This is a genomic window from Rhodococcus sp. ARC_M5, from assembly GCF_022810405.1.
Classification (GTDB): domain Bacteria; phylum Actinomycetota; class Actinomycetes; order Mycobacteriales; family Mycobacteriaceae; genus Rhodococcoides; species Rhodococcoides navarretei.
Genome location: NZ_JALGQE010000015.1, coordinates 1 through 98,132, shown reverse-complemented (window position 1 = coordinate 98,132; position 98,132 = coordinate 1). Strand labels below are relative to the sequence as shown.

Below are 98,132 nucleotides of genomic sequence, written 5' to 3'. Positions count from 1 at the left end.
GGTCGAGTCACTGTGAGAGGTAACTCGTTCATCACTACGCGATGGCCCACCCACAACACGGGTACGACACGCCCGAGCTGCGGCTACGCCGCCTCACCGAATGTCCACCACCCCACGGGACTTACCCGAGCGTTTCGTTCACCTGGTCCCTCTGTCTCGGATTATGGCCATACGTGTAGAGCGGTTCTTACCGAAGTTGCGACCCAACCGGCACGTGCGCCAGGTTGGGTCGCATCCCTCTCCCGGGCGACACCCAGCCCAGACGGGCAGCCTTCAGGAGCGCTCCGGTTAGCCGAAGTATTCGACTAAGTTCGCAATTGCATTCACAGCACTGCATACTAAAATGCTGATTTTATACAGCGCTGTCAACGCTTTAGAACTCTTACTCTTTTTCTCTCGAGTCATTATTCAATGAAATCCTCCTAATTTATTTTGAGCGGTAAATGCAAAGTCGAAAACGCTTTAGAATTACTATCTCAATCTATTTATTATAGCATAAATAGGGCCGATAATCTTGAATACATTCACGCAGAAGCTCACGCACATACGCGAAATCTGAATTCGTCTGGGCCACTGCGTACGCTCTTGCCCATGCCGAGCGATGAAGTCGACCCACGCGAGAACCCGGAGTACGTCACCTTGTCGTCCGCTGCGAAAGAGTGCGGCGTCCGGGTGCAGGTTTTGCAGGAACTCGTTGCTGCGCGCGCACTGGTCGACGGAGTGGTGAGATCCCGGCGCGGACACATCTACATGCACGTTGCTCATGCTCCGAGCTGGACGCAGGTCGAGCAAATGCTTCTCAAGCTCTACACCGACCAGCTCGCAATCGTCGACCGAAGGGTGCGCACCATCGAGACCGAGGTCGAAGCGATCCGTTTCGACGTCAACGAGGCCCAGCAAGATCTGGACGGCCCACTCGGGGACGACCTTCGCGGCGCATCGCTTTTCCACTCGTACGACCGCGAAAACACGAAGACTCTGCACGGGGCGTTCGCCAAGCTGCAGACCGACGTCATGAAGCTCGAAACGCTCAAACGACACCTCACCGAGATGCGCGAAGTCTACTGACACTCCCTGAGTCATTCGAGCGCCGAAGGCTGCGACAGACCCGCGCCATGCGTTATGGTGAGCACGTTCGACCGTCGATGAGGGTCACGGTCGAGCGTCCATCCAGCAACAGCGCTGCACCACACCGTTTTCGGGTGTCGGTGTCTTCTGGCTGTGGGCTGGCCGACGCTCCCAGTGAAGGCCCTCCATGTCGATTCCTCACTCGCTCCCGCCGAGCACTCATCACATCTCGTTCACCACCGACGGTGGTGAACGTCGATGACCACACGCTCTGTCTCGATCGCGGAGCTGCAGCGCCGCTCGCAGATCGCTGCCGCCGCCTACGAACGCGGTCGCCGCGCCACTCTGGCTGCCGCCCGCCGCCGCAGCCTGGCCGATCGCGCGCACGTCCGCCGCGAGGAGATCCGTAGTCGGTCGCACTCCTACGAGCCGCGCAGTGACAGTCGAGCATTCGGGCTGCTCGATTCCGACGTGTCGTTGGTGCGGGCGGCGGCATATCTCGCTGCGGCCGGTGTAGCGCACGAGCTGATCACCGCGCAGACCTTCACCGATCCCGTTCAGCAGGAGTGGGCGGACGCCACCGTCGATCGCACTGCGGTGCACGAGGATGCGTGGCGGGAGCGGTTGGTCGACAACGGTATCGACGATGCGGCGCTCCGGCCGGGTCTGTCGCTGGACGTCCTGGAGTTGCCTGCCGAGCTCGATGGCCTCGACTTCGACGACATCGCCGAACACACCCTCGACGTGTCCTCCACCTCCGCCGCCGTCGAACCGCTACGTCTGGCCGATCTGATGCTCGACACACCGCGCCAGGAGCGTTCGTCGGACTCGGTCATCGACATCACCGACCGGGTCGCCCGCGTCATCGAAATCGACCGTGGCGTCGACACAGCCGTCGAAACAGGTGTGGACGCATGGTGACGAAGAAGGCGACCTCGCAGGGTGCCGGCGCGTCCTCGTCGATGCTGCCTCTCATCGCAGTCCTGCTCGCGATCGCGCTCATCGCCCTGGCTTACGGGTCGCTGTGGCTCGGGAACGCGTTCACCGACACCGGCCAGCAGATCCCCGGCAATCCGTTCGTTGCCCTGTTCTCCGTAGCCGGCGGACAGCTCACCTGGCCGACCGTCTCGACGGTGATCTTCGTGATCACGGTGATCATCGCCTCCGGTCTCACCGGGGTCGCCGCAGCGGCACGCGCGGCCGGAAGTGACAAGAAAGACGATGTCGACGCCAAGGCCCGACTGATGGGTCCCGCATCGAAGCTCAGTGGAGTGACCGGCAAGCAGGCACTCGAACGAGCGAAGAAACTGCGACCGGACCTCGCCGGCCGAGACACGCTGGACGACGCCGACATCGGGGTCATCGTCGGCCGCACCGTCCAAGGCAACCAGAGGGTGTACATGTCGTGGGAGGACATGCTCTTCGCCCTCGCCGGGCCTCGCATGGGTAAGACCGCGGCGCTGGCGATCGACGCCCTGTGCACCGCACCGGGCGCGGCATTGTTCACCTCGAACAAGCGTGACGGGCACGACTTCACCCGCCTTGTCCGCGAGTTGCTCGGCGCGGTGTGGCGGTACGACCTACAGGGGATCGCCGAAGGCCCCCGCACCGGCGACGACAGATTCTGGTGGAACCCGCTGCGCGCGATCGAGACGATCATGGACGCCCGCAAACTGGCCTCCTACTTCGCTGCCGCATCGAAGGACGATTCGGCCCGCGTCGATGCCTACTTCGACGGCGGAGCGCAAGAGCTATTGGCGCAGATGATGCTCGCAGCGGCGTGTGCGGACGGAGATCTGCTGCACGTCTACGGCTGGCTCTCCGACGAGGCGAACGAACTTCCCCAGCGTCTACTCGCGGTCCACGGCCACCACATCATCGCCAACCGGCTCAAGTCGACCAGCGAACTCAACCCGCGCCAGCGAGACGGCCTGTACGACATGGCCCGTCGATTCATCGGCCTGCTCGAGGAGCAGGCCTACGCGATTTCGGTTCTCCCACCGAACCGCCGCGACATCTCCCTCGAGGGCGCACCGGACACCAAGATCGGTGGATCGGTGCGGTACCCGCACTCGATGCGCGAGTTCGTCGTCGAGGACTTCGTCACCAGTAACGACACGCTGTATGCGTTGTCGAAAGAAGGCCCCGACTCGTCGTCGGCGCTGACCACTGCGCTGATCGGATCGATCATCGACGCCGCCCAGCGCGTCGCTCGCCGCAGCCCGCGCGGGCGACTTCCCGTGCCGATGCTCGGCGTCCTCGACGAGGCCGCGAACGTCTGCCGACTCCCCGAGCTCCCCGCCTGGTACTCCCACCTCGGATCGCAAGGGATCTGCGTGATGACGATCGTGCAGAACCTCTCTCAGGCCCAGAAGGTGTGGGGGCAGGACGGGGTCAAGCAGCTCCTCGATGCCGCGAACTTCCTCTGGTACGGCGGCGGTGTGAAGGACAAGAACACTCTCTCCGAGCTGTCGGCGCTCGTCGGTGATCACGACGTCGAACGCTGGTCGGCCTCCCGCAGCGGCGGGGTGTTCGACAGTGGGTCGTCATCGAAGTCGCAGTCCTGGTCCAAGGAGCCGATCCTTACCGTCGACGACCTCGCAGCGATCCCGAAAACCCGGGCACTGGTGCAGATCTCGGGCAATCGACCGGTGTTGGTGAAAAAGATGTATTGGTCCGACGGCCCCAACGCCGACGCGATCGATGCCTCGTTCGCGATGTACGGCATCCCCGACAAGGAGCAGATCCACGTCCCCGATCGAGTACACGCCACCGCCACCATCGACGACGTCGACGAGGAGCCGTTCCTGTGACCGCTGACGACGACTTCCCTGACGAGAACTTCCCCGGCGACCATCCCGACAACTCCGATTCCGATTCGGTTCCCGAGAAGGCTGCGTCGACGAAGTTCGCGAGCTTCGATGCCTGGTTCGAGACGTGGCTGTCGGCGATCGTGGCTCGCAAGCTCTCGTCGTCTGCCGGGAAGAACCGGGTGTTCTGCCCACGGTGGTTCGAGCATCCCGAGGTCGTGGTGCGTCTGCACGCACTGTGGACGGCATGGGAGGCAGCGTCCGCGGCCGAGGACGGGGCCGCGATGTCGGGGTGGTGGGTTCATCACGCCGACCCGCAGCTACGCACGATGCTCGATGCCGAGCACGGCCCGATGTACCTGTGCAGCCGTGACTCTCATCAGAAGACGCCGCCGATTCGGCTGAACCTGGTGCAGGCCCCGGCCGGCTGGTTCGACGAGCTCACCGGCTGAAAAACCTGACACAACCCCTGACCCGAAACAGCCAGAAGCCCTGGTGGGTCCTGCATGACCCACCAGGGCCCTTTGTGGCCGGAGATTGCGCCTCCAGCCGACGACGACGTTAACGACCCCCACCCGGTCTCGGGTTGCGCGGGTCGCATACACCTCTCGCCCATCTTCAGGAGCGCACGCTGTGGCCAAAGATTCCGACAATTTCCAACTCGATTTGTTCGCCGAGACAGAGGACAGTGACACCCATGATCGACCCGATAACGCAGGACATCATGAAGCTCTACCTCCAGCATCAGGGGCTGCCGCCGGAGTTGAGCCCGACCGATCAGCAGGCGTTCCTCGAGAGCGAGAGCGAGCGGATCGCGGAGCGGATCGACAACATGAAGATCAACATGGAACAGCAAGTGCTGCGGAACTATATGCGCGACAACGGCCAACCGCCCCCGTACATGGAGAAGGTCGGGTTGATCAACCAGGCCTGGGCGCAGGCGACGGACTTCGTGATCAACGAGGAGATCTACAACCAGCTCCCGAAGGAGATGGAGGCCTACCCGCCGGATCAGGAGAGCCCGGAAGCCGAAGCGGAACGGGATCGGGCACGGATCCAGGTCCACAAGAGCGATCCGGAGCGGTGGCGCAACCCGCTGAACTGCGAGGACCCGATCGAGTCGACTCGGCGGCTGATGCGGCTGTTGTGGAAGGACAAGCCGAGTCGGTTCCAGTACTACGCGGTGCACCTGCTGGCGGCGAGGATGGAGGACGACCAGCCCTACCCGACGTCGACCGAGCACCTGCTGTATCCGTCGTTCACGAGCCTGCTCGACGAGAGGGTGGCCGAGCACGCGGCAAGCGGAAAGTAAACCGCCGCAGCGAATCCGACGCCCAGCTCGATCTGTTCTCGTTCGACGCCGACGGGGCCGCACCGATCGACCCCACTGCCGTCGATGTCGGCGGCACACCGCTACCGGCACCGGTCGATCCCCAGATCCTCGCCGCCGACGCCGCATCCCGACAGGGGCGCGAGCTCCAGCCCACACCGGAGGTCGCCCCGGACACCGCCGCCGACAGCCCGGCACTGCCGCCGTCCGCGACGGAGCTGGTACGCGACGCCTACGGCCGGCTCGCGAGCGAGGACGAAGCGTACGTGCGGCTGGCGCGGATACGCGCCGACCTCGACGGGACACTGACCGCCGACCAGGTCACCGATGCACTGATGGAGCTGCGCCGCGCAGGCGATGTGTCGCTGATTCCGGAAGAGAATCAGAAGACTCTCGGGCCCGACGATCACGCTGCAGCGGTGAGCTACGGCAACCAGAGTCGGCACCTGATCGCCGTCGACGGTCGCCGCGTCGACCAACTCCTCGCCGCGCAGAGCACTCCCCCACTCAGCGTCGAGACCGACTCCCCCACAGTCGAACCGACACCCGATCCCGCAGCGACTACCGCAGTCCCTGACACCACCGAAGGGATGGCGGTCGACACGCAGACGGTCGCCGAGCGACTGTGGAATGTCGAGCCCGTGGATTTCCGGCCCGGCACCGAGATTCTGGTGCCGTCCGGAGCCAAAGCCCGTGTGGCAGCGAACATCGACGCCCTGCGCGTGCTGGCCGCTGTGACCGCGCAGGATCGATATGCCACCGCCGACGAGCAAGCAGTACTGGCCCGTTGGTCGAGTTGGGGTGCAACCCCTCAGGTCTTCGACCCGCGCCGCGACGATTGGGCGGCCAAACGCGAGCAGATCCGCTCGTTGCTGGACGACTCAGCGTGGGCGCAGGCGCAGCGGACCATCCTCAACGCTCACTACACCGACCCGGCCATCGCTGCGGCGATGTGGAAGGCGACGATCCGGGCCGGGTTCACCGGCGGCCGCGTTCTCGAACCGGGTTGCGGGTCGGGCACATTCATCGCCCACTCCCCCGGCTCGGCGCAGATGGTCGGGGTGGAGCTCGACGCCACCACTGCCGCGATCGCCGCGGCGTTGAATCCGTCGGCGCAGATCCGCGCCGAGGGATTCGAGAAGACCACCGCACCGGCGAGCTCGTTCACCGCGGCGATCGGCAACGTCCCGTTCGGGGACTACCGGCTCTACGACCCGGTCCACAATCAGGCCAAGCACTCGATCCACAACCACTTCATCGTCAAATCGTTGGCGATGACCGCCCCCGGCGGCTATGTCACCGTCCTGACCTCCCGCTTCACCCTCGACGCCCAGAACCAGCGGGCCCGCCGCGACATCGCCGCCCTCGGCGACCTCGTCGGGGCAGTGAGGTTGCCGTCCAACGCGTTCCGCCGCGTCGCCGGGACGGAGGTCGTCACCGACATTCTCGTGTTGCGTCGCCGCGCTGACGGGGTGAAGCCTGCGCCGCTGACCGAGCGGTTCCTGCAGCTCGAGAACGCCACCGCCTTCGACGATGTCGGCGAGGACAAGGGTGTGCCGATCAATGCCGTCTACACCGACCACCCCGAGTGGGTGCTCGGTGAGCTACGGGTCGGGCACGGCCAGTACGGCAACGAGACTCTGTCCGTCGACGCGACCGACAGCGACGTCGACCTCGCTTCACTGGTCGAGGATCGGCTCACCGCGATCGTCGATGTCGCGAAGGCTGACGGGCTCGGGCTCACCGCATCGTGGCGCGACACCCTCGGCCCGACCCGGGAGGACTTCGAGCGCGGACTGCTGGCGATCGGGAACGGACCGGCCGAGGACGAGCTGGCGGTGGGAACGCTGCGGCACGACGCGCAGATGGAGACCATCGAACGCTGGAACTCGCGCGACTGGGAGCCGGTGAACACTCGTGGAGCCAAGCAGGTCGCCGAATGGGGCGAGCTGCTCGCGCTCCGCGACACCACCCACGCCCTGATCGACGCGCAACGCGGCCCCACCGACCTCAGTCAACGGCAGGCCTTGCGGGAGATCCTGGGTGAGCAGTACGACGCATACGTTGCCCGCTACGGCCCGATCAACCGGTTCAAGATGTCGATACCCAAGGACCTCACCGAATCGCAGCACGACGCCGCTCTGGCGAAGTCGATCGAGACATGGCGCAAGGACGAAGGGGTCGCCGGCGACCCGTATGCCGGTGATATTCCCGAGGACGTCTACGACCGACTGTCCGACGATGCGTGGATCAATCCCCGACAGCCCACCAAGCTGCAGAGCCACCTCGGCAAAGCGCTACGCACCGATCCGACGTTCGCTGCGGTGCTTTCCCTCGAGCATTTCGACGAGGAGACCATGACCGCCCGCAAGGCGGCGATCTTCCACACCGACGTTCTGCATTCGCGTGAGCTGCGCAGCCACGCCGAGACGGTCGACGAGGCGATGGCCATCAGCCTCGACGAACAGGCCCGCCTCGATGTCGGGCGGATCGCCGAACTGCTCGGCACCACCGTCGAGCACGCCGAGACCCAGATGGAAGGACGCGCTTTCCGCACTCTGACCGACCCGGCACGGTGGGTGTCGTCATCGAGCTATCTGTCGGGCAATGTCCGCACCAAGCTCGCCGACGCCGAAGAGATCGCCGCCCTCGATCCCCGCTACCAAGCCAACGTCGACGCATTGACCGCGGTCATCCCGCCGCGCAAGACCGATGTCGATGTCGCTCTCGGTGCTCCGTGGGTGCCGATCGAGACCTACACCCAGTTCGTCCGCGAGACCTTCGAGGTACCGGCAGATGTCCCGGTCACCATCGAACGGGCATCGGGGCGATGGACCGTGGCGGTCGATCACTATCCGGGTGCAGGTGAACAGGACCTCAAGTGGGGTCTGGTGCCCAAACGCGGATCATGGTCGACGAAATACAACTTCGAGCACCGCCCGGCCGAAGACCGCGGTATCGGCAACGCCGGTATGCGCGCCGGGGACTACGGCTGGCCCGCGATGCTCACCGATCTGCTCAACAGCGACCCGATCGAGATCACCAGCTCCAAAGAGTTCCGTGACAGTGCCGGCGCGCCGACGGTGCACGATGCCGCAACCCGCGCCGCCCAGTCCAAGGCGCGACGTCTGGCCCAGGAGTTCGGGCAGTGGGCGCTGCACGCCGACGAGGTGCGCCGCGAACAGCTCCTCGACATCTACAACGACAAGTTCAATTCCCTCGTCGCGCCGGTGCATTCGGGTGCACACATGGCCTTCCCGGGCTTGGGTGAGAAGTACTCGCCGTACCCGTACCAACGCAACGCCGCCGCACGGATCGTCTCCGAGCCGACGGTACTGCTCGATCACGTCGTCGGGGCCGGCAAGACCGGCACCATCCTCATGGGCGCGATGGAGCTCAAGCGCCTCGGGCTGGCCGACAAGCCCTGGGTGGTGGTGCCCAACCACATCATCGACCAGGTCGTCCGCGAAGCCGGCCAGTGGTATCCCGGCGCGCGAATCCTGTCCGGATCGGCGGCCACCGACGCCGAAGGGCGCCGATTGCTCGTCGCACAGTCGGCCTCGCAGGACTGGGACATGGTCATCGTCCCGCGGTCGGCGTTCTCCTCGATCGGGGTCGATCCCGGCACCAAAGCCGAATACATCCGCACCCAAGTCGCCGACCTCGATGCAGCGCTGGTCGACGCGACGTCGGATCTGACCATTAAACGACTCGAAGCGATGAAGACCAGGCTCGAAGAAAAACTCGAAACCGCGCTCGAACAGGCAGGGAAGGACCGAGGGCTGACGTTCGAGGCGTCGGGCTGCGACTACCTCTTCGTCGACGAAGCACACGAGTTCAAGAACCTCGCCCGCGCGTCCGGGGTCACCGAGCTCGCCAACGAAGGCTCGCACCGGGCCACCGACATGGACCTCAAGCTGAACTATCTGAGGTCGATGCGCCGCGAGGAAGCGATCACCAAGGGCATCCCGCCGGAGGAGTACGTCGAACGCGTGGCCACGTTCGCCACCGGCACCCCCGTCGCGAACTCCCTCGCCGAGCTGTGGGTGATGCAGCACTACCTGCGTCCGGATCTCCTCGAGGACGCCGGGGTCGCCCAGATCAACGACTGGGGAGCAACGTTCACCGACACCGTCGAGCGGGTCGAGCTGAACTCGTCCGGATCGAGACTGCGGGCAGTGACCCGGGTCGGGGAATTCACCAACGTCGGTGATCTCATCGGGATGACCAGCGTCTACACCGATGCCGTCACCCGCGATCAGGTACCGGCGAACCTGCCCGTCAAGGACGGTGGCCGCAACACCGACGTCACCTTCACCCCTGCGCTCGAAGTGCAGGACTTCATCGCCGACCTCGGGTATCGCGCCGACCATGCCGACGCCAAACGCCCGGATATCGACAATGCGCTCAAGATCGCCAACGACGGCCGCAACGCCACCCTCGACCCCAGGGTCGCGCACCTCGATCCGGCACCGCCGGAGCATTCCCGTGCGCACATCGTCGCGCAACGAATCCTGGACGTGCACGACGACTCCAGCCAGAACACCTACCTCGACTCATCCGGCGAACCCCACCCGACACCGGGTGCGTTGCAGATCGTGTTCTGCGACCGCTCCACCCCGAAAGCCGACGGGTCGTGGTCGATCTACGACGGGATCCGCGAAGAGTTGCTCGCCAGCGGAATGGAGCACGCTCAGATCGCCTACGTCCATGACTACCCGAAGCCGTCGGAGAAGGCCCGCCTGTTCGAGATGTGCCGCACCGGAAAGGTATCGGTGGTGTTCGGGTCCACCGAGAAAATGGGAACCGGCACCAACATCCAGGACCGTGCGATCGCGCTGCACCACGTCGACGTGCCGTGGCGACCGGCCGACCTCGAACAACGCGAGGGCCGAATCATCCGGCAGGGCAACCAGAACGCGCACGTGAAGGTGTTCAACTACGTCGCCGAGAAGACCTTCGACACCGTCATGTGGCAGACCGTGCACCGCAAGGCGCATTTCATCGAGCAGCTCAAGAGAGCGGATCGCTCGATGCGGCGGGTGGTGGACCTCGACAGCGATTCGCTTGCCGAGAACTCGGCGATGACCAAGGCCCTTGCCACCGGCGACGATCGGTACATCCAGCAGATCGAGCTCGACTCCCAGCTCCAGGAGCTTCAGTCCGAGGCAGATTCGCATTTTGCCGAGCAACGTTCGATCGAGCGTGACCGCGACCGGTTGCGCCGCGAAGTACCCCGCACGCGTCAGCGGGTCGCCCAATTGGCCGAGGCGGCACCGGTGCTCAAAGGCCGGCGCGAGGTCGAGCAGTGGCCCGGCATGACCATTCGCGGGGTGTTTTACGACAAACGCAGCGACGCCGCGAATGCGATGGCCATGGCGTTGCAGACCAGCTATCGGTTCCTGAAGGGCGAAGGGCTGACCAAGACGGTGGTGATCGCGGAGATGAGCGGATTCCCGATCGAGGCCTCCCGTCCCGCCCAGGACAGTGCGCTGTATCTGTCGTTCTCCGGACTCGGGTCGTCGACGAAAGTGATCGAAGCCCGCGACCTACACCCGAAGATCGGGGACAGTGACCGCAGCCAGCACGCTTTCGGGCTGCTCACGCGGGTGGAGAACATGGCGTACACCGTCGACACCGACCTGGCCAAGGCCGAACGCTCCCTTGATCGAGACGAGCAACGCCTCGACGACCTCGAACTCGTCGAGCTCTCGGACTTCCCGAAAGCGGTTCAGCTCAAGGATCTCTCGAACGAAGTCGCTCGTCTGCGGCGCGAGATCAAGGAGGCCGAGACCAGCCCCGAAGCCCTCGCCCGCGATGCTGCACGCGCCGAACGTGCCGCAGCGAAAGGCCGTGAGCCCAAGTGGTCGCTCATGCTCAACCCGACCCCCGCCCTCGTCGAAGACCTCGGAATGGGCAGCGCCGATGATGTACGAGCGATGATGCACGACAAAGCAATTGCTGCTCAGCTTGCGGCCGCGCAGAGTGCGGTCGCGGACGGACAGTTGGGATCGGGCGACACATCAACCCGGCCCGGCAACTTCCTGCGCGCGGTGGACGACAACCCTGGAACGGCCAAACCCTGGAACGGTGCCGGCAACCAAGCTCCTGAATCCGGGCCCGAACATGGGACAGAAAGAGGCCACGACTACGGCGCGGGGGACTGAGCAGAGGAACTACGAACAGACGGTCCGTCAAGATATCTTGACGGACCGTCTGTTCTACCCGCTTTCGGTAAGCTACCGGCGCTGCCCTTTTGATGCAGGGCTCTCGTGCAACGTTCCTTCTGGCTCGTGCGCAGTCTGGTCACCGGCCATGGCCTCGAAGCTTGGCACCTTCCATGTCTTTTTTGCGCCCGGACGAATCTCACCGCTTTCGGCGCTGATGAAAACCGCCTTGCCAGCCGGGGGTACGAACAGCGCATCACCGTCCAGATGGACCAGTGTTGTTCGGGCTGCGATCAGATCCTGAGCGGCGTGAAGTGTTTCACCATCTGGCACGCGATCCTTGCTTGCACCAACAACGCTGCAACGTCGAGTCAGCGCGCCCACGAATGCCGCGACATCGTCGACCGGTCCCGCCTGTTCACGCTCAGTGGACTCTTCCTGTAGACGCCTCTGTTGCTGGGCTTGCAATTGTTCAGGCGACTGTTTCAGGAGCCAGAGTGCGCTTGCTGGGGGTTCTTTGCCCGCACGCTTCGCGGACCGTACGGCCAGCTTCGCTGCGGCGTGTGCGCTGCGCGCGAAGCGGTCAGGCGGTAGGTCGTGAATGCGCTGTTCTAAGTTCGTCATCGTCGTCGGCTCCCTACGGTTTCCCGCGTTACACAGTTCAGTGTGCGCTTGGTGCACCAAAAATGCACGTCAGCTCGGATCGTCGGGAGCTGTGGATGCGAGGAGGTGGGCGTCGGCGTAGTACTCCCCCCATTGAGCTATGAACTGAACGAGCACCTGATCCTTGAGCTTCTCAGCCTCATCCCCCAGCAAATCGACCACCTCGAAGATGACCTCCGGGGGCAACTTCGGGTCGTCGCCTCCCTCGGTCTCGGAATTTTCAAAAATGAACCGGAACCTCTCCCAACATCTGTCCAGCGCCTCGGCTCTGATCTCCTTCTCGCGTTGAAGGTTCGCGGAGTGAGCCGCGGAGTCACTGGTGCGGCGGTACGCAATGAAAGTCACCACGGCTGCGCTGATCGCGAAGAGACCCGCCGTGACAACAGCCAAAGGTTGCGCGGTGACTTTCCAGAACTCCAACGGACCAGGAACCTCGTAGAGGCGACCCAAACAGAACGCAATCGCAAGCAGCACAAGACCGATCACCGCGACGATCGCCTCGCCCACCCTCATACGACGGACCGCATCGTCCGCCAGGATGTCAACTGAGGTGTCCCGATCCACGCCTCCGGTCGAGCCCGGACCGCCGCTGGTCATGATCCGGCATTCAGGTAGCCGATGGGTCCTCCGCTGACGACCTTGATTCTGCTGCTCATGATCTGTCGCACTCGATCTTTGTACTGGACGGGGACCGCCGGACTGAGAGGCCGGTCCACCAGGCCTGGGTAGACACGGTGCAACAGGGTGCCGCGGTAGTGAAACCGGGGCTTGTCTTCTCCGGGACGTACTTGTTCGTTTTCGACGCCTTCGATCTTGTACACGGCGACCGGGACAGTCGCGACGGTGACGACGAACAGTTCGTTGTCGATCACTCTTCTCGGGTGTGAACGCCACCAGCGAAGGCTGGTGGCATCAAGCTCCTCCGGGGAATGCTCGGTGCTGAAACCGATCCAGCGGCGGTCCTCGCCGGGGTAGGCCGGTTTCCGAGCATCTGTCCGCAGGACCGTCAGCTCGCCTGCTTCGACTACGAGGTAGCTGCGCCGTTCGAGACGTTGGACCACCTCAGCTCGGATGGACGTCTCCAAGACGCGGGCGGCGATGAGCTTGTCGACCGCCCCCATCGCAATGCCCAAGCGGGATGCGGCCTGCCCGCGCGTGAGAATGTCAGGTTCGGGCTCGTCCACACGTGTGGGAGGCGCGAATTTTGCCAGTGGCATGGTTCATTCCTTCGATAGGAGATTCTCCAGATCGGAGCCCGGCGTAGCGCCGTGACAGTCGTCCTTGGAGATGGGAACTTCACCCTACCGTGTATTGGGTTCTATACATGACTGCTTCGTGGAGCCCTATATCTTGCACCCAATCAACCCGGTGGTTCTAAGACCCTGCCCGTAGCCGTACGGCGTTCACCGCTGGAAGGACTGGGCCGCAGCACGGGGAGGGTGCCAAGGTTCTGACACCGGGGTCGGATGACCTGTCGAACCGGGCCAGCGGCAGCTCACGCTTTGGTACCCGCCCGCGCGAACGGGCACGGAGTAGCGCAGGTTTAAGTCGCTACTCGCTTTCCAAGACCATGCCCCAACAATCGGCGCACATCGATACCCCGTCGCCGCCCTCCACGGTTGGCTCGTTACAACGGGTACAACGATCGATCTCCTGGTAGCCCGCGGTCATTCCGCAGCCGAAGCAACCCCAGTGAGGGCGCACCGGACCGTCGCACGGGAAAGCGTCCATGGGATCTGCTCGTCTGTACGTCTCTTCGATGCCTTCGATCAGTGCTTTCTCAGAGCAGGCGACACATATCGAGACGGGCCACTCGCCTCCTTGCTGGACGGTCCGATGGCTTACTCCGAGAACGTTCTCGACGTATTCTTCCGCCGCAACGGTGGGGTCGGCAGGCTTCCAAAGACAGAACGCGCACTGCACCTGGTGGTCCGCGGTCAGCATCAACGTCTGTTGTTGGCAGCGCGGGCACTCTATGCAGACATCGGCGGCGTCGAGATCATCTTGGATTTTCCCCTTGCGTGCCTTGACCAGCTCGTCGATGCGGCCGACGACGTCGGTTAGCTGTTCGATAACGTCCTCTACCAGGTCGTCAGCAACCTGGTTTCCGCGAAATTCGCGGTCGAGGAACCACAGGACGAAGTGCAGGCCTTTACCGTAGGACGCCTTGACCGCGATGGGCCGCACTCCCTGAGTCAGGGTGAAGTGAACAGCTCGGTTGCGAAGCCCACCGACCTGCCGCGCCGACGCCGCGTGTCCGTCGGATTCAAGATCGAGGCCGACATCATTCTTCAGCAGGGTCAGAGCAGCATCGGGACCGACGGTGTGAGCCGTCCCGTCCAATACGGTTCGAGATAGCTGCTCCTCATCGAGACCTTTTTTGGTGCACAACAGTTTCCAGTCGTGGCGCAGGAGTCGCGCTTTGAGCAAGACTTCGATTGCGATTGCCAGATCGACAATGGCGAATGACGTCTCCTTCGTGACATCGCTGTGGGCGTCTGCATTGCTCATGCCCAGCACCGACCGTCGTAAAAATGCCATCGCGTTTTCGACGAGGCGATACTCCGCGTCGGCGACCTCCTGTGGGTTCATGGATATCCGATCATGAGAATGGGGCACAGAGAGTACAACGGCCAACGTACTGAGGCGGTCCGCAGACTTCACTGGAATTTCGTTCCGCCCTGAATATGCGATACACGCAGCGGCCACCGCTACTGTCGAAGTCATGGCATCCGCGCACGATTCCTCCCGCATTCAGGAACAGCTGCGTGGCGTGTTCGCTGTCTTCAACAGCTCGGTACGCCCTCGATACGACCAAATCCTTGCGACCATCCGCGAAGCTCACGAGCGGGGCTCGTTGCTCGAGCAGAAGCGGGCCACAGAAGAACGGCCGACCAAGCTCACATACGCAGTCATGCGCCTGGTCGCGGAGCTGGAGGCCACCGAGCGGCTACGCGCCGCCACCAGGAGTTATCACGCGCCCGGAGGACCACCCGGACGCACCGTTATCAGAACCCCGCACATCACGCGTGGCCCCAACCGTAGGTCGATCACCAGCCATCGATCGCCTACGGGACTGGCCTGCGCCTGACTTCTGACGCGCAGTCCCGTGGAAACCTATCCACGGAGACACTCGTGTTCACCTTCACTGCTGATCTGCCATTACTGATTGTCGCACTGCTGCTGTGGTTCGTCGTCGTGGTCGACCTGTTCGGCCGACCCCACCATGCCGTGCGCGCCAGGTCCGTGCTTCGGATTCTGCGCGACATGGTCCGCGCGTTCTTCGATCGCGGCGACCCGTCATGAGCTCTGTCCGACCGCCGAAAGGAACACGCGGGCGGGGCCGGCCGATGCTGTGCCCACCTGAGGTGTTGCTCCGTGTGTTGCAGCTTCGCGACCTCGGGATTTCCTTCCGGCGGATTGCTGCGATGCTCAACGCTGAGGGAACGCCGACCCCGGCCGGCCTAGGTCCGTGGAGCCACTCACACGTCTATCGGCTCACGGGCACCGCCGGGGCGATGCGTCTGCGACGCCTGATGCATCGAACCATGAATGCGCTACAGGCCAGCGCTGACTACCGAAAAACGCCAGACCGAACAGCTCATGTGGAGAAGCGCAGACAAGGCTTCGAAGCGGCCCTTGTCCACAGTCGGAACATGGCATATGGCGGTGTGATTACAGTCCGTGATCGCGGTCGATCCGGCGCTCCTCCGTCGCGGGATCGGGTTGGAACGACGGATACCGAGCCTCCGGAGCGCCCTGGGTCTGTCCAGGGCCTGGCGCATCTGCCAGCAGGCGTGCAATGTTCTGCTGTGTCTCGGGATCAGTGGACTCGACAAGGGGGACGCGCTGGTCAGTGACCCCGTCGATGGGGGTTGCCTCGACCGTTCTACCGGTCCCGAGAGATGCTCGGATGCGTTGTTCGGAAGCGTGCCGGTCGCTGGCCAGCGTCACTGCACGGAGGCGTCGACCTTGTTCGGTGATGGCAGTGTCGAAGACAGCGGCGGCGGCGAGGTCTGCGGTGCGGCGGTCCGGGTCGGCGGCACGCTCAACGATCGCGGGCCATTCGCTGGTATCGGCCTGGACACGTCCGGTGGCGTCGCGGGCGGCGCGTTGAGTGTCTCGTACCTGGCGGGCGAGGCGTTCTTCGCGTAAGCGTGCGTCGTCGACTGCGGGTTCGAGGGTTTTACGTTCGCGTCGCTTCGCGATCGACAGCTGCTCGGTGAGCGACGTGTGCTCGGTATGTGCGGCCTCGTATTGCGCTGAGATACGACGTAGTTCGCCGGCGATCTCGCGCGCTGCTGCGATCGCCGCGGTTTGCTCGTCGAGTCGGGCATACAGCTTCTCGGTGTCGGCCACCACGGTCGGTTCGGTGCGTCCGCGTCCGGCGCGGTCGACGAACGCAGTCAGCTCGGAGTCCGAGACGAACCGGATCGGGTCCTGTTCCATCTTCGCGAGCAGAGCGGCATCGGCCGGCGAGAGCACAGGCTGAGAATCGGGTGCAGGCTCGGTGGAGTCCTCTACTGCCAGCCCTGTCGGGGCCGTCTGCTCAAGCTGCTCGACTGCGTCGGCTGCTGGTGCATCGACAGCCTCAACGGAGGGCTGCGCGTGCGGCGTCAAGGTCGGAGTGTCGGTCATCGCTGCACGCACGGCTGCCTGTTCGGCCCGCCACAGCATCGCTTCGGTGCGGTCGACGTCGGCCTTGAGCTCGGCGAGCGCGGCGAGGTCGATGCTCTCGGCTGCCAGGCGTGCGGTGGTGACGTCGACGGCGGTGACTTCTCCCCCGTCCCCGGCGGTGACGCGCTCGTACTCCGCGGCGGCGGCGTGTGCACGGGCGCGGGCGGCGGTCGCAGTGTCGTCGACGAATCCGGCACGCCAGATCTCCCAGTCCAGACCGCGCTGAGCGAGGGCGCGGGCATCGTCGTCGTCCCCGGCAGCCGCGACGCCAGCGGCAACGGCGGGCCGGATGACGGTATCGATGTGATGCCAGAGCGCTTCGGCCTCGAACTCGCGGTCGGTCCACTCCTGGCGGGTGTCGAGCATGGCGATGCGGGCGGGGCGTTGCCTGTCTGCTCGCTCCTGCAGCTCGGCGAGCATCGTGCGGGCATGGAACTGTGCGGGGCTGGTGCCGTCGGAGATCCGACTACGCAGCTCCCGGTATCTGGTTTTGGCGTCATCGAGATCTGCGGTGAGCAGGCGGACTCGTTCGTCGGTGGTGACCGTCGGGTACGGCAGCTCGATCGTTTCGATCTGCGAGCGCAGTGCATCCCACACGTCGGCTTCGGCGTCGTCGGTACCGGCCTCGAACGTGGCGACCTCGATGTCGAGTGGTGGTGCGTCGGCCTCGGGGTCGAGTCCGGTGTACTCGTCGTCGTAGCCGCCGTCGTATTCCGGCGGTGGTGCTTGGTCGTAGTCGACGGGGGCGTCGAGGGAGGCGAGGGAGGCGAGGTAGTCGGCGTCTGCGTCGACCGGGATTGCGGGGGTCGAGCCGTCGACGACGGTGTCGGTCGAGGCAGCCTGGGTGGGTAGTGGTGCCGGGATGACGAACTCGTCGGGCAGCTCACCGCCGATGGTGTCGGAGACCGCGTCGTCAACGATGGGGACGGCTTCTTCGTCCTCTATCGAGAGTGGTTCGGCGGTGGGTGGGGTGTAGGTGCGGGCGAGGTGGTTCTCGCGCACCAGCATCTCGGCCCGCCACGTCAGGGCGGTGGCGAGTTCGTGGGCGGGCAGGGTGACACCGTGATCGACGGGGTCGATGCCGCCGTGCAGGAACTCGTACGCGGTGCCGAGCAACTGTCCCGGGGTCCACAGGGTCGGGTCGGCGTCGTCGATGGTCGCCACGAGCGAGGGCCACGCCGCATCGGACATCACCCGCACGGCGGCGGTGTAGCCGAGCAGTTCGGTCAGTACCGGTGCCCAGGACGGTTCGAGGACTGCGCCGTCGGTGTCGGCGTCGAGCGCGGCGACGGAGAGTTCACCGGACAGTCGCCACCACAGTGCGGCAGCGGGCAGCTCGTCGGGTAGCGGCGAGGTGGCGAGTGAGTCGCGGACGAGGGTGTGGACTTCGATTCCGGCGCGTGCGGCGGCGGAGAGTCGGTCGGCGAGGATCGGGAAGTACGGGTCGCGGGCGATGTGGGTGTCGAGTTCGTCGACGAACGGACGCCATCGGGCGACTGCATCGTTTCCGGTGTCGATCATTTCGGCGGCGCGGCGGTCGAGGCTGCGTTGCGCTTTCACCGATGCGGCGGCGAGTTGCTCGGGTCCGGTCGGACGCCGGTCTGCCGGGTCGACGTCGTGTGCGGCGCGGAACACCGCGAGATCGGTGAGCAGTTCGAGGTCGGGTTCGTCGGTGAGCAGCGGGCGCGCCCACACCGGTGCAGTCGTCGGTGTCCATGTGGCGACGTCGGCTGCGATGCGTGCGCAGTGCGCCGTCACCAGTTCCTGGCGGGCGTCGAGGTAGGCACCCCACTCGGGCAGATCGTGTACTGCTGTCGGGATGGCGGGTAGCCACGGCAGCGGCCCGGTGGCGGAGGAATGCTTGCCGCTGGGGTCCAGACGCCAGTCGAGAACTGCGGCCCGGTCGAGGGCGGTATCGAGTTCGCGCGAGCGGACAGCGCTGCGTAGCGCCTCGACGGGATCGCGTCCGTGTGCACCGAGGATCGCCAAGTGTCCGCGCAGGGTCGGCCATGCGGGCTCGTCGGTCAGACCCGGTGCTTCTTGTTCGGCGGCGACGTCGATCGAGTCCATCACCTCCGGGCCGAGGTGCACTTCGGAGCCGGTGGCCACCGAGTAGTCGTAGGCCCGCGCCGCCGGCGAGAGATTGAGGTGCGGATCGTCGGCTTCGGCGAGAGTGGAGTGCGCTGAGACCTGTGCGCCGTCGCGCCGCAGAATCTCGCGGAGGTCGTCGACCGCGGTCGGGGGAAGCATTCCGCGTTCGGTCATCGCGGTGTGCAGGTCGCCGTCCGACGCGGTCGCCAAGTACAGGTGGTTGGCTTGCTTGCCGCGGGTGAGTCCGACGTAGGCGAGCTGGCGGGTTTCGTCGCCGGTGGCCACGACATGGCAGGTGTCGGCGGTCGAGCCCTGCGCGGAGTGCACGGTTCCGGCGTAGCCGAGTTCGGTGGCGGACTGCACGTAGTCGGCGTCGAGGGTGACGCTGCGTCCGAGTTCGATATGCCGGACCCGCAGCGAGCCGTCCCGGCCGACTTTCTCGACGATCCAGCGGTCACCGTTGCGGACCCAGTCGGTCTGCGAGAGCGGGTTGCGACGGTCGTTCGAGCGGGTGCGGACGGCGTCCCCGACGCTGGCCATGAGCCCGTCGGCGAGCACAGCTTCCCGGCCGACACGCTTGCCGGTGGCGGCGAGGCGGTCGGTGCGGGCGCGGGTGTTGAGTTCGGCGACGAGCTCGCGGGTCGGGGCGAGCATGAGCGCGTCCTTGCCGGCCGCATGATCGGCCGCCCACGCGGTATAGGCGTCGTCGGTGACCGTCGCAATCGACCCGACATGGACCCGTCCGTGGTCGATGTAGAACCCGATCGCGGCCTCGTCGCCGTCACGCAACGCCAGCGATGCGGCACCTTCGGCCGGGTCTCGGAACCGGACGACCTGCGAGAGCGACAACGCACCGATGCGGTCGTGGATATCGCGCAGCACACCACCGGAGGCGACGGAGGCAAGCTGTTGATCATCACCGATCAACCGCACCGTTGCACCGCGCTCGACGAGTGCAGTGATTGCTTCGTCGAGATCGAGGGTGCCGGTCATGCCCGCCTCGTCGACGATGACGAGAGTGTCCTCGCCGATGTCGGTGTACCACTGCGGAACTTTCACCGACCGGCCCTCGCGCAAGCGTTGGGTGATGTCGACGAACTTCGCCAACGTGTCGGTAGTCGTCAAGATATCTTGACGCAGGACTGCGGCGGCGGCAGCGGTCGGCGCGAACCCGACGACGCGGCCGGCGGCGTTCTGCCACGCAGTCGTCAGTGCTTTCATCGACGCGGTCTTGCCGGTGCCTGCGGGTGCGAGCGCGAGTTGCACTTTCGCTCCCGAGGTCGCCATTGCACGTACCAGCGACCGCTGGCCGGCGTTGAGGTCGAGACCGTTTGCTGCGGATTCGAGCAACGCAATCTCGACGTGCTTGTCGTCGATCGCAATACCGTCGGTGCGTCCGGCGAGGGCGACGATGCGCGCTTCGGCGTCGAGTACTGCTGCGGTGGTGAGCAACTGCGATTCGTGGCGGGTGTGCACATCGGCACCGTCGCGTCGGCGCATCACATCCGGGGCGATATCGGCAGCGGGGTCGGTGTCGGCGGCACCGGAGAGGTCGATCGACAACTCGTCCCCGCACGCGAGGTCGGTGACCGCGTCGACGAGTGCGTCGATGCGCTCGGCCGGTGGGTCGAAGGTGCGTACTTGCCGCACGACTTCGGCGCGAATGTTGTGGCGCAGGAACCGTGATCGTTTCCGCGAGACGATGTCGAGTGAGCGTTCTGCGGTCTCGCGCACCCAGGCGTGATCGAAGTCCGTTGTCGCTTCGGCGGCGGTGTGCGCGGTGATCGACGAGACCAGTTCCGACAGCGCCTTCTGTGAGCCGAGGATCTCGATCGCTTCGGCTCGCCAGCCGCTGCGTTGGTCGGCGTGCGAGACCGGTTCGTGTTTGGCGGCACGGGTTTCCAACGTCGCTTGCTGGGCGAGGGAGATCGCTTCGATGGCGGTCGGTTCACGTCCGTGATCGGCCTGGAAGGCGCGCGCGAGTTCGGCGGTGCGGAGTTTGATCGCGGCGCTGCGCGAGGACCACCGCTCGGCGAGACGAGTGTCCATACCGTCGATCTCGCGGACCGGACGTTTGCTGCGATCGGTCGACGCTCGCTCGGTGAACCGGACGCCGATGCGTTCACGCAACTGCGCTTCGAGGACGGTGTTGTAGACCTCGGAGGCGGGAACGTTGTTGCGGTACAACGCGGCCCCGTCGAGTGCGAGCCACTTGGTGGTGCCGTCGGGCATCGTGGCGGCGACCTTGTTGCTGATCGCGACGTGGGTGTGCAGGTTCGGATCCCCGGCGCGTGAATCGCGGTGGGTGAACTGTGCGGCGATCAACCCGTTGCCGTCGACTTGCGCCACTCCCCCGGTCCCGACGCGGGTGAAGCACGCGTGCTTCTCGAGGTACGTCACCGCGGCGGCGATCGCGGACTCGTGCGCGGCTTCGATCTGTTGCGAGACTTCGCGCGGGGCGACCGCCCACAATGCCGACACCGATTTCACCGGTGTGAACGTCAAGTCGAAACCGGCTACAGCGCTGGTTTTCTGCCGGCCGACCTTCGCTACCCACCCGGACAGTTCCCGTTCGTCGGCCGGAGCGCGTCCGTACTCCTTTGCGAACATCTTCGATCCGACATCGGTGCGGATCCGCGCGCGGTCGGCGTCGTCGATCGCCGCGTTCCACTTCTGCCCGCGTGCGAGATTGTGCGCCACGAACGCCTCCGCGCACGCCACCCGATACGCGGTCGCTCCGGAGTCGATCTTGAACGCCCGGCCCAGTTTCGCCGACCGGGCGGCGTCGGCCTGGGACGCGCCGTGGGCGAGTGCCAGCTCGAACATCAGGTCCGCGTTCGGGTGCAGTCCTTCACCGAACAGGGCCTTCATCTGCGCTTCGGACACCTGTTGGCCGGCCGCGACCGACCCCAGACCAGCGAGGCCGGCCCCGGCCCAGCGGCCGGGTGACTCGCCTTTTTCGGAGTAGTAATCGGCCAGTGAGGAGGCCCCACGCTCGGTGGAATCGGCAGCCGCAACCTGCCGGGTCAGGTACTCGTACCCGTCCCCAGCGGTCAGCTTGTGCAGACCCATCACAAACGCGGACTGTACCAGTGAAAACGCGTGTAGCTCCATAGTGCATGAGGTGTGTGGGTTGGTTCTGGCTTTGGATCGGTAAACGGTGACGGGCGGGATTGGGCCGGTGAACTGGGGTTTCGGTGGTGATGGATCGGTGATGTGGCAGGAGGTTGTGTCAGGATCTGTGAAATTGACGGGGTCTGGGGCTATGGTTGGCCGCATGGCGTCGACACAGGCTCGGATGACTGCGCGTGCTCGGGCGCGTGCGGCGCAGCAGAAGGTGCTCGCGGATCGTCAGCGCCGGGACGCGGCGAACATGGCGTCGTTGACGGCGTTCTTCACCGCCGCCGAGCAGATCGACGCCGCGAAACTCGCAATGGCCCGGGCGCTCGATGACATCCGCACCCGTGAAGGAACACTCGCCGCCGCCGCGACGCTCACGCAGATCACGACTGGGGAAGCACGCAAACTTCTGGCCCTGCTCACCGACACCGCCGACACCGATCCCTCGGACGACTCGGACGACTCCGACACCGGCACCGGCTCGTCGCCGGACACCGTCGCGGCACCGGCCGACGACACGAACGGAGAACACAGATGAGCGTCTACACCGGCGAACTGGTGGCGGCACTGACCGACGCGGGCTACCCCGCTCCCCACACACCGGACACGGATCCGAACGTGCTCGCCTGGAGCAGCGACGGCACCGTTCCGCATATCCACGTCGACGACACCGGCCGGGTACGCGTGCACACCGCGGCACGCCTCGACGCCGAGTTCACGCTCGGCCCGCAGCGTCAGTCCGCCGCCGACTGGGTCGCACTGCTGCACCCGCACCTCACATCACCTGTCGCCGCCGCTACGGGCATTGCGATCGCCGAACCCGCGTCGGTCGTGCAGCGCCACGCGGCGCTGGTGTGGCTCGAGCCTGATTTCGACAGTCACGGGACGTACGCGGTCTACACCGACAACGCACGCATCCGCGTGTCGGACAAGATCGGCGTCGAGACCGCAACCGACTTGTTCGGCACCGCTCTCGGACACCAACTCGGCGTCACACCGTCGGTGCTGTCTCTGTTGCAATCGGCACACCTGGGCACGGTGATGATCAACACCGACCTCGCCTACGCGTCGGCGGTGCAGGGGTCCGGAATGTGGCTGCCCGCGATCTCGTTCCGCGACACCCGAGGGTTCATGGAGCGAGCCACCATCCGATTCGGTGGACGCGAGAAACCCGCGCCACTGTCCGTTCCCGACGCGAGTTTTCGTGACTACCAGGCCCCGACGATCGAACTCGCGGCCGGAGGATCGAATACGACATCGACCTTTGCCGACGCGTCCACCGTTGCGTTCGTTGTGCTGCGGAACGCGCGGCGTCGACACCTCGCCGACGGTCACCAATTATCGGGACGCTGACCGTGACCGCGACGACGCAACTGGCACTGTTCGGCGGGGACACCGTCGTCGAACCGGAGATGTCGGTTCGTCGGTCGTGGCGTCCGTTGCAGGGACCGTTGACCGCCAAGACCGTGGCACGGTTCTGGACGAAAGTGGTCATCACTCCGACGTGCTGGCTGTGGCGATCGGCCGTCAGCTTTCCGGACGGTTACGGGCGCTTCACCTTCACCGACGGCGACACACCGCGAACGTTGTCTGCGCACCGGTTCGCGCTGTTGCTCGCGCACGGCGACCTCGGGGACGGGATCGTCGGCGAACACGACTGCGACGAAACCCTGTGTGTGCGAGTCGATGACGGTCACCTCAAGCGCGGCACCCAATCGGCGAACCTTGCACACGCCGTTGCAACCGGACGCCACATCGGACCGACGCCCGCAGGCGGAGATCCGCGAGGACGATACGGGCGCGCCGTTGCGATCCGCGACGCACTCCGCGACGGCTACGACGCGGACCGACTCCGCGCCGCACTCGCCGGATACAGCTTCGACGCGCAAGCACCACCGACCTTGTTCTGATCGACTGCGCATCACCGACTGTGTCGGTGCCGTGCAGTAGACAGACCTTCATCAGGCCCAGGGCCGCACACCGATTCGGGTGTCCGCAGTCCTCACACGAAAGGACTTATTGCGATGACGCTCTCCTCGCTCTTCACCGACGACGTCGGCCCGCTCCCTTTGCTCGCTGTCGCCGGTGCCGGCTTCCTGATCTGGTATGTGCCGTACCTCGGCGAGACCGACCCCGGATGGAAGGGCTTCATCGCCAACATCCTGCGCATCGTGTTCGGTATCGCGTTCCTCATCGGTATCGCCGTTGTGTTCTCGGTGTTCATGGCAGCGATGATCGGGCTCATCGCTGTCCTGGTCTTCATGCTTCCCCTGTTCGCGCTCGGCGGTGCCAGCGGTGTCGCCGACCGCCCCCGTCGCGGGTACCACCGCGACCCATACGGCAACGATTACTACTGACCGCACGCCGCGTCGGCCCGAGCCGCTGCAGGTGCCTCAAACTTCCGCGCTACGCGAACTCCCCACGTCCAGGCCGTCACTCAGAGATGGTGACCTCGACCGAGGTCGAATCGGAGGGCGCAAATCCCGAGATGAAGGGCGCTTCCTTCAAGGTGCCGCCAACGGGAATCGCGCTCTGCGTATACGCCCAGGTGCCGCCAACGATCGCGCCACTGTCGTCCCGGAAGACCATGTCAATCCTGGCGGGTGAATCGACAGGTTCCAAGCTATTCGACTGGGCTGTCAAGACGATGCGAGGTGAGTACCCGGAGCCACTGATCGTCGCTTCGCCGGTGACCACGACGGGTTGTTGAGAGCGATTGAGGCTCTGCCCTGGATCGGTCGTGATCTGGAGATCAGCAATGTCGGCTGAATTTATGAGGGTTCCTCCGATGTAGGAATCAGCGCCGGCGGCAACGTAACTTCCGAGCTCGCTCTGCTTGGTCTCGAGGGGAACACCATCCGCGTCGAGCGCCGTCACAGTAACGGACGGGAACGAGGCTGCTGGGCCGGTATTACGGACACGGACGCCGTAGGAAACTTGGGTGCCGCTCTCGTTCAGTGACCACCCGCTCTCGACGACCTCCGCGGCGATGGGCTCGCTGCGATCTGAAGTCCGGGGAACTGAGTAAGGGGTCGTAGTCGTCGTCGCGGATTGCCGGTTGGGCTTCGTGGCAGCAGACTCAGTCGTCACCGAGCTGGACGCACTGGTAGGCGACGCACTGTCCGCTGCGTCACCTGACGAGCATCCCGCCAAAGCCACAAGCGCGGCGCAGAACAACACGGCTGACGTAGCGATTCGAGAATGCGGCGATGACATAGCGTCTCCTAGCGTCTGATGCGCTTCGGGCGAGCGCCATCGACACTTTTTCTTTGTAAAAGCATCGAGCGTTACATGGCTTGGTTTGCTGCTTGTCCCGCGCCAGTAGAAGCGTTCGATCAATCGACGAGTGTGTTCGGCTGGGCGGCCAGCGGACAGCCGAATGATCTACACTTTGCAGTGTTCGAGCGTCGATGAGGGTCACGTTCGAGCGCGCCCCACCCGTACCGATCCACCCCGCACTACGCCTTCACTGCGCTGCGGGCTGGAGCGATCGGTGCCTGTCCGGTGGGGAGTATCCGCGCACCGAATCTGGAAGGCCCTCACATCTGATGTCCATCACCTCTTCTGTCTCTCCTGCTGTCGACAAAGACACCGCACTGGCCCACGCCCGCGCCGCGATCGAGAACCGCACCAAATACATCGAGTCGCTCTTCGACGCCGCCCAAGCCGCCGCCGATGCACGCGAGAAGGTCGCCGAAGCGACCCGCGCGGCCGAACGTGCGAACGCCGAACACGCCGCCGCCTACAAAGAAGCGATCGAGGCCGGCTGGACAGCCGCCGAACTCACCGCCCTGCCGCTGCCCGCACCGGCACCGGTCGGCAAAAAGTCCTCCAAGACTTCCAGGCGCGCGTCCGGTCGCAGTACGCCGCGTCGCCGCATCGGTGCCGAACACTCCCCCGTCGAGCACTCGCAGTCCGTCAGCGCACCAGCCGATACGCAGTCCTCGCCGCCGCCGTCACCGCCTGTGTCCTGACCGACGTTTCACCGCGGCCCGGCCACGCTCGCGCCTTCCCTGCTCTTCCCTCCGGCATCCGCCCGCGCGGCGGTGCACACCCACACCACTCGAAGGACCATCGACATGCCTCAGCCCGAATTCAACGTCGAAGTAGCCAACATCGATCAGTACGGCGACCCCGGTTTCGTGCTCGCTCGCGGATCGTTCTACACCTCCCGCTCCGCTGGACAGTTCGCGCTCACCCAAGCAGCGGCAGTGGCGGACACCTACGAGCTCGACACCGTCTCGGTCGTCATCGATTCGGTCGCCGACGGAACCTCACGCCGTGATGTCGAGTTCATCGGCAGCCCCGGCGAGCTCGCGGCCGACCTGACCGCACTCCCGGCCTACAAGAACGGTGTCCTGCGCACCGTGATCCCTGCACCCCGCAACGTCACCGCAGCAGTAGCCGCCGTCGTCGAATCGTCACCTCCGCTTCCCGATTCGGCGGTCGAGGGTCCCGACGCTGTCGCGGTTCTCGACGTGCAGGTGTACTCCACGCGCCCGGGCCCGATCCCCAACTCACGCACCGACGTCGGCGCATACGTCCCCGACGACGCACACCGTGTGGCCGAGCAGCTCGCCGCCGATCTCGGCGGCACCATCGAACCGATGCGCAACGACACCGTGCTGCGGGTCACCCACGACGCGGACGTCTCGGACACCGACCGCATGGCCGTCGACCGCCTAACACAGCTGCAGAACCTGCGGGCGAACATCTCTGTACTCGACCCGGTCGCCGACGCCGAACACATCACAGCACTCGCCGCCGACCTCGAGGAGCTGCAAGCACGCACGAGGCCGGCCGCACAGGCCGATACCTCTGCGACTGCGCCGATCTCCGCGACAGCCCCGTCCGGCTCGGTCGATGTCGAGCGTGCGTCGACGCGTCCGCGCGGGTTGGTCACTCCCCCGCCTACCCGCTCGACCGGATCGGCGCGAGCTGCCTCGTCCACGCTGCGCACACCACCGCCCGCGGCGCATACCGCAGCGACATCGCGCGTGGTCGATCATGGACTCGGCTGAGCACCGGGCATGGGTCATGGGCGGCACAGGCTGCGAACCGAACCACAGATCGAGAGCAAGCCTGCTCATCGGCTGCACGGCGGGGACATCGGCTGCCAGGTGACGTTCGTTCCACTGCGGTGGAGCGGCAGTGAGATGACCGGCGAGCTGCGACAGATACACATCTCGGCGGACCGGATTCACATCGCGGTGCTGCAAACCGATCAACAGAAGGGGGCGTACCCGGCGTTCGAGAGCAGCGGCATATTCAACCCTCTTCGGGCAGGCGGTGCGGCGTTGTTGCTCGGTGGCGCTCACCGACACGTCAAGATGTGTTGACGATTGGTCTACCGGCAACCTTGCGCCGATACGCTGGGGGTGGTCATCGTGCACCGCGAAATGCGTTGAGCCGGTTCCACAGTGCTCGTTGAGTGCGACCGTGCTCGACCATGTGGTCGAACAAGTATTCCTCGGGTAGCTCGTCGGCTGCCTGGGCGATGGATTCGCCGACGGCACGATAGCTGCGCCGGTATGCCTGGGCGAGCACCATGTCGGCGTAGTGGGCCGCAGCGGCGGCGTGTCCCCCGGCGGTGGCCGCGCCGGTGAGGCGATGGCGGAGCGAGTCCCCTACGTGCCCGCCGGATCCGGCTCGGGCCAGTGCGTGGGTGACGCTGGCCGGGTCGTGCTGTTCGCCGGCCGCGACGAGTGCGGCGATGACCTCGTACAGTCGCGCATAGGCGGCGGTGTCGAAGTCGGCGGCCGTGACAGCGGCGACGATGCGTTGGGTCTCGGCGGTCGGACCACCAGGATGGTTGCTCCACATCAATGCCGACAGCAGCAGGGCCTCGGGGTCGGTCGAGGGTTGGTGGGCTGCGCTCCAGTCGTCGACGGCGGCGTCGTCGTCCACGGACGCCAGTGCCCGTGCGGGGATGCGCGTGGGCTCGTCGGCGGGTGGGGGAACTGCGCTCAGGGGCGTCATCGAATGGGCTCGTTTCGCGGGCCGGGTTCGAGCAGGGACAGAGGTGATTCGAGTCATGCGGAGATCGGAATCGATCGCTTTTCGAGTTAATTATCTCGATAGCTCAATTCTATATCAATACACGCGAGTTCGCGATAGATAAATGTAGCCGATATTCTCTTAATACATTGCGCCACTGGCAGTTTGCGGCGGTTGAGCCGTGCCGTCCCCAGGTGGTCGCCCAGGTCTCGAATTCGGCGATGCGAGCTGCCACCCCTCGGGTGGGGCTGGCGAACAGGATCGGGATGCCGTATCGCTGGACGTGCAGCTCCTGTTCATCGGCTTCGGCGGCGGCGAGCACCTCGAAGATGTCGATCTGGCCTGCGGTCTCGGTCATCACCGCACGCCCAGCTCGGGACGGGTGAGGGACTGCACGGCGAGCGAGAGTCGCACGTCGCTGGCGTCGAGAACGACCGGGTAGGTGCGGCTGTACCAGGCACCGGGTGCGTCGAGGATGGCGGTGACCTCGACGCGGCCTGCGGGCGCGGTGCGGTAGCCGAGAATGTCGACGATCGTTCCGTCGAACTGGTTATCGAGCGAAATCAGTTTCATTCCAACTCCTTTGAGGCGGCGACGCGCGGTCGTGGTGGGCGCGGTGAGGGTGGCGGTCATGGGTGCTCCCCAGGTCGGGCGGAGAAAAGATGAAGGAGAGAGGCGCGGGCTCTGCGCAGCTACTCAGACCGGCAGGGCCTGGCAGTCGGCGCATTCCCAGCGCCCGTCGGTAGCGGTGCAGGTTCGCCGCTCGTCGCAGAGCCAGCAGATCTGGTTGCGCTTGCGGGTCGAAACCTGCTGCGCGGCAGCCACGGTGGCAGCCTGCGCGCGGTACTGGTCGCGGGTGCTCGCGTCACGGGCAGCGAGTTCGGCGCGGACCCGCTCCGGATCGTGGGCCGGTCCGTCGGTTCGCACGTTCAGCATGTCCCCGAACGCCACGAGGCAGGACTGGCACACGTCCCCCGGCACGGCGACCGGGGTAGCGCAACCGGGCAACGCGCAGTCATCGAACAGCGTTGACTGCCAATCGGATTGGCGCAGTTCGATGGGCGTCGAGGTCATACCCAAACCCTACAGCGTTGCGCTGTAAGGTTGCAAGAGGTTCGGCGAAGTTTTTACAGCGGATCGCTGTAAGGTGCAGGCATGTCGAGTACCGCACCACTATGCGCATCCAGGGGACAGTGATGGATGCCGACGAACTGTCACTCGCCGAGGTCCTGACGTTGATCGAACGCCGGACCGGTAAAGCAATCACGTCGTCGACGTGGCGATCCTACGTCGCACGAGGGCAGGCCCCGAAGCCGATACGTCGGATCTCCAATGCCCCGCTGTACTCGCAGAAGGCAATCGAGCAATGGATCGCCGACCGGCCCGGCAGCGGCGCACGAACAGACCTACGCGGGTGACGTCACCGGAGAAGGACGTTGATGCAGCCTCGGCAGCAACGCCGCCGGAACAGTCGATGTCGCTACCCGACCAACTGTGGCACTACACCGACGCCGCCGGAATGCTGGGAATCCTCACCAACGTCGGAGAGAAGCCAGATCCGAACGTCGTGGGGTCCGGCTCGTACAAGCCGGTCCTGCGGGCGACAGCCGCACAGTTCCTCAACGACCGCCGTGAACTGACCCACGGCCTCGATCTCATCCTGGACTACCTCCGCGAATGGGGCGGCCGCGGACTCTTCCAAAGCAATCCAGTAGCAGAGACATTTATCAGCATGGTCTGCGACGCAATCCAGTCGATCATCGATCGCGAGTATCCGGACTACCTCCACTGTTGCACTGTCTCGTTCTCGGAAGATCCCGACATGTTGAGCCAGTGGCGCGGATATGGCCAGGGCACAGGAGGATTCGCGATCGGCTTCGACCCCGCGAAATTTCCCCCATTGGACGGCTCCAATGTCCATCGGGCTGGACTTGGATTGCACCGAGTGGAATATCTCTCCGATGCCCTCGAGCAGCCGCTGATCGACGCCACCTACTCGTTCATCGCCGAATTGATGGATCCGGCTTTGACCAAGGTGCCTACATCGGGCAACGTCCATGCTGCCGTTCAGGCACTGGCGTTCGTTGCGGCGAGCGTCAAACACAAGGGGTTTCGTGAGGAACGAGAATGGCGGTTCGTTCAGCCTGGATTCTTCGACGAGCCCGAGTTTCGTCCCGGCGCGACAGGCCTGGTGCCGTACCGAGAAGTGACAGGATTGACTCAGGACGCCGTCATTGGCCTGTACGTCGGACCAGGTCCGTACCAATACGAGAACTACCTGGCCGCCAAGTCGATGCTAGGCCGCTACGGCTACGACGAAGCAGCGCGAAACGTTCACTGTTCGGAAACGCCGTTCCGCTGACACACCAACTATTCGTCAACATATCTTGACGAACGCGAGGAGCCCCGGCCATCGGGTGATGGTCGGGGCCCATGGGGGTTTCGGTCAAGCGTCGTCGTCAACGGCGGCGTAGGCGTCGTCGACGGTGATGTTGCCGATTGCGGCCTGCTCGACAGGGGTCAAGGTGTGCCCGCTGTCGGCGAGGAAGGTCAGGTAGCTGTCGATGCCGACCATGCCTCGGTAGTGCTTGGCGGAGAACCGCCAGTAGTCCTTGGCGTCCTGGGGCCCGGTGAGTCGGGCCTCGAACGCGGTGAGCACACGGGCGAGGAGCAGCACCTCTGCACGCGCAACGGTGGCACTGTCGGCTTTCTGCGGTACCTCGCGTAGCGGGGAGCCCATGATGTCGGCATAGCGCTCCCCACATTTGGATTCGGTGAACACATCACCGTGGGTGGCCAGCACCCTCACCATCCACTTGGTGGCGTTCTTCGGGACGTCCTTGCGTGAAAGCAGGCCGGTGAGGAACGTACGACGGGCTTCGGTCGCGGTCGCTCCGGCACGGTTGAGTACCTTGACCTTTCGACGCTCGGCCCGCTCTTTCTCGAGGCGTTCGGCTTCGGCGCGCGCTGCCTTGCGTTGGGCCGGGGTCAGCCCGTCCTGAGCATCGTCCTCGGATGAGCCGTTGGCGGCGATTCGCTCGGGTGCGAGTTCGAGGCCAGCCGCAGCGCGGTTGTCGTGATGGAGGAAGAACTCGTAGCTCCAGCCGGGCACTTTCTCGACAGTGTTGGCGTGCCGCCGCTCGCCGTTGGGTTCGGCGTCGTCGTCGTCCTCGGTGTCGAAGTCGATGTCGTCTTCGGTGACCTCGACACGGGTTGCCTTGTCGACCCAGATGGCACCGGTCGCGTGGACGTGGATATGCCACAGGTGCGGTGCCTGCTCGGGTGCGTCGGCCGGGACCGCGCCGCCGTCGGCGGTACGTAGGTCTACGGGGGAGAACCACTCCCCCTCGCTGGTGGACGGTTCGTCGTGGAGCAGGGTGAATCCGCGTGCGATGTGGTCGGCGGCGGCAACTCGCGTGGCTGCTCGTTCGTCGACTCGACGCTTGATGGTAGCGAGACGGTTCTCGATGCCGTAGCCGAACTCGAAGACTCTCTCCACAGCGTCGGTGACCCACGGCTCGATCTCGGTTGCGTCTTCGAGATCTGCCAGAATCGCGGCCCCTTCGAGGGTGAGCTGACGGTCGTCGAGCTGCTGGCGGGCGCGCTCGGATCGTCCTGCGCGACCGGCCTGCTCGACGTACGACTTGGGGACGTGCAGCGCTGTCGCGACCTTCTGCACGTTCAGTCCCAGGTCGAGCAGCTCGGCGACGCCTGCGGCGTGTTGGCCCTTGGTGAGGGCTTCGCGCTGGTCGTTGAGGTTGATCTGCTCGGTGATGCGCTCGATGCCTGCTGCCCGCTCGTCGGCGGTCTGATCACGAACCATCACCGGGATGGAGGTGAGGCCGGCTTCTCGGGCGGCGAGGACGCGGCGTTGCCCGTCGTGAACGGCGAGGGTCCCGTCTGCGCGGCGCACTGCAAGCACGGCCTGGCGGACGCCGAGTTCGGTGATGGAGGCGATGAACTCGGGTGCCGCGGTGATGTCGACGCCGGTGCGGACGTTGGCGGTGATGTCGAGCTCGTTCGGATCGGCGTCGACGAGGGTGTAGCCGGTGGAGGCCGGTGCGGGCATGGTGATGGTCATTGGTTTCTCTCTCCCCTGGTGTGATGTGATGCGGTGGGCACCGGGCAGATTCCAGCTGCCCGGTGCCTCGTCGATTCGGGCCGGTCGGTCACGCTGGGTTGCACTCCGGGCAGTCGTCGTCGCATTCGATGCCGAACAGCCACTCGACCGCCTGCTCGGGGTCGCACTCGACAGCGGTGAATTCACCGAAGATGTCGGTAGCGACGTCGGCCTGCGGCCCGGTCCGAGTCACGGTGGCCTCCCAGATGGGATCGTCTGTGCCGATGTCGGACCAGTCCCCGATCACCTCGTAGCCGTGCGCGGTCAACAATTCGACCGACGCGGCACGGGTCCAGGAATCGGAATCGGTTGTTGCCGAAAGGAAGTCGATATCTCCGTCGACGCAGCGGATCGTCACCCCCACCCGGCCGTCGGCTCGTTCGTCTCCGAACTCGGAGGTGATCGCGGTCAGATCCTTGCGTGTTTCTTCCATACCCCAACCTTACAGCGTTTCGCTGTACGGTCAAGTGCTGCAACACTTTTCGTGGAAACTACTCAGCGCCCGACACCAAGGTCCGTATTGCCGCCGACCCGTTTCGCATCACAGGGCGAACCATGCCTGCGCTCAGGACGGACCCGCTTTGCGGGTGGGGTTTTCAATGCGGGGTCGCAGGTTGTAGGTGTCGTACCACTGCTGTGCGGCTTGCTTGCTCATGCCGAGGATCTCGCCGATCTTCGACCACGGCACCGGCCGCTCCTGGCTGCGGAGGCGTCCGATGATGGCGTAGCGGTCAGCGATCATCGTCGAGGCCAGGTAGGCATTGATTTCGAGCGCGTCGACGTCGGAGACAGCGTCGGCCACCCGCTTCTCGGAGTTCGACTCCCAGATTGCGGCGTCCCTGCTTCCACTGTCCCGCAACGTTTCCGCGAGTTCGACATCGAGCAGCGCAGCCTTGTATTCGACGTAGAGCTCGGTCAGCTCGGTCGGAGTGAGGGCCTTCTCGGATTCCATATCGTCAAGATATCTTGACGCTTCCGTTTCGTCAAGATATCTTGACGTTAGGCGCTTCGATCAGGCGACCGGGGTTGCCGCTTCGGCGGGGCACCACTGTTGTTCCAGGCGAAGGAAGCCCTTGCCGTTTCCGATCGGTATGTCGAAGCTCAAACAGCAAAGCCACTGTCCGCGTGTTGTTTTCACCCACGCATGAAGCAGGCCGGGGGCCTTGACGTCCATCGCGAGCCCCTCCGAGCGGACTTTGAGAGGCACCCCGTCTCGGAAGGATCCTCCGGACGACCCCGCGACGGTGAGCGCCACGTTTTGTGCACGGATGGACAGATGTCCACGTACTGTTGCCCACCATGCCGAGACCTGGTTGGCGTGTTTGTATCACTCCACACGAGTTGGTGCCGCGGCCAGCGGTGCCGGACACAAATTTGGAGTGGCCTGGGTTCGCGCGGCCAGAGTTGGTGGCCGGCACGCCGTTCCTCATTGACCCATCATTTGAGTATGACATCGAGTTGAATGCCTTCTTCAGATCAGTCGATATGCAGGCGAAGGCGCGCCACACCCAGGTGGGCTACGCCCGCGATCTAGCCGCGTTTTTGAACTTCGTTGCTGTCTCACGAGACAGAGCTCGTTGGTGCGACGTCAACGAGGCTGACCATCTGGCGTACTGGCGCTGGCGCAGGATCGACTCTCAAGGGCCGCACATACAAGGTGCGACATGGGACCGAGAGGTTGCCGCAGTCGACAAGTTCTATCGATGGCAGGTCCGCGCGGGCCATATATTGAACAACCCTGTGCCGCAGAGAGTTCGACGACCAATGCCGTTCGGCGCGGGCCTCGTCCGTCATGACTCTTCGACCACAACACCGGCAACCTACTCGCACGATGCCGCGACGGATCGTATCGAGTGGCTCCCACCCCAGTCCTACCGTTTATGGCGCGATGTCGGGATTCGCGGATATCGCGCCGACGGTGTCCACGACACCGGGTTTCGCGGTCGCTGGGCGGCGCGCAATGCATCATTCTGCGACTTGATGGTGCGCACCGGCATGCGGTTGTCCGAGCAAGCGGCGCTGACGGTATTCGATGTGCCAACAGCTCGCGGTCTCGGGGGCTATCAACGTTTTTGGCTGCCGACGGCCATCGCCAAAGGTCGTTCGGCCCGCCGAGTCTACGTTCCTGAATCCGTGATCGCCGACCTGATCGGGTACGCGACACTCGATCGCGCGGAGGTCATCGCCCGCGCACGCGCCTGCGGACGGTACGAACAGGTTCGCCGCCCGCTCGTGATCCCTGATCCGCATTCGCCGGTCGTCGTACAGACTCGGTCCGGTCTGCGATCGACCGTGAAAGTTTCCAACCTCGATGCCGACGAACGACGCCGCTTGCTCATCGACGGGCCCGATGGCTTGACGCCGGCCGCGTTCTGGCTGTCGGAGTTCGGCACCCCCATCGCGGTCTCGACCTGGAAAGACATGTTCGCAGTCGCCAACACACGGTGTCGTCGAGCAGGAGTTCCTCTGACTGCACATGCTCACCTCCTGCGGCACACGTTCGCGGTGGTGACTCTGGAACAGCTACAGCGCGGACATATCAGCGCGATGACCGAAATGACTGCCGAACAGCGAGGGCAATGGACACAGATCTTCGGTGACCCTCTGGACTGGGTGCGACGTCGCCTCGGACACCGCTCCGTGGTGACAACACAGATCTACTTACACGCGCTGTCGGAATTGGAAATGGAAACGCGAATGATGTTGGTGCCCAACACATGGGAAGATCCCCGCGACACTCCACTCGACGTCTTCGACGTCGCCACTGAGAACAAAACACAGTGAACGGTCGCGGCAGTACCGGCACCGGGCGCCGCGCGATGCTCCCATCTGGCCCGTACACACCGACCGAAGGCGAACACGCCATCGCCTCCGGCCTCACGGTCCGATTCGATGGTGAAGACGGCCGGACTCTGCTGGTGGACGTCGCGAAGATGGCGCTGCCCGGTTGGCACACGGCAGTTGCAGAGGCTCTGGCCCTTGCCCTCGGGGCGACGGGACGCAGCAGGACGCTCAGCTCAGCGAAGGGACTGGTTACGAGGGTGCGATCCATGCTGCGATCCCTCTCGGAACTGCCGGATCCACCGACCGGACCACCGTTGCTGGAGACCGCCCACCTCCAATCTGTCTACAACCAGCGCAGAATCACGCAGAAGGACGTCTACGCCTGGCGAGGCATCGCACTTTTCGGACAGTTCCTGACGTTGCCACCGCTGGTCGATACGGTGAATTCATCAGTGATCGACTACACCTGCCGCCAAATCGGGCAGACCCGGATTGGCCAACCTGGCTACTCGGACGGAGAGTTCGATCGTATTCTCTCAGCCGCTCGGTCAGACATCACCGCATTGCGCGATCGAATTCGACTCTCGGAAGCTGCAATAGGACAAACGGGTGAACAGGAAGGCTTGGAGGGCGACAAAGAGCTCGTCGCGATTGCGGAATCAGGAGTCGTACCCCCGAGCCGGAGCTTCAGCGCGCACGTCGTCAGACTGGAGCTTGCGAGCCGGCTCTATATGACGATCCGGGACCTCGCGCCAATGCTCGTGTTGATGGTGGCGCTGACCGGCCGCAATATCGAAACCATCAAAGAGCTCCCCTGGGAACACCGAATCCTGGAGACACGCGCCGTCGAAGTCCGTGTCATCAAACGCCGCCGCGGCAATCACCGATGGTTCGAGACCGCGACGTGGGAGATCGGGCCACCGGGTCGCGAACTGCACTATCCCGGCGGTCTTTACCTACTGCTACACGAACTGACCACTCGCAGCAGGAACACTTCTGGCAGCGCATCCGTTTGGTCGATCTGGCGTAGCGGCCACAACACCGGCCTTCGCGGTATCGAAGAACATTTCGACCCATTCGCTCGCGAACTGACCGCGACAGCAATCAACCTTGCCGGATGGCGCACCCGGCATTGCCTCCACGCTGACGTCGTCGACGGAACGCCCCCGGCTCCGCTTGCGGTCACCGGCAACCGGATCAAGACCACGGCAGACGTGCGCCGTACCAAACAGATCGGCGGTCACCTCCCGTCCGCTGCCCGGAGCAACACCATCCCGGTTCTGTTCCGGAACTATCTACGCGGAGACCCGACAACACAGGAATGGGCACACACCGTTGTTGCGGCTGCCGTCAGCGACGCCGAATCGAGCGCTCTGGCAGCACACAGACGGGCGCTGCACGTTGCAGGAGGCACACTGAACGTGCAGCCGGAACGCTCCGCCACCAATCCTCACGGGGATACCCCGCCGACGCACACAGACGCAGCCGATACCGCCTGGTCAGCCTGCCGGGATCACGACCACCATCCCGCCACCGGGAGAAGCTGTCGCGCATCGTTTCTCGACTGCTTTCACTGCGGAAACTGCGTGATCACGCCTGATCACCTTCCTGGACTGCTCGGATTGCTCGATGCGCTGGCGGCCCGCCGCGATCAGCTGTCGGAGGCCGATTGGTGGGTCCGATACGGACCGACGTGGGCGGCCATCCGCCATGACGTTCTCTCGAAGTTCAATCGGTCCGAGATCCTGGCGGCAACGGAGATCAAACCCACCGATGCACTTCTCGATCTCGTCGAATCACCATGGGAGCAAACATGACCAACGCCCACCCTCAACCGTCGACGTCGCACCCGTTCGACGAACGATGCGTACTGAACGGGCGGCCGGTGCGCCCGGAGACAGAACTCAGCCGAGCTTCCCGATTCGTAGAGGACGTCTGGGATCTCAGTCCAGCTTTCTTTCAGCAACATCATGTTGCTCTGATCCTCGACTTCACATCCGTGCCGTCTGTCTATCGCACCGTGGCCAAAGAACTTTTCATCGGGCTGCTGGGCGGGCCTGCACCCGCCAGAGGACGCGGCTTACCGAAGGTAGCGACGATTGCCTCGATGTTGCCCACGCTCCGCCACTTCTTCTCCTGGCTCGCTTCGCGACCCAACCTGCGCCAGCCGCTGCTATCGGAGTTGCAACCTTCCGATTTGATTGCGTACCAACTGCATTTGCTCGCGACGCAACCCACTCTCACGGTTCGTGATCGCTATCGCAGTTCGGTTCGGTCGCTCTATCGCTACCGCGGACTCATGGTTACCGATCAGCTGACTTTCGACCCGTACCACATCGATGGTTGGAGCGAGTCCGGCGACAGGAGCGGGCCAGACAACGCGACCGCCAGAATTCCGGAGGCGGTGCTCGGACCCCTACTCACCTGGAGTCTGCGGTTCGTCGATGAGTTTGCATCGGACATTCTCGCGGCAGACCGCGAGTGGCGACGAGTTCGATTGCAAGAAGGGGTAGTTCCGCCCGAGGCAAGGCGTTGGGTAGAGAAGGATCTGGTCCATCTGTTAGCTGAATACCGTGACGCAGAACGCCCACTACCGGGACACAACGGCCAACCGAGCTTTCGCCACCTGTCCCGCCTGCTTGGATGCGATCGCTCGACCTTGCGGACTTACCATGACCTCATCGAGGACACAGCTCGACTGGTCGGGGTCGACAACGATGTCTCGTGTGACGTGGTGATCAACGGGCGGATCAACGGGTCCCCCTGGATTGACCGCATCCTGTTCAATCGGCGTGATCGGCAGGCCGGGATCTTGCACCTGCTGTCGGCGCTGAGCGCAGCCTGCTACGTGATCATCGCGTTCCTGTCCGGCATGCGTGACAGCGAGATCAAGCATCTGCAGCGGGGCTGCATCAGCGTCAAACGTGACCCTCACGGCAGGCCCTACCGGTGGATGATCACCAGCCTGGCGTTCAAAGGTGAACGCGACCCCACCGGAGTGCAAGCGACCTGGGTTGTCGGCGCTCCGGCCGCCCGCGCCGTGGCGGTCCTCGAACTCCTCCAACCCCGTAACGAAACCCGGCTGTTCGCACCCTCAACTCATGGCACCGCTGTGCGGATCGGCAAAACCGCCGCTCACGTCAATTTGACCAAGACCACGAACGACCACATCAACAATCTGGTGTCCTGGATCGATGGCTATTGTCGCGCACATGATCTCGCAGAGGACATTCCGGCTGTGAATGCCCAAACGTGGCGGCTGACAACCCGCCAGTTCAGACGAACACTCGCCTGGTTCATCGCACGCCAACCCGGCGGATCCATTGCCGGGGCAATTCAATATCGCCACCAAGCTGTCCAGATGTTCGAGGGCTACGCCGGCACATCGGATAGCGGTTTCCGCGCCGAAGTCGAGTCAGAGGAGGCCCTTGCCCGAGGGGAGGGTCTGATGGCAATGATCGATGCCCACGAACACACCGATCTCGTTGGACCCGCCGCCGACGAAGCCCGCCGACGTCTGAGCGAGCTCGAGTCGAATATCCGATACCAAGGACAGGTCGTCACCGACCGGCGTCGGCACGACCGCTTGATACGCCGATTCGACCCAGCAATCTATCCAGGCCGATACGCCACCTGCGTCTACGATCCGGACAAGGCACTGTGCACACGCGCACAAAACCTTTCGGGCCAGAACGCGCCGACGCTCGGTGGTTGTCGACCTCTCGAATGCCGCAACGTCGCGCTCACCTCAGGCAACCTCGACGAGTTGCGTTCGGAGAGCTCCGATATCGAGCGCGAGCTCGAACGAACACCGTCGCTGCCTCCGTTGCTGCAGCATCGACTACGGCAACGGAGTGAGCAGATAAATCAGTTCGTCGACCGACACGATCCGAACTCAATCCGATGAGTAAACGCATCGACCTCCCGAGCGAGCAGGACGTCCGTCGAGTGATGACAGAGCACATCGAAGACGCAGCATCGGCCGGCGGCCGCGCCACTGTCATCGGCCTTGCCCGTCGACTGGGTCTGTCCAACGCAACCTTCTGGCGGCACTACCCCGCTATCGCTGCCGAACTCAGAGCCGCTTCCGTCGCAGCTCCCGTCGCCACACGGCATGACGACCGGACCGAACTCCTTGCCTCCAACAAACGCGTGCAACGAGACAACGCGGCGCTGACTCAAGACCTCACCCTCGCACTGGCCGTCATCCAGCGGCTAACACTCGACAACCACGCCCTACGGAAAGAACTGGAAACAACGTCAGGGGTGACCTCCCTGCAGTCACGCTCGAGCTCCGCGGACGCTGTCGTGGGCGCGTGTGGCCGGCAGGACCGCTAAGCCTCGATCCACCGATAAAGCTGCAAGATACTGGGCGTCGGGGAGGAAGTATCCTCCGACCAGAATTAATTCGAGTTCTCACACAGCGAATCAGACCAGACCACTCCGAGTATGTTCACCGCTGTCCTTTTTGAGATGACTCGTTCAGCTTTTGACGTCGGATGGCAGATACACCAACGACAATGCTTGCGATCCCAGCCGCGAGGACAAGCGTTGACAGCGGATCAAATTCATGAGTCTCCACACGCGTGTCAAAATCCTGTGCAGCGCAACGCACGACGACTAGCGGTAGGAGGGGACGACTGGACTCGACGTCGACAGCCCCCGGATAAGCATTCTCGCAAATTTCTGAGGCCGAGCGACCGAGCCCAACCTGGCTGGTCGCCCCAAATGCAACACCAACGAGCAAGACGCCGATTAGAACCAGCAGGACAGCTGGCCGTAGCCACCGAGAACCTGTATTGCTCATGCGTTCGAAGTCTAGCCGCCGTCGAGTTGGCGGCGGTCACGGTGACCGAATTGTGACCAAACTCGTGTTCGCGTGTCTCTCCAACGGTGGGCAAACTGACCGTACTGTTCGGTTCGTCCTTGATGCCCTTCACTGTGGGAGCTCCATGAAACCGAGCAGGCTACCTCTCAAGTCGCATATTGGCGATCCAAGCCCATTGATCAATGTCCGCTTCAGGCAGCATCGGACGCGAAATCAAATTGTCGCTCGAAGAATGTCACTTATCGGTGCGTTAATTACATCCCTTGCATTGCTAGTTTCTACACCTGGCGTTGCGAACGCCGATCAATTTCGCAACAACCAGTGGGTATTCGGCTCCATCGAACGCGAATTTATCGATTTCCTTTCTGGTGCTAACCAATACGGCCAAGGCGGCACCTCGAGTATCGGAGAACCCACCAGTGGCGAGCTTTACGCAGGAAACAGCAACGAGGGGCGGTGGCAGGAATTCGGGTTTACTAATCGCATTTACTGGTCGCCGAATGTCGACCCAAACAAAGGTCGTCAAATCGGCGGCTTGATCATGAACAAGTGGCTTAATTTGCCATCGCGTCAGTACAGAACGTATGTCAACGGCCCGTATCAGTACGAGAAGCGAAGCGACGAACGTGGACGACTCGGGTACCCGGTCACACGTGAGAGCCCTGCTTCTGGCGGGCGGTACAACAACTTCCAGGGCGGCGCGATTACATACAAGTTCGGAGCCACATCTGCCTATGCCACCTGGGGTAACATTCGCGATCAGTGGGCTGCGCAGAACTACGAGCTTGGACCCTTGGGCTTCCCGAGCAGTGATGAGTACCTGTGTCAAGATGGAACAACGTCCAATGATGGTTACGAGTCATATGGCGCTCCGGACAGAACTTCCAGAACGGCCAGTATCTGACGTCAGGACGCAGGCCGCCGACATTGGGCTACAGCTCAGTCCTCTTCTCCAAACTCACCTATCAGTCATCTTCCCAATACACGACCGCAATTTCGCAGGCATCCACTGCTTGGAATGCACTTGGGAGCGTCCAGGTTACCCCCTATGACCCTGTGAACCCGACGCTCACTAATGTGGAAATTTCCGACGCCAACCGTCCGGACGTCACATGGGCCGGGCTATACAGCAACACCGACTTTGGGGTGGACACTATTCAAATGAATACAGCGAAGCTCGGTAACGCCAGTAATCAACGGAACGTTATGACACACGAGATGGGTCATGCGCTCGGTTTGGCGCATAACTGCAAAAGTCAGCTGATGGATCCGATTTCAAACTCATCGGTTTTTGCGCCGCAGTTCATGGATCAAGCCGCCTACCGTCAACTCTGGGGATGACATGATGAAGGTCAGAAGTTTAGGATCAAAGTACGGCACGGTGGGCGTTGCGAGCTTATTCGCCTGCATTGTATTAGTTGGCTGCAGCACTTCGGCAGGCACGCAACCTGGAGATGCTGGCACGACTGCCAGCGTGACTACGCGCACACAAGCAGTGGAAATGGACTCGGCTTTCGATGTGACAGACCCTCAGCAGCTTGCCGGTTGGGCCGACGCGGTCTTCGTCGGAACAGTGATTGAGCAAGTCGGTACGAAGGCAGTTGGGCCGTTTCCCGAGACGCAGTTTTCTGTTGAGGTGCTTCAGACCCTAAAGGGTGACGTCGCGGGCCAAATACTCGTCAATCAGCAAGGCGGGTATGGCACCGACGGTACGTTGTACTTACTGGACGATGACCCACTGATCGAGCCGGGAGCAACATACCTTATGTCGGCTGGCTTCTTGCCGTCCGAAAACTGGTACACGGTCGCTCCACGCGCGGGCAAAGTGACGTTGTCAGCAGAGGAAGTTGCTGCCGTCAGCGATGGAACTGCGCGGCGATCAACCGATGAGCCAGCGCCGGTCGCAACAATGCGAGATGCCATCGACAACGAGATTCCGTTCGATCCGAACCGCGAATCGGAGCCCGTCAGCTCCGAACCGCCAGTGCCACCAAGGTAGGTGTGTGACTTCAGTCGACTGGACCGGAAGCTGATCTTCACGTCCCACCAGTGCAGTTCGGGGGTGTATGACTTATTCCCGAACTGCACTGACGTTTTAGCCTGTCTTGGCTGTCGACGGGCCAAATCCTCATCCGCGGTGGCTCCGCTACAGCGGCAGCTCATGGTCCGAGCGTGATTCGGGCAGGTGTCGAACCCTCGTTGGTGATGGCCCGAAACAGCGGGATACTAATCGGATGCACAGTGGTCAGAGGCAAACCCCGTCTACAATATGTTGACCAGGACTCTCCGAGGTGGATCGACGATACGGCGCGTGGGGGGATCGAAGCTCACGGGCCAGTTCTCGTACAGGTCGGGGGTCATTGCGCGACCGCCAATCGGTGCGGCCCATGTTCGGCGACTGCGTCGGTGACCGCGGGGGTCCAACGTAAGCCGTGTTCGCCGAACATGGGTGCGGTGAGGGTGTAACGGCCTGTGCGCTGGGTGATTCCGCGTCCGTGAACGGTGGTCTCGACGGTGATCGAGCGGATACGGCCCCTGCCTTGCTCGATGCCCCCGTAGCCGACCGGCCGAGAGGAAATCGTCAGATCGAGACCAGGCATTCGACCGTCCGTGATTACGAATATCCCTGCGTGAGTACGGTTTCGGGCCAACAGGGCACGCGCACGGGTCGGCGGCACGTCGCGACCGTGGACGGTACTGATGACCAGATCGATCCCATCGATGCAGATATTTGAGGCGTCGAGAGGGTCTGCTTGGCCGGGGTCGATCAGGGCGATCTTCGACAAGTCCCCGCCGTGTTCGTGGACGGCGAGGAGCCCGAACTTGGGTTGACCGATCAGGGCGACGTGGTGGCCGGCCGCGGTGGCGGTGGCGACGAGTCCGACGAGAATCGATCCGGCACCGGTGATCGACAGGGCCGTTCCCCGGGCCAACGCGCCGCGCGGGAGCAGTTCCGACAGCGGCATGGGTACCGGCAGGGTTTTGAGGGTTCGTGAGCGCACGGGGCCGCTCAGGGCTCGCTCATCGCCGTCGGTCGCGGCGGCCTGCGCGTTCGGCTGCGAGGGGGCGAATGCGGGCGAGTCGTCGGAGTCGGTGGGTGCGTGGTCGCGGCGTCCGGGGATCGCGGCCATGCTGCGGCGAAGAGCGGCGAGCTGTGCAGCCTTGTCCAGGCTGGTCAGGTCGGGGATCGTGTCGGCGGTACCGGCCATGAGTGCGACCTTTCGCCGAACGGATCAGTGCCCTCAATCTATGCGAACATACGTTCGATGTCGAACTACCTGCGTACGCCCGCAGCTGGCCCTGGTTCGCGAACCCTGGCGGCGTTCACGAGGTGGTCGAGGGAGAGTTCGGGGTCGGCCGTCAGGTGGCGATGTTCGGCGAGCAGACGCCTGACGTGATCGAGGTCAGCGCGCACGGCCGGGTCGTCGGGGTCGTAGCCCTCGTCGATGATGGCCGCGCGTTCGATGGGGTCCATGCCTAGTTCGACGCAGCGGCGTCGGGCGTGGTTCCCGTGTCGTAGATCAGGTCGTCAGAGCCGTCGTAGCGGTACGCGCGCTGTCCGCTCGGCAGCGTCATCCTGCCTGCCCATGGTCGGAATCAGGGTCGAAGTTGCGGTCACTTGTCACGGGAGCAGTATTGCGTCCCATGCGCGAACGGTCCCGAAGGGCTGTCAAAAAGTTCGCCGAGTCGGCCGGTCCGATCACTGCTGAAATCTCGATCACACCTCTCGAATCAGCTGCCTCGAACTCTGAGCGCCATTATTGTGAGCTGCTGGTTGGTTTGGTCACTTCGGTCACAGATGCACAGTTGCGTGGGCACCTGGACTCGGTGTGCCACGCGCAGCGATGAGGCTAGGAAAAGGCACACAAATGCCGTCACCTAACAGTTGGCTACTCGTTGACGTCATGGATCCGCGCCGCCCGACTGTGGTGGCAGTCGGTGCCCGCGCCAAGAGCCGTGTGGCGTTGAGGACGTTCATCCGTGAGTCCGATCGTGACGTCGTGCTCGCTGCGGTCACTCGAGCCGTACGGTCCACAGATCCTGTCCGAGTCGCTTCGGGATCGCGTCAGGTATCGGTAGACCCGATCAAAGACGACGAATCGGGTGTGGTGTACGGAGTCTGGGTGCAGGTCGCACACCGCTCCGCCGAGCCAACCGGGCGACCCTCGGCGTGGGCCTTCCATTGGGACTTGAACGCAGGTATCGCACGGCGCAGCGCGATCGTGAGCGAATCCCAGTCATGGGCACAGCTCGGGGTCGATCTCGTCCGACCGATTCCGGACGGCTTGGCGAAGTTGGACCTCGGTGACGCAACAGCATCGGTGCTGGCACGGTTGGTGTCGGGTGGCACCGGAACCGTGCTGCAAGAGATCGGTATCGAACGACGCCCATCGGGCCTTCATCGCAAGATTCAGTTCACCGCACACTTCTACGGCGATCCAGCCCACGACACGGAACACTCCGGCCGGTTCATTCGAGGCGTGTCCGTCGACCTCGGACCCTCGAACAACCCCGAACATTCCGATCGCGACGCCGCCAACATGGGTGAGCTTGTCGCTCAATCACTTTGCGATCCCAATGAATACCGCGCGATTGCAGATCCGGACTCGCTCCGGCTCCTGTACTGGTACGGCGACTCTCCGTCGGACATAGCCTGGCAAACCGACCACCTTGCGGACGGAAAGCCTGTTCTTCATCCAGGGGACAGAAAGAACGCGAGGGCGTCCGCACAGGCACTGCTGACCGCGCCCCTGGGTGCAACACAAGCACTGAGCTTGCGTCTTCTCACCAATGCAGACGAGTACGCGTCGGTCCCGGTCACGGCGAGGGCAATCGACCTCGCCGACGACTCGCGCGCCATACTGTGGATTCTGCGACCACAGACCGCATGAGCTGTTTCGTTGCCAGATATGTCGGATCTTGATAGCGTTTGATCCACGCTCAACCAGCGCCTGAGGTAGGTACCTTGTAGCAGTCGGGGCCTCCTCCACGCCCTCCATCGGGCGTTCATGCTACTCGATCGCATCACGTCGTCCAGCGCTGTAAAGCGCTGTGCGCGTGCAACGATCGGCATACGCATTACGAGGAATCCGTTGAAGAATTCAGGTGTAGAAACACTGCAACCTCGTCCTCGATCGCGCTGGTCGCATCGTGCATTCGTTTGCGTAGCTGTGATTGCATTCGCAATCGGCCCCAACGTCGCCGTCAATGCTCAACCAGTGGATCCAGCACCTACAGATCCAGAAGCTAGCCAGCTCGAATCCGGAGTACCTGAATCGTCAAGCAGTCCCGAACCTGGCGACGTTCCCATACCTCAAAGTTCGGACTCGATCCCAGCTGTTCCACCGGAAGAAATTCCGCGCACTCCGACCGGTGAGCCGCTGACCGAGGACCGATCTTCCCGAGAAGTGACCGATCCCGCCGAAGCGGCGGCGATCTACAACCAGGTGATGCAGAGCCGCAGTACACAGGCCGGCCCTGGAGCTCGCCAAGCACCCCCACTCGACTGCCGCGACACCCGATTCCAGTCCTGCAAGACGTACCAGGCAACGGTGACTCAGTACGTGCAGTACAACCCTCCCAGTGGGCCATTGACCCCGATCGGCAGCTGGCTCACGAACATCATCTTGCATGTTCGCTCACCGGTTCAAACACCCACCAAAGAGTCCGTCATCACGATGTACGCCAACGTCGTCTCGACCAACCCCGAACTGACGGTTCCCGGAATCTTCGAGTTCGAGCTCATCGCGCTGAGGGGATCGGGCAATACTTCCCAGGGGTGGACGCCTTTCAGGTTCCCTATGGCAGTCGGATCGACCGCCTTCAACCAATGGGAGCACTACACCCAGGGCAACGCAACTTCCAACACCGATGTAACGACAATGCGTTTCGACTATCAGGGCAATACCCCCGTGCCTGACTTGGACGAGCCGAGACGGACCCGCACGACCAACCAAAAGATCAGGTGCGACGCCGCCACGGCGGTCAACTACGGCACTGGCTGCGTCAACCCGTCGTTCATACCCACGGTCACGTACACCGCCGCGCGGTTCCCCACAATCACAGGAACCATTCTGGATGGTCAGGCAGCATACGAGTCAGGCATTCCCGGTTCGGGAAACCCACTTGTTCGCGGTCCATCGGCAAACAACGCAGCGAACCGAGAGGCGGCATGCCCCTCCTCGTCTCTGCAGCGGTTGAACCTATTGGGAGACAAACCCACTGACATGGATAGCCCCTCGTGCGACGAGTACCCGTTCGCGTCCACGGAACAAGGAGGGTACGGATCAACCGTCAGGTGGGTTCCACTTGCAGAAAACACCGACCAAGGCACTTTCATGGCCGAGTTCTACCGCACAAACCGGGTCATGCCTGGTGACGGCTTCTACGTCAACGCTCAAAGCTGAGCTCCGAACCCCTCACGAAAGGCTCCATAGAATGAAAATTCACGCACTTCGCAAGACCTTGACGATCACCGCGCTACTCGGTGCTGTGACGCTCGCTGTACCCGGTGCCGCGCACGCGGAGACGGTCACCGGATGGGTCGGACCGGCAGGCAGCAACGGAGCCGGCGTTCAGTTTCTGAACACCTCCACCATCATCAACTCACCGAACCTAACGGCGCAGTCCAAGATCTACTCGGTCTTCGGTCAGCAGGTAGCACCCGGTGACATCGGGGTACGGGCTCGGTTGTTCAAAAGCGGCGCTCTATGTGAAGCCGTGGGCTACAAGTACAGCTTCACCGGTGCCGCATCACTGACAATCGGCACCACCGCAACATGCGGCACCGGCTCGTACAACAGCCACGGCTTCACCGCGGTGTGGGACGGAGTGAGCGCGTACCGCGAAGCTCTCACCTTCCCCAGTAATCCCGTCAACTGGACCGCCCCGGCGGCCCGCTCGGCAGCGCCAAGTGCCACGGACGAAACCACCGTCGAATCAGGAACAAACGCCTCCGGGCAGTCGTACGGCGCAGGCGACACTGCTGCGAATGACGCAGAACTGCCTGATCTGGTCGCTGCAATCGGTACCGACGGGGTCCAAGGTTTCATCGAGAAGTCCGCACTCGACACGGCCGCAGCATCACCCGACGAGGCGACGGCGCTCGAAAAGCAGAACGTCGGCGGTACCGATGTCCTCGGATCGGCTCCGAAGACGGTTCCTGTCTACGCCAGCGATGGAACAACACAGATCAGCGAGTTCACCATCTCCTGATCCCGCTCCCTGAGGCGCGCCGGTCCCTGCATCAATTTGAGGACTAGCGCGCCTCTGGTGATTTTGTGGTCGGTCACGGAATCCCGGGCGGGCGGCGATCACGACGGATAGATCACCTTCATGGCGGCCAGCAAGCTCAGATTGTTCGGATCCAGGTAGATAGTCCAGTAGCTGTTGGTGGCAGCGAAGTGGATGCCCAGCGCGGAACCGCCCTCAGCGAGAACATCGAGCGCTTCTTTGTATCCCACGGTCAGCTTCAAGTCATAGGTCTGTCCGGTAATCGAGTCGTACCTGTCCCGGAGATCATCGACAACTTTTGCCGGCCAGACCGGCACAGACCTTGTCCTCAGGTCTTTTCGCAATTGCTGGACCGTCGGCGAGTCTTCTGCGTTGTCAGCTGCGGCGATCAAATCCTCGCGACGGACTTGGCTCTTTTCAGTGGATTGCTTTCGGGTTCCGCGGTAGACCCCGTCAGGATCAGAGCCGGAACGGAGGTCGTCGAAGCTCAGATTTGCGATGGACAAGTTGTTCTCGATTACCGCGAGCCTGCTCGGTACAACCCGAAAAGTAGCTGCCTCGTCTTCCGGATCGGCACTTGTATCCACAACGAGCACTGGATGTTCCGGCTCGTCACATGCCCGCTGGTCGACTACGAAGAGATAGTCCGGCGGCGGAGATTCCACCAGGCCGACAATGCGTGACACCGACATGTCGGCAAACTCCGGGTCATCGACCGTCGTCAGAAAGGCTTGAGCCTCATAACCACTGTCTTGTACGTGCGACGCTTGGGCCTCTCGCGCGACCTGTTCCCAGGCACCGTCATTGCCGAAGTACGTACGGATGAGCAGGGATTGGCCTTCTGGCAGAGTTGGCATGGTACCGACTCTAGTCGTTCTCAACTGTGAAACCGGTGCAGTTGCCAGGGACCGAACTTTCGATGCGCAGGTCAGTTGTTGACGAGTTGGCTGGCTCGCTGAAAGGTCACGCCGAGAAGTGATCCGATGTCTCGGACGGGTACCTGAGCGGTGGCGAGTTTCTTCGCGAAGGCCTCGGTGCTGGCTTTGACGCGGGCTTCGTCCTCGGCCAGACGTGCTCGCTGTGTCGCGATCTCGGCGATGCGGACCGCGAGATCCTCTCCCCCGGGTTCGAGTTCGATGTGCTGCTCGATCTCGACATCGGCGAGGGCGACTCCGGTTTCGAGGGCGATGAGTTCTTTCGCCGCGGTGGGGACATCATCGATGCGACGGGCTTGAGTGAGGGCGTCGAGTTCGGGGACGGCGATCATCCACCACTTGCCGTCTCGGGTCACCGACACCGTGTAGGTCTTGCTCACTGCTGCGCCTCCTTCATGGCTGCGAGGATCTTGCGGTAGACGCCGGGCGAGATCGTCCGGTGCCCATCCGGAACAGTCACCTTGACTGCGCCATCGGCCGACACCCACGTGCTGTGCGAGCCGACCGTGCGGACCGAGGCGAACCCGGCCGCCTTGAGGGCCTTGACCACTTTCCGCGTGGGCTGCTCGGTAACCATGATTTTAGTCTATCCGACTGGACACTTTCTAGTCAAGTTGACTAGACAAAATTTGGCTGAGTGGCGGTGCGGTGGTCGACACGGAGGAAGTGCCTATTCCACATTCCTCATCTGGTGCATCTGCCTGCGGGTTCGGTCTGGTTAGGGTGGTTGTCGACAGCAATGTGTTTCTACTCGAGAGAGGCCGCATCGAACCGTGGCAAAAAAAGTATTCACCCAATTGGTCGACGATATCGATGGCTCGGTCATCGACGACGAATCAGGCGAGACGATCGAATTCTCCGTCAACGGTGTCGACTACCTCGTAGATCTGAAGGCGAAGAACGCCAGCGAGTTTCATCGGAAGATCGGCTACTACATCGAGCACGCAACCCGTGTCGGCGGGCGTAAGCGTCGACACACCCCCACCTCCACGGCTCCATCTGCAGCACCCTCGAACAGCCGAGCCACACGTGATCCGGCTCAGACCAGAGCTGTCCGGCAATGGGCCGCAGACAACGGTTACGAGATCAACGATCGGGGCCGCATTCCCGCTGCGATCGAAGAAGCATTCAACGCTGCACACTGATCATTACTTCAGGATCACCGCGCGAACTCGACGGTGTATCCGGCCTGACCGTCGATCGACAGGCTGTACTGCACACCATCGAGCGTTGTCATGTTCCAGCCTTCCTTGACGGTCAGCGTCTCGCCCACGGGCAGGCTGAGAGCGGAGGTGACCGAACGCAAGCCGACGTCGCCGTCTCGCACTTCCCGGATGCCGTCGTACGCACCCTGTTCGGCGTTTGTCGCCTGGGTAGAGACCATATCCGGCATGGTTGAGTCGGGCGATGTGTTCTTCACGGTGACCGGGAAGTAGACGCTCACAGGCTGCGGCGGAAGGTCGTACGGGATCCTCGCGTCTTCACTCATGATGAACTCGACCGGTGCGCCCACTGTGATCTCCAGCTGGACCTGGCCCGATCGCACCTTCCTGCTGTAGATCGCGGTCTGCCCGAACTTGCATGGTTCGGGAAACAGTTCGATTCCCGTTGTATCGCAAATCATCGGGTCAGCCGGGGAAAGTTCCGCTTCCTGTTCCGGATCAGGCTGCGGAGAGGATTGTTCGGCGCTCGAGGCCGCTGCGGCGTCGGTCGTGGACGCATCGTCATCCTCCGTGAGCGCCCCGACGGTGATGATGCCCGCCAGGATGACCCCGACCCCTCCCAGTGCGGCCCACAATCGCCAGGGGGGCTTCGGCTTTGGCCGACGGAAGGTCAAGGTGGTTCGCAGGATGCCATCCTGTCGGTCGACCAGCTCCCAACCTTCCTGCTGCTTACCTGCGATTATTTTCGACTCAGCACCCCGGATCACCTTGATCTCGGTGACCTCGTACCGCGCCTGTTCGGCGTCCATGTCTCTTCCCGTTCTTCGATAGTGGTGATGCGGGTCGACCCCGGCATACCGTGATGCGAGTGGCAGTGCTCCTACGGTGCTCGCCCCGAATAGTGTTCGGTGATAGCGCGCAGCAGTCACCAGGACCGGCGTTACCGGAGCGGTGTTGTCGCCGAAAGCACTTTGAGAGCGGCCGCCTCGCTCAGGTGCGCGTCCGCTGCGGCGGATGCCCCGTCGCCAGAATCGCGACCGGTGCCAGGGTGACAGGGTCTACCCACGCACTGCAGTAACCACCGACGCGATCGCGAATACTCGCGGCGACGATGGCGAATCCGATGGCTGCGCCGCCACCGGCGAGGGCCGCGATCGACTCCTCCAGTCCGATCACCCACGAGTTGTACCGGTACTCGTTGCGTTGCTGCTGACCGACCAACTCGGCCTGACCCACTGCGACGTCCGGGATGTAGTTCCCGTCCACATCCGGTCGAGGCCACTGCTCCAGCGAGGCGCGGTACACCTCGATCGCCTCCGGCGACAGCGAGGACTGCTCGATGGCGTCGAGCAGTGCTGCCGTGGATGGAGTGCGCGTCGTAGCCGGTGGCTCGAATCCGCGAAACACCCCATCCGCACCGACCGCCGACGAGAAGTCCTCGAAGTCCATGTTCGCCAACGACAGGTTGTTCTCCACCGACGCCATCTGCGACGGATGCACCCGGAAACTAGGGTAGCCCGACGAACCGTCTGCGGTGTCCACGGCAAGGATCGCGTGTTCCGGATCGGTGATCGTCGCAGCGTCGGCGAGAAACACGTAGTACGGCGGTGGGGACCCGATGATCACGGCCAACTCGCCGAGCGTGAGTCGGTCGAACTCCGCGTCGTCGACCACGGTCAAACCGGCGACAAACCCCTCATCTGTCGGCTGCGTCGCCGCCTCGACAGTGTCACTCCACCGGGCGTTGTCGGAGAAGTCTGTGCGGATCAACAACGATTCCCCGTCGGGCAGTTCTCGCGTCATGTCCGCACTATAGGACGCACGGGCGGTACATCGCATCGAGTCGGGCCCCATCGACGCAAACGCACGACACGACGATCTCTCACTCCCACAACGGGTCACACAATCCAACGGGACACTTACAGACGCCGCCCGCAAGTGGGCAGGTATCGCGATCACCGAGTCAGGCGTGAATTCTGTTGCCGCTCAGTTCAGTACGTCGGCAATTGTTCTGGCGGAGCGCTCTTCGGTCACCGCGTCGCGCCCGCGTAGTCACGACCGGCAGCTATCGAGTCGTAATCGTCCGCGTCGTACCCCGAACCCGCTTCGATGGCTTCGTCGGCGCTATGGTCGCCATCGACATCGGTGGTGGCGCTGTGCGCCTGGTCAGCTGCGACGGTGGGGGCTGCGGTGCTGCGTTCGGCGGCGATGTTCTGCTGTACCTGAGTCCAGGTCTTGATGTGCCGCGAGACAGTCGAGGTGTGGAGCTCGAGGTGGCGTGCGATATCACTGAATGACCAGTCGGGGTTCGCGAGGTAGAGATGGACACTGGTCCACACGGCAGGCTTGAGCAGGCCGTTGTCCAAGTCTTCCTCCACTCCCATAGCCTCGAAAGGCCGCGATGCAGGGCGCTCGACGGCCGGGTCCTGTGTGGCGGCGATGGAGGCCGGCCCGATCGAAGCATTATCGCCTGCAACCGGTGCCGCGGTGATGATGCGTCGACGGGGAGCACTGATGGCGACGGACATCATCTCGCCCATGGTCATCACCATCAGCGGAGCGAGGGCACCCATCATGGCAGCGACGGCCGCATTTAGGTCGGTGACGGTGAGGACGGCGTGGTAGGCGTTTCCTGCCATGCTGGCCACTCCAGCGAGGGCAAAGACGGCGATGATGAATCGGCGGCCGCGAACGGTGGCGCGGTCTGTGTGCTGGGACAGCGCGATACGGAAGATGCTGGCCGCCAGGATCGGTCCGTCGAGCACTACCGGTATGACCCACGCGGAATCGCGTAGCCCGGCCATGGACCCCAAGTCGAGAAGGGTAGTGAAGCTCAACTTGAAACTGGACGCGGTAACCGCAAAGGCGACGATCAATCCGATGACGAGCGCCCAGGTGATGACAGCAGGGTGAATCTCGCGGGTGTCCTCGGTGGTGTTCTGATCAGGGTGGGTATTAGCGTTGTTCATTGATCGCAGGTCCGTTCTGTGATCGACCGGCCCCGGCGGTGTTGGAGCACTGCCGGGGCCTTCGCGGTCGGATGATGTATTCGGTGTGGCCACACGTGCGCGAGGAGATCCGCAGATCTCTGCGCTTCTTGTTGCGCGATCGGGAAATGGACGTCGCGGCCGAAGTCATTGCATTACAACCACTTCGGTGTACAGGGTCTATCGACTGGGCCGAGCAGTGCCAGCAGCCTTAGCATCGGCGGCGGTCCAGCCGTGCACGCCGGCTGGGCGGCACTCGTCGTGATAGACCGGATCGGCCGGCACCAAATTCGCTGGAGTCTCGGAGTGCCACTGGTCGCACCAGGCGCATCGTGCGACCACCCGTTCGGCGGTCATGAAGTCGCCTCGGCGGCGAGGCCGAACTGAGCGCCACCGATCGTGTCGATGGTGTGGAGATTGGCGTCGGTGCTCATTGTGTGTCAGCTCCTGGCAGTTGTAGCGCGGGGTGTGGGTGCTCCGTCGCGTTGCTCGCGGGCCCGAATGAGGGCGGCGTAGACAGCTGATCGGCTCAGGCCGTACAGCTCCATGAGTTTCACGGCACCGAACTCGCCGGATTCGTAGTCCTTGAGGATGCGTTCGTGTTGCAGTGCAGTGAGTTTGGGCTTGCGTCCGGTCATCCGGCCCTGCTCTTTGGCGATCGCGACGCCCTCACGGGTGCGTGCGCGGGTCAGGTCGGCCTCGAACTCGGCCATCGCACCGAGGACGGTGAAGAACATCTTGCTCGACGGATCACCAGGGCTGTAGACCTGGCCACCGTAGATCAACCGTGCACCTTTTGCGTCGAGCTCAGTGACGATGGCGTTCAGGTCCGTGACCGATCGACCGAGTCTGTCCAGTTTGGTGACCACCAAGGTGTCCCCCTCCCCCACTGCCGCGAGGGCTTCGGTGAGGCCGGGACGTTCCCGGTTGCGACCGGTGTATCCGCGGTCGGTGTAGATGTTGCCGGTGTCGACGCCCATCTTGCGAAGGGCTGTGCGCTGCGCTCGTAGATCCTGTCCTCGCGTGGAGCACCGGGCGTACCCGATGAGGTTTTCGTCCACCTGGAGCCCTTCGTCTCGGAATCTGCGATCAAACTGGGATTACTTCCAACACTATCTACCAGGACACCGACAGGCTGGTCCGAGCGTCGATCGAATTGTCAGTTTCAGAAGTCAGCTGCACTTGTTCAGAAGTGGGTGTCATACAGCCACTGTTAAAGGTAGACCTGTAGTCCGTCTCGAGCAGTCGCGGTCTTCCTACACGAAATGCGAACGTTCCCCTTTCGCCCGCGGCGGTGAACCTTCCCATTCATCACCCTCGCATCGATGATTTATACCCCTAGGGGTACTTGCATACCCCCCTAGGTATGTGCAACAGTAGGTACACCCCGCCAGGAAGGATTGCCATGTGCTACCCCGTCGCATGCCCGACATGCGGTAAGACCACCTGGGCCGGCTGCGGGCGCCACATCGACAGCGTCATGAAGAATGTCCCACCGCCGCAGCAGTGCACCTGCTCGTCGAGCGAGGCACCCGATCCAGCTAGGCGCACCGGCTTTTTTCACTCCCTGTTTCATCGCTGACACCTCACCTTTAAGTCTTCGAGGAAGCTTTTGGGCCTTCGTGGCCTTGTCATATACCCCCACCCGTATTTAGGAGAATGCTATGTCCGTGCCCGCTACCGCGGCGGCTACCGACCGACACGACCGTGACCGGCCACCTGCACCTGGCGCACTCGGCCGCCTGGGGAGCGCGATGGTCACGCGTCGCCGCTGGGTGTTCGGTATCTGGCTGATCACCCTAATCGCCCTTGGATCAGCTGCACCAACGGTGTTTTCGTCGTTGGCCGGGGCCGGCTGGCAGGCCAACGGATCCGAATCCGTCCAGGTACGCGAACTCGCCCAGCAGCATTTCGGCGGCAACTCCTCTGCAGCAGTGCAGGTCGTCGTTCACTCCGACACCGCCTCGATCGAAGACCCGGCGATGCAGCAGACACTCACCGACGTCGCGGCTGTGTTCGACAGCGACACCCGCTTCGGCGAGATCGTCGCCCCCCAGCCGGGCATGACCATCAGCCCCGACCGTCACACCGGCATCCTCATCGCCGGCGCAGACACGAGTACCGACGACATGGTCAAAGCCGTCGACGAGGTCAAAGGCGAGCTGACCGCACTGTCCGGCAACGGTATCGAGATCTACCCCACCGGGTCGTCAGCACTGTGGTCGGACTTCAACAAAGCCAACCACGACGCCATGATCCAGGCCGAATTGTTCTCCTGGCCGGTCACTTTGGCGATCATGGTGCTCGCGTTCGGCTCTCTCGTCGCCGCGGGATTGCCGCTGCTACTCACCGTCGCCGGCCTGGTCGCATCCGCAGGCGGACTTGTTCTGCTCAACGGCGTCACGCCGATCTCGGTGTGGGCGATGAACTTCGCGATGATGTTCGCCCTCGCCCTCGGAATCGACTACGCCCTGTTCATCGTCGCCAGGTTCCGCGACGCACTGCGCAACGCCGATCCGCGTGCCGCGGTCGCCGAAACCATGGACACCGCAGGCAAAGCCGTGGTCCTGTCCGGACTGACCGTCCTGGTGAGCCTCTCGGCCGTCCTGCTCGTTCCCGCACCGGCGGTGCGCACCATGGCCGTCGGCATCATGCTCGCAGTGACGTTCGTGCTGATCGCCACCATGACCCTGCTCCCCGCAACCCTGGGTGCACTCGGCTCCAAGGTCAACGCCGCATCCTTGCCCTACGCCAAGCGTCAGCAGCACCGCTCCCCGAAATTCGCAGCCTGGGGTGAACTGCTCCACAAGCACCCCTGGCCGTTCGCTCTGGTGTCCGTCGGCATCCTCATTGCGCTGGCCCTTCCGGTCCTCGGACTGAAAGTGGCAATGCCCTCGATCTCCGTCGTCCCCGAAGACGCACCGGTTCGCCAGGGCTACGAGCTCGTCCAGGCCCAGTTCGGTGACGGCGCACCCGGCGCACTGCAGATCGTCGTCCCGTCCGCGGATGCCGCCGCGACCGCCACCGCAGCCACTACCGTCGACGGAATCTCGATGGTCACCCCGCCCCAGCCTGCCGCGGACGGCTCAAACTACTCACTGCTACAAGCACTTCCCACCGTTGACCCCTCGGACGAGAGAATGGGCACCATCCTCGGTGACCTGCGCGCCGAACTCCCGGAGTCGGCGTTGGTCGGCGGTGCCCCAGCGGAGAACCTCGATCTACAGCAAGCACTGAACGACTACCTACCGCTGGTGATCGGCATCATTCTGGCGCTCGGTTTCATCCTGCTGCTCGTCGCACTCCAAGCACCCCTGATCGCGATCCTCGGCACCGCCGTCAGTCTGCTCTCGACCGCCGCAGCGTTCGGGGTCGCGAAACTGATCTTCCAGGACGGGCACGGCGCATCACTGCTCGGATTCACCCCGCAAGGCTTCCTCGACGGCTGGGGTCCGGTGTTCTTCTTCGCGATGATCTTCGCCATCGCCATGGACTACACCGTGTTCCTGCTCGCCACCGCGAAAGAGCACTACGAGAAGACCGGGGACCCGAAAGCCGCTCAGGTCGACGGCCTCGCCCACTCCGGCCGGGTCATCTTCGCCGCCGCCGCGGTCATGGTCGCAGTGTTCTTCACCTTCGCACTCTCCGATCCGCTCCCACCGAAGGAGATGGGCATCATCCTCGGCGTCGCGGTACTGCTCGACGCCTTCTTGATCAGGCTGATCCTGCTGCCGGTCCTGCTGCGTTTGAGCGGACACGCCGCATGGTGGTCACCGGCCTGGCTGCGCAAGGTGTTGCCCTCGATCAGCTTCTCGCACTGACCACCCTTACAACCCGAACGGAGCAATCATGATCGATCCGAACACCACTCGCTCGTCCGCGTTCGCGGGCTGGCCGATCGAACGTATCGTCCCCGCCCTCGCCGCCGGCGTCACCGCCACCGGCCTGGCCCTCGGCGAACTCCACGCACCGCAGTGGCGACTGCTCAGCGCGTTCGCTGCCGCGAACCTCGCCCTTTACGCAGCGGTCGGCTGGTGCCCGGCCAGCGCGCTTCTCACCAGGGTGGGCGTGCCGAGTATTCGCCAGCCCCGAATCGGGTAGGCCCAGATCACCGCAGTTCGACGACCGAAAGGAACTTCCCTTATGAACATCGCACTCTCGACCACTCTGACCGACACCGACTTCGACACCGCAGTCGACGCCGTCAAAGCCTCCCTCGCAGATCAGGGATTCGGTGTTCTCACCGAAATCGACATGCAGGCCACGTTGAAGGCCAAACTCGACGAGGACATGGAGCAGTATCTGATCCTCGGTGCCTGCAATCCCACCCTCGCGCACCGCGCCGTCGGAGTCATGCGCCAGATCGGGTTGCTGCTGCCGTGCAATGTCGTCGTCCGCGCCGACACGAGCGCACCCGGATCGATCATCGTCGAAGCCATGAACCCCGACATCATGGTACAAGCGACAGGCGAACCAGCACTCTCCGACGTCGCGGCGGAGGCCACCACCAAGCTCCAGGCCGCCATCGACGCACTCGGTGGCCAGGACACAGCACACAGCTGATGACCCTGACGCTGGCCCTGGTCCTCGGCGTCGCCGTCGGCATCCTGCTCGGTCTCCTCGGCGGCGGTGGGTCGATCGTCGCCGTCCCGGTTCTCGTCTACGCCCTGGGAATGGACCTGTCGGAGGCGATACCGACATCGTTGCTGGTGATCGGTGTCGCCTCGGCGACCGGGGCCATCCCCAAGGTGCGGGCGAAGCTCGTCGAATGGCGACTGGCGGCGATCTTCGCGGCCACCGGTATCGTCGGCACGCTGGTCGGCAGCGTCCTGGGCAGGCATCTGCCCGAGGCCGCAGTGATGATCGGCTTCGCGATCGTCATGATCATCGCCGGGGCGCGGATGCTGCGCAGCACCGACGATGTCGGAACCGCTTGCAAGACAGGAAGTTCCGGGATCGATTGGCGGCGATGCGCACCACGGTCCATACCGACCGGGTTCGGGGTCGGTGTCCTCACCGGACTGTTCGGCGTCGGCGGAGGATTTCTGATCATCCCCGCTCTGGTGCTGTTGCTGGGAATCGAGATGAGTGTCGCTGTCGGAACGTCGCTGGTGGTCATCGTCGCCAACTCCGCCGCCGGACTGATCGCTCAGGCCGACGGGCTCGGCGGGAACTGGCCACTGACAGCCGCGTTCGCCGGTGCGGCGATCGCAGGCTCGCTGGTCGCCGGAAAACTGAGCACACGCATCGACACCGACAAGCTGCGCACGTGGTTCGCCTACCTGGTGTTCGCCGTCGCGGGCTATGTACTTGTCGACACCCTCGTTCTTTCATGACCGACTGCACACACCGAACCGATGCCCCCGGGGGTAATCTGGAAGGACTACCACCATCACACACCCTCAGGAGACCGCAATGATCGGCGACGAAGACAGCATCGCATTGGTACTCAACCGTCTGCGCCGCGCACACGGCCAACTCGCCGGTGTGATCGGCATGATCGAGAACGGACGCGACTGCAAAGACGTCGTCACTCAACTCGCCGCCGTCTCCCGCGCCCTCGACAAAGCCGGATTCAAGATCGTGGCCACCGGCCTTCGTGAATGCATGACCGGCGACACCGCAGACAACAAAGAGCCCATGACCGAAGCAGAACTGGAAAAGCTCTTCCTCGCACTGGCCTGAACGAGGACGTTTCACGTCAGAAACGAGGCCGACCCGATTACACCGTAGGAGTACCCCGTGAGCACCACCGATCCAGACATCGCCATCATCGAAACGTCGAGCCTCGGCGACCGCAGCTACCTGATCAGCCACGACGGCATCGCCGTCGTGATCGATCCCCAACGTGACATCGACCGCGTCCTGGCACTGGCCACGGAGAAGAACGCCACCATCACCCACGTACTCGAAACCCACATCCACAACGACTACGTCACCGGCGGACTCGAACTCGCACGCGCCACCGGAGCCGAATACGTTGTGCCCGAGGGTGACCCGGTCGAATTCGAGCGACGGGCAGTGGGGGACGGCGATGTCGTCGACGCGGGATCGGCGACGTTTCAGGTCATGCACACCCCGGGCCATACACATCATCACGTCAGCTACGTACTGCAACTCGGAGACGAACCGATCGCGATCTTCACCGGCGGCTCGATGCTCTACGGATCCACCGGCCGCACCGACCTACTCGGCTCCGAACACACCGACGAGCTCACCCATGCCCAGTTCCACTCGGTCCGTCGAATCGCCGCCGAACTCCCCGCCGACGTCGAGGTCTACCCCACCCACGGATTCGGTAGCTTCTGCTCCGCGACCCCCACCAGCGGCGACTCGTCGACCATCGGTGAACAGCAACAGTCCAATCCCGCGCTGACCCAGGACGAACAAACCTACGTCGACGAGTTGATCGCAGGACTGTCGGCCTACCCCGCGTACTACGCCCACATGGGCGTCATCAACACCGAAGGCCCCGCACCGATCGACCTGTCCACCCCAGAACCCGTCGACCCCGACGAACTACGCCGCCGCATCGACGACGGACAATGGGTCGTCGACCTCCGCGCACGCACCGCCTTCGCTGCCGGACATCTCGACGGTTCCCTCGGCTTCGAGCTGTCGACGACATTCGTCACCTACCTCGGCTGGCTCTACCAGTGGGGTGCGCCGCTGACCTTGATCGGCGACACATCCGATCAAATCGACGAGGCCACAAGGGAGTTGGCACGTATCGGCATCGACCACCCCTCCGGCTCCGCTGTCGGAGAGATTCATTCGCTCGCCAGCGACGGGCGCGTACGGTCCTACGAAGTGTCCGACTTCGCCGGACTCGCCGCAGAGGACTCGGACATTGCAGTGCTCGACACCCGTCAACAGTCCGAATACGCGGACGGCCACATCCCCGGTGCGATCAACATTCCCCTCCACGAACTGCCGCACCGACTCGCAGAAGTTCCCGACGGCAAAGTGTGGGTGCACTGCGCCTCCGGCTATCGCGCCTCGATCGCGGCCTCACTACTCGACCGGGAACATCGCAGCGTGGTGCTCATCGACGACGACTACAACCGCGCAACAGATCTCGGACTCGACACCTCGAAGACATGACGAAATGCTTCGACGACCGAACGCGACGAGACAGGCGTACCCCCAGGGGGTATATGTTGGTATCATCGGCCGCATGCACTCAGTGAATCGGCACGGTCGACGGGGCACAGCTCCGACGGCAGCTTTACTGATTGCACTGACGGTGTTCGGTGTCCTGTTGATGCATTCGGTGACACCGATGTCGATGCCCGTGACCGGCTCGATGTCCACATCGATGAGCGGCGGCCATGCCTCGTTCGCAGCACCGTCCCACACGGACGCCACGGTTCCGGTGATGACCGGGGAACATGACTGCCCGTCGGGGCACCAGATGATGCATCCCTGCGTCGGCACGACGGTGTCGTGGCCCGCGCTGACGGTCCCGGCGATGAGCGCAGCCCTCGACCTGGCGCCGACATCGGTGAACCGGATCATTGGACGGGCCGACTCCACGCTTGAGCGTGCGCCGCCGTGGACGTTATGGGAGTTGGACAGATCGGTGACCTTGCGAGTGTGACAGGGAGCCCGGCAGACGCGTGTCTGTCGGCGGATCGAACGACATCCAATTCTCTGCACTACCCACTCTTGCAAGGAGTTTCCTCATGCGTACCAAAGTCATTGCCTCGATCGCTGCTGCCGCCGCGAGCGCGTTCCTCGTCGTCGGCTGTAGCGACAACGCGGCCGATTCGTCGATGGACGGCCATGCGATGGGATCGATGTCCTCGGCACCGATGTCCTCGGCCCAAGCAAGCGCGTCCGCAGAGTTCAACGATGCCGACGTGATGTTCGCGCAGATGATGTACCCGCATCACGCCCAAGCAGTCGAGATGGCCGACATGGCGAACGGCCGCACCGACAACCCGGAGGTGCTGTCGCTGGCATCGGCGATCGCCGCCGCGCAACAGCCCGAGATGGACCAGATGACCACCTGGCTCACCGAGTGGGGCCAGCCCATGCCCGACATGGACAGGGGTGACATGGGTGACATGGGTGACATGGGCGGGATGGACCACAACTCCGGCAGCGGCATGATGACCGCTCAGGACATGGACGCGTTGATGGCAGCGTCGGGACCGGAATTCGACCGCCAGTGGTTGACGATGATGATCGCCCACCACACCGGCGCCATCGAGATGGCCAACACCGAAATCGCAGACGGTTCCAATCCTGACGCCCTGGAGATGGCCCGCACCATCGTCGCCACCCAGCAGCAGGAAATCGACACCATGCAGCGGCTGCTCGGCTGACCCGGCCCGCTATAGACAACGATGGCCGCATCCTCTCCGGCGGAGAAGGTGCGGCCATCAACGTTCCACAATTGTCAGGGCTGCGTTCCCGGTACGAGATCAGCTCTCACAGTGACGGTGTGCGCTGCGACGGAGGGTTGGAACTCCCCTCGTTCACCGCTCCGGTGATGGTGTCGGGTGTGAGGTCGAGTCGACGCAGTAATTGTGCGTTCGCAGCGACGATGATCGTCGACAGCGACATCAGGATCGCGCCGATCGACATCGGCAGCACGAACCCGACCGGCGCGAGCACTCCTGCCGCGAGCGGAACCGAGATGAGGTTGTATCCCGCTGCCCACCAGAGGTTTTGCTTCATCTTTCGGTACGAGGCGCGCGAGAGTTCGATCACCGACAACACCGACCTCGGGTCGTCGCTGGCGAGGATCACTCCGGCCGATGCGATTGCGACGTCGGTGCCGGCCCCGATCGCGATACCGACATCGGCCTGCGCCAGAGCCGGGGCGTCGTTGACTCCGTCGCCGACCATCGCCACCGTACGGCCTTCGCTCTGGAGTTCAGCGACGTTGTGCGACTTGTCTTCCGGTTTCACCCCGGCGAAGTAGCGGTCCACACCGAGCTCGGTGGCGACGGACTTCGCGACGGCGTCGGCATCACCGGTGATCATCACGACCGCGATTCCTCGCGCGTGCAGCGCGTCTACCGCAGTGCGTGACTCGGACCGGATCTCATCGGCGAGCGCGAGGGCACCGATCACGGCCCCGTCGGCGAGGACGTGCAGGATGATCGCCCCGTCCCCGCGCCACCGGTCGGCGACAGCGAGTTCGGATCCGTGTTCCTGCTCGAGCAGTGCCGGCCCGCCGACCTGGATCCGGACGCCGTCGACGTCGGCTGCGACCCCGACGGCGGGGGACGACTGAAAGCCGGCTGCAGCCGGGACCGTCAGGTTCCGCGCGCGTGCGGCCTCGACGATGGCACGGGCGAGTGGATGTTCGGAATCTGCTTCTGCGGCAGCGGCCAGCGCGAGAACGTTGTCGGCGGTGCGCCCGCCGGTCACCTCGACTGCGGTGACGGTGGGTTCACCCTTGGTGAGGGTCCCGGTCTTGTCGAACAGCACGGTGTCCACCGTGCGCATGGTTTCGAGTGCGAGCCGGTCCTTGACCAGAACCCCGCCGCGGGCGGCACGTTCGGTGGCGATGGAGACCACCAGCGGGATCGCGAGTCCGAGTGCGTGCGGGCAGGCGATGACCAACACGGTGATGGTGCGGATGACGGCGTCGTCGGGCATCCCGACCAGAGTCCACACCGCAGCGGTGATGATCGCGGCACCGAGAGCGAACCAGAACAGCCAGCCAGCGGCGGTGTCCGCGATGCGCTGAGCGCGCGAGGTCGAGTTCTGGGCGTCGGCGACCAAGCGGCCGATGCCGGCGAGGGCGGTGTCCTCCCCTACTGCAGTGACCTGGACGCGCAGACCTGAGTCGGTGGCGACAGTGCCGGCGACGACTTGATCGCCGTCGCTGCGGCGGACGGTGCGTGATTCCCCGGTGATCATCGATTCGTCCATGCTCGCCGATCCGGAGACGATGGTGCCGTCCGCCGGTACGCGGCCGCCGGGGCGGACGACAACGACATCACCGAGCTGCAGCTCGGACGGGGGCACCGGCACCACATCGTCGCCCTCGACGCGTTCGGCGACATCCGGGAGCAACGCCGCCAACGAGTCCAGAGCGGAGGTGGTCTGGGCGAGTGATCTCATCTCGATCCAGTGCCCGAGCAGCATGATCACGATCAGCAGGGCCAGTTCCCACCAGAAGTCGAGCTGATGATCGAGCAGGCCGAGGCTCGCTCCCATCGACGCAATGAATGCGACGGTGATCGCGAGGGCGATGAGCAGCATCATTCCCGGTGCACGGGAACGGATTTCGCTGACTGCTCCGGAGAGGAACGGAGACCCGCCCCAGGCGTACATCACCGTTCCGAACACCGGAGAGACCCAGGCAATCCACGCTGCGTCGGGCAATGAGTAGCCGAGGAGCATCGCGAACATGTTCGAGGCAACGATCACCGGAACGGCAAGGACCAGCATGACCCAGAACAGGCGACGAAACATACCGACGTGATCACCGTGACCGGTGTGCCCGCCGTGCTCTGCGTTGTGCCCGCCGGTGTCGTGGTCCGACTGCGGAGTCGCCTTCTCTGCCCCGTCCGTGTGCATTTCGGGTCCTTCTTCATGCCCGCTGTGCTGCAGTCTGTTCGGCGGATCCGTCCGCGCGGAGTCGACGTCGGAGTGTGTGTGATCGTTCATCGTGCAGTCCTCTCATCCATCGAGTTCGATATCCATTCATCCCATGAACTCGTGGGTTCTGGTTCGGCTGTGTATTCGGCGTCGAGGGCGACAATGATCTGCGCCTGGACGAGCGCGGCTGCACTGGTGACCGTGAATGTCCCTGCCGCCGCCGATAACGCGACAGTGTCCATTCCGATCACGGCGTTGACGTCGTTGCGGACCGACGACTCACAGTGGCCGTACATCGATACCGGCGTAACTGACAGTGCGTGATGATCATGCGTAGCTTTCGACATCTCGGACAACATATACCCCATAGGGGTATATGTCGATCAAGTCGAACCATACCCCTTCCTGATCTCATTGGGAAGAACCGTCAGGGTGTTGTCAACGCGTGAGCGCCAGTCGGCTGGCCACCAGGTGCACCCGCGGTCGCTGTCATGCTCACGGACGGGCATGGATGTCGATACCGATTCGGTCAAGGGGCGCATGCATCCGCGGCACAGCTGAGCCTTACAGCGACGGGCGTACCTGCACACGCGCGTGGATCATCGGCGTTCGCTGCGATTTCCGTTACGAGTCTTCTCACCGACTGGAGGCAGGGCAGGGCGAATTACGCCATGTCACGGCGCGCATGGCGAGCCCGCGTGTCGACTCTCGAAGATCGCGGAACTGCTCGTTCGGTCGATCGCTGACGCCGCAGATCGGACGGTGGAGCGATACTGTCTCGTTCACCATGGGGCTGCGGCGACGCCGATGTAGCGTTGAGTAAGTCGTAGATGGGTGTATCACTCACGTTCGGTTCCACTTTCGATCTGATCGTTTCGGTGCGCCTTCGAACGCGCCGACAGTTGCCGCTCACCGGCCCCGGGCGAGCCCTGCCCTACCGGCCAGCCGGCGCGCACCGACATATCCAGTCCGCAAACTCGGTCACATGCGGTGAAAATGCCTGCCCGTCACACCGCAGTTGCTCTTTACCGAGTGTCGGCACGCTTGCGCAGCGCAGCGGTCGCCAATTCTGCGACCGCTGCGCGATAGAAATCTCGATCTATCTCCCCGGCCGCGAATCTACGATCGAGGATTTCCTGCGCGTCCTCCCCCGATTGCGGGCGAGCGGACATCAGCCGAACCGCACCCCAGATCAACAGAGCGATCACGACCAGCCAGAACGCGGCCATTCCTGCCATCATCGTCCATCCGCCACTCATGGTGCCCATATTCATCATTGCTGCTCCTCACTCTCGCACCAGCCACCTGCTGACCTGCGGAGTGTGGTCATCCCGCAGCTCCTACTATAACGCTTAGTAGTTCAGCTACTATCGAGCATAGTAGTTGACTGCTGTCGAGACGCCGTCGCCCGGACAGGCGATGATGGAGGCAACCTGTGGGAAAGAAATCCAGCAAGTCGCGATCGAAAGCGCACAAACGACGAACCACGGCGACACGATCCGGGGGCGGCCCACCGGCTCCCCACCCCGGTGCCATACGTACTGAGCCCCAGCCAAGGCATCCCCTCTCAGCGGTGGCCCCACATTCTGCGGTCAGCGTCGCCGCCGCCGATTATCTTCGAAGCAGGGGCCACTCGCCCGGCAGCGGTGCACTCCATCCCACTGTCGCCCGGGCTTTCGCGCCGGCCTCCACTACCCCACCGCGAGCGTCGGCCCAGGCCGCAGAACCGACGATCGATACTGCAGCGCCGCCGGAGCGCCCACGTGCCCGCACGCCTGAAGCTGTTGCGCCCGCACCGCAGAGTTACGCACCCAAGCGCTCACCAGCCACCAGTTGTACCGATGAGATTTCCCAGGTCGAGCCGCTGGGGCTTGCGGTGACGTACTGGGGTGTCGGCGGGGCCGATGCCGAGCCCAGCCACGACGTGGCGATTCGCTTCACTGGATCGCGGGTGGAAGTCGAGGGCCATGCATCGACCGAGAAGGTCGGTTTCGATCGGACTCTGGTCGTGAAATCACGTCCTGCCGCTGGAGGCCGGTTCGCCGCGACCACCCGTATTCAGGGCATTGCCAGCGGGGAGTGGGAGGTGAGTGCGCGACGCATCGACGGGGGCGCAGACAGTAGCGAACGGCAGCAGAACTCTGTGCTCACCGCGCGCACTGCGCTACTGACATACGGTCCCGCTGTGCGGGTGTGGAGTTGGCCGGCGTTGGTAGCCGCGGGAGCGGTGGTTGCATTGATTGTTCAGGGATTCCTGCTCTCACGCATGGATGCCAATGTTGCTGCTGCTGTTGCAATTTCAGCTCTGAGTTGCGTTTTGGGATATATCGGTGCCAAGGTTTGGTACTTGATCTTGCACCGTCGACCGATATCTACTTTCATCCGCGCAGGAGCGTGCATACAAGGCTTCCTCCTCGTTTCGCTCGGCACCTTGGTCATCGGCGGAGCACTCGGGGGTATGGACGTCGGCGCAGTCCTGGATGCAACCACCCCGGGATTGTTTCTCGGCATGGCGATCGGTCGTCCGGGATGCTTCTTGGCGGGCTGCTGTTCGGGGCGTCCGACTCGATCTCGGTGGGGCCTGTTTTCGTCCGATCGCACCCTGGCGACGAGGAGGATTCCGGTTCAGCTCTACGAGGCCGCTGCAGCCCTGTTGATCGCGGGAGTTGCGCTCGCCGCGGTACTTCAGGTCGACCTTCCCGTCGGAGGGCTGGTCTTCCTGGGGAGTATTGCCGCATACACATTGGTCCGGCAAGGCCTGTTTCTGTTTCGAGTGGACGCGCACACTCGTCGAGGCCGACTCACTGTCTCGCTCATCTGCTGCGCGGTCCTCATCGGCGTCCTCGCAGCGTCGCAGGTGCTCTCGTGATCACCGAACGTATTTTTATGCGTGTGCCTTTCGGTGATCACCTCGATGCGATGGCACCGCATTCGGTGTCCCGATCGACGCTCCGTAGTCCGGCATCGATACTGACTGTCCTCGTCCTTGCACTCGCTGGATGTACCGGCGGCGAGGCCACTGAGCCCACCGCGTCAATGCCCGTTGCTACACGGGCAGAACTGCTCGATCCCGCTGACTTCGCCGCCGCAATCGCCGATCCCGGCCGAGTCACGATCAACGTCCATACCCCCAACGAGGGCCAGCTCCCTGGAACCGACTCGAGCCTTCCCTTCGACCAGATCCGACAACAGGCCGCGACGTTGCCGCCCGACCGGACCACACCGCTGGCGATCTACTGCCGTACCGGGACAATGAGCGCCACCGCGGCGAAAGACCTGGCCGCTCTCGGCTACACCGATGTCGTCGAACTACAAGGCGGCATGCTCGCGTGGCGACACACCGGACGAACCATCGAAGAATGATCAATCACCTTCCGCAGTGCCGACCCCGGAGGTTGATCACCAGAACGTGTCCGATGAAATCGAATGCCGAGATCGTCTTGGTCAGGGTTTACCAGGTCGGGACCGGACAATTCGCCGATGGTCCCGCTACTGCCGGGAAGTAGTCGATATCGGTTTGCCACCGGGCGCAACGGAGTCGAACGGGCCCCCTCCCCGTACCGCCGAATCAGAACCTCTCGCGCATGCTGTCCCGCTCAGCGCTACCAGCGCAGGGATGCCGCCGCTTGCGGAATGCCTTCTCGGCGGTGCTTCGGCTCCGTCGGCCAACTCGCTCACGAGCAATAGCGTGTGGACGTGCAGGCGCGCGATGACAGGCCAAAAACGAGACGGCGGCCGCCGGAGGACGCGGGCGCTCTACACCGAGGAGTACAAGCGTGAGCGCCGCCGTCAAGGTCGGGGTTGGGTGGTCCTGATGGCGGGTGTCGTGATCGGTGCGACCCACGTCGTAATTCATCTCGGGCAGCTTCGGGTCACTTCCGAGCGCCGGATGGCAGGATCTCGCGGTCGGCTATCCGATGGCGATGGTCCTCGCGCTCGTCGGTCTCATGATGATCGCTTCCCGCACCCGAAAGCCGAGGGGCGAGTATTGCGGACTCGCTCCCGTGATCTGTAGTGCCGCGCGGGGCATTTCATCCCACCGCGCAGGATGCCAACGTCATGGCCCCCAGCAGGGCCACTACTGGTAACGCAGGCAGGGCAACGGCGGTGCACGCTACGAACGCCCGCGCCCACCGGAGGGGAGCATGCGGGATCACTCGGTCCACGGCGAGACGATCGAGCCGCACAACGGTGGCATCGGAAACCATACCGAGGGCGGGCAGAGGAACAGGGTGCGGGCGCAGCGAAGTCAGAGCGCGCCGCACGGGGTCTCGTCCGTGCGAGCGGGCTGCGCGGGCGTCCGCGTCGAGTTCGACCAGAGCGCGCACGAGCGAAGGTGACGCTCGCATGATCGGTAGCCACGGAAACGCATAGGCCACCGACTCGGCAATGCCTACGAGCAGATGATGCCGGCCATCGATGTGTGCACGTTCGTGTGCGAGGACCGCCTCGACTTCAGCAGGCGTCAACTGCGTACGTAGCCCCTCGCTGGCCACGACCATCGCCGGTCGTCCCGCGACGCTGTACGCGAGAGGACTGTCCAACGGAAGCCACAAGGTCGACGCGGGTTGATTCGAACCGGAAAACCCGACGCCTCCAGCGATGATGCGCAGCAGATCGATGTGCCGCTCGTACACTCGCCGTCGCTCACACACTGCGCGCCTCAGGTGAATGATCCAGCGGACTGCGCCGCAGCCCAACATCGCAATCCCGACAACCCCGACGATGGCCTCGACGCGGGCAGGTATGTCGCCCTGAAGGGCGAGCCAGCATTGGTGTGCGATGTCGACCAGGGTCGTCACGCCCCCATGACTGGGGATCGCACTGAGCACGACCGGTACCGCAATGCTGACCAAGGTGCCCACAACGAGCGCCGACCACGTCAAGAGCGTGACGTGCGCATCGATACCTCTGTCGATCATCGACCTCATCAGCAATGGCGCGGCAGCCGCAACCAACAGCCCACCGAGGGCCCACAGGAGTACGGCAGTCACCTCTTACGCTCTTTCAGACCGCGGGTGAGCACCTTCGATTCGTCATCGGAAGCGCCGCGGGCGAAGTGCAGCAGCACGCTCGTCGGGTCGCCGGTCGATTCGAGAAGTATTCGCAAGGCGTCGGAGGCGGCTTCTTCCCTGCTTCGGGTGGCTTCGTACCAATATGCCCGTCCGTTGCGTTGTCGGTGTACCCAGCCTTTACGGTGCAAATTGTCGAGCACCGTCTGAATCGTGGTGTACGCCGGTTCTCGACCGTCCTCGAGTTGATCGATGACATCACGAACCCGGACTGCGGCGCTGGTATTCCACACCACGTCCATCACCAGAGCTTCGAGCTCTCCCAAACCCTGCATGAGTGCCTCCTAGGCGCGTGTTCACTCTATCCCGTCGAACGAGCCAGCTACGTGATCCTTCGGTAGCGAGCACCCTGGTCCGAGAGGTTTGCATGCCTCGAACACGAATGCGGCCGTAGGCTCACGCCAGGTAGGACACCGATGTCATCATTCCCGCTTCCCCGTGATAGAGGTTGTGGCAGTGCAGAAGCCACTGGCCGGGATTGTCGGTGTCGAAGTCGACTTCGACAGTTTGGTTCGGCAAGACCAGCGAGGTGTCCTTCCGGGGGCCTGATCCGGCACCGTTGACAACCTCGAAGGTGTGTCCGTGCAGATGCATGGGATGAAACATCGTGGTGGCGTTGACGAAGCGAAGTCGTACTCTTTCGCCTTCGCGAACGTCGAGGGGGGTGTGCTGCTCGTACGTCTCACCGTTGAGCGTCCAGGTGTACCCGCCCATCTCCATCCCGAGAGCGATGTCGTACGTGCGATCCGGCTCGCGTGCGGACAAGCGGACCGTATCGAGCGACCTCAGTCGATCAGCCATCACCGGGGCTGCAGAGAGTTCGGCAGGCCGGACTGAGGACTGCGGCGCGGCGCCTGGCCCGGTACGCAACACAGCGAACCCGCTCCCGTCCTTACCTTCCGCGGCGGCGACAATCGGAAACGCCCCGTCCTGCAAGGTGATGATTGCGTCGTAACGCTCTCCCATCCCTATCAACAAGCATTGCGCCTGCTCGGGCTGAACCGGAAATCCGTCGCTGTGAGTAACAGTGAGAGGATGCCCCCCCACTGCGAAACGGAAGGCCGTGTCGGCAGCTGCGTTGATGATGCGCAGGCGCAGCCGCTGGCCCGGCCGTCCGCCGAGCACGATGGGATCGGCCCCGATCTTGCCGTTGATCAGGTAGTACGGGTAGCTCACGTCGCCGGTGTCGCCACCGAGAGGCGACTGGGCGGTGGGCGCGCTCATCGACATGCCGCCCATCGACATGCCCTCGCTGCGCAGCCGTTCGAGTTCTCGATCGGGGTCGCCGGCTACCCCGTCGAGCCAGTCGTCGAGGACCAGGACGGCTTCGAGGTCGTAGTCCGAGCCGTCGGCGGGGTCCTCGACGATCAGCGGTGCATACAGTCCTCTGTCGAGTTGGGTACCGACGTGAGGGTGAAAGAAGTACGTGCCCGCGTCGGGCACGGTGAAGTCGTAGCCGAACGAGTCACCGGAAGCCACAGCCGGCTGAGTCAGGCCCGGCACTCCGTCCATGTCGTTGCGCAAGGCGATTCCGTGCCAATGGATCGTCGTCTCCTGCTCGAGGCGGTTGTCGAGCTGTGCGCGCAACACATCACCTCGGCTCAGGCGAATCTCGGCACCGGGGAGTCTGTCGCCGAAAGTCCAGGTCTGTACCTGCACTCCGCCGAGGTCGATCGTGCTGGGCTGAGCACTCAAGGAAATATCGACTTGTCTGCCGGTAGCCGAGCGGCGCGCGTCCTCGGCCTGTCCCACCACATCGGAGTCCGGTCCGACGACTGCTGTTGCGGACGAGCCATTGCCGCATGCCCCCAACACGACGGCACTCGTTCCGGCCGCGCTCAGCGCGAGAAAGTTGCGGCGCGTGAGCGAGAACGCACCTGCCCGCTGCCCGGTCATACACATCTCCCAATTCTGTAGAAGTCCGTCCGCCGGCGGGCGTTCGATCCTCGCCGCGTTGCTGGTGCTGGTGCTCGTGCTCGTGCTCGTGCTGAGATCAGCGCACAAGCGCTGTTACCGCCTCCCGCACCTGACTCGGGTCGTAGAACACCGGCGTCGAGGTGATGCGCTCGATCGTTCCATCGCTCTGGACCAAGAAACTCAGGGGCAGGACAGGGGGCGCGTCAAGTGTCTGCAACGCCGCGTCGGCCTGATCGAACGAGGGATAGTGCACTCCCAGCTCGGTGAGCAGGCTCAATGCCGCATCGGCATCGTCTTGGACGTTGAGACCGACGACCCGAACCGCATCCGGTTCTGCGGCGTACTGGGCCAGAACCGGAATCTCCTGTCTACACGGACCGCACCACGACGCCCAGACATTGAGCAATGTGGGTTGCCCAGCCAGGGAGGTCCCCAGATCGGATAAGTCCGACGTTCCCAAGCATCGTGCGGACGTACCGACGAGCTCGCCAGTTACGGGGGACGGAACCGGCGACGAGGTCGGGCACGGCTCGAGGGCAGCACGGGTAGCGATCACTGCCGACGGGAGATCCTCGTCCTCGACGTGAGGTGCCGATCCTGCGGACCCCACCGACTGGGTCGAGGGATCTCGAGACCACAATGCCAGCGCTCCAACAACTGTCACGATGACGATGATCGCAAGTAGGGACCAGCGTGTCGTCACCCGCTGCACCCTGCACCTCTGTCTCGTTCACCTCGACGATGTCTTCCGGTCTGTCAGCGTCATACTACACGATCTACTATCTTCGATAGTAGCAACGTGGATCCTGCACGCCGTCAACGCTTTCGCGGTCCCCTTCGCCCTCGGGCCTCACAGTGCCAGCACACAGCTCTCCGGCCGTTCGCCGAAGACGACCGTCCCCATCGAGGCGCACGATGAAGGCCGTCCAGCGACGCCGAGTCCTTCTGGCGCAGAAGATATTACGTACATGAACTTCGGCTCCCGAGAAACAACCCGACGATCGAAATGGGTCGCAGGGTGCGAATGTTACCGATGTAATTCACTGTGACTGATGGTGCTTGTGCGGAAAGGGTGTAATAGTGATGCGGCGTGTCGCCTTGACTCGAAGGCGACCTGAATTACTGCCAGGTATGCAGTTGCCGTCCAGGAGGACCACCGACATGAGACCTCTGCCCTCGTCCTCGTACATGGCGCACCGAACTCGGTGGGGTACTCGCATCCTCGTCGGTACCGCGTTCGTGGGAGGCATCCTCGCGCTGGCACCCACGGCGTCTGCAGCCCCGGACGCCGATCCGGCTGCGCCGCCGCCTGCCTTCCCCGCGCAGGCCCAATCGGACCCGCACGTCCAACAGGAGGTCCTCGATCTCGTCGTCGGCGCACTACGCGAGATTCGCGCCAACGGCGCTCTCGACGACCTGGCCGGCCCACAGAGCCGCATCGTCTCCTGCCTCGTGGGCACGATCGGAGCCACCGATACAGCTGACGGACCAACGGGAGCCCTTTCGCGACTGATCCCCTGTCTCGCGCCGATCGACGACATCGACCCCACAGTTCTCCCCCGACTGGTGTCGTCGATGGACGTCGCCACACTTGCATCCACACTCGCGGCCGCCGAGACTCCCCACGATCCGGCCACCCCGCACACCTCGTCGCGCGGACATGCGGCGGTCCCACCCGGCAGGTCGAACGCCGAGCCCTCGACCGAACAACCGACCGCCCAAGGCACCCAGGACACTCAGGACACTCAGGACACTCAGGACCCCGAGTCGGCCGCCGACCCGTCGACGCCCGAACTGCCCGCGCTCGAACCCGACGCCACTGTGCCTGAAACGTCGGCACCCGGCACGACATCTGAAACAACGACACCCGAAACCACGACACCCGAGGCGGGCGATCATCCGTCGGCCGCCCCGCAATCCCCTACCGGCACAACAGGGTCGAGCAACGGAAAGTATCGTGCGCCGACAACAGGAACGTTGACCTCGACCTTCGGCGACGGCCGCGCCCATCAAGGAATCGACATCGCCAACTCCACCGGTACACCGATCGTCGCCGTTGCGGACGGCGAGGTGATCAGCGCGGGACCGGCCCAGGGCTTCGGACTCTGGGTGCGTATACGCCACGATGACGGCACCGTAACGACCTACGGGCACAACAACGACAACCTCGTGACCGTAGGTCAACGCGTCACTGCTGGTGAAGAAATTGCGACGGTAGGAAACCGGGGTATCTCCACCGGTCCACATCTGCACTTCGAGGTCGACACACCCGCCGGCAACAAGGTCGACCCCAGACTTTGGCTCGCGGAACGCGGAGCCACCATCACCGGTTCGGACCGTGACTCGTAGTCGAGCCTCGACCGCACGGCCCGCCGATGGGAACGAATTCCGCACTGTTGCACTGACTTCGGATGCGTCTCTGCGGTCTCGTTTTCACCATCGGACCTGAACCCTCGGTGCCTCGACATGTTCAGCGGGAGCGCAGTACGATCGCCCGCATTCCGGTAAGTTCGCCGTACCTACTGCGAGCCCGAGAGGTGAAACGGGGGCCTACGACCGAACAGCCGCGTCGGACAGCGCGACACCCCGAGAGGCGAGCCACTCCTGAGGATCGACCTTGCTCCCCGCCGCGTCGACGACCTCGAAATGCAGGTGAGGCCCGGTCGATTGGCCACGATTGCCGACGGTGGCGATCTGCTCACCGGCTTGTACTCGTTGCCCCACTGTCACCAAGGTTTGATCGATGTGCCCGTAGACCGTTGTCGTTCCATCGTCATGTTGAAGACGTACCCAGAGGCCGAATCCGTCTGCAGGACCGGAGTCGAGCACGGTAGCGTCGGCTGCCGCGTAGACGGGAGTTCCGATAGCGTTGGCGATGTCGAGCCCGGTGTGCGTAGTCCCCCATCGTGGACCGAAATCCGAGGTCAGGGTCCCGGCGACCGGACGAACGACGAGTGGTCGCAGCGCCGCTGCATCACGCGCAGCGCTCTCCTCTGCCCTTCGTTGCCCCTTCGCCAACTGCTCGATCGCATCGTTGATATTGGAGATCTCCGGTATGGCGAGGATCTGAGGCAAGTATTCGGCCACCGGGTCCTGCATCGGTGTCGCTTCGTGCACGGGGACTGCCTGCGCCTGTGCGGGACTCGCATATTGGGCACCCGCCGTGACCAGAGCGCCCGCTGCCACCGCAATACCGACAGCGACACTGCCGCGGCGCTCGGTGGCGCGCGCCCGAGCGCGATGCCGCCCTCTCGGCGTCACCGCCACTCCCTGCACGTCACAGTCCATCAACTGTCGACGTCGGTCGGTCATGCGGGTCATACGGTGTTGTGCCACAGCAGAGTCCTCGGTAATCGAATGGAGCGAGGCGTAATCATCGACGTGCGCACCTCACTGATGTATCGAACGGATCACGACGCGATAACGAAAAGATACACGACGAGTGGGGTAATTACTATCATGGTTAGTAGTTCGATGTCCCCCGCAGTGGTTTCGTGCCTCACAGCGCGGTAGCACCGGACGTCGACGGTCGGAGACCATCGGCCGGCGAACGCTGCCTTCTCCATGCGAGAGCACACCCCACGACAGCAAGAACGACCGCGGCGTACTCCGGAAGCGGTCCCAGCTTTGTCGCCCACGTCGATCTCGTTTCCAGGGCAACATCAGCGACCAACGTCTGCGCAGTGAACAAGCCCGAACGATCTGCGACCTTCCCCTGTGGGTCGATGACGGCACTGACCCCACTGGTCGCCGCAACGAGAACAGTCCTGTTGTGCTCGACCGCCCGCAGCCGCGACATCGCCAACTGCTGGTAGGTCATGTCGGTGCGCCCGAACGTCGCATTGTTGGTGGGGACCGTGATCAGCTGCGCCCCCGCACGCACGGACTCGGTGACCAGGTCATCGAACGCGACCTCGTAACACGTGGCGACGGCCGTCGGAATTCCGGCGATATCGACGACACCGTCGCCCGACCCGGGAACGAAGTTACCGGCCTGCGAGGCGTACGAGGACAACGCCGTCATCACAGATCGCATCGGGAGATACTCTCCGAAAGGAACAAGTTTGCGTTTGTCGTGTCGCTCCCCCGGTCCGAGTACCGGATCCCACACGATCGAGGTATTCGTCGAGGTGCCGTCGTCGTTGCCAAGGACCGCACCGACCAGAATCGGCACCCCGACCGACCGCGCTGCAGCGTCGATCCCGGCAGTGGCGTCGGCATTGCGCAGCGGATCGATATCGGATGCATTCTCCGGCCAGATCACCAGGTCGGGAGCGGGCACACTGCCGACGGTGATGTCGTCCCCGAGTTGCCTTGTTCGCTCGATGTGATTGTCGAGAACTGCTCGACGTTGCGAGTTGAAGTCCAGACCCAACCGCGGAACGTTGCCTTGCACAACGGCGACCGTCGCACGCGCTGCGCCTGCGTCGCCAGCGGGAGTGAGCGCGAAAGCCAGAGCTGGCACGATCACTACAGTGGCCACCGATCCGACTGCGAATCGCGACGTCGGCGAGCGTACCTGGCGGACCACACTTGCCAGTGCCGCGCCGATCACTGCGACTGCGAAAGATACACCGGGCGCACCGGCGAACGCGGCAAGCGAGAGCAGAGGGCCGTCTGCTTGGGCGAAAGCTAATCTCCCCCACGGAAATCCCCCGAACGGAATCCGTGCGCGCAGACCTTCGGTGGCGGTCCAGATCGCGGCGATCCACAGCGCTTCGAAGCGCAACCCGGACACTGCGGCCGCTGCAGCGCAGAACAGTGCCACTGCTATCGCTTGGATCGCCGCGAGCGCCAGCCACGGCGGGGCGCCGACGTAGACGCCCACCCAGGGCAGAAGGGGCAGAAAGAACGCAAGCCCCGACAGATACCCGTAGAAGAATGCCGCCCGGATGGAACGGCCGCGGATGACGAGAACAAGAACCCCGATACCCAGCGGCGCGAGGAACCACAGCGACCGAGGTGGAAAGCCCGCGTACAACAGCACACCAGCAGATACCGCGGACGATGACCTGCCTGCTATCGCGGTGAACGCACGACGTCGGGTTCGTCGGTGACGGTTCATTGTTGTTGCGCTGGACTCGATATCGAGCATGCCTGCATGGCTCTTTTCTCATGTACGGCATAGCGCCACCTGACCACCCTCGGTTGCTACTATGCACGATAGTAGTAACAGCGGTGAGCCCGGACCGGCTCCCCCGCCGACACCGCGCCTCTGCGACGTCGATGCATACCCCGGGATATCGACCGCGCACCTTCGCTGTGCCCTTTGTCCTTCGCGGTGCCCTTCGTGGCCGGGCATCGACCGGTGCACGGACCACCCTCGGCTCGCACAAGATGCGTGCTGGACCCCGGGATGGAGACTGGCTTCTACCGCGCCGCAGCACGCCGACATATGCGGGTGCATCTGCTCTGGCGGCCATCATGATCACCGCCCCGATCGTCCTGGCCGTGTTCGACGTGACCAGAAACATGTGGTGCCTGCGGGCGGGCGGTGTGACCGCCCGATTCGGCGGCGGCACATCAGGGGCACCCTGAATGGGTTTGGGCCAACCCAGTTTCCGGCTGCTACCGTCGAGGCGTTGTGAGAATCTCTGCGCTGGGCCCGCCGCGCCTGCGGACGGTTATCGCAGTCGCCGCTGTCCTGTATTTGTTGGCTCACACCATCGCTCAATGCGGCATCGCCTGGGAACAGGACCATCACAGCGACGGCGTACACATCGTTTCGTCCTCGTCTCAGGCCGCCGCGGAACTCTCCCCGAACCACGCGCACATCGACGTCGGATCGCCCCACATGGCGCACGATACGAACACCGTCATCGCAATGCCCCGATCCGACAACCCGCCCCGCCCATCGACCATCGCCGCGGTCGCAGCGATGGCCTTCGCTGTGGTGTTGGTGGCGATGTCTGCCCCGCGCAACCCGCGAGCCCCACCGGATCTACCCATTCCGATCCGGCACGGCCGAACCGTCTTGAACGAACTCTGTATCAACAGGTGCTGATCAGCAGCCCGCGGGCCATCCGAGGACTCCTCTTCTCATGGCCCAGTTCGTGCTGCCCATCACTCACTTACTGCGCCCTCGCAGGTCACATACAGGGATTACTCATGAACAGTGCTGTTCGCTCCACACTCGTGCCACCGTCCTCCGCCGGCCACATGTTGGCGACCGCCAAGAACTGCCCGGAACCGAGCACGATGGTCGGCAACACGCCCGTTCTGTGGATCGGTGAACCGTTCGCGGACTCCGGCCGCGGTTTCTGGGCGAAACTCGAAGGCAGCAATCCCGGCGGGATGAAAGACCGCCCCGCGCTGCACATGGTCGAGAAAGCAAAGGCCCGCGGCGACCTCGCTCCCGGTTCGATGATCATCGAATCCACCAGCGGAACCCTCGGCCTGGGTTTGGCCCTGGCCGGGATCACCCATCACCACCCCGTCACCCTCGTCACCGACCCGGGACTGGAACCGATCGTGCACCGGATGCTCGCCGCGTACGGTGCCCGCGTCGAACTGGTCACCACACCGCACCCCGACGGCGGCTGGCAGCAGGCCCGGCGTGAGAAGGTCCGTGAACTCCTCGATACACATCCAGGGTCGTGGTGCCCGGATCAGTACACCAACCCGGACAATGTCGAGGCGTACGAGTCGCTCGCTCACGAACTCATCGCCCAGCTCGGCCGCGTCGACACCTTGGTTTGCTCGGTGGGTACCGGAGGGCACTCCGCCGGGGTGGCCCGGGTGCTCCGGCAGTTCTGCCCCGACCTGAAACTGGTCGGTGTCGACACCATCGGATCGACGATCTTCGGGCAACCCGCCAGCACTCGGCTCATGCGCGGGTTGGGTTCGAGCATCTATCCCGACAATATCGACTATCCCGCCTTCGACGAGGTGCACTGGGTGGCCCCGCACGAAGCGGTGTGGTCGTGCCGCACCCTGGCGGCGACGCACCACGCCAGCGGCGGCTGGAGCGTCGGGGCCGTGGCCCTCGCGGCCGGCTGGATCGCTCGCACCAGCCCGCCGGAGACCCGGGTCGCGGCGGTCTTCCCCGACGGACCGCAGCGCTACTTCGACACCATCTACAACGACGAGTACTGCACCGAGCATGGCCTGCTCGACGTTGACCCGCCGACCGAGCCGACGACCATCGCCCACCCCACCGATGAGACTGTGACGTCGTGGACGCGGTGCGCCACCGTCGTCGATCCCACCGTCGTCGATCCCACCGTCGTCGATCCCACCGAAAGCGTTCGATGAAAACCCTTCTGACTCAGTTCCGTAGCTTCGACCGGCCCAGCCAGGTGTTGATGGTCAACCAGTTCTCCATCAACGTCGGTTTCTACATGCTGATGCCGTACCTGGCCGGGTATCTGGCCGGTCCCCTGGGCCTGGCGGCGTGGGCGGTCGGGCTGGTGCTGGGTATGCGCAACTTCTCCCAGCAAGGGATGTTCCTGCTCGGCGGCACCCTCGCCGACCGCCTCGGATACAAACCCTTGATCGTCGCCGGCTGCCTGCTGCGGGTCGCCGGTTTCGTACTGCTCGCGGCCGCGGAATCGCTGCCGGCGATCCTGCTCGCCTCGGCCGCAACCGGGTTCGCCGGTGCGCTGTTCAACCCGGCCGTACGGGCGTACCTGGCCGCCGACGCCGGTCCACGGCGGGTCGAGGCGTTCGCGGTGTTCAACGTGTTCTATCAGGCCGGGATTCTGCTGGGCCCGTTGATCGGTCTCGCGCTGACCACCCTCGACTTCCGAGTCACCTCACTGGCCGCGGCCGCGATTTTTGCTGTGCTGACGATCGTGCAGATCTGGACGCTCCCCGCGCACCGGGCCGAAACTGCCGGGGCCACGACATCGGTACTCGAGGACTGGCGGGTGGTGATGTCCAACCGACCCTTCGTGCTGTTCGCGCTGGCGATGATCGGATCCTACGTGCTTTCGTTCCAGATCTATCTTGCGCTGCCGCTGCAGGCGGCGGTAGTAGTCGGTGACGGCAGGTCCGACACCGCTCTGGTGACCTCGTTGTTCGTGGTCTCCGGCGTGGTCGCGATCGCCGGGCAGTTCCGGATCACGTCCTGGTTGTCCCGCAGGTGGGGTTCGGGGCGAAGCGTGGTGGTCGGTATGGCAATCATGGCGCTGGCGTTCCTCCCGCTGATCGTGCTGCCGAGCCCGGCCGCGCTGGGCGGGTGGGCCGCCGCCGGCGCCCTGGTGTTCACCGCTGCACTGTTGGCGGTCGGCACCGCCGCGGTGTTTCCGTTCGAGATGGACACGGTGGTGACCCTGTCGGGCGGGAAGCTGGTGGCCACCCATTACGGGTTCTACAACACCATCGTCGGGGTCGGCATCCTGCTCGGTAATCTGGGTACAGGAGCCGTCTTCGGGCTTCTCAGCGACGCGCATCTGGGTGCACTGATCTGGGCGATACTGACCCTGGTCGGGGCGGCATCTGTGGCCGCTCTCTATGCGCTCGATCGATCCGACCGGCTCACCCCACCCCCCACCGAGACCACAGTGACCGAAAGCGGCGAGGTACCGGCCACCGGCTAGCGGCAGTGCACGCCGGGAAATGGCCTGCACTGCCCACACCCATGCACTGCCCACACCCAAGACCTCGACGATGATTGCCGAACACGAGGGTATCGACGCGGCACCGTTCACGTCTATCCACCGACCGGTGGCCCGCATTCACGCGAATGCGGGCCACCCACACCTCAGGCGGGGGTACTGCGGTGACGTTGGAGGCGACGGACGACGGGGTAACCCGTGACCACCCCGAGGACGATACCGATTTGCATGAGCATCCAGAACGCAGCATCGGTGGCCGGTGGCATGGTCTCGGTGTAGTGCAGCAGCAGCATCCAACCACCCATCCCGAGGTCGAACGCCAGTACGGTCAACGCGGCGACGCCGACCGCAGCCAGGACAGAACGCCGATGGATTGCCTGCGCACCGACTACCGGTGTGATGGCCGAACGCTCGTATGCGAAGAGCATGATCGTGGCCAGTATGGCGATGACGATGATCATCACCCAAAGAACACTCTGTCCGCACGAGATTCGACGTCGGCAAGGACGGAAGCGACATCATCGAGAAGATTGTGGGCATCTCTGCGCGCGCGTAATCCGCGTTCGTAGTAGCCGGAGTCGAGGACGCCCGCCGATGCAGGCTCTGGTGCGACGTTCGATTCTGGGTGCCGCTCCCGCATCCGAGGGCGGTGTTCCGGTCAGTGCCCAGGGTCATGCCGTAGCACCGGTGCGGCACATCTCGTTGCATACCGTAGGGGGGTATGGTAAATCTGTAAGTGGGTCGCGACGACCTCGATCACATTCCGAATCGAAGAAAGAAGGGCATCGATGAACACCACCGTCACCGTCACCGGAATGACCTGCGGGCACTGCGTCTCCTCGGTCCGAGAGGAGATCAGCGGCATCCCCGGTGTGACCGCCGTGAATGTCGACCTCGCGAGCGGCCGAGTCGATATCGACTCGGACACCCCGATCGAGCAGACGGCCATCGCCCACGCAGTCGACGAGGCCGGCTACCAGCTCGCCTCCTGATCGACACCAGACCCGGACAGGAGATTCGCACGATGAACGCATCATCGAAGTTCGTCGGATTCACCATCGCCCTAGCCGCGGTCTTCGGGCTCGCCTTCGGAGCCGGGGACGCCTTCGGCCCCGAAGGTGCCGCACCACCCGACACACACGACACCTCGACTCACGACGCCGCCGCGGTGTCCACTGCGGGCGGGCCCGTCGCCAATCAGAGACCTGGAGGATTGATGGTCACCGACAGCAGATACGCCGCGGTGCCCGCCGCCTCGGAGCCGATGCCCGCCGGGCACGGACACTGACACACCACCACACCCCGAGAGGAGCGACGATGAATCCCGTCACGCACCACCCCACCGCCGACGGCCGAGTCGAACTCGACATCGGTGGTATGACCTGCGCCTCCTGCGCGAACCGGATCGAGAAAAAGCTCAACAAGCTCGACGGTGTCACCGCGACGGTGAACTACGCCACCGAAAAAGCACGCGTCGACTACGTCGGTGATGTCTCGACCGAGGATCTCGTGGGCACCGTCGAGCAGGCCGGCTACACCGCCACGGTCCCCGCGCCCGCCGCCTCCTCCACCGACCCCGACGCGGCCGGGCCAGCCGAGATCGACCCCACCGCCTCGCTGCGCCAACGCCTGCTCATATCGCTGGTGCTCAGCGTGCCGGTGATCGCGATGGCTATGGTTCCGGTACTGCAGTTCACCAACTGGCAGTGGCTTTCCTTGACCCTCGCCGCACCCGTGGTGGTGTGGGGGGCATGGCCGTTCCACAAGGCCGCCTTCACCAATCTGCGGCACGCCACCTCAACGATGGACACCCTGATCTCGATGGGCACCATCGCAGCACTGGGGTGGTCGTTGTATGCCCTGTTCTGGGGCACCGCCGGAACGGCCGGCATGACACACCCGTTCGAGCTGACCATCTCCCGCTCCGACGGGGCCGGCAACATCTACCTCGAGGCCGCAGCCGGAGTCACCACCTTCATCCTCGCCGGCCGCTACTTCGAAGCACGCTCCAAGCGACGCGCCGGTGCCGCCCTGCGTGCCCTGCTCGAGCTCGGTGCCAAGGAAGTCTCCGTCCTGCGCGAGGGTGTCGAACAGCGCATCCCCACCGATCAACTCATCGTCGGTGACGAGTTCGTCGTCCGCCCCGGGGAGAAGATCGCCACCGACGGCGTGGTCGCCGACGGCTCTTCCGCGGTCGACAATTCGATGTTGACCGGCGAATCCGTGCCCGTCGAGGTAGGACCCGATGATCTGGTCGTCGGCGCGACGGTCAACGTCGGTGGCCGAATCGTGGTCCGGGCGACCCGCATCGGCTCGGACACCCAGCTCGCACAGATGGCGAAACTCGTCGAAGACGCTCAGACCGGTAAAGCCCAAGCTCAGCGTCTGGCCGACAAGATCTCCGGAGTCTTCGTCCCGATCGTGATCGCCCTTGCCGCGGCGACACTCGGCTTCTGGATCGGCACCGGCGGTGGGATCGCGGCCGCGTTCACCGCAGCCGTCGCCGTCCTGATCATCGCCTGCCCGTGTGCCCTCGGCCTGGCCACCCCGACCGCGCTGATGGTCGGCACCGGCCGCGGCGCTCAGCTCGGCATCCTGATCAAGGGTCCCGAAGTGCTCGAATCGACCCGCCGTGTCGACACCGTGGTACTCGACAAGACCGGCACCGTCACCACCGGCAAGATGACTCTGCTCGACGTGATCACCGCCGACGGCGAGGACACCGCGCAGGTGCTGCGCCTGGCCGGTGCACTCGAAGATTCGTCCGAGCACCCCATCGCCCAGGCCATCGCCAAAGGTGCCCGCGAGAAGGTCGGAGCCCTGCCACCGGTAGAGCAGTTTATAAATATCGAAGGCCTCGGGGTGCAGGGCATAGTCGACGACCACGCAATGATCGTCGGACGGGCCCGCCTCCTCGCCGACCGGGCGCAGCAGCTGCCGGACGAACTCGAAAGTGCGATGCGTGCAGCCGAATCCGAGGGCAAGACCGCCGTCGCAGTCGGTTGGGACGGTCGGGCTCGCGGAGTACTGGTCGTCGCCGACGCGGTCAAACCCACCTCCGCCGAGGCGATCGAGCAGCTGCGGGGCCTGGGTTTGACGCCGATCATGCTCACCGGCGACAACGCAGCCGCCGCGCGTGCCATCGCCGACCAGGTCGGCATCCACGAAGTGATCGCGGAGGTGCTGCCCGCAGACAAGGTGGACGTCGTCAAAAGGCTGCAGGAGCAGGGCAAGGTAGTGGCGATGGTCGGCGACGGCGTGAACGACGCCGCCGCGTTGGCGCAGGCCGACCTCGGTCTGGCGATGGGCACCGGTACCGACGTTGCGATCGAAGCCAGCGATCTGACGTTGGTGCGCGGTGATCTGCGCGCAGCAGCGGATGCTATCCGCCTGTCCCGCCGAACGTTGGGCACCATCAAGGGCAACTTGTTCTGGGCGTTCGCCTACAACGTGGCTGCCCTCCCCTTGGCTGCGGCCGGGCTGCTCAATCCGATGCTGGCCGGTGCAGCGATGGCGTTCTCGTCGGTGTTCGTGGTCAGCAACAGCTTGCGGTTGCGCCGGTTCAAGTCCCTCACCGGATAACCGCGCGGGTAGAACAAGCACCCAAAAGGCTGGGGTGGGCGTGGCATGCAGGCGCGCCACCCCACCCCACCGCTACAACCCCGATGCTGCCTACGAAAGGAGAGGGCCATGTCCTTCGTGACAACGACCTTGGTGCAGATCACCCGGCACCCGGCGACCCGAGCGGTGGCCCGCTGCGCGGTGATGTGCGCTGTGGCGGCGGCCCAGCGACGACTCGACGGACCGACCCTCTCGCGCCATACCCCGGGCGGGCATAATCGAGGATGCTCGGCATGACACTCGGATTCCAGGAGGACACCATGGCCACTCCCGCGGCCGCGCAGGCACCCGCCGAGACCGACGGCCATGATCACGCCGCGCACGGCTACATCACCGAAAAGGACGCCTACCTCAAACGCCTCAAGCGCATCGAAGGCCAGGCCCGAGGACTGCAGCGCATGGTCGAGGAAGACAAGTACTGCATCGACATCCTCACCCAGGTCTCGGCGATGACCAAAGCCTTGCAGGCGGTGGCCATGGGCCTGCTCGAAGCTCACATCAGCCACTGCGTGGTCGACGCCGCCATCGCCGGCGGTCCCCAAGCCGACGCGAAGATCAAAGAGGCCACCGACGCGATCTCACGGCTCGTCCGCTCCTGAGCACCGGCAGTGCGAAGCCATTCCTCGCCGTCCACTCCCGCGTGCTTGTCGGAAACCTCGGCGAGGCGGCGCAGGCAGAGACCGTCATGACCGAAACCGTATCGGCGATTCTGCGCGATCGCCGAGTCCTCGCCACCGTGGCAGCGCTGGCAATACTGGCAGTGGCTGCCGCCCTCGTACCCCGCCCGTCGATCATTGTGGTGCGCGAGTGGGCGGAGTCGATGGGCCCGTCGTTCGTGGTGGTGTTCTTTCTGACCCAGGCGGTGTTGACGATTGCCCCGGTACCGCGCACGGTGTTCACCCTCAGCGCCGGACTGTTGTTCGGTCCCGCCACCGGGGTCGCCGTCACGATCGCCGCCACAACTGTCAGCGCTGTGCTGGCGTTGCTGCTGGTGCGCGCGCTCGGGCGCACCGCGGTGCAGGAGCGGCTGACGAATCCTGCGGTCAAGTCCATCGATGCCCGGTTGGCTCGGCGGGGGTGGCTGGCCGTCGGGTCCTTGCGGCTCATTGCCCCGGCACCGTTCGCCCTGGTCAACTACTGCTCCGGACTCTCCGCGGTGCGCCTGCTGCCCTACACGACGGCCACTGTCGTGGGGATTCTGCCCGGTACGATCGCCGCGGTGCTGTTCGGGGACGCTTTGACCGGGCGAACGAATCCGGCATTGATAGTGGTGACGTCGGCCTGCGTGGCCGCCGGGGTGGCAGGATTGCTGGCCGACGCCCGCCTGCCGGTGTCGCAGGCACAGCCCAACACCGCAGATGGCGCATCGAGAAGCGGTCGCCTTCGTCGTCTGTTGCTGCCGGACCGCGGATAGGACGTGGCGAGAAATCCTACAATTTTGCTGCGCCTGCACCGCCAAAGCCAGCGGAGTTGCCGAACTCCTGACCTACGCGAGAAGTAGGGCACGCGCGTTCCCCGCGGATTCGCAGTCGAAGAGCCCACACCATCACCCCCACCGACATCACTCCGATTACGGGCTGCACGGGTGCCCATAGATCCAGAGCACCGCTCACCCCGACCGCCACCACTACCAGTTTGTTGCATATCGGACATCCGACTGCCAACAACGACAACGCATTCGCACTGACCCCTACACGGGAAGAAACCGACGACGCCAGCCCAGTGCTCACGTATGTCGCAAGAATGAGGCCACTGAGAACTGCGGTGGCAATCCACACCGGATAGTTCCACCACAACACCGGGGTCATTCGAACGTAGAACGCAGTGTGGATGATCCCGGTGGGGATCGCCACGACCAGCGCGGCCACCATCGCGCCCAGTAACGCGGCCACCCAACGGCGCGCCGGCCAGTCACGCATCGTCACAGTCGTCATCCCTCTCCCGGTCAGCGGACACCACCCAACCGTCTACTATGAATGATAGTAGTTTGCAGGTGCGGTGAGTCGGGGTCAACGACGCCGACTCGCCGCCCATACGGCACAGGCGTCGAGCGTCGACGCGAAAGCCTCAGCCGACCGTGAGGAACCCTCTACGACTGCCGATACCCGACAATGGTGCCGGCGAGGCCGGACACAGTCCCATGCGGCTCTCACCGCGCTCCGTTTCCTTCGCTGGTGACGCAGGGAACCCACACCGACCCCAGAGGATTTCTTCTGTGCATTCTTCTTCAGGCCCGACGCGGCGTGTCCGCGCTACCCTCATCGCCTCGATCATCGTTGCTGCCGCGGCATTTTCGGCAAATGCTCCAGCTTCGGCGGACCCCGCTGCACCCCCGGCGAACGCATCCGAAGCCGTACGACAACTCACTGAACTCAATGCGACCGCATTCACTCTCACCGAGAGCATGTACGCCGCGCAGGACACCCTCGATCGTCGCCGCGGCGAACTGAGTACCGCAGTTCAATTCGCCCACGAGACCTCGGCGGCGGCTCGGGAAGCCGAAGTGGCCGCATCTGCCAACCGTCGAGCACTGGCCACAGCTGTCGACGCCGCGTACAAAGGTGTACCGCAATCCCCTCTCGGGGCCGTTCTGGTCGCGGACAGCCCACAGCAACTACTCGATCAGATGGTGTTGTTGGACCGGATCCTCGCCGATCGAGCCGCTGCACTCGCCGACTCGACACAGATCGACGACGAAGCGCGAGACCAGCTCGAACAAGCCCGGCAAGCACAGGCGTCCGCTGCGGTAGCCGAGGCGGACGCCGCACGTACACAACGCGACCTCGAGCAACGCCAGACCGACCTGGCCGATCAGATCGCCAAAATCACCGACCAATTCGCCGCCCTCACCGATGCGGATCGAGCTGCCATCGTCAGCCCCGGCACCACGAATCCTTCCGAGCTACCCGCCGCCGTCTCGGCTGCGAGTGGAACATCAGCGGAGGCGATGCGCATCGCCCTCGACCAACTCGGCAAACCCTATTCCTGGGGAGCTACCGGGCCGGGGTCCTTCGATTGCTCCGGACTGATCTACTTCGCCTACAAACAACTGGGACTGACCGTTCCACGCGTGGCCGCAGACCAAGCACGAGCGGGCACACCTGTCTCCCGCGAATCAGTGCAACCGGGTGACTTCATCTCTCTCTACTCACCGATCGGACACATCGGGATCTACATCGGCGACGGGAAATACGTCAACGCCCCCACCGGCGGCGACGTCGTCAAAGTCGCGCCCGTTCCCTGGGATGAAGTGACCGCAATCAACCGGCCCATCGCCACCTGATTCGATGTCCACGGTCCGGACGCCGCGACTGCGAGGAGACCGGATGCCCGTGTGGCAGACCGGTAAGATCGAACCGGTGAGGACTTCAGCCACGGAACCTATGAACCAGAAGTGGCTCCTAGGTGCTGTTTGCGCTTCGATAGTGCTGTTCGGAGTCCTTCTCATGCATTCTGCGCCGATGTCGTTCGCAACGGCGACGAGTATCGGCGAACACTCGATGACCTCGACGGTGAGCGCTCCACCTGCCGTCGACGAGCATTCGGGAGCATCATCTGCGACAGCATCGGAGAGTGGTTCCGCAGCACACTGCGGGAACGGCTGTGGCGATCACAGCTCGGTCATGCATCTGTGTCTGGCTATCATCGGTGCTGTCGCGGCGTTGGCCGTCTTACGGGCAATCGTTGTGGGCTTCGCCGGTTCTCTCGTCCACGCTGCGCGACTGTCGGCAGTTCGTCATCGAACCGGGCACCCGCCACCCTGGACCATATTCACTCTCTCCGAATTGTCTGTGCTTCGGATCTGACAGGTGACTCACCGTTGTGTGAGACACAGATATCGACAGGCCAGTGCGCCTGTCGATCCGAACCACCCCCCAACAATTTCAGGAGTTTGTTATGCGTTCGAATCGACCTACCCGCTTCACGATCGCGATAACGGCGGCCTCCGCTGTCGCCGCCGCAGTTCTCGCTGGCTGCAGCAGTAACGACGGCGAAATGAACATGCCCGGCATGTCGAGCAGCGATACACCGGCCTCGTCGTCCTCCGAGAATTCCGCCGAAGCATCGGCCGAATTCAACGATGCCGATGTCACGTTCGTCGAAGGGATGTACCCCCACCATGCACAAGCGGTGGAGATGGCTTCACTTGTCGACGGCCGAACCGAGAATGCTCAGGTCATCGAGCTGGCCCAGGCCATCGAAGCAGCTCAAGCACCGGAGATGGAGCAGATGAATGCCCTGCTCACCGCATGGGGACAGCCCGCAGCGTCCGCCGACATGGGCGGAATGGACATGGGCGGAATGGACATGGGCGGTATGGACATGGGGAGCGGTGGCATGACCGGCATGATGAGCCAGGAAGACATGGACATGTTGTCGGCCGCCAACGGAGCGGAGTTCGACTCCATGTGGCTCACCATGATGATCGAGCACCACAAGGGGGCAATCGAGATGGCTCAGATCGAGTTGGCCGACGGCTCCAATGCTGATGCCAAGGAGCTTGCCTCCACAATCATCGATGCGCAGCAGAGCGAAATCTCCACAATGGAAAGTTTGCTCGCCCAGTAACTCTCAATTCTGGGAACTATCAACCGTAGGGCGGGGCTCGGCCGATACCGAGCCCCGCCCTTCGGTTTCGAAGGACCTGGCCCTTTTAGCTGCCACACCGATCAACACGGCCCCGGAAACATGCCCTCCCCTGCTGATGCACCCGCCTGCGGGGTCCTTGGGACACGCAGATCCGCGGTAGGGACAGGGGGCGGCTCTCGGATCGGGTCATCGCGGCCCGGCGGGGGCGCGCCGTCGACAGAGAGTGGGTTCGATACCACCGGCACTGGCAGTTGGGGAGGCGTGATCTTGCACGTGCGGCTGCTCGGCTTCCTTCTCAGATGGGTAACACAACCGAACTGACGAATTCATTGCGTATCCAGGCAATGAACAGACCCCACACCCCCGTCAGCAGGGCGACACCGACGGCGATCATGATCACTCCGCCTGCCACTTTGATTCTCTGCGAGTTCCGCCGTAGCCAGCCGACACCGCGCATCGCCGAACTCGAGCCGAACGCGAGGACCACGAACGGTAGACCGAGTCCCAGACAGTAGGCGACGATGAGAGTGACGCCGCGCGCTGCGGTTGCGCCTTCAGTGCCAGCGGCAACGGACAACACCCCGGCGAGCGTGGGGCCAAGGCACGGCGTCCAGCCGAGCGCGAACACGCCACCGAGCAGCGGCGCTCCAGCAAGAGACGAGATGGTTTGCGGCGCGAATCGAGTGTCGCGTTGGAATGCGGGAATGAACCCGATGAACGTCAAGCCCATGATGATCGTGATGGCACCGCCGACCTGCTGAAGCACCTGTTCGTTGATGCGCAGGGTGCCGATGACCCCGAAAATCGAGGCGGTGGCGAGGACGAAGACGATGGTGAAGCCGGCGACGAACAACCCCGCTGCACCTGCCACGCGCCAGCGGCTTGCCAGCTTCGGCGGTGCTTCACCAGTCGAGGCGGCGGCGAGCGACGGCACGTCGGCACCTGCGATGCCCGCCAGGTACGACAGGTAGCCCGGCACCAGGGGCACCACGCACGGTGACGCGAACGAGACCAGCCCGGCGAGCATACATGCGGCGATCGCCAGTACCAGAGGTCCGCTCGATGCCAGATTTTGGAACGTCGAGCCAACGCCGCCTTGGGCAAGAAGAACAGTCATTCGTCTGCTATCCGTTCGACGACAGGGAGCAGGTCTTCGGCGAGGAGGGCACGCATGAACACTGCCGCCACCCGGTGCTCTCGATCGAGTACCAGCGTCGAGGGAATCACGCTGGTCGGGTAGTTCCCGCCGAGGGCGATCAGCGTCCGCATCGAGGGGTCGTAGATCGAGGCGTAGGAGACATTGTTGTCGACAACGAAGTCCTGCGCTTTGTCCTTCTGCGGATCTCGAACATTGATACCGAGGAACTGCACACCGCGCTCGCGGGTTGCTTCGTAGACCTCTTCGAGGTCGTCGGCTTCGCCGCGGCAGGGGCCGCACCACTGACCCCAGAGATTGATCACGACCACCTCGCCGTCATAGTCCGACAGAGCGGTGTTCTTACCTTCCTCCATCAGATCGGGTCCGGCGAGTTCACCGATGGTTCCGCGCGTTTCGGGGGGATCGTAGACGATGTCGGTTTGACCACCGGGTGCAACGAAATCGAAGCTACCTCCGGAGGGCACGGCGTCGGCGCCTGCGGAACATCCGGAGACCAGGAGTACAACGGCAAGGATGGATGCCGTTGCCGTGGCGGGCAGACTGCTCTGTTCGCGTGTGCGAGCCCCCGTAGGGCGGCCGAGTCTCATGAAGTCGACGCCTTTGCTGCAGTACGGATCTGCGCCGATGTCTCGAACATCGTGGGATCGGTGACGCGGTCGATGCCCCAGTCTTGGCCGGTGACGAAGCTCGGGGCACTGTGACTTCCCTCTCCGGAATGCACTACGGACACGAGGCAGTCAGTTGATTCGGATCGTGGTCGTGGCTCCTGGATCCTGGTCCGGTCGATACCCGGTCGGCAACACCGGCCGGGTCGACGCGGGATTGACGCGACCGGTGCCGCATGACCTCGCCGAAGCACAGGGCGGCGGCTAGCAGGCGACATCAGTTCAAACCCGCGTACGAATGCAGTCCGGAGACCACCATGTTGATGATGAACAGGTTGAACAGCATGGCCACGAATCCGGCGATGTTGATCCACGCGGCCCGGGTGTCACGCCACCCGCTGGTGGCCCGGGCGTGCAGGTACGCGGCGTAGATGATCCACGCGATGAATGAGACCGTCTCTTTCGGGTCCCAGCCCCAGAACCGACCCCACGCGGCCTCCGCCCAGATCGCGCCGAGGATGACACCGATTCCGAACAGGGGAAACGCGAAGATGGTGGTCTTGTACGCCAGCACGTCGAGCGAGTGCGCCGAGGGGAGACGAGCGACGATCCGGCCCACTCTGCTGTCGGGGACGGCGTTGTTGTTGGGATATCGGATCCGGATCAGGAACAATGTGCTGGCTGCACCGGAGATCAGGAACACCCCGCTGCCGAGCGAGACGACCGAGACGTGCACGGGGAGCCAATACGACTGCAAGGCTGGTACGACGGGCGCCGCGTTGGCATAGAGCACAGTTCCGGCAATGAAGAGCAGGATCAAGGTCGGCACGAGGACGAACAACCATAGTGTGCGCAGTTGCTCCGAGCGCAGCACGATCAGTCCGGCAAGTATGCCGGCCGCGCATGTGACGGAGACGAATTCGTACATGTTTCCCCACGGCGGGCGGCCAGTGGCGATCCCGCGCAGGACGATCGACCCGATATGCAAAGTGAGTGCGAGCATTACCAGGGCGAGTCCCGTGCGGCCCAGGCGTTCGGACGGGGCTCTTCGCTCGGGGACCGGCACGTATCCCGGTGTCGATGATGTCGCTGCGATCAGTTGCGGATGCAGACTCGAGGCCCGGCTCAGAGTCGCTGTTCGTGTCGTTGCGAGTTGTGCGATGAACAGGATCGCGGCGAGAAGGTAGACCACGAAGGCGGTCTCGAAACTGATGTCGCTCCAGCGGGCGAGGTTGTCGTCGATCGGCATGGCGCTACACCGTTTCTGTATCGAGGGTCTCGGAGTGGTTCTTTGTCCGCGGCGTCCAGATTTCGGTGCGGAGGGTCTCGAATTCGGGTCCCCATCCGGCGTGATCGGTACGGGCGAGCCCGCCCATCTCCACGCTCGATCGGCCTGTTTCGGCCGGGAGTACACGGAACCAGACTCGACGTCGCTTGATCACCAGCGAGACCAACAGTCCGGTCATCATCGTGATCGCGAACACGAGCACCCACAACTGTGCGGGGTCGTATCCGACCTGCAGGTTGGCGAATTCCTTGGCGCCGTTGAATCGAATGTTGGTGCCGTCGGTGAGGGTCGTCGATTCACCGGGACGCAGGTTCACCCGATCCTGCTTGACAAGTCGGCCCTGGTTGATCATCTCCTGGTCCAGGGAGAAGATCGACTGGGGTATGCCGGTGTCGAGGCCGGTATCTCCTTTGTAGATATCCACTGCCACAGCAGGATCGACCAAGTCCGGGAAGCGGGAGGAGAGCAGGGTTCCGTTGAATTGCGCAGTGGGAGCGAAGAGGCCTTCGATGGCGATCTGGCCGCGGCGTCGCTCATCGGCGGTGGCATAGGTCCCGCCGGGTGGATCGAAACGCAACGCCCCGCTACTCAGGAACGTGGTGGCGTCGTCGGGCCGGAACTGCAGGGCCTCGGTTCGACTCTGACCGTCGGGGAAGGTCACGGTGAATTCGGGGGCGTATCCGTGGCCGGTGAGGTAGATGCGTTCATCTCCGAGCCGGAGGGGTTCGTTGACTTTGAGTTGATAGTCGCGCCAGGTGTCTGCGGCGATGTCGTCGGCGGACTGGTAGGAGATGTTCGAGGTGAACATCTCTGCCTGGCCGTTCTCAAGGTAGTCGGCGTTGAAGTCCTTGACTCTGATGCAGAACGGCTCCAGCCCGGTTCCGTCGGTGCTGTTGCCGGCCCGGAAGGAGTCGTAGATGGCGGGCGAGGTGTTGCAGAAACCGGGCCCGTTGTCGGCGATGACGATGACCGATCCTTCGTAACCGAAGAGCTTGCCGATGGCGATGGCCGCGAGCAGACCGATCAGCGAGAAATGAAAAAGTAGGTTTCCCGCTTCGCGGGTATAGCCCTTCTCGGCGGAGAGGGTGAGCGCCCCATCGGGCTCGGGCCTAACGGCAGTACGCCACCCTCTCAAGTGGGGCGCGATGTCGTCGATGACGGTTTTCGGGCTACCGGCGAGAGCGCCCGAATGATGAAGCGGTAGTCGCGAAAGGTTTCGGGGTACGCGAACTGGCTGTGCGCGAAGGGCTTTACCGTGTTCGATCATTCGGGGAGTCAGGCAGCCGATCAACGACACAAACAGTAGGACGTAGATGGCGGTGAACCAGAAGCTTCCGAATACGTCGAACAATTCCAGCGTGTCCATGACGGCCCCGAGAGCCGGGCGCGCTGCGATGTAGGAATCAACCGCCTGGGTGTTGAGATTGCGCTGTGGCAGCAGGGCGCCTGGGATTGCTGCGATAGCGAGCAAAAACAGCAGCACCAGTGCCGTTCGCATCGAGGTCAGTTGCCGCCACCTGTTGCGCACCGCAGCGATTGCTCTGCGTAACCGTCCCTGCGATGTGAGCGCCGGGGTTTGATCAGCTGTCACACCGCCACACCCTTTCGACGATTGCATCTCAATTACTATGCAACATAGTAGTTGATGGGCCGTGTGCAGTTGTGTGCGGTAGTCGCCTGGGCGAGAGGGTAAGTGCTGCAACCACAAACGTGGTACTTGGTCCATCCGGAACGCTGCCGGGCTGCGGTTCGGTTTAGGCCGCTTTCGGCCCCACGGTAGGCGCGGATCGGTTCTTCTACTCATGCCGTCCAAACGCGTTTCATCCCGCGGAGTAATACCTGTGCGGTGAGATCAGGCACACTTGCACTAGCTGTTTTGCGTGCCGAGTACGAAGCGGCGCGGTTCCCTCTGCAGTTGATCGAGGATGTCGCGATGTCCCAACTCGATGAGCGAGCGCCACTACGACTGGCCTACGAGGATGTACTGGTCACCGTGGATCGCGCCGCCGCGCACCTGCTCGATGACGGGCCCGCCGCCCTCTGGGTCACCACGGCCCTGCGCCAACGTCGAACCCAACAATGCCTGGCAGTTGAGGGTGCGGCCCGCATGGAACGCTGGAGGCGTCACCGCACACGGTATTCGTCGCTAGCGCGGGTAGACGGCGACATGGATCTGCTATTTTCGTCGTGTGTGTCCGATTCGGTTGAGCGAGTGTATTCGCCGAATTCTGCTCTGGTCCATCATGGCGGCCACGGCAGTGGCGGTGCTGATGATGTCGCAGGTCGCACACACCACCGCAGAGCCCGGCCACGCTCCGCTGGCTGCGGTCATCGAGAGCGTCCCGGAAATCGAGCACACGTCGGCGCCGGAGCAGGACGAGGGGATCGGCGGTAGCGCGTCCAGTCATCACGACAATCACGGATCCCTGATCGGGTCCGTCCACATAGCGGTGGCGATCCTTGCGCTAGGGCTGGCAATGTTGCTGCGCCGGACCGGATGGACAGTGCTACTGCACCAGCTTCGAGGTCTACAGGCATCGAGATCGTCGCCAACTGAGAGGTCGGTCTCTCCCCCTGCGCCGATGTCCGTGCTCGACGCGGCATGCCTTCTGAGGGTGTGAGAGGTCTGCGTTTGCGCAGATCGGTCCACCTTTCTTCTCGCGCGCCGCCTCCGCGGTGAGGGCGCGAGCCTGCCTCGTCGAGGACAACGCCATGCATATCTTCTTCAACGTTTCATCGTCTACGCCGCACCTTTGTTTCCCTCATCCCAACCCCGCCGCGCCTCCTCCCGGAGTCGCGATCGTCCTTCGCGAGGCCGGGCCGCACGATCTACCGCAGAGCGCGCAGTTGCACCTCGACGAGCTACCGATTGGCCTGCTCCCCGAGCTGGGAGCACGGTTCCTGCGCCGGTGGCACCGCAGCTTCGTCAACCGACGACACGCCATCGCTCTTGTCGCAACCGATAGCGAAGGCGCCGTCGTCGGATTCCTCCTCGGCACCCTCGATCACCATGCCCATATCGGTGATCTACTGCGCGAGAAGATGACCGTGCTGCCGTTGGCTGCACACGCCGGTGCGGCGATGGCAGTCCGCCCGCGCACCGCCATGCGGTTCGTTCGTACGCGTCTTCGCCCCTGGTGCAGAGCGGTGGCGCGCGCTCGGCCCATCCCACTGCCGAACGGCGAACCCGAGACTCCCCCGGCCGACAGTGTCGCCGTCGTCGTTGCGATAGCGGTGAGCCCACGGGTGCGAGGGATCGGAGTGGGTGCACAGTTGCTCGACTGGTTCGAATCCGACTCTGCGCGGGCAGGTGCACGTTGCGCCGAGCTGTCCACCGATCTCGGGGTGGCCGACAATGCAGGCGGCTTCTACGAGCGCCTCGGATGGCAGAAAAGCGGAAACCGTCTCGATCGAGATGGCCGGACCATGCAGACCTACCGGCGAGAGCTAGACGGCCGCTGCGGCCGTGCTCCGCTCCCCTTGTCGGTCCCACCAACCCGGACGACCGCGAGCACTGCCCCGTCGACAGAAACGAGACGATGATGTCAAGCACCCGACGAACGGTGTTCGAACTCGTGGGATGCACTGCGCTCGCAGGCGTGCTGCTTGCAGGAGTGTTGTTCCCCATCGTCGGTGGCCTGGGATACGTCTCGAACCGCGCCGCTGACACCGACGACAACGTTTCCGGCGAACTCGCCGAGGGCGTAGTTCCTGCCATCTCGACGATGACGGACGTGGCAGGCAACCCGATCGCGTGGCTATACGAGCAACGCCGTTCCGAAGTGCCGAGCGCGAAGATCTCCAACGAGATGAAGCTTGCGATCGTCTCCGTCGAGGACCGGCGCTTCGCAGAACACCAGGGCGTGGACTGGCAGGGAACGTTGCGAGCGTTCTTGACCAACACCACCAGCGGGCAGGTCGAGCAGGGCGCATCGACACTCGATCAGCAGTACGTGAAGAACTATCAATTACTGGTCGTCGCTGACACCGACGCCGAGCGGCGTGCCGCGATCGAGACCACGCCGGCTCGCAAGATCCGCGAGATCCGAATGGCGTTGTCCTTGGACAGAGAATTGACCAAAGACGAGACATTGACCCGCTATCTGAACCTGGTTCCGTTCGGCAATGCCTCGTTCGGCATCCAAGACGCCGCGCAAACCTACTTCGGTGTCGATGCCAGCGAGTTAACGGCGACGCAATCAGCGATGCTGGCAGGGATGGTTCAGTCCAGTTCGGCACTGAACCCGTACACCAACGTCGAGGGAGTCACAAGCCGCCGAAACCTTGTCTTGGACAACATGATCGAAACCATCCCGAACCGAGCCGCAGAATTCGAGGCCGCCAAATCCGAGCCATTGGGGGTGCTGGCCGAGCCCAACACCCTCCCACGTGGATGCATCGCCGCCGGTGATCGAGGGTTCTTCTGCGACTACGCACTCCAATATCTTGAGGACGCCGGTATCAGCCGCGAGCAGATCGACGAGGGCGGTTATCTGATCAAAACGACTCTCGACCCGGCGGTGCAGAACTCGACCCAGGCCGCACTGACCGCGAACACAGATCCCGACCTCGACGGTGTCGCCACCGTGATGAATGTCGTCGCACCCGGACAGGACGAACACCGCATCCTCGCCATGGGCAGTAGTCGCACCTACGGACTCGATGCCGACGCCGACGAAACGGTTCAGCCGCAACCGTATTCACTCGTAGGCAACGGCGCCGGGTCGATCTTCAAGATATTCACCACTGCCGCCGCGATGGAACGCGGACTCGGCACCAACGCCACACTGCAGGTTCCCCGGCGCGTCGAGGTCAGGGGGTTGGGCGACGGCGGCGCGCGTAACTGCCCGGCGGGCGCTTACTGCGTGGAGAACGTCGGAAACTACCCACCGGCGCTGACGGTCACCGACGCACTGGCGCAATCACCGAACACGGCGTTCGTGAAGTTGCTCGAGTCCGTCGGTGTCACACCGACAGTCGACATGGCAGTGCGGCTAGGGCTTCGCTCCTACACCCTCCCCGGCTCGTCTGGATTCGACGAGCAGAGCATGGCCGACCTCCAGAAAGAGCAAAGCCTCGGCTCGTTCACACTCGGACCTACCTGGGTCAACCCGCTCGAGCTGTCCAACGTCGCAGCTACCCTCGCCTCGGGAGGTACTTGGTGCCCGCCGAACCCGATCGACTCCATCTCCGACCGCGAGGGTGTAGCTGTACCGGTCACACAACAAGCGTGCGAGCAGGTCGTCGAACCCGGCCTGGCCAACACACTCGCCAACGCGATGAGCAAGGACGACCAACCCGGAGGAACCTCGGCATCGGCGGCCGGGTCCGTGGGCTGGACGCTGCCGATGTCCGGGAAAACCGGCACTACCGAATCCAACCGATCCTCGGGCTTCCTCGGCTTCACCAACCGCTACGCCGCCGCCGTCTACACCTACGGTGACTCACCGACACCGGGCCAGATCTGCTCCTTCCCACTGCGGCCCTGCAGCTCCGGGAACCTCTACGGCGGTAACGAACCCGCACGAACCTGGTACGACGCGATGGACCCAATCGCCACGAACTTCGGCCCCATCGAGCTGCCACCGGTCGACGACAAATACGTCCGCGGCTCCGCCAACGGCCAAGTACCTGAGGTCAGCGGCATGAGCCAGTCGTCGGCCACATCGAGATTGGAAGCAGCAGAATTCTAGGTGACCGTCGTCACCACCACCGGTCAGGGCGCTCGCGGTACCGCTACCGGCACATCCCCATCCGGCGCGGCGATCCCGGGATCGCTGATCACGCTGTACATCAGTGACGGCTCCCCCGCCCCCGACCGCACGCCCACGCCAGCGCCGCCCAGTATCGACATTCCCGGCCTGCCGCTACCGCCGCCGCGGTGATCACCCACGACACTCACCCTTGAGACCCCCGCGCACGAAAGGAAACGCCATCACAGTCAGCCGTCGACAACTGCTCACAGCCGCAGCGGTTTTGCCGCTCACAGTCAGCTGCACCATCAACACCGCCGACAGACAATCCCCCAGCCTCGCACCGAGCAGTAACGCATCTCCCGCACGGTCCCCGGCCGTGAGCGCACCGAGCAGTCGATCATCGGCCCCGGTGAATCCGGGGCGGTGGATGCCGACAGCTGGCGAAGTGATGCCCGAGATCAAACGCGCAGCGACGAGCTTCCTCGAAGCAGGTGGCAGCTGGAGCGAGGGAGGAGGAGTACTCGACAGCTTGCGCACCGCAGGGGTATCGCTCGAAGTCGCGGCGACGGCAGCACTGCTTCAACCCGACGAGGCCCTCGCCAGCACCCTGCGAGTGGTGTATCCGCAGTACGCCGGAATCGGTCCAGAGAGTGCTGCAGTGATCGTGCTGTTCGACCAACTCCTACAACGCCCCACGCTCGCGCAGCCGGCTGAGACGACCCGGCAGATGGCACTCGATATCCGGCTCAAGCGCGACATCGCCGCTGGCGCGGCCTGGACGGTGGAAAAGATCAACCCTTTGACCTCTCTTGGGTCCCCAGTACCACTGACCGCCGCTGCGTCGTCGGTGCTGAGCAGCCCTCGCATCACGCTCTCCGAGCCTGCACGACTCGACATCGGAACCGGACGCATCAACAACAATGTGCTCCAGATCATGCTCGGACTTGCCGATCGATTCACCTACGCAGTGCAGGTGATGCACACCGGTCACATCCAGACCGTCTTCCCGCACCCGCGCTTGTCCAACCACGCAGTGGGACGAGCGGTGGACATCCGAGAAATCAACGGTCGGCGCGTTGTCGACGATCCCTTCAACAACCCAACGATCTCCGAATTCGTCACTGCGGCAGCCCTACTGGGCGCAACCGAGGTCGGAGGTCCGACCGACCTCAACGGTGACCGTCCAGGATTCTTCACCGACGACGTGCACAGCGACCACGTCCACGTCGGCATCACCCCGGGCGACGCACCGGCGCATCTGCGATGACACCGAACCGGATGGGCACTTCGGCCTGACCTGCCCGAAATACTATGCTGGTTAGTAGTTGAGTGCTCGCCACGGCGAGGCGGGTGAAGGTGTCGGAATTGTTCGCACTCAGCCGATACCGATCGTCGGTGCGATGTCGCTGCCACGGCTGTTCGCCGCCGAACGATCCGCGCTCGTACATCGCCTCAGTGATTGGAGATTAAGTGAATGGAGATGAAGGTCGATGCGTCTACGTCGTCCCGCACATACCGCCCGAGCAGTCACGTCCACCTCAGCCGCCGTATCCGGTCATGTTCACCGCGCCTGACCGGGAGATCACTTGGCGTTGACGCTCAAGCGATTACATCACCGAGCCCTCATCGACAGAACGAGAACCGCACTTTATGTCCATCTCGCTTTCCCGCATCCTGCTGCCGTCTCTGATCGCAGCTCTGTCCCTCGTTGGATGTTCCGCTCCGGCAGCGACTGACGGCGCGGCCGATCCGGCAGTGGTCGACTTCACCTCCTCACTGGCTCATGTGCACGGATTGCACGTCAACGCCGATGGCACCGTCCTCGCTGGTAGCCACACAGGACTCTTCGCCATCGGTTCGTCCGGAAACCTGACCAGGGTCGGCTCTTCCGACGATGACTTCATGGGTTTGTCGGGTGTACCGGCCACCGATACCCTCTTCACCTCCGGTCATCCCGGCGAATCCAGCACGGCGGCGAACCCACTGGGACTGCGTAGCAGCAATGACGGCGGAATGTCGTGGTCGGATCGGTCACTGGAGGGACAAGTCGACTTCCACGCGCTGGCTGCCGATGGACGCATCCTCGTCGGATTCGATGGCAGTACCGGTCTACTCGTCTCCGCCGACAGCGGCTCCACCTGGACTCCCGGCGCCGCTGCGCCCGCGGCGTCGTTGGCGATTACGAGCTCCGGAGTATGGGCGGTGACACCTGATGGACTTCAGCACAGCACCGACACGGCCCGAACATTCTCTCCTGTCCTCGACGCACCGAACTTGGTATTGCTCGCCGGTGCCGGCGATGCACTGTGGGGGATCGACACCGACGGATACGCCTGGCGTAGTCGCAACGGCGCCGATTGGCAGAAGCGTTCCGCAACCGGGTCCGTCGAGGCATTGACCGCGGTCGACTACGACACCGCCTACGCAGCCAGCCCCCAGGCGTTGTACACACTGACGTAACTCGGCCCGGTCGAGACCAGCCCGACAACAGATAGCGACATTTCGACGCGACCGCAGGCGGTCACCCGCGCGGCTGATGCGGGCGCTTGCCGCTGTTGAGCGGCTTACTCCCTCTTCCTCCCCTGGGGTTCGGCCCGCCACGAGATCCCGCGATGACACCGGGGTCCGACTCCGAGATATCCAGGAATGAGGACAACCGAAATACTTGGCGTAGAGATTCCGAGGCCGTACTGGATGCTGTCATGCAGGTGTGCCGAAATGGGAGCCCTGTTCGGTGTAGTCATGGTTCGCGGACGGTTGGCGTTGATCCGATTGCCGACGATGTGTCTGGTCGCGTTCATGGCGTGTGGGTTCAGGTTGCTAATCGTCTGGCTCCTCTGCGTGATCGGCCCTCGGCGTGGGCATTCGAGTGGGACTTGACCTCAGGGGTGGCCCGGCGCAGCCCGATCGTGAGCGCGACTCAGACGTGGGCTGAGCTCGGCGTTGATCTGAGTCGGCCGATTTGTCGCTTGCCAGGGTGATGGGACCACCTGGTTGCCAGAGGGTAGGGACCACCGTGGCGCGTTATTGAGGATGCTCGTTGTCGGTGGTGGGGTCAACTGTTCCGGGTCGGGTGCGTTGGCGGTAGGA

At 63.8% G+C, this 98,132-nt stretch carries 94 protein-coding genes and 1 pseudogene; 57 read left to right on the top strand and 38 right to left on the bottom strand.

Annotated features, from left to right (window positions below; genetic code table 11):
- Positions 1-591 precede the first annotated feature (591 nt).
- The 6 genes from MTX34_RS20375 to MTX34_RS20350 all read left to right on the top strand — a co-directional run bounded on the left by MTX34_RS20375 (position 592) and on the right by MTX34_RS20350 (position 11,375).
- A complete protein-coding gene (locus tag MTX34_RS20375; RefSeq protein ID WP_243610594.1) occupies positions 592-1,068 on the top strand; it encodes a hypothetical protein in 477 nt (158 codons plus the stop codon).
- A gap of 258 nt (positions 1,069-1,326) precedes the next feature.
- On the top strand, positions 1,327-1,989 hold the full coding sequence (locus MTX34_RS20370; protein ID WP_243610593.1) for a TraI DNA relaxase: 663 nt from the start codon (positions 1,327-1,329) through the stop codon (positions 1,987-1,989).
- The gene (locus tag MTX34_RS20365; protein ID WP_243610592.1) at positions 1,983-3,881 is read left to right on the top strand and encodes a type IV secretory system conjugative DNA transfer family protein; all 1,899 of its coding nucleotides are present in this window, start codon (positions 1,983-1,985) and stop codon (positions 3,879-3,881) included. The genes MTX34_RS20370 and MTX34_RS20365 overlap by 7 nt, the downstream gene beginning before the upstream one ends.
- A complete protein-coding gene (locus tag MTX34_RS20360) occupies positions 3,878-4,330 on the top strand; it encodes a DUF4913 domain-containing protein (RefSeq protein ID WP_243610591.1) in 453 nt (150 codons plus the stop codon). Before MTX34_RS20365 ends, MTX34_RS20360 begins: the two co-directional genes overlap by 4 nt.
- A 245-nt stretch (positions 4,331-4,575) precedes the next feature.
- Positions 4,576-5,190 carry a hypothetical protein gene (locus MTX34_RS20355; protein ID WP_243610590.1) on the top strand — a complete coding sequence of 205 codons (615 nt, stop codon included), beginning with the start codon at positions 4,576-4,578 and terminating at the stop codon, positions 5,188-5,190.
- A gap of 32 nt (positions 5,191-5,222) precedes the next feature.
- Positions 5,223-11,375, top strand: coding sequence for a helicase-related protein (locus tag MTX34_RS20350; RefSeq protein ID WP_243610596.1), 6,153 nt, complete (start codon positions 5,223-5,225; stop codon positions 11,373-11,375).
- A gap of 72 nt (positions 11,376-11,447) precedes the next feature.
- Here the strand turns inward: MTX34_RS20350 and MTX34_RS20345 are convergent, their stop codons facing one another.
- The 4 genes from MTX34_RS20345 to MTX34_RS20330 form a co-directional block, all read right to left on the bottom strand.
- The gene (locus MTX34_RS20345; protein WP_243610589.1) at positions 11,448-11,999 is read right to left on the bottom strand and encodes a hypothetical protein; all 552 of its coding nucleotides are present in this window, start codon (positions 11,997-11,999) and stop codon (positions 11,448-11,450) included.
- Between the two features lie 69 nt (positions 12,000-12,068).
- Positions 12,069-12,635, bottom strand: a complete 567-nt coding sequence (locus tag MTX34_RS20340; protein WP_243610588.1) for a hypothetical protein — start codon at positions 12,633-12,635, stop codon at positions 12,069-12,071.
- The gene (locus MTX34_RS20335) at positions 12,632-13,255 is read right to left on the bottom strand and encodes a hypothetical protein (RefSeq protein ID WP_243610587.1); all 624 of its coding nucleotides are present in this window, start codon (positions 13,253-13,255) and stop codon (positions 12,632-12,634) included. The genes MTX34_RS20340 and MTX34_RS20335 overlap by 4 nt, the downstream gene beginning before the upstream one ends.
- Before the next feature lie 334 nt (positions 13,256-13,589).
- Positions 13,590-14,630: a hypothetical protein gene (locus MTX34_RS20330; RefSeq protein WP_243610586.1), complete on the bottom strand. Its 1,041-nt coding sequence runs from the start codon at positions 14,628-14,630 to the stop codon at positions 13,590-13,592.
- A gap of 133 nt (positions 14,631-14,763) precedes the next feature.
- Between MTX34_RS20330 and MTX34_RS20325 the strand changes: the two genes are divergently transcribed.
- Both MTX34_RS20325 and MTX34_RS20320 read left to right on the top strand, forming a co-directional pair.
- Positions 14,764-15,129, top strand: coding sequence for a hypothetical protein (locus MTX34_RS20325; RefSeq protein WP_243610585.1), 366 nt, complete (start codon positions 14,764-14,766; stop codon positions 15,127-15,129).
- A gap of 44 nt (positions 15,130-15,173) precedes the next feature.
- The gene (locus tag MTX34_RS20320; RefSeq protein WP_243610584.1) at positions 15,174-15,344 is read left to right on the top strand and encodes a hypothetical protein; all 171 of its coding nucleotides are present in this window, start codon (positions 15,174-15,176) and stop codon (positions 15,342-15,344) included.
- 369 nt (positions 15,345-15,713) lie between these two features.
- Here the strand turns inward: MTX34_RS20320 and mobF are convergent, their stop codons facing one another.
- Complete coding sequence (gene mobF / locus MTX34_RS20315) at positions 15,714-21,878, bottom strand: MobF family relaxase (RefSeq protein WP_243610583.1); 6,165 nt, start codon at positions 21,876-21,878, stop codon at positions 15,714-15,716.
- 205 nt (positions 21,879-22,083) lie between these two features.
- Here mobF and MTX34_RS20310 point away from each other — a divergent pair, with 205 nt between their 5' ends.
- The 4 genes from MTX34_RS20310 to MTX34_RS20295 all read left to right on the top strand — a co-directional run bounded on the left by MTX34_RS20310 (position 22,084) and on the right by MTX34_RS20295 (position 24,283).
- Positions 22,084-22,464, top strand: a complete 381-nt coding sequence (locus MTX34_RS20310; protein WP_152530335.1) for a hypothetical protein — start codon at positions 22,084-22,086, stop codon at positions 22,462-22,464.
- A complete protein-coding gene (locus MTX34_RS20305; RefSeq protein ID WP_027494194.1) occupies positions 22,461-23,279 on the top strand; it encodes a hypothetical protein in 819 nt (272 codons plus the stop codon). The genes MTX34_RS20310 and MTX34_RS20305 overlap by 4 nt, the downstream gene beginning before the upstream one ends.
- A gap of 2 nt (positions 23,280-23,281) precedes the next feature.
- Entirely contained in the window at positions 23,282-23,836 is a 555-nt protein-coding gene (locus tag MTX34_RS20300) for a hypothetical protein (RefSeq protein WP_202595035.1), read from the top strand.
- A 114-nt stretch (positions 23,837-23,950) separates the two neighbouring features.
- Entirely contained in the window at positions 23,951-24,283 is a 333-nt protein-coding gene (locus MTX34_RS20295; RefSeq protein ID WP_027494195.1) for a hypothetical protein, read from the top strand.
- Between the two features lie 76 nt (positions 24,284-24,359).
- Here the strand turns inward: MTX34_RS20295 and MTX34_RS20290 are convergent, their stop codons facing one another.
- The gene (locus tag MTX34_RS20290; RefSeq protein WP_027494196.1) at positions 24,360-24,803 is read right to left on the bottom strand and encodes a hypothetical protein; all 444 of its coding nucleotides are present in this window, start codon (positions 24,801-24,803) and stop codon (positions 24,360-24,362) included.
- A gap of 671 nt (positions 24,804-25,474) precedes the next feature.
- Between MTX34_RS20290 and MTX34_RS20285 the strand changes: the two genes are divergently transcribed.
- From MTX34_RS20285 to MTX34_RS20275, 3 genes are all read left to right on the top strand, one after another.
- Positions 25,475-25,900, top strand: coding sequence for a hypothetical protein (locus MTX34_RS20285; RefSeq protein ID WP_027494197.1), 426 nt, complete (start codon positions 25,475-25,477; stop codon positions 25,898-25,900).
- Positions 25,901-26,005: 105 nt separating this feature from the next.
- Positions 26,006-26,947, top strand: coding sequence for a hypothetical protein (locus MTX34_RS20280; RefSeq protein WP_027494198.1), 942 nt, complete (start codon positions 26,006-26,008; stop codon positions 26,945-26,947).
- A gap of 99 nt (positions 26,948-27,046) precedes the next feature.
- Positions 27,047-27,265, top strand: coding sequence for a hypothetical protein (locus MTX34_RS20275; protein WP_152530336.1), 219 nt, complete (start codon positions 27,047-27,049; stop codon positions 27,263-27,265).
- Between the two features lie 43 nt (positions 27,266-27,308).
- Here the strand turns inward: MTX34_RS20275 and MTX34_RS20270 are convergent, their stop codons facing one another.
- From MTX34_RS20270 to MTX34_RS20255, 4 genes are all read right to left on the bottom strand, one after another.
- On the bottom strand, positions 27,309-27,905 hold the full coding sequence (locus MTX34_RS20270) for a DnaB-like helicase N-terminal domain-containing protein (RefSeq protein WP_051364833.1): 597 nt from the start codon (positions 27,903-27,905) through the stop codon (positions 27,309-27,311).
- A gap of 109 nt (positions 27,906-28,014) precedes the next feature.
- On the bottom strand, positions 28,015-28,281 hold the full coding sequence (locus MTX34_RS20265; RefSeq protein ID WP_027494201.1) for a hypothetical protein: 267 nt from the start codon (positions 28,279-28,281) through the stop codon (positions 28,015-28,017).
- Entirely contained in the window at positions 28,281-28,556 is a 276-nt protein-coding gene (locus MTX34_RS20260; protein ID WP_027494202.1) for a hypothetical protein, read from the bottom strand. Before MTX34_RS20260 ends, MTX34_RS20265 begins: the two co-directional genes overlap by 1 nt.
- A gap of 63 nt (positions 28,557-28,619) precedes the next feature.
- Complete coding sequence (locus MTX34_RS20255; protein WP_051364834.1) at positions 28,620-28,997, bottom strand: hypothetical protein; 378 nt, start codon at positions 28,995-28,997, stop codon at positions 28,620-28,622.
- Between the two features lie 101 nt (positions 28,998-29,098).
- On the opposite strand from MTX34_RS20255, the gene MTX34_RS20250 reads away from it, so the two are divergent.
- Entirely contained in the window at positions 29,099-29,341 is a 243-nt protein-coding gene (locus MTX34_RS20250; protein WP_051364836.1) for an AlpA family transcriptional regulator, read from the top strand.
- Positions 29,338-30,285, top strand: coding sequence for a DUF2971 domain-containing protein (locus MTX34_RS26045; RefSeq protein WP_027494205.1), 948 nt, complete (start codon positions 29,338-29,340; stop codon positions 30,283-30,285). Before MTX34_RS20250 ends, MTX34_RS26045 begins: the two co-directional genes overlap by 4 nt.
- 84 nt (positions 30,286-30,369) lie before the next feature.
- Here MTX34_RS26045 and MTX34_RS20240 read toward each other — a convergent pair whose 3' ends face one another.
- From MTX34_RS20240 to MTX34_RS20225, 4 genes are all read right to left on the bottom strand, one after another.
- Entirely contained in the window at positions 30,370-32,004 is a 1,635-nt protein-coding gene (locus tag MTX34_RS20240) for a ParB N-terminal domain-containing protein (RefSeq protein WP_243610582.1), read from the bottom strand.
- Positions 32,005-32,092: 88 nt separating this feature from the next.
- The gene (locus MTX34_RS20235) at positions 32,093-32,476 is read right to left on the bottom strand and encodes a hypothetical protein (protein WP_243610581.1); all 384 of its coding nucleotides are present in this window, start codon (positions 32,474-32,476) and stop codon (positions 32,093-32,095) included.
- A gap of 132 nt (positions 32,477-32,608) precedes the next feature.
- Entirely contained in the window at positions 32,609-32,995 is a 387-nt protein-coding gene (locus MTX34_RS20230) for a hypothetical protein (RefSeq protein WP_243610580.1), read from the bottom strand.
- A gap of 60 nt (positions 32,996-33,055) precedes the next feature.
- Complete coding sequence (locus MTX34_RS20225) at positions 33,056-33,217, bottom strand: hypothetical protein (protein ID WP_243610579.1); 162 nt, start codon at positions 33,215-33,217, stop codon at positions 33,056-33,058.
- 233 nt (positions 33,218-33,450) lie between these two features.
- Between MTX34_RS20225 and MTX34_RS20220 the strand changes: the two genes are divergently transcribed.
- The 7 genes from MTX34_RS20220 to MTX34_RS20190 all read left to right on the top strand — a co-directional run bounded on the left by MTX34_RS20220 (position 33,451) and on the right by MTX34_RS20190 (position 41,654).
- Positions 33,451-34,827, top strand: coding sequence for a site-specific integrase (locus MTX34_RS20220; protein ID WP_231893742.1), 1,377 nt, complete (start codon positions 33,451-33,453; stop codon positions 34,825-34,827).
- Between the two features lie 35 nt (positions 34,828-34,862).
- Positions 34,863-36,644, top strand: a complete 1,782-nt coding sequence (locus MTX34_RS20215) for a hypothetical protein (protein WP_141215008.1) — start codon at positions 34,863-34,865, stop codon at positions 36,642-36,644.
- An 842-nt stretch (positions 36,645-37,486) separates the two neighbouring features.
- The gene (locus MTX34_RS20210; protein WP_141215007.1) at positions 37,487-38,734 is read left to right on the top strand and encodes a hypothetical protein; all 1,248 of its coding nucleotides are present in this window, start codon (positions 37,487-37,489) and stop codon (positions 38,732-38,734) included.
- Positions 38,731-39,165, top strand: coding sequence for a hypothetical protein (locus MTX34_RS20205; protein WP_042940335.1), 435 nt, complete (start codon positions 38,731-38,733; stop codon positions 39,163-39,165). Before MTX34_RS20210 ends, MTX34_RS20205 begins: the two co-directional genes overlap by 4 nt.
- 614 nt (positions 39,166-39,779) lie before the next feature.
- Positions 39,780-40,559, top strand: a complete 780-nt coding sequence (locus MTX34_RS20200; protein WP_243610578.1) for an LGFP repeat-containing protein — start codon at positions 39,780-39,782, stop codon at positions 40,557-40,559.
- A gap of 173 nt (positions 40,560-40,732) precedes the next feature.
- A complete protein-coding gene (locus tag MTX34_RS20195; RefSeq protein ID WP_243610577.1) occupies positions 40,733-40,996 on the top strand; it encodes a matrixin family metalloprotease in 264 nt (87 codons plus the stop codon).
- 160 nt (positions 40,997-41,156) lie between these two features.
- Positions 41,157-41,654 (top strand): hypothetical protein, encoded by a 498-nt coding sequence (locus MTX34_RS20190; protein WP_008720607.1) that lies wholly within the window; start codon positions 41,157-41,159, stop codon positions 41,652-41,654.
- Between the two features lie 358 nt (positions 41,655-42,012).
- On the opposite strand, the gene MTX34_RS20185 is transcribed toward MTX34_RS20190, so the two are convergent.
- Together MTX34_RS20185 and MTX34_RS20180 are read right to left on the bottom strand one after the other, a co-directional pair.
- A complete protein-coding gene (locus tag MTX34_RS20185; protein WP_243597162.1) occupies positions 42,013-42,864 on the bottom strand; it encodes a hypothetical protein in 852 nt (283 codons plus the stop codon).
- A 65-nt stretch (positions 42,865-42,929) separates the two neighbouring features.
- The gene (locus MTX34_RS20180; RefSeq protein WP_243597161.1) at positions 42,930-43,130 is read right to left on the bottom strand and encodes a hypothetical protein; all 201 of its coding nucleotides are present in this window, start codon (positions 43,128-43,130) and stop codon (positions 42,930-42,932) included.
- A 394-nt stretch (positions 43,131-43,524) separates the two neighbouring features.
- Between MTX34_RS20180 and MTX34_RS20175 the strand changes: the two genes are divergently transcribed.
- From MTX34_RS20175 to MTX34_RS20165, 3 genes are all read left to right on the top strand, one after another.
- Positions 43,525-44,547 carry a GAF domain-containing protein gene (locus tag MTX34_RS20175; RefSeq protein ID WP_243597160.1) on the top strand — a complete coding sequence of 341 codons (1,023 nt, stop codon included), beginning with the start codon at positions 43,525-43,527 and terminating at the stop codon, positions 44,545-44,547.
- Between the two features lie 516 nt (positions 44,548-45,063).
- The gene (locus MTX34_RS26040; protein WP_243597159.1) at positions 45,064-46,062 is read left to right on the top strand and encodes a NucA/NucB deoxyribonuclease domain-containing protein; all 999 of its coding nucleotides are present in this window, start codon (positions 45,064-45,066) and stop codon (positions 46,060-46,062) included.
- 31 nt (positions 46,063-46,093) lie between these two features.
- The gene (locus MTX34_RS20165; protein ID WP_243597158.1) at positions 46,094-46,870 is read left to right on the top strand and encodes a hypothetical protein; all 777 of its coding nucleotides are present in this window, start codon (positions 46,094-46,096) and stop codon (positions 46,868-46,870) included.
- Between the two features lie 98 nt (positions 46,871-46,968).
- Here the strand turns inward: MTX34_RS20165 and MTX34_RS20160 are convergent, their stop codons facing one another.
- From MTX34_RS20160 to MTX34_RS20150, 3 genes are all read right to left on the bottom strand, one after another.
- A complete protein-coding gene (locus MTX34_RS20160; RefSeq protein ID WP_243597157.1) occupies positions 46,969-47,745 on the bottom strand; it encodes a hypothetical protein in 777 nt (258 codons plus the stop codon).
- Between the two features lie 71 nt (positions 47,746-47,816).
- Complete coding sequence (locus MTX34_RS20155) at positions 47,817-48,203, bottom strand: HicB family toxin-antitoxin system (protein WP_243597156.1); 387 nt, start codon at positions 48,201-48,203, stop codon at positions 47,817-47,819.
- A complete protein-coding gene (locus MTX34_RS20150) occupies positions 48,200-48,400 on the bottom strand; it encodes a type II toxin-antitoxin system HicA family toxin (protein WP_243597155.1) in 201 nt (66 codons plus the stop codon). The genes MTX34_RS20155 and MTX34_RS20150 overlap by 4 nt, the downstream gene beginning before the upstream one ends.
- A gap of 196 nt (positions 48,401-48,596) precedes the next feature.
- Here MTX34_RS20150 and MTX34_RS20145 point away from each other — a divergent pair, with 196 nt between their 5' ends.
- Entirely contained in the window at positions 48,597-48,968 is a 372-nt protein-coding gene (locus MTX34_RS20145; protein ID WP_243597154.1) for an Lsr2 family protein, read from the top strand.
- A 14-nt stretch (positions 48,969-48,982) separates the two neighbouring features.
- Here MTX34_RS20145 and MTX34_RS20140 read toward each other — a convergent pair whose 3' ends face one another.
- From MTX34_RS20140 to MTX34_RS20125, 4 genes are all read right to left on the bottom strand, one after another.
- Positions 48,983-49,795 carry a hypothetical protein gene (locus tag MTX34_RS20140; RefSeq protein WP_243597153.1) on the bottom strand — a complete coding sequence of 271 codons (813 nt, stop codon included), beginning with the start codon at positions 49,793-49,795 and terminating at the stop codon, positions 48,983-48,985.
- A gap of 181 nt (positions 49,796-49,976) precedes the next feature.
- On the bottom strand, positions 49,977-50,789 hold the full coding sequence (locus MTX34_RS20135; protein ID WP_243597152.1) for a hypothetical protein: 813 nt from the start codon (positions 50,787-50,789) through the stop codon (positions 49,977-49,979).
- 227 nt (positions 50,790-51,016) lie between these two features.
- Positions 51,017-51,955: a DUF2637 domain-containing protein gene (locus MTX34_RS20130; protein ID WP_243597151.1), complete on the bottom strand. Its 939-nt coding sequence runs from the start codon at positions 51,953-51,955 to the stop codon at positions 51,017-51,019.
- Positions 51,956-52,413: 458 nt separating this feature from the next.
- On the bottom strand, positions 52,414-53,034 hold the full coding sequence (locus tag MTX34_RS20125) for a recombinase family protein (protein WP_032390479.1): 621 nt from the start codon (positions 53,032-53,034) through the stop codon (positions 52,414-52,416).
- 603 nt (positions 53,035-53,637) lie between these two features.
- Between MTX34_RS20125 and MTX34_RS20120 the strand changes: the two genes are divergently transcribed.
- From MTX34_RS20120 to MTX34_RS20085, 8 genes are all read left to right on the top strand, one after another.
- Positions 53,638-55,794, top strand: a complete 2,157-nt coding sequence (locus tag MTX34_RS20120) for an MMPL family transporter (protein WP_374230349.1) — start codon at positions 53,638-53,640, stop codon at positions 55,792-55,794.
- Positions 55,795-55,822: 28 nt separating this feature from the next.
- Positions 55,823-56,074 (top strand): YgaP-like transmembrane domain, encoded by a 252-nt coding sequence (locus MTX34_RS20115; protein WP_027494151.1) that lies wholly within the window; start codon positions 55,823-55,825, stop codon positions 56,072-56,074.
- A 42-nt stretch (positions 56,075-56,116) separates the two neighbouring features.
- Positions 56,117-56,536: a DUF302 domain-containing protein gene (locus MTX34_RS20110; protein WP_094686196.1), complete on the top strand. Its 420-nt coding sequence runs from the start codon at positions 56,117-56,119 to the stop codon at positions 56,534-56,536.
- Positions 56,536-57,309: a sulfite exporter TauE/SafE family protein gene (locus MTX34_RS20105; protein ID WP_179277853.1), complete on the top strand. Its 774-nt coding sequence runs from the start codon at positions 56,536-56,538 to the stop codon at positions 57,307-57,309. The genes MTX34_RS20110 and MTX34_RS20105 overlap by 1 nt, the downstream gene beginning before the upstream one ends.
- A gap of 79 nt (positions 57,310-57,388) precedes the next feature.
- Positions 57,389-57,658, top strand: a complete 270-nt coding sequence (locus MTX34_RS20100) for a metal-sensitive transcriptional regulator (protein WP_027494148.1) — start codon at positions 57,389-57,391, stop codon at positions 57,656-57,658.
- 57 nt (positions 57,659-57,715) lie between these two features.
- A complete protein-coding gene (locus tag MTX34_RS20095; protein WP_094686195.1) occupies positions 57,716-59,077 on the top strand; it encodes a rhodanese-like domain-containing protein in 1,362 nt (453 codons plus the stop codon).
- A gap of 73 nt (positions 59,078-59,150) precedes the next feature.
- Entirely contained in the window at positions 59,151-59,573 is a 423-nt protein-coding gene (locus MTX34_RS20090; protein ID WP_027494146.1) for a DUF6153 family protein, read from the top strand.
- An 85-nt stretch (positions 59,574-59,658) separates the two neighbouring features.
- Complete coding sequence (locus tag MTX34_RS20085) at positions 59,659-60,303, top strand: DUF305 domain-containing protein (RefSeq protein WP_243610576.1); 645 nt, start codon at positions 59,659-59,661, stop codon at positions 60,301-60,303.
- A 106-nt stretch (positions 60,304-60,409) separates the two neighbouring features.
- On the opposite strand, the gene MTX34_RS20080 is transcribed toward MTX34_RS20085, so the two are convergent.
- Positions 60,410-62,605, bottom strand: a complete 2,196-nt coding sequence (locus MTX34_RS20080; RefSeq protein ID WP_032401336.1) for a heavy metal translocating P-type ATPase — start codon at positions 62,603-62,605, stop codon at positions 60,410-60,412.
- 956 nt (positions 62,606-63,561) lie between these two features.
- Positions 63,562-63,813 carry a hypothetical protein gene (locus MTX34_RS20075; RefSeq protein WP_032401334.1) on the bottom strand — a complete coding sequence of 84 codons (252 nt, stop codon included), beginning with the start codon at positions 63,811-63,813 and terminating at the stop codon, positions 63,562-63,564.
- A 296-nt stretch (positions 63,814-64,109) separates the two neighbouring features.
- Between MTX34_RS20075 and MTX34_RS26035 the strand changes: the two genes are divergently transcribed.
- Both MTX34_RS26035 and MTX34_RS20065 read left to right on the top strand, forming a co-directional pair.
- Complete coding sequence (locus MTX34_RS26035) at positions 64,110-65,405, top strand: prolipoprotein diacylglyceryl transferase family protein (RefSeq protein ID WP_243597150.1); 1,296 nt, start codon at positions 64,110-64,112, stop codon at positions 65,403-65,405.
- A 17-nt stretch (positions 65,406-65,422) separates the two neighbouring features.
- A complete protein-coding gene (locus MTX34_RS20065) occupies positions 65,423-65,899 on the top strand; it encodes a rhodanese-like domain-containing protein (RefSeq protein ID WP_243610575.1) in 477 nt (158 codons plus the stop codon).
- Positions 65,900-66,567: 668 nt separating this feature from the next.
- Here the strand turns inward: MTX34_RS20065 and MTX34_RS26030 are convergent.
- From MTX34_RS26030 to MTX34_RS20045, 4 genes are all read right to left on the bottom strand, one after another.
- On the bottom strand, positions 66,568-67,530 hold the full coding sequence (locus MTX34_RS26030) for a M56 family metallopeptidase (protein ID WP_094610784.1): 963 nt from the start codon (positions 67,528-67,530) through the stop codon (positions 66,568-66,570).
- On the bottom strand, positions 67,527-67,883 hold the full coding sequence (locus MTX34_RS20055) for a BlaI/MecI/CopY family transcriptional regulator (protein ID WP_094610783.1): 357 nt from the start codon (positions 67,881-67,883) through the stop codon (positions 67,527-67,529). Before MTX34_RS20055 ends, MTX34_RS26030 begins: the two co-directional genes overlap by 4 nt.
- 121 nt (positions 67,884-68,004) lie before the next feature.
- The gene (locus tag MTX34_RS20050; protein ID WP_094662170.1) at positions 68,005-69,504 is read right to left on the bottom strand and encodes a multicopper oxidase family protein; all 1,500 of its coding nucleotides are present in this window, start codon (positions 69,502-69,504) and stop codon (positions 68,005-68,007) included.
- 97 nt (positions 69,505-69,601) lie between these two features.
- The gene (locus MTX34_RS20045; RefSeq protein WP_032375710.1) at positions 69,602-70,228 is read right to left on the bottom strand and encodes a TlpA disulfide reductase family protein; all 627 of its coding nucleotides are present in this window, start codon (positions 70,226-70,228) and stop codon (positions 69,602-69,604) included.
- Positions 70,229-70,686: 458 nt separating this feature from the next.
- On the opposite strand from MTX34_RS20045, the gene MTX34_RS20040 reads away from it, so the two are divergent.
- A complete protein-coding gene (locus MTX34_RS20040; protein ID WP_243610574.1) occupies positions 70,687-71,874 on the top strand; it encodes a M23 family metallopeptidase in 1,188 nt (395 codons plus the stop codon).
- 201 nt (positions 71,875-72,075) lie between these two features.
- Here the strand turns inward: MTX34_RS20040 and MTX34_RS20035 are convergent, their stop codons facing one another.
- On the bottom strand, positions 72,076-72,861 hold the full coding sequence (locus tag MTX34_RS20035; RefSeq protein ID WP_243597146.1) for a M23 family metallopeptidase: 786 nt from the start codon (positions 72,859-72,861) through the stop codon (positions 72,076-72,078).
- Positions 72,862-73,024: 163 nt separating this feature from the next.
- The gene (gene lnt, locus MTX34_RS20030; RefSeq protein ID WP_094642697.1) at positions 73,025-74,590 is read right to left on the bottom strand and encodes an apolipoprotein N-acyltransferase; all 1,566 of its coding nucleotides are present in this window, start codon (positions 74,588-74,590) and stop codon (positions 73,025-73,027) included.
- Between the two features lie 272 nt (positions 74,591-74,862).
- Between lnt and MTX34_RS20025 the strand changes: the two genes are divergently transcribed.
- The 4 genes from MTX34_RS20025 to MTX34_RS20010 all read left to right on the top strand — a co-directional run bounded on the left by MTX34_RS20025 (position 74,863) and on the right by MTX34_RS20010 (position 78,065).
- Positions 74,863-75,063 carry a hypothetical protein gene (locus tag MTX34_RS20025; RefSeq protein ID WP_141215005.1) on the top strand — a complete coding sequence of 67 codons (201 nt, stop codon included), beginning with the start codon at positions 74,863-74,865 and terminating at the stop codon, positions 75,061-75,063.
- A 46-nt stretch (positions 75,064-75,109) separates the two neighbouring features.
- Positions 75,110-75,529, top strand: a complete 420-nt coding sequence (locus MTX34_RS20020) for a hypothetical protein (RefSeq protein ID WP_243597145.1) — start codon at positions 75,110-75,112, stop codon at positions 75,527-75,529.
- A 104-nt stretch (positions 75,530-75,633) separates the two neighbouring features.
- A complete protein-coding gene (locus MTX34_RS20015; RefSeq protein WP_374640103.1) occupies positions 75,634-76,779 on the top strand; it encodes a PLP-dependent cysteine synthase family protein in 1,146 nt (381 codons plus the stop codon).
- Positions 76,776-78,065 (top strand): MFS transporter, encoded by a 1,290-nt coding sequence (locus MTX34_RS20010; RefSeq protein WP_094686193.1) that lies wholly within the window; start codon positions 76,776-76,778, stop codon positions 78,063-78,065. The genes MTX34_RS20015 and MTX34_RS20010 overlap by 4 nt, the downstream gene beginning before the upstream one ends.
- 164 nt (positions 78,066-78,229) lie before the next feature.
- On the opposite strand, the gene MTX34_RS20005 is transcribed toward MTX34_RS20010, so the two are convergent.
- Positions 78,230-78,544, bottom strand: a complete 315-nt coding sequence (locus MTX34_RS20005) for a DUF4396 domain-containing protein (RefSeq protein WP_094686192.1) — start codon at positions 78,542-78,544, stop codon at positions 78,230-78,232.
- A 327-nt stretch (positions 78,545-78,871) separates the two neighbouring features.
- On the opposite strand from MTX34_RS20005, the gene MTX34_RS20000 reads away from it, so the two are divergent.
- From MTX34_RS20000 to MTX34_RS19980, 5 genes are all read left to right on the top strand, one after another.
- A complete protein-coding gene (locus MTX34_RS20000) occupies positions 78,872-79,075 on the top strand; it encodes a heavy-metal-associated domain-containing protein (protein WP_032375705.1) in 204 nt (67 codons plus the stop codon).
- A gap of 32 nt (positions 79,076-79,107) precedes the next feature.
- Positions 79,108-79,371: a hypothetical protein gene (locus MTX34_RS19995; protein WP_032375704.1), complete on the top strand. Its 264-nt coding sequence runs from the start codon at positions 79,108-79,110 to the stop codon at positions 79,369-79,371.
- A 29-nt stretch (positions 79,372-79,400) separates the two neighbouring features.
- On the top strand, positions 79,401-81,665 hold the full coding sequence (locus tag MTX34_RS19990; protein WP_094686191.1) for a cation-translocating P-type ATPase: 2,265 nt from the start codon (positions 79,401-79,403) through the stop codon (positions 81,663-81,665).
- A gap of 299 nt (positions 81,666-81,964) precedes the next feature.
- Positions 81,965-82,303 (top strand): metal-sensitive transcriptional regulator, encoded by a 339-nt coding sequence (locus MTX34_RS19985; protein WP_032375786.1) that lies wholly within the window; start codon positions 81,965-81,967, stop codon positions 82,301-82,303.
- Positions 82,304-82,389: 86 nt separating this feature from the next.
- The gene (locus MTX34_RS19980; protein WP_045841173.1) at positions 82,390-83,118 is read left to right on the top strand and encodes a TVP38/TMEM64 family protein; all 729 of its coding nucleotides are present in this window, start codon (positions 82,390-82,392) and stop codon (positions 83,116-83,118) included.
- Between the two features lie 16 nt (positions 83,119-83,134).
- Here the strand turns inward: MTX34_RS19980 and MTX34_RS19975 are convergent, their stop codons facing one another.
- Positions 83,135-83,638, bottom strand: a complete 504-nt coding sequence (locus MTX34_RS19975) for a hypothetical protein (RefSeq protein ID WP_243610573.1) — start codon at positions 83,636-83,638, stop codon at positions 83,135-83,137.
- A gap of 281 nt (positions 83,639-83,919) precedes the next feature.
- Here MTX34_RS19975 and MTX34_RS26025 point away from each other — a divergent pair, with 281 nt between their 5' ends.
- The 3 genes from MTX34_RS26025 to MTX34_RS19965 are packed head-to-tail and all read left to right on the top strand — an operon-like array spanning position 83,920 to position 86,273.
- Complete coding sequence (locus MTX34_RS26025) at positions 83,920-84,987, top strand: NlpC/P60 family protein (RefSeq protein WP_243610572.1); 1,068 nt, start codon at positions 83,920-83,922, stop codon at positions 84,985-84,987.
- Positions 84,988-84,991: 4 nt separating this feature from the next.
- On the top strand, positions 84,992-85,510 hold the full coding sequence (locus tag MTX34_RS26155) for a DUF6153 family protein (protein WP_373454702.1): 519 nt from the start codon (positions 84,992-84,994) through the stop codon (positions 85,508-85,510).
- A 43-nt stretch (positions 85,511-85,553) separates the two neighbouring features.
- On the top strand, positions 85,554-86,273 hold the full coding sequence (locus MTX34_RS19965) for a DUF305 domain-containing protein (RefSeq protein ID WP_306437489.1): 720 nt from the start codon (positions 85,554-85,556) through the stop codon (positions 86,271-86,273).
- Between the two features lie 316 nt (positions 86,274-86,589).
- On the opposite strand, the gene MTX34_RS19960 is transcribed toward MTX34_RS19965, so the two are convergent.
- Together MTX34_RS19960 and MTX34_RS19955 are read right to left on the bottom strand one after the other, a co-directional pair.
- Entirely contained in the window at positions 86,590-87,411 is an 822-nt protein-coding gene (locus MTX34_RS19960; protein ID WP_032375700.1) for a cytochrome c biogenesis CcdA family protein, read from the bottom strand.
- Entirely contained in the window at positions 87,408-88,040 is a 633-nt protein-coding gene (locus tag MTX34_RS19955; RefSeq protein ID WP_080736598.1) for a TlpA disulfide reductase family protein, read from the bottom strand. Before MTX34_RS19955 ends, MTX34_RS19960 begins: the two co-directional genes overlap by 4 nt.
- Positions 88,041-88,194: 154 nt before the next feature.
- Between MTX34_RS19955 and MTX34_RS19950 the strand changes: the two genes are divergently transcribed.
- Positions 88,195-88,326 carry a DUF3703 domain-containing protein gene (locus MTX34_RS19950; RefSeq protein WP_080733457.1) on the top strand — a complete coding sequence of 44 codons (132 nt, stop codon included), beginning with the start codon at positions 88,195-88,197 and terminating at the stop codon, positions 88,324-88,326.
- A gap of 9 nt (positions 88,327-88,335) precedes the next feature.
- Here the strand turns inward: MTX34_RS19950 and ccsB are convergent, their stop codons facing one another.
- The 3 genes from ccsB to MTX34_RS19930 form a co-directional block, all read right to left on the bottom strand.
- Positions 88,336-89,307, bottom strand: coding sequence for a c-type cytochrome biogenesis protein CcsB (gene ccsB / locus MTX34_RS19945; RefSeq protein WP_032375699.1), 972 nt, complete (start codon positions 89,305-89,307; stop codon positions 88,336-88,338).
- A 4-nt stretch (positions 89,308-89,311) separates the two neighbouring features.
- Positions 89,312-90,964 carry a cytochrome c biogenesis protein ResB gene (locus tag MTX34_RS19940; RefSeq protein WP_052061714.1) on the bottom strand — a complete coding sequence of 551 codons (1,653 nt, stop codon included), beginning with the start codon at positions 90,962-90,964 and terminating at the stop codon, positions 89,312-89,314.
- Positions 90,965-91,306: 342 nt separating this feature from the next.
- Positions 91,307-91,474, bottom strand: a complete 168-nt coding sequence (locus MTX34_RS19930) for a hypothetical protein (RefSeq protein WP_155288775.1) — start codon at positions 91,472-91,474, stop codon at positions 91,307-91,309.
- 115 nt (positions 91,475-91,589) lie between these two features.
- On the opposite strand from MTX34_RS19930, the gene MTX34_RS19925 reads away from it, so the two are divergent.
- From MTX34_RS19925 to MTX34_RS19905, 5 genes and pseudogenes are all read left to right on the top strand, one after another.
- The gene (locus MTX34_RS19925) at positions 91,590-91,967 is read left to right on the top strand and encodes a hypothetical protein (protein ID WP_155288774.1); all 378 of its coding nucleotides are present in this window, start codon (positions 91,590-91,592) and stop codon (positions 91,965-91,967) included.
- Positions 91,968-92,058: 91 nt separating this feature from the next.
- Positions 92,059-92,889, top strand: coding sequence for an N-acetyltransferase (locus MTX34_RS19920; RefSeq protein ID WP_243610571.1), 831 nt, complete (start codon positions 92,059-92,061; stop codon positions 92,887-92,889).
- Positions 92,889-95,231 (top strand): annotated as a pseudogene (locus MTX34_RS19915) (transglycosylase domain-containing protein). Before MTX34_RS19920 ends, MTX34_RS19915 begins: the two are co-directional and overlap by 1 nt.
- A 238-nt stretch (positions 95,232-95,469) precedes the next feature.
- Positions 95,470-96,309 carry a hypothetical protein gene (locus MTX34_RS19910; protein WP_094656082.1) on the top strand — a complete coding sequence of 280 codons (840 nt, stop codon included), beginning with the start codon at positions 95,470-95,472 and terminating at the stop codon, positions 96,307-96,309.
- A 383-nt stretch (positions 96,310-96,692) separates the two neighbouring features.
- The gene (locus MTX34_RS19905; RefSeq protein WP_032401329.1) at positions 96,693-97,502 is read left to right on the top strand and encodes a F510_1955 family glycosylhydrolase; all 810 of its coding nucleotides are present in this window, start codon (positions 96,693-96,695) and stop codon (positions 97,500-97,502) included.
- Positions 97,503-98,132 lie beyond the last annotated feature (630 nt).

Bases quoted from the DNA above. Each gene is read 5' to 3' on its own strand.
- MTX34_RS20375 (WP_243610594.1), top strand. From the start codon at position 592: ATGCCGAGCGATGAAGTCGACCCACGCGAGAACCCGGAGTACGTCACC.
- MTX34_RS20370 (WP_243610593.1), top strand. From the start codon at position 1,327: ATGACCACACGCTCTGTCTCGATCGCGGAGCTGCAGCGCCGCTCGCAG.
- MTX34_RS20365 (WP_243610592.1), top strand. From the start codon at position 1,983: ATGGTGACGAAGAAGGCGACCTCGCAGGGTGCCGGCGCGTCCTCGTCG.
- MTX34_RS20355 (WP_243610590.1), top strand. From the start codon at position 4,576: ATGATCGACCCGATAACGCAGGACATCATGAAGCTCTACCTCCAGCAT.
- MTX34_RS20345 (WP_243610589.1), bottom strand. From the start codon at position 11,999: ATGACGAACTTAGAACAGCGCATTCACGACCTACCGCCTGACCGCTTC.
- MTX34_RS20340 (WP_243610588.1), bottom strand. From the start codon at position 12,635: ATGACCAGCGGCGGTCCGGGCTCGACCGGAGGCGTGGATCGGGACACC.
- MTX34_RS20335 (WP_243610587.1), bottom strand. From the start codon at position 13,255: ATGCCACTGGCAAAATTCGCGCCTCCCACACGTGTGGACGAGCCCGAA.
- MTX34_RS20330 (WP_243610586.1), bottom strand. From the start codon at position 14,630: ATGAACCCACAGGAGGTCGCCGACGCGGAGTATCGCCTCGTCGAAAAC.
- MTX34_RS20325 (WP_243610585.1), top strand. From the start codon at position 14,764: ATGGCATCCGCGCACGATTCCTCCCGCATTCAGGAACAGCTGCGTGGC.
- mobF (WP_243610583.1), bottom strand. From the start codon at position 21,878: ATGGGTCTGCACAAGCTGACCGCTGGGGACGGGTACGAGTACCTGACC.
- MTX34_RS20310 (WP_152530335.1), top strand. From the start codon at position 22,084: ATGGCGTCGACACAGGCTCGGATGACTGCGCGTGCTCGGGCGCGTGCG.
- MTX34_RS20305 (WP_027494194.1), top strand. From the start codon at position 22,461: ATGAGCGTCTACACCGGCGAACTGGTGGCGGCACTGACCGACGCGGGC.
- MTX34_RS20295 (WP_027494195.1), top strand. From the start codon at position 23,951: ATGACGCTCTCCTCGCTCTTCACCGACGACGTCGGCCCGCTCCCTTTG.
- MTX34_RS20285 (WP_027494197.1), top strand. From the start codon at position 25,475: ATGTCCATCACCTCTTCTGTCTCTCCTGCTGTCGACAAAGACACCGCA.
- MTX34_RS20280 (WP_027494198.1), top strand. From the start codon at position 26,006: ATGCCTCAGCCCGAATTCAACGTCGAAGTAGCCAACATCGATCAGTAC.
- MTX34_RS20270 (WP_051364833.1), bottom strand. From the start codon at position 27,905: ATGACGCCCCTGAGCGCAGTTCCCCCACCCGCCGACGAGCCCACGCGC.
- MTX34_RS20265 (WP_027494201.1), bottom strand. From the start codon at position 28,281: ATGACCGAGACCGCAGGCCAGATCGACATCTTCGAGGTGCTCGCCGCC.
- MTX34_RS20260 (WP_027494202.1), bottom strand. From the start codon at position 28,556: ATGACCGCCACCCTCACCGCGCCCACCACGACCGCGCGTCGCCGCCTC.
- MTX34_RS20255 (WP_051364834.1), bottom strand. From the start codon at position 28,997: ATGACCTCGACGCCCATCGAACTGCGCCAATCCGATTGGCAGTCAACG.
- MTX34_RS20250 (WP_051364836.1), top strand. From the start codon at position 29,099: ATGCGCATCCAGGGGACAGTGATGGATGCCGACGAACTGTCACTCGCC.
- MTX34_RS20240 (WP_243610582.1), bottom strand. From the start codon at position 32,004: ATGACCATCACCATGCCCGCACCGGCCTCCACCGGCTACACCCTCGTC.
- MTX34_RS20235 (WP_243610581.1), bottom strand. From the start codon at position 32,476: ATGGAAGAAACACGCAAGGATCTGACCGCGATCACCTCCGAGTTCGGA.
- MTX34_RS20230 (WP_243610580.1), bottom strand. From the start codon at position 32,995: ATGGAATCCGAGAAGGCCCTCACTCCGACCGAGCTGACCGAGCTCTAC.
- MTX34_RS20225 (WP_243610579.1), bottom strand. From the start codon at position 33,217: ATGGACGTCAAGGCCCCCGGCCTGCTTCATGCGTGGGTGAAAACAACA.
- MTX34_RS20215 (WP_141215008.1), top strand. From the start codon at position 34,863: ATGCTCCCATCTGGCCCGTACACACCGACCGAAGGCGAACACGCCATC.
- MTX34_RS20205 (WP_042940335.1), top strand. From the start codon at position 38,731: ATGAGTAAACGCATCGACCTCCCGAGCGAGCAGGACGTCCGTCGAGTG.
- MTX34_RS20200 (WP_243610578.1), top strand. From the start codon at position 39,780: ATGAAACCGAGCAGGCTACCTCTCAAGTCGCATATTGGCGATCCAAGC.
- MTX34_RS20190 (WP_008720607.1), top strand. From the start codon at position 41,157: ATGGACTCGGCTTTCGATGTGACAGACCCTCAGCAGCTTGCCGGTTGG.
- MTX34_RS20185 (WP_243597162.1), bottom strand. From the start codon at position 42,864: ATGGCCGGTACCGCCGACACGATCCCCGACCTGACCAGCCTGGACAAG.
- MTX34_RS20180 (WP_243597161.1), bottom strand. From the start codon at position 43,130: ATGGACCCCATCGAACGCGCGGCCATCATCGACGAGGGCTACGACCCC.
- MTX34_RS20175 (WP_243597160.1), top strand. From the start codon at position 43,525: ATGCCGTCACCTAACAGTTGGCTACTCGTTGACGTCATGGATCCGCGC.
- MTX34_RS20165 (WP_243597158.1), top strand. From the start codon at position 46,094: ATGAAAATTCACGCACTTCGCAAGACCTTGACGATCACCGCGCTACTC.
- MTX34_RS20160 (WP_243597157.1), bottom strand. From the start codon at position 47,745: ATGCCAACTCTGCCAGAAGGCCAATCCCTGCTCATCCGTACGTACTTC.
- MTX34_RS20150 (WP_243597155.1), bottom strand. From the start codon at position 48,400: ATGGTTACCGAGCAGCCCACGCGGAAAGTGGTCAAGGCCCTCAAGGCG.
- MTX34_RS20140 (WP_243597153.1), bottom strand. From the start codon at position 49,795: ATGGACGCCGAACAGGCGCGGTACGAGGTCACCGAGATCAAGGTGATC.
- MTX34_RS20135 (WP_243597152.1), bottom strand. From the start codon at position 50,789: ATGACGCGAGAACTGCCCGACGGGGAATCGTTGTTGATCCGCACAGAC.
- MTX34_RS20130 (WP_243597151.1), bottom strand. From the start codon at position 51,955: ATGAACAACGCTAATACCCACCCTGATCAGAACACCACCGAGGACACC.
- MTX34_RS20120 (WP_374230349.1), top strand. From the start codon at position 53,638: ATGTCCGTGCCCGCTACCGCGGCGGCTACCGACCGACACGACCGTGAC.
- MTX34_RS20115 (WP_027494151.1), top strand. From the start codon at position 55,823: ATGATCGATCCGAACACCACTCGCTCGTCCGCGTTCGCGGGCTGGCCG.
- MTX34_RS20110 (WP_094686196.1), top strand. From the start codon at position 56,117: ATGAACATCGCACTCTCGACCACTCTGACCGACACCGACTTCGACACC.
- MTX34_RS20105 (WP_179277853.1), top strand. From the start codon at position 56,536: ATGACCCTGACGCTGGCCCTGGTCCTCGGCGTCGCCGTCGGCATCCTG.
- MTX34_RS20100 (WP_027494148.1), top strand. From the start codon at position 57,389: ATGATCGGCGACGAAGACAGCATCGCATTGGTACTCAACCGTCTGCGC.
- MTX34_RS20090 (WP_027494146.1), top strand. From the start codon at position 59,151: ATGCACTCAGTGAATCGGCACGGTCGACGGGGCACAGCTCCGACGGCA.
- MTX34_RS20085 (WP_243610576.1), top strand. From the start codon at position 59,659: ATGCGTACCAAAGTCATTGCCTCGATCGCTGCTGCCGCCGCGAGCGCG.
- MTX34_RS20080 (WP_032401336.1), bottom strand. From the start codon at position 62,605: ATGAACGATCACACACACTCCGACGTCGACTCCGCGCGGACGGATCCG.
- MTX34_RS20075 (WP_032401334.1), bottom strand. From the start codon at position 63,813: ATGATGAATATGGGCACCATGAGTGGCGGATGGACGATGATGGCAGGA.
- MTX34_RS20065 (WP_243610575.1), top strand. From the start codon at position 65,423: ATGCGTGTGCCTTTCGGTGATCACCTCGATGCGATGGCACCGCATTCG.
- MTX34_RS20055 (WP_094610783.1), bottom strand. From the start codon at position 67,883: ATGCAGGGTTTGGGAGAGCTCGAAGCTCTGGTGATGGACGTGGTGTGG.
- MTX34_RS20050 (WP_094662170.1), bottom strand. From the start codon at position 69,504: ATGACCGGGCAGCGGGCAGGTGCGTTCTCGCTCACGCGCCGCAACTTT.
- MTX34_RS20040 (WP_243610574.1), top strand. From the start codon at position 70,687: ATGAGACCTCTGCCCTCGTCCTCGTACATGGCGCACCGAACTCGGTGG.
- lnt (WP_094642697.1), bottom strand. From the start codon at position 74,590: ATGAACCGTCACCGACGAACCCGACGTCGTGCGTTCACCGCGATAGCA.
- MTX34_RS20025 (WP_141215005.1), top strand. From the start codon at position 74,863: ATGCGTGCTGGACCCCGGGATGGAGACTGGCTTCTACCGCGCCGCAGC.
- MTX34_RS20015 (WP_374640103.1), top strand. From the start codon at position 75,634: ATGAACAGTGCTGTTCGCTCCACACTCGTGCCACCGTCCTCCGCCGGC.
- MTX34_RS20010 (WP_094686193.1), top strand. From the start codon at position 76,776: ATGAAAACCCTTCTGACTCAGTTCCGTAGCTTCGACCGGCCCAGCCAG.
- MTX34_RS20005 (WP_094686192.1), bottom strand. From the start codon at position 78,544: ATGATCATCGTCATCGCCATACTGGCCACGATCATGCTCTTCGCATAC.
- MTX34_RS20000 (WP_032375705.1), top strand. From the start codon at position 78,872: ATGAACACCACCGTCACCGTCACCGGAATGACCTGCGGGCACTGCGTC.
- MTX34_RS19995 (WP_032375704.1), top strand. From the start codon at position 79,108: ATGAACGCATCATCGAAGTTCGTCGGATTCACCATCGCCCTAGCCGCG.
- MTX34_RS19990 (WP_094686191.1), top strand. From the start codon at position 79,401: ATGAATCCCGTCACGCACCACCCCACCGCCGACGGCCGAGTCGAACTC.
- MTX34_RS19985 (WP_032375786.1), top strand. From the start codon at position 81,965: ATGGCCACTCCCGCGGCCGCGCAGGCACCCGCCGAGACCGACGGCCAT.
- MTX34_RS19980 (WP_045841173.1), top strand. From the start codon at position 82,390: ATGACCGAAACCGTATCGGCGATTCTGCGCGATCGCCGAGTCCTCGCC.
- MTX34_RS19975 (WP_243610573.1), bottom strand. From the start codon at position 83,638: ATGACGACTGTGACGATGCGTGACTGGCCGGCGCGCCGTTGGGTGGCC.
- MTX34_RS26155 (WP_373454702.1), top strand. From the start codon at position 84,992: ATGTCCACGGTCCGGACGCCGCGACTGCGAGGAGACCGGATGCCCGTG.
- MTX34_RS19960 (WP_032375700.1), bottom strand. From the start codon at position 87,411: ATGACTGTTCTTCTTGCCCAAGGCGGCGTTGGCTCGACGTTCCAAAAT.
- MTX34_RS19955 (WP_080736598.1), bottom strand. From the start codon at position 88,040: ATGAGACTCGGCCGCCCTACGGGGGCTCGCACACGCGAACAGAGCAGT.
- ccsB (WP_032375699.1), bottom strand. From the start codon at position 89,307: ATGCCGATCGACGACAACCTCGCCCGCTGGAGCGACATCAGTTTCGAG.
- MTX34_RS19940 (WP_052061714.1), bottom strand. From the start codon at position 90,964: ATGCAATCGTCGAAAGGGTGTGGCGGTGTGACAGCTGATCAAACCCCG.
- MTX34_RS19925 (WP_155288774.1), top strand. From the start codon at position 91,590: ATGGCGGCCACGGCAGTGGCGGTGCTGATGATGTCGCAGGTCGCACAC.
- MTX34_RS19920 (WP_243610571.1), top strand. From the start codon at position 92,059: ATGCATATCTTCTTCAACGTTTCATCGTCTACGCCGCACCTTTGTTTC.
- MTX34_RS19910 (WP_094656082.1), top strand. From the start codon at position 95,470: ATGCCGACAGCTGGCGAAGTGATGCCCGAGATCAAACGCGCAGCGACG.
- MTX34_RS19905 (WP_032401329.1), top strand. From the start codon at position 96,693: ATGTCCATCTCGCTTTCCCGCATCCTGCTGCCGTCTCTGATCGCAGCT.